This is a genomic window from Pseudomonas sp. PGPR N4 (assembly GCF_059693665.1).
Window position 1 is genome coordinate 1 of the sequence record NZ_JCAUKV010000002.1, and the last position, 114,322, is coordinate 114,322.

At 63.7% G+C, this 114,322-nt stretch carries 102 protein-coding genes and 3 pseudogenes (1 of these 105 cut by a window edge); 63 read left to right on the top strand and 42 right to left on the bottom strand.

Annotated elements, in window-relative coordinates:
- Positions 1-344 precede the first annotated feature (344 nt).
- Together AC58X1_RS09690 and aptA are read right to left on the bottom strand one after the other, a co-directional pair.
- Positions 345-1,838: a CoA-acylating methylmalonate-semialdehyde dehydrogenase gene (locus AC58X1_RS09690; RefSeq protein ID WP_101316178.1), complete on the bottom strand. Its 1,494-nt coding sequence runs from the start codon at positions 1,836-1,838 to the stop codon at positions 345-347.
- Positions 1,839-1,907: 69 nt separating this feature from the next.
- Complete coding sequence (gene aptA / locus AC58X1_RS09695; protein WP_103435945.1) at positions 1,908-3,254, bottom strand: omega-aminotransferase AptA; 1,347 nt, start codon at positions 3,252-3,254, stop codon at positions 1,908-1,910.
- 119 nt (positions 3,255-3,373) lie between these two features.
- Here aptA and AC58X1_RS09700 point away from each other — a divergent pair, with 119 nt between their 5' ends.
- The 6 genes from AC58X1_RS09700 (at position 3,374) to AC58X1_RS09725 (ending at position 9,232) form a co-directional block, all read left to right on the top strand.
- On the top strand, positions 3,374-4,291 hold the full coding sequence (locus AC58X1_RS09700; protein WP_101316174.1) for a LysR family transcriptional regulator: 918 nt from the start codon (positions 3,374-3,376) through the stop codon (positions 4,289-4,291).
- A gap of 72 nt (positions 4,292-4,363) precedes the next feature.
- Entirely contained in the window at positions 4,364-5,026 is a 663-nt protein-coding gene (locus AC58X1_RS09705; RefSeq protein ID WP_101316172.1) for a TetR/AcrR family transcriptional regulator, read from the top strand.
- 9 nt (positions 5,027-5,035) lie between these two features.
- A complete protein-coding gene (locus AC58X1_RS09710; protein WP_101316170.1) occupies positions 5,036-5,617 on the top strand; it encodes an IMPACT family protein in 582 nt (193 codons plus the stop codon).
- A gap of 424 nt (positions 5,618-6,041) precedes the next feature.
- Positions 6,042-6,728, top strand: a complete 687-nt coding sequence (locus AC58X1_RS09715) for an SDR family oxidoreductase (protein WP_103435941.1) — start codon at positions 6,042-6,044, stop codon at positions 6,726-6,728.
- Between the two features lie 120 nt (positions 6,729-6,848).
- Entirely contained in the window at positions 6,849-8,204 is a 1,356-nt protein-coding gene (locus tag AC58X1_RS09720; RefSeq protein WP_101316166.1) for an 8-oxoguanine deaminase, read from the top strand.
- An 80-nt stretch (positions 8,205-8,284) separates the two neighbouring features.
- A complete protein-coding gene (locus AC58X1_RS09725; RefSeq protein WP_103435940.1) occupies positions 8,285-9,232 on the top strand; it encodes an adenosine deaminase in 948 nt (315 codons plus the stop codon).
- Between the two features lie 21 nt (positions 9,233-9,253).
- Here AC58X1_RS09725 and AC58X1_RS09730 read toward each other — a convergent pair whose 3' ends face one another.
- The gene (locus AC58X1_RS09730) at positions 9,254-9,970 is read right to left on the bottom strand and encodes an ArsR/SmtB family transcription factor (protein WP_188035274.1); all 717 of its coding nucleotides are present in this window, start codon (positions 9,968-9,970) and stop codon (positions 9,254-9,256) included.
- A gap of 521 nt (positions 9,971-10,491) precedes the next feature.
- On the opposite strand from AC58X1_RS09730, the gene AC58X1_RS09735 reads away from it, so the two are divergent.
- Positions 10,492-10,689, top strand: a complete 198-nt coding sequence (locus AC58X1_RS09735; protein ID WP_101316160.1) for a hypothetical protein — start codon at positions 10,492-10,494, stop codon at positions 10,687-10,689.
- Here the strand turns inward: AC58X1_RS09735 and AC58X1_RS09740 are convergent.
- Positions 10,640-11,821, bottom strand: coding sequence for a multidrug effflux MFS transporter (locus AC58X1_RS09740; protein ID WP_188035273.1), 1,182 nt, complete (start codon positions 11,819-11,821; stop codon positions 10,640-10,642). The genes AC58X1_RS09735 and AC58X1_RS09740 overlap by 50 nt on opposite strands.
- A gap of 151 nt (positions 11,822-11,972) precedes the next feature.
- Positions 11,973-12,171 (bottom strand): annotated as a pseudogene (locus tag AC58X1_RS09745) (heavy-metal-associated domain-containing protein).
- 145 nt (positions 12,172-12,316) lie between these two features.
- Between AC58X1_RS09745 and AC58X1_RS09750 the strand changes: the two are divergent.
- The 5 genes and pseudogenes from AC58X1_RS09750 (at position 12,317) to AC58X1_RS09770 (ending at position 17,475) form a co-directional block, all read left to right on the top strand.
- Positions 12,317-12,703: a hypothetical protein gene (locus AC58X1_RS09750; RefSeq protein WP_188035272.1), complete on the top strand. Its 387-nt coding sequence runs from the start codon at positions 12,317-12,319 to the stop codon at positions 12,701-12,703.
- A 52-nt stretch (positions 12,704-12,755) separates the two neighbouring features.
- Positions 12,756-14,954 carry a heavy metal translocating P-type ATPase gene (locus AC58X1_RS09755; protein ID WP_150571470.1) on the top strand — a complete coding sequence of 733 codons (2,199 nt, stop codon included), beginning with the start codon at positions 12,756-12,758 and terminating at the stop codon, positions 14,952-14,954.
- Complete coding sequence (gene cueR / locus AC58X1_RS09760; protein ID WP_101316150.1) at positions 14,951-15,355, top strand: Cu(I)-responsive transcriptional regulator; 405 nt, start codon at positions 14,951-14,953, stop codon at positions 15,353-15,355. Before AC58X1_RS09755 ends, cueR begins: the two co-directional genes overlap by 4 nt.
- Positions 15,356-15,687: 332 nt before the next feature.
- Positions 15,688-16,617 (top strand): annotated as a pseudogene (locus AC58X1_RS09765) (cache domain-containing protein); the annotation flags it as partial.
- 129 nt (positions 16,618-16,746) lie between these two features.
- A complete protein-coding gene (locus tag AC58X1_RS09770; protein ID WP_401181835.1) occupies positions 16,747-17,475 on the top strand; it encodes a methyl-accepting chemotaxis protein in 729 nt (242 codons plus the stop codon).
- Positions 17,476-17,510: 35 nt separating this feature from the next.
- Here AC58X1_RS09770 and AC58X1_RS09775 read toward each other — a convergent pair whose 3' ends face one another.
- Together AC58X1_RS09775 and AC58X1_RS09780 are read right to left on the bottom strand one after the other, a co-directional pair.
- Positions 17,511-18,302 (bottom strand): AraC family transcriptional regulator, encoded by a 792-nt coding sequence (locus AC58X1_RS09775; protein ID WP_101316146.1) that lies wholly within the window; start codon positions 18,300-18,302, stop codon positions 17,511-17,513.
- A gap of 64 nt (positions 18,303-18,366) precedes the next feature.
- Positions 18,367-19,644: an acetyl-CoA C-acetyltransferase gene (locus AC58X1_RS09780; RefSeq protein ID WP_188035270.1), complete on the bottom strand. Its 1,278-nt coding sequence runs from the start codon at positions 19,642-19,644 to the stop codon at positions 18,367-18,369.
- A 117-nt stretch (positions 19,645-19,761) separates the two neighbouring features.
- Between AC58X1_RS09780 and AC58X1_RS09785 the strand changes: the two genes are divergently transcribed.
- The 7 genes from AC58X1_RS09785 to AC58X1_RS09815 all read left to right on the top strand — a co-directional run bounded on the left by AC58X1_RS09785 (position 19,762) and on the right by AC58X1_RS09815 (position 26,412).
- A complete protein-coding gene (locus tag AC58X1_RS09785) occupies positions 19,762-21,114 on the top strand; it encodes a 3-oxoacyl-ACP reductase (protein WP_101316142.1) in 1,353 nt (450 codons plus the stop codon).
- 2 nt (positions 21,115-21,116) lie between these two features.
- The gene (locus AC58X1_RS09790) at positions 21,117-21,980 is read left to right on the top strand and encodes a MaoC family dehydratase (RefSeq protein WP_220633019.1); all 864 of its coding nucleotides are present in this window, start codon (positions 21,117-21,119) and stop codon (positions 21,978-21,980) included.
- 60 nt (positions 21,981-22,040) lie between these two features.
- Positions 22,041-22,346 (top strand): MazG-like family protein, encoded by a 306-nt coding sequence (locus tag AC58X1_RS09795; RefSeq protein WP_101316140.1) that lies wholly within the window; start codon positions 22,041-22,043, stop codon positions 22,344-22,346.
- Positions 22,343-23,092 (top strand): methyltransferase domain-containing protein, encoded by a 750-nt coding sequence (locus AC58X1_RS09800; RefSeq protein ID WP_150571465.1) that lies wholly within the window; start codon positions 22,343-22,345, stop codon positions 23,090-23,092. Before AC58X1_RS09795 ends, AC58X1_RS09800 begins: the two co-directional genes overlap by 4 nt.
- Positions 23,093-23,114: 22 nt before the next feature.
- Positions 23,115-23,747, top strand: coding sequence for a DUF4136 domain-containing protein (locus AC58X1_RS09805; RefSeq protein WP_150571464.1), 633 nt, complete (start codon positions 23,115-23,117; stop codon positions 23,745-23,747).
- A 20-nt stretch (positions 23,748-23,767) separates the two neighbouring features.
- Complete coding sequence (locus AC58X1_RS09810; RefSeq protein WP_181089664.1) at positions 23,768-24,337, top strand: DUF4136 domain-containing protein; 570 nt, start codon at positions 23,768-23,770, stop codon at positions 24,335-24,337.
- Between the two features lie 125 nt (positions 24,338-24,462).
- A complete protein-coding gene (locus tag AC58X1_RS09815) occupies positions 24,463-26,412 on the top strand; it encodes a pilus assembly protein TadG-related protein (protein ID WP_316936989.1) in 1,950 nt (649 codons plus the stop codon).
- Here AC58X1_RS09815 and AC58X1_RS09820 read toward each other — a convergent pair.
- Positions 26,397-29,033, bottom strand: coding sequence for a PAS domain-containing sensor histidine kinase (locus AC58X1_RS09820; protein WP_497428793.1), 2,637 nt, complete (start codon positions 29,031-29,033; stop codon positions 26,397-26,399). The genes AC58X1_RS09815 and AC58X1_RS09820 overlap by 16 nt on opposite strands.
- The gene (locus AC58X1_RS09825; protein WP_150571461.1) at positions 29,030-29,473 is read right to left on the bottom strand and encodes a TadE/TadG family type IV pilus assembly protein; all 444 of its coding nucleotides are present in this window, start codon (positions 29,471-29,473) and stop codon (positions 29,030-29,032) included. Before AC58X1_RS09825 ends, AC58X1_RS09820 begins: the two co-directional genes overlap by 4 nt.
- A gap of 75 nt (positions 29,474-29,548) precedes the next feature.
- Here AC58X1_RS09825 and AC58X1_RS09830 point away from each other — a divergent pair, with 75 nt between their 5' ends.
- The gene (locus tag AC58X1_RS09830) at positions 29,549-30,019 is read left to right on the top strand and encodes a prepilin peptidase (RefSeq protein WP_150571460.1); all 471 of its coding nucleotides are present in this window, start codon (positions 29,549-29,551) and stop codon (positions 30,017-30,019) included.
- 97 nt (positions 30,020-30,116) lie between these two features.
- On the top strand, positions 30,117-30,914 hold the full coding sequence (locus AC58X1_RS09835) for a response regulator transcription factor (RefSeq protein WP_101316126.1): 798 nt from the start codon (positions 30,117-30,119) through the stop codon (positions 30,912-30,914).
- Here the strand turns inward: AC58X1_RS09835 and AC58X1_RS09840 are convergent.
- The 8 genes and pseudogenes from AC58X1_RS09840 to cpaB form a co-directional block, all read right to left on the bottom strand.
- Complete coding sequence (locus AC58X1_RS09840) at positions 30,911-31,171, bottom strand: DUF3613 domain-containing protein (protein ID WP_101316124.1); 261 nt, start codon at positions 31,169-31,171, stop codon at positions 30,911-30,913. The two genes, AC58X1_RS09835 and AC58X1_RS09840, sit on opposite strands and share 4 nt — an antisense overlap.
- Positions 31,172-31,220: 49 nt before the next feature.
- Positions 31,221-31,892, bottom strand: coding sequence for a tetratricopeptide repeat protein (locus AC58X1_RS09845; protein WP_150571459.1), 672 nt, complete (start codon positions 31,890-31,892; stop codon positions 31,221-31,223).
- Positions 31,893-31,903: 11 nt separating this feature from the next.
- Positions 31,904-32,797 carry a type II secretion system F family protein gene (locus tag AC58X1_RS09850; protein WP_188035266.1) on the bottom strand — a complete coding sequence of 298 codons (894 nt, stop codon included), beginning with the start codon at positions 32,795-32,797 and terminating at the stop codon, positions 31,904-31,906.
- Positions 32,794-33,675: a type II secretion system F family protein gene (locus AC58X1_RS09855; RefSeq protein WP_497428794.1), complete on the bottom strand. Its 882-nt coding sequence runs from the start codon at positions 33,673-33,675 to the stop codon at positions 32,794-32,796. Before AC58X1_RS09855 ends, AC58X1_RS09850 begins: the two co-directional genes overlap by 4 nt.
- Positions 33,672-34,928, bottom strand: coding sequence for a TadA family conjugal transfer-associated ATPase (locus tag AC58X1_RS09860; protein WP_150571458.1), 1,257 nt, complete (start codon positions 34,926-34,928; stop codon positions 33,672-33,674). Before AC58X1_RS09860 ends, AC58X1_RS09855 begins: the two co-directional genes overlap by 4 nt.
- Positions 34,925-36,113 (bottom strand): annotated as a pseudogene (locus AC58X1_RS09865) (CpaE/TadZ family protein). The gene AC58X1_RS09860 and the pseudogene AC58X1_RS09865 overlap by 4 nt, the downstream one beginning before the upstream one ends.
- Positions 36,110-37,342, bottom strand: a complete 1,233-nt coding sequence (locus tag AC58X1_RS09870; protein ID WP_497428795.1) for a type II and III secretion system protein family protein — start codon at positions 37,340-37,342, stop codon at positions 36,110-36,112. The pseudogene AC58X1_RS09865 and the gene AC58X1_RS09870 overlap by 4 nt, the downstream one beginning before the upstream one ends.
- Positions 37,343-37,360: 18 nt before the next feature.
- Complete coding sequence (gene cpaB, locus AC58X1_RS09875; protein ID WP_188035262.1) at positions 37,361-38,296, bottom strand: Flp pilus assembly protein CpaB; 936 nt, start codon at positions 38,294-38,296, stop codon at positions 37,361-37,363.
- Between the two features lie 286 nt (positions 38,297-38,582).
- Between cpaB and AC58X1_RS09880 the strand changes: the two genes are divergently transcribed.
- Entirely contained in the window at positions 38,583-38,765 is a 183-nt protein-coding gene (locus AC58X1_RS09880; protein ID WP_101316110.1) for a Flp family type IVb pilin, read from the top strand.
- A 52-nt stretch (positions 38,766-38,817) separates the two neighbouring features.
- Entirely contained in the window at positions 38,818-39,225 is a 408-nt protein-coding gene (locus tag AC58X1_RS09885) for a response regulator (RefSeq protein ID WP_101316108.1), read from the top strand.
- A 50-nt stretch (positions 39,226-39,275) separates the two neighbouring features.
- On the opposite strand, the gene pbpC is transcribed toward AC58X1_RS09885, so the two are convergent.
- The gene (gene pbpC / locus AC58X1_RS09890; RefSeq protein ID WP_401181193.1) at positions 39,276-41,636 is read right to left on the bottom strand and encodes a peptidoglycan glycosyltransferase PbpC; all 2,361 of its coding nucleotides are present in this window, start codon (positions 41,634-41,636) and stop codon (positions 39,276-39,278) included.
- A 59-nt stretch (positions 41,637-41,695) separates the two neighbouring features.
- Here pbpC and AC58X1_RS09895 point away from each other — a divergent pair, with 59 nt between their 5' ends.
- Positions 41,696-41,989, top strand: coding sequence for a hypothetical protein (locus tag AC58X1_RS09895; protein WP_101316104.1), 294 nt, complete (start codon positions 41,696-41,698; stop codon positions 41,987-41,989).
- A 162-nt stretch (positions 41,990-42,151) separates the two neighbouring features.
- On the opposite strand, the gene AC58X1_RS09900 is transcribed toward AC58X1_RS09895, so the two are convergent.
- Positions 42,152-47,053 (bottom strand): alpha-2-macroglobulin family protein, encoded by a 4,902-nt coding sequence (locus AC58X1_RS09900; RefSeq protein ID WP_497428796.1) that lies wholly within the window; start codon positions 47,051-47,053, stop codon positions 42,152-42,154.
- A 178-nt stretch (positions 47,054-47,231) separates the two neighbouring features.
- On the opposite strand from AC58X1_RS09900, the gene AC58X1_RS09905 reads away from it, so the two are divergent.
- Positions 47,232-48,569 carry an MATE family efflux transporter gene (locus AC58X1_RS09905; RefSeq protein WP_101316100.1) on the top strand — a complete coding sequence of 446 codons (1,338 nt, stop codon included), beginning with the start codon at positions 47,232-47,234 and terminating at the stop codon, positions 48,567-48,569.
- 218 nt (positions 48,570-48,787) lie between these two features.
- Here AC58X1_RS09905 and speA read toward each other — a convergent pair whose 3' ends face one another.
- The 4 genes from speA to AC58X1_RS09925 form a co-directional block, all read right to left on the bottom strand.
- Positions 48,788-50,701, bottom strand: a complete 1,914-nt coding sequence (gene speA / locus AC58X1_RS09910) for an arginine decarboxylase (protein ID WP_101316098.1) — start codon at positions 50,699-50,701, stop codon at positions 48,788-48,790.
- Between the two features lie 151 nt (positions 50,702-50,852).
- A complete protein-coding gene (locus AC58X1_RS09915; protein ID WP_101316096.1) occupies positions 50,853-51,224 on the bottom strand; it encodes a translation initiation factor Sui1 in 372 nt (123 codons plus the stop codon).
- A 213-nt stretch (positions 51,225-51,437) separates the two neighbouring features.
- Complete coding sequence (locus AC58X1_RS09920; protein WP_101316094.1) at positions 51,438-51,974, bottom strand: NUDIX hydrolase; 537 nt, start codon at positions 51,972-51,974, stop codon at positions 51,438-51,440.
- Between the two features lie 2 nt (positions 51,975-51,976).
- The gene (locus AC58X1_RS09925) at positions 51,977-53,044 is read right to left on the bottom strand and encodes a DUF2333 family protein (RefSeq protein WP_150573731.1); all 1,068 of its coding nucleotides are present in this window, start codon (positions 53,042-53,044) and stop codon (positions 51,977-51,979) included.
- A gap of 245 nt (positions 53,045-53,289) precedes the next feature.
- Here AC58X1_RS09925 and AC58X1_RS09930 point away from each other — a divergent pair, with 245 nt between their 5' ends.
- From AC58X1_RS09930 to AC58X1_RS09995, 14 genes are all read left to right on the top strand, one after another.
- Positions 53,290-54,627 (top strand): diguanylate cyclase, encoded by a 1,338-nt coding sequence (locus AC58X1_RS09930; protein ID WP_101316090.1) that lies wholly within the window; start codon positions 53,290-53,292, stop codon positions 54,625-54,627.
- 1,313 nt (positions 54,628-55,940) lie between these two features.
- Positions 55,941-56,720 (top strand): methyl-accepting chemotaxis protein, encoded by a 780-nt coding sequence (locus tag AC58X1_RS09935; protein WP_401181838.1) that lies wholly within the window; start codon positions 55,941-55,943, stop codon positions 56,718-56,720.
- A gap of 78 nt (positions 56,721-56,798) precedes the next feature.
- Positions 56,799-58,568, top strand: a complete 1,770-nt coding sequence (locus AC58X1_RS09940; protein ID WP_497428797.1) for a protein-disulfide reductase DsbD — start codon at positions 56,799-56,801, stop codon at positions 58,566-58,568.
- 178 nt (positions 58,569-58,746) lie between these two features.
- Positions 58,747-59,199, top strand: a complete 453-nt coding sequence (aroQ, locus tag AC58X1_RS09945; protein ID WP_101316084.1) for a type II 3-dehydroquinate dehydratase — start codon at positions 58,747-58,749, stop codon at positions 59,197-59,199.
- Positions 59,200-59,299: 100 nt separating this feature from the next.
- The gene (gene accB, locus AC58X1_RS09950) at positions 59,300-59,758 is read left to right on the top strand and encodes an acetyl-CoA carboxylase biotin carboxyl carrier protein (RefSeq protein ID WP_103435906.1); all 459 of its coding nucleotides are present in this window, start codon (positions 59,300-59,302) and stop codon (positions 59,756-59,758) included.
- Between the two features lie 17 nt (positions 59,759-59,775).
- Complete coding sequence (gene accC, locus AC58X1_RS09955) at positions 59,776-61,131, top strand: acetyl-CoA carboxylase biotin carboxylase subunit (RefSeq protein WP_101316079.1); 1,356 nt, start codon at positions 59,776-59,778, stop codon at positions 61,129-61,131.
- A gap of 165 nt (positions 61,132-61,296) precedes the next feature.
- Positions 61,297-62,190: a 50S ribosomal protein L11 methyltransferase gene (gene prmA / locus AC58X1_RS09960; protein WP_103435904.1), complete on the top strand. Its 894-nt coding sequence runs from the start codon at positions 61,297-61,299 to the stop codon at positions 62,188-62,190.
- Between the two features lie 28 nt (positions 62,191-62,218).
- Positions 62,219-63,580, top strand: a complete 1,362-nt coding sequence (locus tag AC58X1_RS09965; RefSeq protein ID WP_497428798.1) for a DUF3426 domain-containing protein — start codon at positions 62,219-62,221, stop codon at positions 63,578-63,580.
- Between the two features lie 173 nt (positions 63,581-63,753).
- On the top strand, positions 63,754-64,767 hold the full coding sequence (dusB, locus tag AC58X1_RS09970; protein WP_101316073.1) for a tRNA dihydrouridine synthase DusB: 1,014 nt from the start codon (positions 63,754-63,756) through the stop codon (positions 64,765-64,767).
- Complete coding sequence (gene fis, locus AC58X1_RS09975; protein WP_101316071.1) at positions 64,764-65,084, top strand: DNA-binding transcriptional regulator Fis; 321 nt, start codon at positions 64,764-64,766, stop codon at positions 65,082-65,084. Before dusB ends, fis begins: the two co-directional genes overlap by 4 nt.
- A 79-nt stretch (positions 65,085-65,163) precedes the next feature.
- Complete coding sequence (gene purH / locus AC58X1_RS09980; RefSeq protein ID WP_101322931.1) at positions 65,164-66,771, top strand: bifunctional phosphoribosylaminoimidazolecarboxamide formyltransferase/IMP cyclohydrolase; 1,608 nt, start codon at positions 65,164-65,166, stop codon at positions 66,769-66,771.
- Between the two features lie 172 nt (positions 66,772-66,943).
- Positions 66,944-68,236: a phosphoribosylamine--glycine ligase gene (purD, locus tag AC58X1_RS09985; RefSeq protein ID WP_150571361.1), complete on the top strand. Its 1,293-nt coding sequence runs from the start codon at positions 66,944-66,946 to the stop codon at positions 68,234-68,236.
- Positions 68,237-68,375: 139 nt separating this feature from the next.
- Positions 68,376-71,153 carry a hybrid sensor histidine kinase/response regulator gene (locus AC58X1_RS09990; RefSeq protein WP_188035254.1) on the top strand — a complete coding sequence of 926 codons (2,778 nt, stop codon included), beginning with the start codon at positions 68,376-68,378 and terminating at the stop codon, positions 71,151-71,153.
- A gap of 95 nt (positions 71,154-71,248) precedes the next feature.
- Complete coding sequence (locus AC58X1_RS09995) at positions 71,249-71,845, top strand: MarC family protein (RefSeq protein WP_101316065.1); 597 nt, start codon at positions 71,249-71,251, stop codon at positions 71,843-71,845.
- On the opposite strand, the gene AC58X1_RS10000 is transcribed toward AC58X1_RS09995, so the two are convergent.
- From AC58X1_RS10000 to cobG, 7 genes are all read right to left on the bottom strand, one after another.
- A complete protein-coding gene (locus tag AC58X1_RS10000) occupies positions 71,842-72,465 on the bottom strand; it encodes a hypothetical protein (protein WP_150573669.1) in 624 nt (207 codons plus the stop codon). The two genes, AC58X1_RS09995 and AC58X1_RS10000, sit on opposite strands and share 4 nt — an antisense overlap.
- On the bottom strand, positions 72,465-73,148 hold the full coding sequence (locus tag AC58X1_RS10005) for a hypothetical protein (RefSeq protein ID WP_497428799.1): 684 nt from the start codon (positions 73,146-73,148) through the stop codon (positions 72,465-72,467). The genes AC58X1_RS10000 and AC58X1_RS10005 overlap by 1 nt, the downstream gene beginning before the upstream one ends.
- Positions 73,149-73,208: 60 nt before the next feature.
- Positions 73,209-73,898, bottom strand: a complete 690-nt coding sequence (locus AC58X1_RS10010) for a hypothetical protein (RefSeq protein WP_259074332.1) — start codon at positions 73,896-73,898, stop codon at positions 73,209-73,211.
- 94 nt (positions 73,899-73,992) lie between these two features.
- Positions 73,993-75,699 (bottom strand): precorrin-3B C(17)-methyltransferase, encoded by a 1,707-nt coding sequence (gene cobJ / locus AC58X1_RS10015; RefSeq protein WP_497428800.1) that lies wholly within the window; start codon positions 75,697-75,699, stop codon positions 73,993-73,995.
- A complete protein-coding gene (locus tag AC58X1_RS10020; protein ID WP_101316055.1) occupies positions 75,687-76,421 on the bottom strand; it encodes a precorrin-2 C(20)-methyltransferase in 735 nt (244 codons plus the stop codon). Before AC58X1_RS10020 ends, cobJ begins: the two co-directional genes overlap by 13 nt.
- Positions 76,418-77,044: a precorrin-8X methylmutase gene (locus AC58X1_RS10025; protein WP_401181227.1), complete on the bottom strand. Its 627-nt coding sequence runs from the start codon at positions 77,042-77,044 to the stop codon at positions 76,418-76,420. The genes AC58X1_RS10020 and AC58X1_RS10025 overlap by 4 nt, the downstream gene beginning before the upstream one ends.
- A complete protein-coding gene (cobG, locus tag AC58X1_RS10030) occupies positions 77,037-78,368 on the bottom strand; it encodes a precorrin-3B synthase (protein ID WP_497428801.1) in 1,332 nt (443 codons plus the stop codon). Before cobG ends, AC58X1_RS10025 begins: the two co-directional genes overlap by 8 nt.
- Before the next feature lie 131 nt (positions 78,369-78,499).
- Here cobG and cbiE point away from each other — a divergent pair, with 131 nt between their 5' ends.
- The 17 genes from cbiE (at position 78,500) to AC58X1_RS10115 (ending at position 95,837) form a co-directional block, all read left to right on the top strand.
- Positions 78,500-79,711: a precorrin-6y C5,15-methyltransferase (decarboxylating) subunit CbiE gene (gene cbiE, locus AC58X1_RS10035; RefSeq protein WP_188035248.1), complete on the top strand. Its 1,212-nt coding sequence runs from the start codon at positions 78,500-78,502 to the stop codon at positions 79,709-79,711.
- Complete coding sequence (locus tag AC58X1_RS10040; RefSeq protein ID WP_259074338.1) at positions 79,704-80,798, top strand: cobalt-precorrin-5B (C(1))-methyltransferase; 1,095 nt, start codon at positions 79,704-79,706, stop codon at positions 80,796-80,798. Before cbiE ends, AC58X1_RS10040 begins: the two co-directional genes overlap by 8 nt.
- On the top strand, positions 80,795-81,514 hold the full coding sequence (locus AC58X1_RS10045) for a cobalt-precorrin-6A reductase (protein ID WP_497428802.1): 720 nt from the start codon (positions 80,795-80,797) through the stop codon (positions 81,512-81,514). The genes AC58X1_RS10040 and AC58X1_RS10045 overlap by 4 nt, the downstream gene beginning before the upstream one ends.
- Positions 81,515-81,641: 127 nt before the next feature.
- The gene (locus tag AC58X1_RS10050) at positions 81,642-82,079 is read left to right on the top strand and encodes an NfeD family protein (RefSeq protein ID WP_150573858.1); all 438 of its coding nucleotides are present in this window, start codon (positions 81,642-81,644) and stop codon (positions 82,077-82,079) included.
- A gap of 25 nt (positions 82,080-82,104) precedes the next feature.
- Positions 82,105-82,956, top strand: coding sequence for an SPFH domain-containing protein (locus tag AC58X1_RS10055; RefSeq protein WP_101316041.1), 852 nt, complete (start codon positions 82,105-82,107; stop codon positions 82,954-82,956).
- Positions 82,957-83,085: 129 nt separating this feature from the next.
- Positions 83,086-83,475, top strand: coding sequence for a DUF2946 domain-containing protein (locus AC58X1_RS10060; protein WP_181089637.1), 390 nt, complete (start codon positions 83,086-83,088; stop codon positions 83,473-83,475).
- A gap of 48 nt (positions 83,476-83,523) precedes the next feature.
- A complete protein-coding gene (locus tag AC58X1_RS10065) occupies positions 83,524-84,006 on the top strand; it encodes a copper chaperone PCu(A)C (protein WP_497428803.1) in 483 nt (160 codons plus the stop codon).
- A gap of 25 nt (positions 84,007-84,031) precedes the next feature.
- A complete protein-coding gene (locus AC58X1_RS10070) occupies positions 84,032-84,484 on the top strand; it encodes a DUF2946 domain-containing protein (protein WP_259075237.1) in 453 nt (150 codons plus the stop codon).
- A gap of 66 nt (positions 84,485-84,550) precedes the next feature.
- Positions 84,551-86,614: a TonB-dependent copper receptor gene (locus AC58X1_RS10075; protein WP_497428804.1), complete on the top strand. Its 2,064-nt coding sequence runs from the start codon at positions 84,551-84,553 to the stop codon at positions 86,612-86,614.
- A gap of 49 nt (positions 86,615-86,663) precedes the next feature.
- Complete coding sequence (locus AC58X1_RS10080; RefSeq protein ID WP_497428805.1) at positions 86,664-88,028, top strand: PepSY-associated TM helix domain-containing protein; 1,365 nt, start codon at positions 86,664-86,666, stop codon at positions 88,026-88,028.
- 134 nt (positions 88,029-88,162) lie between these two features.
- Positions 88,163-89,566 carry a D-serine/D-alanine/glycine transporter gene (gene cycA / locus AC58X1_RS10085; RefSeq protein ID WP_150571350.1) on the top strand — a complete coding sequence of 468 codons (1,404 nt, stop codon included), beginning with the start codon at positions 88,163-88,165 and terminating at the stop codon, positions 89,564-89,566.
- A gap of 195 nt (positions 89,567-89,761) precedes the next feature.
- Positions 89,762-91,027, top strand: a complete 1,266-nt coding sequence (urtA, locus tag AC58X1_RS10090; RefSeq protein WP_101316028.1) for an urea ABC transporter substrate-binding protein — start codon at positions 89,762-89,764, stop codon at positions 91,025-91,027.
- A 99-nt stretch (positions 91,028-91,126) separates the two neighbouring features.
- Positions 91,127-92,614 carry an urea ABC transporter permease subunit UrtB gene (gene urtB, locus AC58X1_RS10095; protein WP_101316026.1) on the top strand — a complete coding sequence of 496 codons (1,488 nt, stop codon included), beginning with the start codon at positions 91,127-91,129 and terminating at the stop codon, positions 92,612-92,614.
- Positions 92,614-93,693: an urea ABC transporter permease subunit UrtC gene (gene urtC / locus AC58X1_RS10100; RefSeq protein WP_101316024.1), complete on the top strand. Its 1,080-nt coding sequence runs from the start codon at positions 92,614-92,616 to the stop codon at positions 93,691-93,693. Before urtB ends, urtC begins: the two co-directional genes overlap by 1 nt.
- A complete protein-coding gene (urtD, locus tag AC58X1_RS10105; RefSeq protein ID WP_188035243.1) occupies positions 93,690-94,547 on the top strand; it encodes an urea ABC transporter ATP-binding protein UrtD in 858 nt (285 codons plus the stop codon). The genes urtC and urtD overlap by 4 nt, the downstream gene beginning before the upstream one ends.
- Before the next feature lie 50 nt (positions 94,548-94,597).
- Positions 94,598-95,296, top strand: a complete 699-nt coding sequence (gene urtE / locus AC58X1_RS10110; RefSeq protein ID WP_101316020.1) for an urea ABC transporter ATP-binding subunit UrtE — start codon at positions 94,598-94,600, stop codon at positions 95,294-95,296.
- 31 nt (positions 95,297-95,327) lie between these two features.
- Positions 95,328-95,837 (top strand): GNAT family N-acetyltransferase, encoded by a 510-nt coding sequence (locus AC58X1_RS10115; RefSeq protein ID WP_188035242.1) that lies wholly within the window; start codon positions 95,328-95,330, stop codon positions 95,835-95,837.
- A gap of 145 nt (positions 95,838-95,982) precedes the next feature.
- Here AC58X1_RS10115 and AC58X1_RS10120 read toward each other — a convergent pair whose 3' ends face one another.
- Both AC58X1_RS10120 and cbpA read right to left on the bottom strand, forming a co-directional pair.
- Positions 95,983-96,288 carry a chaperone modulator CbpM gene (locus AC58X1_RS10120; RefSeq protein WP_188035241.1) on the bottom strand — a complete coding sequence of 102 codons (306 nt, stop codon included), beginning with the start codon at positions 96,286-96,288 and terminating at the stop codon, positions 95,983-95,985.
- A gap of 2 nt (positions 96,289-96,290) precedes the next feature.
- Positions 96,291-97,253, bottom strand: coding sequence for a curved DNA-binding protein (cbpA, locus tag AC58X1_RS10125; protein WP_101316014.1), 963 nt, complete (start codon positions 97,251-97,253; stop codon positions 96,291-96,293).
- A 164-nt stretch (positions 97,254-97,417) separates the two neighbouring features.
- Between cbpA and AC58X1_RS10130 the strand changes: the two genes are divergently transcribed.
- Positions 97,418-98,689, top strand: coding sequence for an Hsp70 family protein (locus tag AC58X1_RS10130; RefSeq protein ID WP_150571345.1), 1,272 nt, complete (start codon positions 97,418-97,420; stop codon positions 98,687-98,689).
- A gap of 51 nt (positions 98,690-98,740) precedes the next feature.
- On the opposite strand, the gene AC58X1_RS10135 is transcribed toward AC58X1_RS10130, so the two are convergent.
- The 3 genes from AC58X1_RS10135 to AC58X1_RS10145 all read right to left on the bottom strand — a co-directional run bounded on the left by AC58X1_RS10135 (position 98,741) and on the right by AC58X1_RS10145 (position 101,061).
- The gene (locus AC58X1_RS10135; RefSeq protein ID WP_101316010.1) at positions 98,741-99,748 is read right to left on the bottom strand and encodes an AI-2E family transporter; all 1,008 of its coding nucleotides are present in this window, start codon (positions 99,746-99,748) and stop codon (positions 98,741-98,743) included.
- 71 nt (positions 99,749-99,819) lie between these two features.
- Complete coding sequence (locus AC58X1_RS10140; protein WP_101316008.1) at positions 99,820-100,092, bottom strand: PsiF family protein; 273 nt, start codon at positions 100,090-100,092, stop codon at positions 99,820-99,822.
- 78 nt (positions 100,093-100,170) lie between these two features.
- Entirely contained in the window at positions 100,171-101,061 is an 891-nt protein-coding gene (locus AC58X1_RS10145; protein ID WP_101316006.1) for an esterase/lipase family protein, read from the bottom strand.
- A gap of 123 nt (positions 101,062-101,184) precedes the next feature.
- Here AC58X1_RS10145 and osmE point away from each other — a divergent pair, with 123 nt between their 5' ends.
- Positions 101,185-101,526: an osmotically-inducible lipoprotein OsmE gene (osmE, locus tag AC58X1_RS10150; protein ID WP_150572865.1), complete on the top strand. Its 342-nt coding sequence runs from the start codon at positions 101,185-101,187 to the stop codon at positions 101,524-101,526.
- A gap of 43 nt (positions 101,527-101,569) precedes the next feature.
- Positions 101,570-102,100: a ferritin-like domain-containing protein gene (locus AC58X1_RS10155; protein WP_101316002.1), complete on the top strand. Its 531-nt coding sequence runs from the start codon at positions 101,570-101,572 to the stop codon at positions 102,098-102,100.
- Between the two features lie 60 nt (positions 102,101-102,160).
- Here AC58X1_RS10155 and AC58X1_RS10160 read toward each other — a convergent pair whose 3' ends face one another.
- Positions 102,161-104,224 carry an AsmA family protein gene (locus tag AC58X1_RS10160; RefSeq protein WP_259074363.1) on the bottom strand — a complete coding sequence of 688 codons (2,064 nt, stop codon included), beginning with the start codon at positions 104,222-104,224 and terminating at the stop codon, positions 102,161-102,163.
- Between the two features lie 328 nt (positions 104,225-104,552).
- Between AC58X1_RS10160 and AC58X1_RS10165 the strand changes: the two genes are divergently transcribed.
- The 3 genes from AC58X1_RS10165 (at position 104,553) to AC58X1_RS10175 (ending at position 106,842) form a co-directional block, all read left to right on the top strand.
- A complete protein-coding gene (locus tag AC58X1_RS10165) occupies positions 104,553-104,918 on the top strand; it encodes a hypothetical protein (RefSeq protein WP_220632997.1) in 366 nt (121 codons plus the stop codon).
- 123 nt (positions 104,919-105,041) lie between these two features.
- Positions 105,042-105,674: an HTH-type transcriptional repressor FabR gene (gene fabR / locus AC58X1_RS10170; RefSeq protein ID WP_101315997.1), complete on the top strand. Its 633-nt coding sequence runs from the start codon at positions 105,042-105,044 to the stop codon at positions 105,672-105,674.
- A gap of 58 nt (positions 105,675-105,732) precedes the next feature.
- Complete coding sequence (locus AC58X1_RS10175) at positions 105,733-106,842, top strand: AGE family epimerase/isomerase (protein ID WP_497428806.1); 1,110 nt, start codon at positions 105,733-105,735, stop codon at positions 106,840-106,842.
- Between the two features lie 48 nt (positions 106,843-106,890).
- On the opposite strand, the gene AC58X1_RS10180 is transcribed toward AC58X1_RS10175, so the two are convergent.
- From AC58X1_RS10180 to AC58X1_RS10205, 6 genes are all read right to left on the bottom strand, one after another.
- A complete protein-coding gene (locus AC58X1_RS10180; RefSeq protein ID WP_103435868.1) occupies positions 106,891-107,658 on the bottom strand; it encodes an SDR family oxidoreductase in 768 nt (255 codons plus the stop codon).
- A 709-nt stretch (positions 107,659-108,367) separates the two neighbouring features.
- Positions 108,368-109,084: an ABC transporter ATP-binding protein gene (locus AC58X1_RS10185; protein ID WP_103435867.1), complete on the bottom strand. Its 717-nt coding sequence runs from the start codon at positions 109,082-109,084 to the stop codon at positions 108,368-108,370.
- Entirely contained in the window at positions 109,081-109,956 is an 876-nt protein-coding gene (locus tag AC58X1_RS10190; RefSeq protein WP_101315989.1) for an ATP-binding cassette domain-containing protein, read from the bottom strand. Before AC58X1_RS10190 ends, AC58X1_RS10185 begins: the two co-directional genes overlap by 4 nt.
- A complete protein-coding gene (livM, locus tag AC58X1_RS10195) occupies positions 109,953-111,242 on the bottom strand; it encodes a high-affinity branched-chain amino acid ABC transporter permease LivM (protein ID WP_101315987.1) in 1,290 nt (429 codons plus the stop codon). The genes AC58X1_RS10190 and livM overlap by 4 nt, the downstream gene beginning before the upstream one ends.
- A 2-nt stretch (positions 111,243-111,244) precedes the next feature.
- Positions 111,245-112,159 carry an ABC transporter permease subunit gene (locus AC58X1_RS10200; RefSeq protein WP_101315985.1) on the bottom strand — a complete coding sequence of 305 codons (915 nt, stop codon included), beginning with the start codon at positions 112,157-112,159 and terminating at the stop codon, positions 111,245-111,247.
- A 154-nt stretch (positions 112,160-112,313) separates the two neighbouring features.
- On the bottom strand, positions 112,314-113,450 hold the full coding sequence (locus AC58X1_RS10205) for a branched-chain amino acid ABC transporter substrate-binding protein (RefSeq protein ID WP_101315983.1): 1,137 nt from the start codon (positions 113,448-113,450) through the stop codon (positions 112,314-112,316).
- Between the two features lie 663 nt (positions 113,451-114,113).
- Between AC58X1_RS10205 and pncB the strand changes: the two genes are divergently transcribed.
- Positions 114,114-114,322, top strand: the beginning of a protein-coding gene (gene pncB / locus AC58X1_RS10210) for a nicotinate phosphoribosyltransferase (RefSeq protein ID WP_101315981.1). 997 nt of this gene lie beyond the right edge of the window; 209 of the gene's 1,206 nt are visible here — the first part of the coding sequence; its start codon is at positions 114,114-114,116; its stop codon lies off the right edge, out of view.

Genomic DNA, 114,322 nt, shown 5'->3' on the forward strand with positions numbered 1-114,322 from the left:
TTTGCGAGAAACTCGTTCAACTTCAAACACTTGACTCGCTTGCGATCTCTCGTAGCGGGAGGCGAATTCTACAGCGTTACAACCTGCTGTCAACTGCCTTTTTCACCGCTGACGATCTTTCGATCGAAGCCCTTGCAGCATCTCTGAAACTTCTAACTTATTGAATCTCAAGGAGTTTTCCGTTCCAACTACGCTGGAAGTGGGGCGCATTATAAGCGCTTACAGAAACCCGTCAACCGTTATTTCATAATTGCATAACATTAAGCAAAAGCGGCCCTTCGGGCTCACAAAGCACAAACAAAACGGGGAGGCCCAAAGGCCTCCCCGCTCATACCCTGCCCCAGTTACAAGCTAGGGAAGGCAAACTGCGATGCTTCATGGCTCTTGCGCTGCGGCCAGCGCTGAGTAATGGCTTTACGACGGGTATAGAAGCGCACACCGTCCGGGCCATAGGCATGCAGGTCGCCAAACAGCGAACGCTTCCAGCCGCCGAAGCTGTGATATGCAACAGGTACCGGCAGCGGCACGTTGACACCGACCATGCCCACTTCGATCTCGTCGCAGAACAGCCGAGCCGCTTCGCCGTCACGGGTAAAGATGCAGGTGCCGTTGCCATACTCGTGATCGTTGATCAACTGCATGGCCTGCTCCAGGCTGTCGACGCGCACCACACACAGCACCGGGCCGAAGATCTCTTCTTTATAGATGCGCATTTCTGGCGAGACATTGTCGAACAGCGTGCCGCCGACAAAGTAGCCATCCTCGCAGCCTGCAACACGCAGGTCACGACCATCGACCACCAGTTTGGCACCCGAGGCAACGCCGTCATCTATATAGCCAAGTACCTTGTCGCGCGCCGCAGCAGTTACCAGCGGCCCCATGTCCAGACCACAGGAAGTTCCAGCGCCGATCTTCAGCGCGCGGATCTGCGGTTCAAGCTTGGCGATCAGCGCATCGGCTGCCTGGTCACCCACGCATACTGCGACGGAAATGGCCATGCAGCGCTCGCCGCAAGAACCATACGCCGCACCCATCAGCGCGCTGACCGCGTTATCCAGGTCGGCATCCGGCATCACCACCGCGTGGTTCTTGGCGCCGCCCAGAGCCTGTACACGCTTGCCGCGCTTGGTGCCTTCGGCATAGATGTATTCGGCAATCGGCGTCGAGCCAACAAAACTCAGGGCTTTCACCTCTGGCGCTTCGATCAGCGCATCGACCGCTTCCTTGTCACCATGCACCACGTTGAGGATGCCCTTGGGCAGGCCAGCTTCGAGCAGCAGCTGGGCGATATACAGCGTCGAGCTTGGATCACGCTCGGACGGCTTGAGGATGAACGCGTTGCCACAGGCGATCGCCAGCGGGTACATCCACAGCGGGACCATGGCCGGGAAGTTGAACGGAGTGATACCGGCAACCACGCCCAATGGCTGGAAGTCCGACCAGGCATCGATGTTCGGGCCGACGTTGCGGCTGTACTCGCCTTTGAGCACTTCCGGGGCGGCACAAGCGAACTCGACGTTCTCGATACCACGCTTGAGTTCGCCGGCAGCGTCTTCCAGGGTCTTGCCATGCTCTTCGCTGATCATCTGCGAGATCTTCGCTTCGTTCTGCTCAAGCAACTGCTTGAAGCGGAACATCACCTGGGCGCGCTTGGCCGGCGGGGTGTTGCGCCAGGCCGGGAAGGCCGCCTTGGCCGAATCGATCGCCTCTTGCACGGTGGCACGGCTGGCCAGTTCGACCTTGCGTACGGCCTGACCGGTAGACGGGTTGAAGACATCGGCGGTGCGTTCGCCCTTGGAAACCAGTTCGCCGTTGATCAGGTGCTGAACAATGCTCATGCATAACTCCAGAAACAGGAAGGAAGGATCAGGCGCGCCGGTGCACACCTGCCGTCAAAATCAGACAGATCAATCGATCTGGTTGAGGGTCTCGCCCACCGCGTCGAACAGGCGGTCGAGCTCCTGCGGCTGGGTGTTGAAGGTCGGGCCGAACTGCAGGGTGTCGCCGCCGTAGCGCACGTAGAAGCCTTTTTGCCACAGCTTCATCGCCACTTCGTAAGGACGCACAATGGCATCGCCGTCACGTGCCGCGATCTGGATCGCGCCGGCCAGGCCGTAGTTACGGATGTCGACGATATTCTTGGTGCCTTTGACGCCATGCAGCAGGTTCTCGAAGTGCGGCGCCAGCTCGGCGGCTGACTGCACCAGGTTCTCTTTCTGCAGCAGGTCCAGCGCCGCGATGCCGGCAGCGCACGCCACCGGGTGCGCCGAGTAGGTGTAGCCGTGAGGGAATTCCACAGCGTACTCAGGCGTCGGCTGATTCATGAAGGTGTGGTAGATCTCGCTGCTGGCAACCACTGCGCCGAGAGGGATGGCGCCGTTGGTGACCTGCTTGGCGATGCACATCAAGTCCGGGGTGACGCCGAACGCTTCGGCACCGGTCATGGCGCCCATGCGGCCGAAACCGGTGATCACTTCGTCGAAGATCAGCAGAATATTGTGCTGGGTGCAGATTTCACGCAGGCGCTTGAGGTAACCCTTCGGCGGCGGCAATACACCCGCCGAGCCAGCCAGCGGCTCGACGATCACCGCAGCGATATTGGAGGCATCGTGCAGCTCGATCAACTTGAGCATCTCGTCGGCCAGGGCGATCCCGCCCTCTTCCGGCAAGCCCTTGGTGAAGGCGTTGACCGGCAGCACGGTGTGCGGCAAGTGGTCGACATCGAGCAGCTGGCCGAACATCTTGCGGTTGCCGTTGACGCCGCCCAAGCTGGTACCGGCGATGTTCACCCCATGATAGCCACGGGCGCGACCGATCATCTTGGTCTTGGTCGCCTGGCCTTTCAGGCGCCAGTAGGCACGTACCATTTTCAGCGCGGTATCGGCGCACTCGGAACCGGAGTTGGTGAAGAACACGTGATTCAGATCACCCGGAGTCAACTGGGTAATCTTTTCAGCCAGCTGGAACGACAGCGGATGGCCGTACTGGAATGCCGGCGAATAGTCGAGCACGCCAACCTGGCGCGCGACCGCTTCGCTGATTTCCTTGCGGGTATGCCCGGCACCGCAAGTCCACAGCCCAGACAGGGCATCGAAGATGCGCCGGCCCTTGTCGTCGACCAGATAGTTGCCATCGGCGGCAACGATCAGGCGCGGATCGCGCTGGAAATTACGGTTGGCGGTGTACGGCATCCAGTGCGCGTCCAGCTTGAGCTGGCTAGCGATACCGGAAGGCGCGGTTTCGGGCATGTTCATCGGGCGGTTCCTCGGCAAACGAATAGGCAACGATGGATGTTGTTGCAGCTAAATTGGCACGGCGATAAAGTCTGGAAAAGCCTACTTTTCAAATCTTCAGTTAGCAGTGGACTAAACTAATGAGCCGACGCCCCGATCCACTTGCGCAAGTCAGCGACTTCGACATCCGCCTGCTCAAGATTTACCGCAGTGTGGTCGAGTGCGGCGGTTTTTCGGCAGCGGAGAACGTGTTGGGCATCGGCCGCTCGGCGATCAGCCAGCAAATGAGCGACCTTGAGCAGCGCCTCGGCCTGCGCCTGTGCCAACGCGGCCGCGCCGGTTTTTCGCTGACCGAAGAAGGCCGCGACGTGTACCACTCGGCGCTGCAACTGCTGAGCGCCATCGAGACCTTTCGCACCGAGGTCAACGGCTTGCACCAACACCTGCGCGGCGAGCTCAATATCGGCCTGACCGACAACCTGGTGACACTGCCGCACATGCGCATCACCCATGCCCTGGCCGAGCTCAAGGACCGCGGCCCGGACGTGCACATCCAGATCCGCATGATCGCCCCCAGTCAAGTCGAGCAAGGCGTGCTCGATGGCAGCCTGCATGTTGGCGTGGTGCCGCAGGCCAGCCCGCTGTCGGGCCTGGAGTACCAGCCGCTGTACAGCGAGCGGTCGCTGCTCTACTGCGCCGTTGGCCACCCGCTGTTCTATGCCGACGACCACAAGATCGACGACGAGCGGCTCAACAGCCAGGATGCGATCGCGCCGACCTTCCGCCTGCCCGGTGAAATCCAGGCGCACTATCAGGCGCTGCACTGCACGGCGAGCGCGTCCGACCGCGAGGGCATGGCGTTCTTGATCCTGACCGGGCGTTACATCGGCTACCTGCCCGATCATTACGCCAGCACCTGGGTGCAACAAGGCCGCCTGCGGGCCCTGAAACCTGCGCAGCGCCATTACGACCTGAGCCTGAACTGGGTGACACGCAAAGGCCGGCGGCCAAACCTGGTACTGGAAAGCTTCCTTGAAAGCCTTGCTGCCACACGCTAAAGGCTTGTCACTTCGGCACAGGCAGGTAATCTGTCGGACAATCCCGTTGCCTCAGCCCGTTCGGAACCGTCCATGACCCTAGAAGTCCCAGCGCATCGCCTCTCCGCCTCGGGCAAGCCCGCCGGCCGCATTCGCCAAAAGAACGAGCAGGCGATTATCCAGGCCGCCGAAGATGAGTTTGCCCGCCACGGTTTCAAGGGCACCAGCATGAATACCATCGCCCTCAAGGCCGGCTTGCCAAAGGCCAACCTGCACTACTACTTCACCAACAAGCTCGGCCTGTATATCGCCGTGCTGAGCAACATCATCGAGCTGTGGGACAGCACCTTCAACGCCCTGAGCGTCGACGATGATCCAGGCCAGGCGCTGAGCCAGTACCTGCGCACCAAGATGGAGTTCTCGCGGCGCAACCCGCAGGCATCACGGATCTTCGCCATGGAAGTGATCAGCGGTGGTCAGTGTCTGACCGAATACTTCAGCGCCGATTACCGTGAGTGGTTCCGCGGCCGTGCCGCTGTGTTCCAGGCCTGGATCGACGCCGGCAAGATGGACCCGGTCGACCCGGTGCACTTGATCTTCCTGCTCTGGGGCAGCACCCAGCACTACGCCGACTTTTCCACTCAGATCTGCCAGGTTACCGGCCGCAGCCGCCTGACCAAGCAGGACATGGAAGACGCCAGCAACAATCTTATCCACATCATTCTCAAAGGTTGCGGCATCCAACTGCCCGCCTGACCCGGACTTATGCCATCTACCCTGCTCGACCTCTGCGAGTTTCGCGAAGAGATCCGCAAGAGCCGCTTCATCACCCTCGCCGGCCCGATCAACAGCCCTGCCGAAGCGCAGAGTTTCATCGAGCGCCACAGCGACCTCGCCGCCACCCACAACTGCTGGGCCTGGAAAATCGGCGGGCAATACCGCAGCAATGACGACGGCGAACCCGGCGGCACCGCCGGCCGGCCGATCCTCGCCGCGATCGAGGCGCAGGACTGCGATCAGGTGGTGGTACTGGTGATCCGCTGGTACGGCGGTATCCAGTTAGGCACCGGTGGCCTCGCCCGGGCCTATGGCGGCGGCGCCAACAAATGCCTGCAACAGGCGCCAAAGCGTCTGTTGGTGCAGCGCAGCGAATACACCTGCAGCTGCAGTTTCAGCGAATTAGCCTTGGTCAAACTGCGTCTGGCTGACGTTGACGGGCTGGTTCTGGATGAACAGTTCACTGCCAATGGTGTAGATCTGCGGCTGGCTATCGGGCCCAGCCATCTGCCGGCACTGCAGCAGCAACTTGCCGACCTGAGCCGCGGCAGAATTGTCCTCAGCGCGTAAATCATGGATAAAACCGCTGAAACATTACTCACAACTACTGTGCGCCTGCCTGTGGATAAGCTTGGGGCAGTCCGACCCAGGCCACGAATTACAAGGCGCGCAGAGCATTGATCATATTTTGATCACAGTTTCGTGACAGCGCTGAAAAGCTCCGCATTACAGTAAGTTATCCCCAGCCTGCAATGACAATTCGGCCGCCGGCAGGCAAAACCTGGCCCGCCCGCTTGCGCACAAATACTGTGGAGCAGCCTGTGGATAAACCGTTAGCCACTGGCTCCGGCCCTGACGGCGCAAGGCCCGTAGCCTGCTGATCATTTTTTGCACAACCGTGCATCGGCTGCCACACGCTGGCAAACTGCAGCGACTACGCTGGCAGCTCTGGTGATGGCTGCCCGGCATGCGCTACCTCTGAAGGAGTACAGAAATGACCGCAACCAAGACCGCCCTGATCATTGGCGCCTCACGAGGCCTGGGCCTTGGCCTGGTGCAGCGCCTGCACGAAGATGGCTGGAAGGTAATCGCCACCGTTCGCGACAAGGCCAACCCGGGCGACCTGGGCAGCATTGTCGGCGTGCACATCGAAACCCTCGAGATCAACAACACCGCTCAACTCGACAGCCTCAAACAGCGCCTGCACGGCGAGACGTTGGATCTGCTGTTCGTCAACGCTGGCGTCATGGGGCCGCTGCCGCAGGATCTGGAAGCGGTCAGCGAAGAGCAGATCGGCGCCTTGTTCATGACCAATGCCGTGGCGCCGATCCGCATCGCCCGCCGCCTGGCCGGGCAACTGCGCGAAGGCAGCGGCGTGCTGGCTTTCATGAGTTCGGTACTGGGTAGCGTGAGCATCCCTGATGGCGGCGAGATTCCGTTGTACAAGGCCAGCAAGGCCGCCTTGAACTCGATGATCAACAGCTACGTCGGCGAACTGCAGCGCCCCGACCTCGCCGTGCTGGCCATGCACCCGGGCTGGGTGAAAACTGCGATGGGCGGAGAAAACGCTGAAATCGACGTGTTCACCAGTACCAGCGGCATGCTCAAGCAGATCAAGGCGCACAGCGGCAATGGCGGCCTGCGCTTCATCAATTACAAGGGCGAACCATTGGTCTGGTGAATTGAAAGCTGCAGGGCGAGGCAGTAGACTCGACGCCTCGCCCCCGCGGCGAACCTGGATCAGCAGACAGGGCAAAACTGAGCTGGCTTACCTGAACCCACTTTCAGAGGAGCCGGCACCATGCCTGCGACCCGTACCTGGTTGAAATCCCCCCTTGCCATCTTCACCGCCAACGACAGCGACGCGCGCGGCGGGCTGGTTATCGAAGACGGCAAAATCGTGCAACTGCTGGCCCTGGGCGAAAGCCCTAGCATCCCCTGCTCACAGGTGTTCGACGCCCGTGAGCACGTGATCCTGCCTGGTCTGATCAACACCCATCATCACTTCTATCAAACCCTGACCCGCGCCTGGGCGCCGGTGGTCAATCAGCCGCTGTTCCCCTGGCTGAAGACTTTATATCCGGTCTGGGCACGCCTGACTCCGGCCAAGCTCGAGCTGGCCAGTAAAGTGGCCTTGGCCGAGCTGTTGCTGTCGGGCTGCACCACCGCCGCCGACCACCACTACCTGTTCCCGCAGGGCCTGGACAACGCCATTGATGTACAGGTCGAAGCAGTCCGCGGGCTGGGCATGCGCGCCATGCTGACCCGCGGCTCGATGAGCCTGGGCGAAGACGACGGCGGCCTGCCGCCGCAGCAGACCGTGCAACAGGGCGAGGTGATCCTGGCCGACAGCCAGCGACTTATCCACAGCTACCACGAGCGTGGCGAAGGCGCGCAGATCCAGATCGCCCTGGCGCCCTGCTCACCCTTCTCGGTAACCCCGGAAATCATGCGCGCCAGTGCCGAATTGGCCGCAGAGCTGGACGTGCGCCTGCACACCCACCTGGCCGAAACCCTCGATGAAGAGGAGTTCTGTCTGCAGCGCTTTGGCCTGCGTACAGTGGATTACCTGGACAGCGTCGGCTGGCTGGGCCCGCGCACCTGGCTGGCCCACGGCATCCACTTCAACCCCGACGAAATCGCCCGCCTCGGCGCTGCCGGTACCGGCATCTGCCATTGCCCAAGCTCGAACATGCGTCTTGCTTCGGGGATTGCACCCACGGTGGATCTGGAAGCTGCCGGCGCCACGGTTGGCCTCGGCGTCGATGGCTCGGCCTCCAACGATGCCTCGAACATGATCCTCGAAGCGCGTCAGGCGCTGTATCTGCAACGGCTGCGCTATGGCGCCGAACAGATCACCCCGGAACGCGCCCTGGGCTGGGCCACCCGTGGCTCGGCGCACTTGCTGGGGCGCAGCGATATTGGCCAGCTGGCGGTTGGCAAACAGGCTGACCTGGCCCTGTTCAAGCTCGACGAGCTGCGCTTCTCGGGCAGCCATGACCCGCTGTCGGCACTGCTGCTGTGCGGCGCCGACCGTGCCGACCGGGTCATGATCGGCGGCAAATGGCGCGTGATTGACGGCCAGATCGAAGGCCTTGACGTCAAAGGCCTGATCGCCGACCACCGCCAGGCCGCAGCGCAGCTGATCGCCGGTTGATATGCGCAGGCCAGGCCGGGCGCATTGCCCGGCCTGGCCCTGTAGAATGGCGACAACCGTTCCTGATCGAGATCACACACATGTACGACTGGCTGAACGCCTTGCCCAAGGCGGAACTGCACATGCACCTGGAAGGCTCGCTCGAGCCCGAGCTGCTGTTCGCCCTGGCCGAACGCAACAAGATTGCCCTGCCCTGGGCGGATGTAGAAACCCTGCGCGGCGCCTATGCCTTCAACAACCTGCAGGAGTTTCTCGACCTCTATTACCAGGGCGCCGATGTCCTGCGTACCGAGCAGGACTTCTACGACCTGACCTGGGCCTACCTGCAACGCTGCAAGGCGCAGAACGTTATTCACACCGAACCGTTCTTCGACCCGCAGACCCACACTGACCGGGGCATCCCCTTCGAAGTGGTCATGGCCGGCCTGAGCAAAGCACTGAAGGATGGCCGTGAGCAACTGGGCATCAGCAGCGGGCTGATCCTCAGCTTCCTGCGCCACCTCAGCGAAGAAGAAGCGCAAAAAACCCTCGACCAGGCGCTGCCGTTCCGCGATGCGTTCATTGCCGTCGGTCTGGACAGCTCGGAGAAAGGCCATCCGCCGAGCAAGTTCCAGCGCGTATTCGAGCGCGCCCGCAGCGAAGGCTTTGACGCAGTAGCCCACGCCGGCGAAGAAGGCCCGCCCGAGTACATATGGGAAGCCCTCGACCTGCTCAAGATCAAGCGCATCGACCACGGCGTACGCGCCATCGAAGATGAGCGGCTGATGCAGCGCATCATTGATGAGCAGATCCCGCTGACGGTGTGCCCGCTATCCAATACCAAACTCTGCGTATTCGAACACATGGGCCAGCACAACATCCTCGAGATGCTTGAGCGTGGCGTCAAAGTCACGGTCAACTCCGACGACCCGGCCTACTTCGGCGGTTATGTCACCGAGAACTTCCACGCGCTACACACCCATTTGGGCATGACCGAGGATCAAGCTCGGCGCCTGGCGCAGAACAGCCTGGACGCTCGCCTGGCCTGACCGGCAACGGTTGCCGGCAGCTCAACCCACCAGCAAGGACGGCTCTGCGCGAGCGATACGATTGATCTGCTGGATACCCAGCGGTGATATCTGCAGCCCGCGCGCACCGTCCTGTTCCTGCAGCCAGCCCGACTGCAGGAACAACGTCAGCAAGGCCTGCCCCAGGCTTCCGCCCAGATGCGGCCCCTGATCGCTCCACTCATTGCAGTGACAGATCACACAGTTGCTCAGTGGCCGCTGTGCCAAGGCCTCGATGTACACGCCGACATTGGCCAACTGCGTGCGACCTGTAAAACTCACCCGCAGCTCACCGTCGTACCCCTCCAGCCAGCCGGCAGTGACCATTCGTTGCAGCAATTCAGCCGCCAGCTCACCGCCCATATGCCCATTGCACAGGCGCGCACGGCGCATCGACAGTGGCACCTGCAGCGGTTTGACCTGGGTTACCCGCGGGCGCAAATCATTCAGATGCAGGCTGGCCAACGCCTCGACCGCCGCCCCCACAGCAGGCGTCGCCAGACGGAAATAGCGTTTGCGGCCACGGGCTTCCAGCCGCAGCAAGCCTGCCGAGGAGAGCAGGGACAAATGCGCACACGCTGAAGACGAACTCACGCCGGTCATCACCGCCAGCTCGTCGGCGGGGCGGGGCGTGCCATCGATCAACGCCCACAACATGGCGCTGCGCTTGGGGTCGGCCATCAGGCTGGCGATCTGGCTGATACTGCTGACTGCTTTCATAAGGTAACTCCCTGCTGAATCATGTCTGGGTCCATTGGCCAAACACGCCAGCGCGCTGACCTGCTTACGGTCTTGGCATAGCATTCCCTGGCAGGGAAGTCCCTCTCGCTGGCGCTGGCTGCTGGGGCCAGTATAAGCCGGGCAAAGTCCCGCGATAGCGCTTCCCGGTTCCTCTACAGACCGGACAAAGCGGTGGGTGGGGCGACCCTCGACGCATTCACCAGCAGGGCAGACCTGGCCGGCCAGAACCACCCAGCAGGCGCAAGCCTGTCTAGCCAAAGCCACAAGCGCCCTTAACGCGAGCTGAAAAGAGAAATATCCTCAGACGCTGCCGACAGCGCCTTTCCGCAAATATGGCAAACAAAAGCGAAGGATCCACTGTGGTTGCGCCTCAGCACAACTAGACAGGGCTTGTGGGAAAGGTCCACAGGCGACCGTCAGTCCGAAGCGACTCAAGGATTGGTGGCACTTGGGGGCAGCAGCGCTAGACTGAATCGGCACCTGTTCTGTGGAGGTATGCGATGAAGATCGTCGTCAGTACATCTGAACGTCACCCCAACTGCCCCTGGCAGGTTCGGCTCGACCAGCACGTGGTGAGCTTTCGCAGTGAGCGTGAAGCGCGGGCCTTTGTCGCAACATTGCAGAAGCGCCTGCAGGCCCCTCACTCGTTCAGCCTTGACGCCTGGCCTGCAAGCGCCGAGTCAGCGTCGCGACACTGACCACCAGAGCCCCGCACAGGCTGATCACCATGGCCATTGGTACCGCACTGCCATCATGCAGCAAGCTGACCAGCGCCGCCGAGCCAGCGGCAACGCTGAACTGCAGGCAGCCCATTAATGCCGACGCGCTGCCTGCGCGGTTGCCCTGACCGCTCATGGCCAACGCCGAGGCGTTGGGGATGATGCAGCCCAGGCTGGCGATGCACACGAACAACGGCAACAACAGGGGCCACAATTGCGTCGGCCGCAACGCCGCCACGCCGAGCAGGGTCAGCGCCGCCGCCAGGTACAACCACACTGCTCGCCCCAGCAATACTGCCGGGCCGCGCTTGGCCAACAACCGTGCATTGACCTGTGCAATCAGAATGAAACCCGCTGCGTTGGCACCGAACAGCCAACCATAATGCTCGGTCGGTACCCCATATAGCTTGATGAACACGAACGGCGAGCCTGCGATGTAGGCAAACATGCCGGCAATGGCGGTGCCGCCGGTCAACGCGTGGCCGATAAACACTCGGTCAGCAAACAGCCGCAGGTATTGGCGAAACGCCCCTGACAGCGGCTGGCGCGGCATATCCGCCGGCATGCTCTCGGGCAAGCCGAAGCTGATCGCCAGCAGGCAGCCTGCGCTGAACAGGCTCAAGGCCAGGAAGATCGACTGCCAGCCAGCCAGGTTGACCAATACGCCGCCAAGCATTGGCGCAAGAATCGGCGCCAGGCCCATCACCAGCATCAATTGCGAGAAGACCTTGGCCGAGGCAACCGGGTCGCACTTGTCGCTGACAATCGCCCGTGACAGCACCATCCCCGCGCAGCCACCCAAGGCCTGGACGAAGCGCGCGACAATCAACGTATCCAGATTGGGCGCATAAGCGCAGGCCAGTGAGGCCAGGGTGAACAAGGTCACTCCGAACAGCAGCGGGATGCGCCGACCAAAGCGATCGGCTACCGGGCCGTAGGCCAACTGGCCCAGCGACAGGCCAAGGAAGTACGCGGCCAGGGTAGTCTGGATGTGTTTCTCGTCGGTCAGAAAGGCCTGAGCCATGGCCGGGAATGCTGGCAGGTAAAAGTCGATCGCCAGCGGCCCGAACGCACTCAAGGCGCCGAGAATCAGCACGTAACGCAGGTTCATCAGGAATCCATTAGCAGGCTAAGCAAGCTGCCAAGTCTAACTGCAAAGGCGGATTCTGGCGAAAACCTTTGTGACAATTCCCTGCCCAGAAGCGGCACCGATGACATTCAGCAGCATGGTCGATCACCGGCACCGCTACACTCCAGCGTCGTCAGGCCGATTGCGCCTCGTAGCCTTCCTCACGAATGGCGGCAAGAATCTGTTCGCTGGCCAACTGGCTGTCGACGGTCACTTGCTTGGCAGCCAGATCCACCTCTACCTTGGCCGCAGCATCCTGCCCCTGTACCGCCGCAGTCACTGCTTTTTACACAGTGGCCACAGGTCATGCCTTGTACATTGAAAACTTGCATTGGTCAGTCTCCTTCGTGGGTTTGCCACAGTTTCAAGCTTGCCATCGGGTCAAGGTCAAGTTATGCCGTCCTCGGCCGGACTGGCAATCCGCGCCTGGCTCAGCCAAGCTGCGCCTTTGACAGTTTATGAAGCAGGAGATTGTTCATGATCAGGCCAGCACTGAGCCTTGTCGGCTTGCTCGCCGCTTTGACCGTGGTGCCTGCGGCCAGCGCCGCTGGCAACTCGGACTACAGCGTGCTGATTATTTCGCGCGAGCGGCTTGAGGTGGCGACCACCTGCGAGATCGGCGTGTACCTCAATGACCAACTGTCCGGTCGCCTGTTCCAGGAACAATCGACCTCGTTCAACCTGCCGCCCGGCCCGGTGGATATCCGCTTGCGCCTGTTGCCGGGGCAAGCCCCCGGTTGCAACCCTGGCCTGGAGAACCAGCACACTCAGCGCCTGACCCTGCAGGCCGGACAGATCAACAAGTATCGCATCGCCATGGACCACAGCGGCCTGCACCTGACCCGAGCCAGCCTGGACTATTGACCTTGCCCCTGTGGCAGGGTTGATGCTGCAGGCCTGTCCAAGGAGGCCAGCCATGTCTGCATCCACTGTTTTTGACCTGCCCATCAGCGGCATGACCTGCGCCAGCTGCGCCGGGCGTGTCGAGCGCGCCCTGCGCAAGGTGCCCGGCGCGGCGCAGGTGAGCGTCAACCTGGCAACCGAGACCGCCCGTGTCGAAGCTCCAGCGCAAACCCTGCCTGCGTTGGTCGAGGCTGTACGTCAGGCCGGCTACGAAGCATCCATGCCGGATGCCGCTGCGCCCGACCCTGATGATGCCCAGCGCCATTTGCGCAATGAGCGCCTGGCCGTGGCCGCTGCGGTGCTGCTGGCGCTGCCACTGGTGTTGCCGATGCTCCTGCAGCCGTTCGGCGTGCACTGGATGCTGCCGGCCTGGGCGCAGTTTGCCTTGGCTACGCCGGTGCAGTTCATTCTCGGCGCACGTTTTTACAGAGCAGCCTGGAAAGCCGTGCGCGCAGCCGCCGGCAACATGGACCTGCTGGTTGCGCTCGGCACCAGTGCCGGTTACGGCCTGAGCCTGTATCAATGGGCCAATGCTCCGCTAGGGGTAGAGCCGCACCTGTACTTCGAGGCCTCGGCAGTGGTCATCGCCCTGGTGCTGCTCGGCAAATACCTCGAAAGCCGCGCCAAACGCCAGACCGCCAGCGCCATCCGCGCCCTCGAGGCGCTGCGCCCGGAGCGCGCCCTGCGCGTGCTCGATGGGCGTGAGGAGGATGTGCCGATCAGCCAACTGCGCCTGCACGATCTGGTCCGAGTCAAACCCGGCGAGCGCTTCCCGGTCGACGGCGAAGTCATCGAAGGCAGCAGCCACGCCGACGAGGCGCTGATCAGCGGCGAGAGCCTGCCGGTACCCAAGCACCCCGGTGACCCGGTCACCGGCGGCGCCATCAATGGCGAAGGCCAACTGCTGGTACGCACCCTGGCACTAGGCACCGAAACGGTACTCGCGAGGATCATTCGCCTGGTCGAGGATGCCCAGGCGGCCAAGGCGCCGATTCAGAAACTGGTCGACCGGGTCAGCCAGGTGTTCGTCCCGGCGGTGCTGGTGATCGCTCTGATTACCCTGCTCGGCTGGTGGTGGTATGGCGCACCGCTGGAAACCGCCTTGATCAACGCCGTCGCCGTACTGGTAATTGCCTGCCCATGTGCGCTTGGCCTGGCGACGCCTGCAGCGATCATGGCCGGCACTGGCGTGGCCGCCCGCCACGGCATTCTGATCAAGGATGCCGAGGCGCTGGAGCGCGCCCACGCCGTCAACCGCGTGGTGTTCGACAAGACCGGTACGCTGACCTCAGGCAGCCCGCGCATTGTCCACAGCCTGGCCGCCGTTGCCGATGAAGCGCACTTGTTGCGTCTGGCCGGGGCACTGCAACAGGGCAGTGAGCACCCGCTGGCCAAAGCGGTGCTCGGCGCCTGCAGCGAACATGGCCTGGACGTGCCGCCCGTCAGCGACAGCCAGTCACTGACCGGGCGCGGCATCGCCGGCGTGGTCGAGCAACGCCAGTTGGCCCTCGGCAACCGGCGTTTGCTCGAAGACAGCCAGCTGCAACCCGGCGAGCTTGCAGGCAAAGCACAGACCTGGGAAGCCGAAGGCCGCACCCTGTCGTGGCTGATCGAACAGGCACCGCAGCCGCAGGTGCTCGGCCTGCTGGCCTTTGGTGACAGCCTCAAGCCCGGTGCCGCAGAGGCCGTGCGCAGTCTGCGCGCGCGAGGCGTCAGCAGCCACCTGCTGACCGGCGACAACCGCGGCAGTGCCAAGGTGGTCGCCGACGCGCTGGGCATCGAGGATGTCTACGCCGAAGTACTGCCGGCCGACAAAGCCGCTACCGTGACCGTGCTCAAACGCGACGGCGTGGTGGCTATGGTCGGTGACGGTATCAATGACGCCCCGGCCCTGGCCGCCGCCGACATCGGTATCGCCATGGGCGGTGGCACCGATGTCGCCATGCAGGCCGCCGGCATTACCCTGATGCGCGGTGACCCGCGGCTGGTGCCGGCAGCCCTGGAAATCAGCCGCAAGACCTACGCCAAGATCCGCCAGAACCTGTTCTGGGCCTTCATCTACAACCTGGTCGGCATCCCGTTGGCCGCGTTTGGCCTGCTCAACCCGGTGCTGGCGGGCGCCGCCATGGCCCTGTCGAGCGTCAGCGTGGTGAGCAATGCGCTGTGGCTGAAAACCTGGAAACCCGACAACGACCAGCAGGAGGCACCATGAATATCGGCCAGGCTGCCCGCCTCAGCGGGCTGAGCAGCAAGATGATCCGTTATTACGAGTCGATCGGCCTGCTTAAACCGGCGCAACGCAGCGACAGCGGCTATCGCCTCTACCAACAGCAGGACCTGCACAGCCTGGCCTTCATCAAGCGCTCACGCGATCTTGGCTTTTCTCTGGAGGAAGTCGCCAGGCTGCTGACTCTGTGGCAAGACCGTGAACGCGCCAGCGCCGATGTCAAAGCCCTGGCCAACGAGCACATCGCTGCGCTGAACACGCGCATCGAAGAGCTGGTCAGCCTGCGTGACACTCTTAGCCAGCTGGTTGCCGATTGCCACGGCGATGACCGCCCCGACTGCCCGATCCTCAAGGATCTGGCCAGCGGCAAAGCCTGCTGTAGCTAAACCACACTGCCCTGCCCAGTTTGGTATGCCGTATTAGCCCAATCACGACCGAATCGTCGCCAAACGCGACGTCGGCCAATAAATACAGGGATTTGACCTCTATAAATCGCCCACGCTGCCGATGCCCTGAAGTGCCTGTTTCATGCGTCGATAAAAAAAATACTCCGGGAGCGTGGATGAACATCAAACAAAAACTGACTTGGGCGTTTGCCGTGATTGCCGGCTTGCCCATCGTCCTCGTGGCTACCCTGGTAGTGGTCAACCTGCGCGGCGAGGCCCGCGATGATTTTCTCGACAACAGCAGCCGAGAGATTCGCCAGGTCAGCAATGCGATGAACATCTTCTTCCAGGGCATCGACCAGAACGTCAACTACATGGCCGCGCAGCCAATGGTTGCCGCCACCGGTAGCGAGCTGAACAAGTACACCAGCGCCAACCCGTCTTACACCCTGGGCGAGCAAGACGCCAAGGTGCTCGACTTCTTCACCCGCCTGGCCGACGCCCACCCGGCTTACGCCTACCTGTCCTACGGGGTCGCCGACGGCGGCTACGTCGGCTGGCCGGCCGGGCAGAAGTTCGTCAATTACGATCCGCGCCAGCGCCCTTGGTACCAACTGGCCATGGCCAACCCCGGCAAGACCATCCGCACCGGCGCCTATTACTGGGCAGCCGATGATGCCGTGCTGGTCAGCACCGTGCGCACGGTAACCAACCAGCTGGGCAGCCCCGGCGGCGTGGTCAACATCGACGTCTCGCTGAACGGCCTCACCGAAATCGTCAAGAAGATCAAGCTAGGCGAAAGCGGCTACCTGATCCTCATGGAAAACAACGGCAACGTGATGGTCGACCCACGCGACGCCAGCCACAACTTCAAGCAACTGAGCAGCTTTGGCGGCGGTTACGCCGAGCTGGCCAAGGCCGGCAAGGGCCTGGTGCAAGTCGAGATCAATGGCGAGCGCTACATGGCCAACATCTACCCGGATGAAACCCTCGGTTGGACCTTCATTGGCCTGATCCAGGAAGGCGAGGTGATGCAGACCACCACCCGCCTGACCTGGCTGATCGGCACTATTGCGCTGGTCCTGGCCGCGTTGTTCGCAATCGTCGGTGCCGCGTTCGCCAAGCTCATCGTGCGCCCGATCAACAGCGTCAGCAGCGGCCTGGAAGACATCGCCCAAGGCGAAGGCGACCTGACCCGCAGCCTGGAAGTCCGCGGCCGCGATGAAACCGCGCAACTGGCCGGCTGGTTCAACCAGTTCCTCGGCGCGATTCGCAGCCTGATCCAGCATATCGGCGCTGCCGCCGGCAAGATTCTCAGCACCTCCAGCAGCTCGACGCGCGTCTCCAACGACATGGCCGAAGCGGCCGGGCGTCAGCGCGAAGCAGTGGACATGGTGTCTACCGCCTTCCACGAAATGGTCGCCACCGCCAACGAAGTCGCCCGTTCCTGCAGCCAGGCGGCGCAGTCGGCCGACAGCGGCCAGCAGCAGGCGCGTGAAGGTCAGCAGCAGATCGATGCCGCGGTGCAGAGCGTTGATCGCCTGAGCCAGGAGATCGAGCAATCAGCGCAGTCGATCCAGCAACTGGAGCGTGACAGCAACGCGATCCAGTCGATTCTGGGCACCATCCGCTCGATTGCCGAGCAGACCAACCTGCTCGCCCTCAACGCCGCCATCGAAGCCGCCCGGGCCGGCGAGCAAGGCCGCGGCTTTGCTGTGGTAGCCGACGAAGTCCGCGCGCTGGCCAAGCGCACGGCAGACTCCACCGCCGAAATCGACGGCCTGCTCGGCAACCTCGCCAGTCGCACCGCTGAAGTTGCCCAGCAGATGCACGCCAGCCTGGATGTCTCGCAGCAGTCGGTCAGCCGGATTGGCCTGGCCCGCGACAGCTTTGGCCAGATCCGTGAGTCGGTCGACGTGATCCGCGACATGAACACGCAGATCGCCACCGCCGCCGAAGAGCAGCATCAGGTCGCGGAAGACATCAACCGGCACATCAGCCAGATCCACGGTGATGCGCAGTTGGTGGCAGAACTGGCCCAGGCCGCGCGGCAGGACTCGGAGAGCCTGGCTGGCCTTTCGAACGAGCTGGACAGCCTGGTCCGCCGCTTCCGTACCTGATCAGCCGGCCCGCGCCTGCTCTTGGCCAACCGCCGTCAGAGCAGGCGCAGCTCGCCTGGGGTCACGCCGAACATCTGCTTGAACGCGGCGATGTAAGCTGAGGTTGAGTCATAGCCACAGCCCAGCGCCGCTTCGGTGACACTCTCCCCGGCTTCCAGCAACGCCAGGGATGACAGCAGCCGCATGCGCTGACGCCAGACCCGAAAGCTCAGGCCGGTCTCGCGCTGCAACAGGCGCATCACGGTCTTCTCCGAACAGCCCAACTGCAGCGCCCAGTCTTGCAGGGTCTGCGTCTGATCCGGCGCGGCAATCAGCTGGTTGCACAAGCGCAGCAGGCCAGGATGACGCGGCAGCGGCAAACTGAAGCCGACTTCCGGCAGCCCGCGTAACTGATCGAGCAGCACCGCGACCAAGCGCGCCTCTGCGCTATCTTCCTCTGGATAATGCGCAGGCAGCAGGCAGAACTGCTTGATCAGCTCGCGCGCCAGGGGCGTGACTTCAAGTACCCGGCATTGCGCGCTGGCCCACGGGCAGGCATCGCGGCGCACATATAGGCTGCGCATCTCGGCTTGCATCGAGGTGGCGACATCGTGCTCGAGATCAGCCGGGATCCACACGCCCCACTGCGGCGGGGCGAAGTAGCTGCCGTCGCTGGTATAGACGCTCAAGACTCCACTGATGGCGTAGGAAAACTGCACCCAGTCATGCCGATGGCGAGTGGTCCATGAGCCGGCGCCGAGGCTCTCGGCGCGGGCATAGACGGGGCGTGGCAGGCGCTCCAGCGTAGGGATGGGGCGCGGGGCGGTCAGTTGTCCGTTGCTCGGCATGGTGTCAATCTAGTTGTTCTGATCAGACAAGCCTAACAGGTTTGCCCGAGCAGCCAGCCCAGGCTCAACGCTCGACGATCATGGTCAAGCCCTGGCCGCCCGCCGCGCAGATCGAAATCAAACCGCGACCCTTGCCGGCCGTTGCCAGAAGCTTGGCCATGTTCGCCAGCACCCGACCGCCGGTTGCGGCAAACGGATGCCCCGCTGCCAGCGAACTGCCTTTGACGTTCAACTTGCTGCGGTCGATTGGCCCCAGCGCCGCGTCCAGCCCCAACCGCGTGCGGCAATACTCGTCATCTTCCCAGGCTTTGAGCGTGCACAGCACCTGGGCGGCAAACGCCTCGTGGATTTCGTAGTAGTCAAAGTCCTGCAAGCTCAGGCCATTGCGCGCCAGCAGACGCGGCACGGCATACACCGGCGCCATCAGCAGGCCTTCCTGACCTTTGACGAAGTCCACCGCCGCGCTCTCGCCATCGACCACATAGGCCAGCACCGACAGGCCTTGCTCGGCTGCCCATTGCTCGCTGCCCAGCAGCACCAGCGAGGCGCCGTCGGTCAACGGCGTCGAGTTGCCGGCAGTGAGGGTGCCGAGGCCGCTGCGATCGAACGCCGGCTTCAATTTGGCCAACTGCTGCTGGCTCAGCTCCGGGCGCAGGTTGTTGTCGCGGCTCAAGCCCAGGTAAGGCGTGAGCAAGTCATCGTGCCAACCCTCGGCGTAAGCTGCAGCCAGCTTCTGGTGGCTGTGCAGGGCCAATTCGTCCTGGGCCTCGCGACTGATTTGCCAGGTCTGCGCCATGCGCTCGCAATGCTCACCCATCGACAACCCGGTACGCGGCTCGCCGATGCTCGGCAAGGCCGGTTTGAGGTCGGCCGGGCGCAATTGCAGAAACGGTTTCAGGCGCTCGGCCAGGTTTTTGCCACGACCGGCCTGCAGGAGAATCCGCCGCAAGCCTTCACTGACCGCGATCGGCGCATCCGAGGTGGTGTCGACGCCACCGGCAATACCACTGTCGATCTGCCCAAGGGCAATCTTGTTGGCCACCAGCAAAGCAGCCTCGAGGCCGGTACCACAGGCCTGCTGAATATCGTAGGCCGGGGTTTGCGCCGACAAGCGTGAGCCGAGCACACATTCGCGGGTCAGGTTCATGTCGCGTGAATGCTTGAGCACCGCCCCGGCGACCACTTCACCCAGGCGCAGCCCGTGCAGACGGTAGCGCTCAAGCAGGCCTTCGAGGGCAGCGGTTAGCATCGCCTGGTTGCTGGCCTTGGCGTAGGCGCCATTGGAGCGGGCGAACGGGATTCGATTGCCGCCCAGAATTGCGACCCGGCGAGATGAACGCATGCGGTTATTCCTCCTGAAACAATTTGATCCGTACAGACTAGGTGTTTTTAACCCGGTCGAACGACCGTTACATAAACTTGGTCCACACTTGCATGCTTGCCTTACGGGAGACCCGCAATGACTGACCGCTACCTCGGCTTCGCCAACTCCAACCTGGGCCGTCGCCTGGTCGACGCCCTCGGCCTGCCGCAACCAGCACCGCTGGAGCGCTGGCAGGCTGGCCGCCTGCGCCCGGTCGAGGGCGCGCTGGTGTTGGGCGGCGGGCCGCTGGCCAATCGGGTCGAAGCCATTGCCGCTCGGCTCACCGACGAACTCTACAGCTTTGCCGGCGATGGGCTGCAAGCGCAGCCTTGGGTAGCGGGCCTGGGGCCCAAGCTCAAGGCTGTGGTGTTCGACGCCAGCCATTTGTCCGACAGCGATCAGCTCTGCCAGTTGCGCGAGTTTTTCCAGCCGCTGCTACGCAGCTTGGCGCCAAGTGCCCATGTCGTCATCCTTGGGCGCGCTCCGGAGAGCCTCGGCGATCCGCTGGCCAGCGTCGCCCAACGCGCGCTGGAAGGCTTCAGCCGCTCGCTGGGCAAAGAGCTGCGCAACGGCGCCACCGCGCAGTTGCTGTATGTCAGCGAAGAGGCCGACGAGCAGCTGGAAGGCGCATTACGCTTCTTCCTGTCGCCCAAGAGCGCCTTTATTTCTGGCCAGGTGTTGCGCCTCCAAGGCTGCGCCAGCCAGGTACAGGACTGGACCCGCCCGCTGGCCGGGCGTCGCGCCTTGGTCACCGGCGCTGCCCGTGGCATCGGCGCGGCCATTGCGCAAACCCTCGCTCGAGATGGCGCCGAGGTGACCCTGCTCGACGTGCCGCAGGCCCGCCAGGACCTCGAAGCACTCGCGGCACGCCTGGGTGGCCGCGCCCTGGCGCTGGATATCTGCGCCAGTGATGCCGCCGAGCAGCTGCTGGCAGGCTTGCCCGAAGGTATCGACATCGTCGTGCACAACGCTGGCATCACCCGCGACAAGACCCTGGCCAACATGACCCCGGATTACTGGGACGCAGTCATGGCAGTCAACCTCAAGGCGCCGCAGGTGCTGACCCAGGCGCTGCTGGACGCCGGCGCGCTCGGCGACAACGCGCGGATCATCCTGCTCGCGTCGGTCAGCGGCATCGCCGGCAACCGCGGCCAGTCCAACTACGCCGCCAGCAAGGCCGGCTTGATCGGTCTGGCCCAGGCCTGGGCGCCTATCCTGGCCAGCCGCGGCGCCAGCATCAATGCCGTAGCACCTGGGTTTATTGAAACGCACATGACCGCATCGATGCCGATGGGCCTGCGCGAGGCTGGCCGGCGTCTGAGTTCGCTGGGCCAGGGCGGGCGCCCGGAAGACGTTGCCGAAGCGGTTGCCTGGCTTAGCCAGCCCGGCTCCGGCGCAGTCACCGGCCAGGCCCTGCGGGTATGTGGCCAGGCCTTGATGGGAGCATGAGCATGACGCGCCAATGGCAAGACCTGCACAGCCCCGATTCCAGCGCCAGCCTGTACTTGCGGGCCTTGAGCAAACGCAAGATCAGCGGTGACCAGTTACCCACCAGCGGCTTGCGTTGCTGGTTGCGGGTGCAGCCTGACAATCTCGCGGCCTATCGCCGGCTGTGTCACTTCACCGACAACGGCCGCTTGCCGGCCACCTATCCGCATGTAATGGCCTTCACCCTGCAACTGCAACTGCTGACTGCGGCAGACTTCCCCTTCCCGTTGCTGGGGCTGGTTCACCTGCACAACAGCATTCAGGTACTGCGACCGCTCGGCGCCATCGACGGGCTGCACTTCGCGGTGTATGCCGACAACCTGCAGCCCCACCCCAAGGGCGGCACCTTCGAACTGATCACCGAAGCCGAAGACGGCCTCGGCCTGCTCTGGCGCGAAACCAGTCGCATGCTGGTGCGCGGCCTCAAGCTTGAAGCAGCGGCCAGTGAGCCGGTCGAGGCCGAGCTCGCCAGTGAGCTGGCCGAGGTCACCCGCTGGTACGCCGACAGCGATATCGGCCGGCGCTACGCCAAGGTCTGTGGCGACTACAACCCGATCCACCTGAGTGCGCCAACCGCCAAGCTGTTCGGCTTCCCCAAGGCGATCGCCCATGGCATGTGGAGCAAGGCCATGGCCATGGCTGCGCTGGCCGGGCACCTGCCGGCGGCCGGCTATGTGTTCGAAGTGGATTTTCTCAAACCGGTGCGCTTGCCGTCGGAGGTAGTGCTCAGCGCCAGTGCTGCCGGCGCGCAAGGCGAGCTGCGCCTGGATGGCCACGCTGACCTGCTGCACATGCTGGGCCGCTGGCAGCCGATTGCGCCGAACTGATCGGCAAACTTGCTTTACGTCGGGGCTGGCCGGAAGCTATGCGCCATTAGGAGAGCCCCGATGAATTTGCAAGAACTGACCACACGCCTGCACCAGATCCGCGACAACAACGACTGGCGCGGCTTTCACAGTCCGAAAAACCTGGCCATGGCCGCCAGCGTGGAAATGGCCGAGCTGGTAGAAATCTTCCAGTGGCTGACCGAAGACCAGTCGCGCCAGCTCGCCCCCGAGCAACTCGCCCATGCCGGCCAGGAGGTCGGCGACGTGGTCCTCTATCTGCTGTTGCTGTGCAGCGAGCTGGGCCTGGACATGGACCAGGTGGTGCGGGCCAAGCTGGCCGACAGCGAAAGGCGCTTCGCTCGATGAACGACCGTCATTTCGATCACCTGGCCACGCGCTTCGCAGAAAAAATCTACGGCGGTGCCAAAGGTGCCATCCGCTTGGCTGTGCTCCAAGCCGACCTCGCCGAAGCCTTGCCCGATCGCCCGCTGCGTATTCTCGACATCGGCGCCGGCCTTGGCCACATGGCGCTGTGGCTGGCCGAGCGCGGGCATCAGGTGACCCTCGCCGAGCCGGCGGCACCGATGCTCGATGGCGCCAGGGCCCGCTTTGCCGAAGCCGGGCAGACCGCGACTTTCATCCAGGCCCCCTGGCAAGATCTGCTTGGCCAGTTAACCGAGCCTTATGACCTGGTGCTGTGCCATGCCGTGCTCGAGTGGCTGGCCGAACCCGAGACCATTCTGCCGGTGCTGCATCAACTGACGGCGCCGGGTGGCTGGCTGTCGCTGGCATTCTACAACCGCGATGCACTGGTTTACCGCAACCTGCTCAAGGGCCATTTCCGCAAACTGCGCAGCAATCACCTGGCCGGCGAGAAGCAGAGCCTGACCCCGCAGAAACCACTTGATCCGCGCGAACTGCGCGCGCAACTTGAAGGCCTGTGGGCGGTCGAAACTGAAAGTGGCGTTCGCGTGTTCCACGACTACATGCCCAAGGACTTCCAGGACAAGGCCGAGCTGCTCGACCTGCTCGAGATGGAGCTGGCTCACCGCCGCCACCCAAGCTTCGCCGGCCTGGGCCGCTACCTGCATTGGGTCTGCCGCCCGCTCTGACTGCACCGCGCCAGGAGGAACCATGCTCAACCGTCTTGTCTGCCTGGCCCTGCTGCCCTTCGCCCTGGCCGCATGCCAAGGCAGTAACCCGTATGTGGCCAGCGGCAAGCCGATCCCGCCCGCCCCGGCCAGTGCCGCGACCACCTTTGATCGCAGCGCCTACCCAAGCGCGCCACGCGACTACGGCCGCTACCGCAGCTGGGGCTGGCGCAATGGTCAGTTGCCCAGCGGCACAGCCAACGCCGACCCCGCGCAACTGGCCGATGCCGTCAGCGGCGCGCTCGATCAGCACGGGCTGCGCCCGGCGCACAATGGCCAGGCGGATCTGTTGGTCAGCGCCGACCTGCGCCTGGAGCGACGCCTGCGCCAGGTCCGCGATTACGACTACGATCCTTACTACGGTGGCGCACCGTATGGCGGCATCGGTTATGGCGGCTACCGCAACGGCTACGGCGCGTACGGCAGCGTGCCGATCGTGCGCACCTACCAGGTTGAGGTGATGGTGGTGCACATCGCCTTTTTCGATGCCCGTGATGGTCAGCCGGTGTGGAGCGCCAGCGCCGAAAGCGGCGCCGACAACGACTCACCACGCGACCGCGAGAGCGCCCTGCGCGAATCCGTGCACAAGGCACTCAACGGCTATCCTCCCAGTTAATGCTTAACGGAGAAACCACCATGCTGCGCAGTCTCGTTGTGTTGTCCCTGGCGTTGCTGCTCGGCGCCTGTTCGAGCAATAACGTCCAGCAGGATTTCGACGCCGGTCGCGATTTTGCCGGCTATCGCACCTGGGCCTGGCAGGAGCCGGCCTTGCAATACCGTCCGGACGATCCACGGATCAAGAGCGACCTCACTGAACAGCGGATTCGCCAGGCGGTCGAGCAGCAGCTCGATCAACGCGGCTTGCGCCTGGCCCAGGGTAACGCTCGCGCAGACCTCAAACTGCGCGCCTACCTGATCGTCGAGCAGCGCCAGCAGCAGATCACCACCAACTATGGCGGCGGCTGGGGCGGTTACTGGGGTGGCTATTGGGGCGGGCCGATGTACAACGAAACGCGCAACGTCGACTACAAGGTCGCGACCATTCAGGTCGACATGTTCGACGGCCGCGATGACAAGCTGGTCTGGCGCGGCAGCGCCGAGCAGATCATGAACCGCTACCCGCCAAGCCCGGAAGAGCGTAACCAGGCTATTCAGAAGACCGTCGACCAGGTCCTCAGCCAGTATCCACCAGGCCGCGCCAAATAGCCCTGAGCGCCACAGGTTCGCCTGTGGCGCATCCGCGCTGCCATCAAGGCAACTCGCCATCACTTTGACTACACTCCTGACACCGCCGCCACGCTGCATGGCTGAAGGTCGGCAAAGGAGTGCCTGTGGGTACGCGTTCTGCCCTGCGCCAACGCGGCGCAATCGGCCTGATGGCGGCGATGACGCTCGGCCTGGCGTTGCTGTTTCTGTTGTTGGTAGTCGACAGCGGCAGACTCTATCTTGAGCAACGCAAGTTGCAGCGGATTGCCGACATGGCGGCGCTGGAAGCCGCCGGCCAATCCGCCGTATGCACGGGCAGCGGCCCACAAGCCAGCGCCATTGCCCGCGCTGCGGCGACCCGCAACGGCCACTTGCCGGAGGATCCGCTGCAGGCGCTTTGTGGCTACCTGCAGACCGGCGCCAACAGCGTGCGCGCCTTTACCAGCAACAATGCCCGTGCCGAAGTGATCAAGGTTGATGTCAGCCATACGGTCACTACCAGCATTGCCGGCGGCGTGTTCGCGCTGGTGCGCAACGGCCAGCTGCCAGCCACCTCGACCTTGCGCGCCAGCGCCGTGGCGGCCAAGCCCCTCCCCGCCCAGGCCATGCTGCGCATTCGCACTACCCTGGTTAACCTGGATTCGCGTCAGTCGAGCTTGCTCAACGGCCTGTTGAGTGCGCTTGGCAGTACTGCACAACTCAGCCTCGCCGGCTGGCAGGGTATCGCCGACACAGACATCAACCTGCTCAAATACCTCGATCAGTTGGCCATCGACCTCAAGGTCAAGGCCGGCGACTACCAGCAACTGCTCAACGCCGACGCCACCCTGAGTCAGTTACTCAACGCCGCCGCCAAGGTCTTGCAGCAAGGCGGCGCTGCAGTGGATGTAGTGACCAATCTGGGCAATCTGGCGGCCGGCAGCGCCAACGGTACCCTGCTCAATCTGGGCGAACTGCTGAACATTCAGAACGGCACCGCCCAAGCCGGCCTGGATGCGAACATCCAGCTGCTGCAAATGGTGCAGGGGGTGATCCAGCTGGCCGCCAGGGACAGCGCGGTAACCGCCGATCTGCCGCTCAGCGTACTGGGGCTGCTCAACGGCCGCGTGCGCATCAAGGTGATCGAGCCGCAGCAGATCTCGGCAATCGGAGACCCGAGCAAGGATCAACTGGCTGTTCACACTGCGCAGATCCGGGCCCTGATCTCCCTTGACCTGCCGCTGCTGGGTGGCATCGCCGGGCTGCTCAATGCAGTGCTCGACCTGGCCGCGCCGTTGACCAATATCCTCAACAATCTGCTCAGCCTCAATCTGTCCGGCACGCTGCAATCGGTAGGCTGCGCGCTCGGGATACCGTGCAAGGTCAGCGACATCAAACTGCTCGAAGACAAGCTGCACATCGACATCGGCCTGGAAGTGGCCGAGGCCAGCGCGATGCTCACGCCCACTGCGGCGGATGCGTTCAGTTGCTCACCCAAGAGCCTGAAAACAGCGTCGCGCAAATCAGCGGTAAAAATCGCGGTTGGCAAATTCGATACCCCTGAGACTTTCTTCACCCAAGGCACCACAGCAGTCAAGGCGCTGCCGCTGATCGACATCGGTACCAACTATTGCAGCCGCCTGCTGATCCTGCCGCCCTCGTGCGGCACCCGGGTGCCGTATGCCGGTGGCGGCATCGGTGTGCGGGTCAACAGCAAGGTCCTCGGCAGCGGCCCGCTGGACCTGCCGTTGTTGTTCAAAGCCAGCAGCGAACCGCCGAACATCGGCCTGGCGCCGGCGTATCTGCCGTTGGCGGACACCCTGGTGGTCGCCAGCCTCAGCGACACCCTCATGGGGATTCATCTGGAGGCCTACAAGCCCACCAGCAACAGCGCCCTGGGCGACATTCTGGTGCTGACCGCCGGCCTGCTCGACGGCGTCAAGCTGCTGCTGGAGCCGGTGATCAAAAGCCTGCTCAGCCCCCTCCTCGATCCATTGGTCAACGCCCTGCTGAAGGTACTCGGGATCGACCTCAACAACGCGGCCGTGGGCGCCAACCTGACCTGCTCCGGGGGCCGCGCTCAGCTGATGCTGTGACATGGCAGGCGAATACAGAAACAGGCACCGTCGCCCTGATTGCTCACCTGCACTCTGCCGCCCATGGCGCTGACGATGCCATGACTGACCGACAGGCCAAGGCCGGTACCGACGCCGGCAGGCTTGGTGGTGAAGAACGGTTCGAAGATGCGCTCATGCAGCTGGGGATCGATGCCGCCGCCGTTATCCTGCACCCACAGCACTACGCTGCCCGGCTCAAGGCTCTGGTGCAGGCTGATCGCCGCGTCGCGCCGCCCCAGCCCGAGCAATGCATCGCGGGCGTTGACCAGCAGGTTGATCACCACCTGTTCGAGCTGATCCTGATGGCCAAGCACTTGCGGCTGTTCATCTGGCACGCTGACCTGCACGCTCACGCCTTTGCCGCGCAGGCCTTCATCGAGCAACGCCACCGCAGCAGTCACTGCGGTCCAGGCCGGGAACCACTCGCGCTCTACCTCCGAGCGCCGGCCGAACACGCGCATATGGTCAACCAGCCGCGCCACGCGATCGGTCTGCGCCTCGATTCGGCGCAGCTTCTCCAACAGGTAGTCGGTTTCGGCCAGGCCGCTTTCCACTCGCTTGATGGTGTTGACGGTGGCCATCCGGATGACATTCAGCGGCTGATTGATCTCGTGCAGCAGGCCGGTCGCCAGTTCACCCAAGGTCGCCATCTTGGCCCCTTGCAGCAGTTGCTGCTGGCTGCGCCGCACTTCGGTGTTGTCGCGCCCGACGGCCTGGATTTCCAGCAGTTGGCCGTGCTCGTCGAACAGGCCGCGGTCGGCCCAGATCCACCAGGCGTGCTCGCGGCCGGGCAGCTGCAGACAGATTTCGCTGCTGCTCAGCGGCTGCTCCGGGGTCAGCTGCCGCAGCCGCTCGACAAACGCTGCGCGCTGCGCCGGCGACAACCACTGCCCCAGATCCATCCCTACCAGTTGCTCCGGCGTGCATTGCAGGTAGTCGGCCAATGGCCGGTTGCCGAACATCAGGCTCAGGTCAGGTCGATAGCGGCAGATCATCGCGGGCGAGTCTTCTACCAGCACCCGATAGCGCTCTTCGCTCTGGCGCACGCGCTCAGCCGCTTCGGTGGCCTCGCTGACATCCAGCCACAGGCCGACCACTTCCAGCGGCTGGCCGAGGTCATCACGCAGCAAGCGCGCTTCATCAAGAATCCAGTGATAACCGCCGCGGCTGTCGCGCAGGCGCACGCGGCAGCGGGCCTGGCCCTCGCGCAGCAGGTCGCGGGTGCGTTGCAGCCACAGCGCATGATCATCCGGGTGCACGGCCAGGCCAGGCTGGCGCGCCTGCTCGCTGTCGGCCGCCCAGCCAAGCATGGGCTGCAAGCTGGCGCTGAAGAATTCGCTGTGCAGCGCGCCGTCGCTGCAGCGCTGCACATAGATCACTGCCGGCGAGCTGGCGATCAGGTTTTCCAGCCGGGCCCGCGCGGCGCTGGTTTGCAGCTCCTGGGCCTTGAGCGCACTGACGTCGAGGATGAAGCCGCGCAACTGGCGGCCCTGCAGTTGCCCTGCCCAATGCAACCAGCGCGGTGCGTCAGTGCCCGGCAGGCGCAGGCTCACACTCAGCTCGCGGCCCGCCCAGGCTTGCTCAAGCGCCAACTGCAGCGGTTCGCGGTCGGCCGGATGCAGCCGCGCCAACCATTGCTCCAGGCTTACTTGCGCAGGCAGCTCAAGGCTGGCGGCAAGGCATGGGTCGAGCTGCAGCGGGCCATTCAGCGACCACTCCCACCAACCCGCGCCCAACTGCTGCTGCAGCTGCTGCAGATGCCGCGCCTGATGCACGCTGCGGGCGTGGTGCAGGTGGCCCAGCAGCGGTTGCAGCAGCGCCTGCATCAGGGCCTGTGCTGGCTCACCGTGCAGCGGCGTGGCGACACCGGCGCACAGCAGCCAGGCTTGCACCTGCGGCCCTTGCCGATAAGGCAGCAGGCATAGGCCGGGGTCGGCACACAGCGCCTGCAACTCGGCAGACGCAGGGCCATCGAGCAAACCCTGCGCGGGCAACTGCGCCAACCACGGCTGCAAACGGCTGGGGTCAGGCCAGGGCCAGGTTGCGTCACTGCGGGCGTAGCTGCGCCACCGTTGATCGTCGCAGAGTAACAACTGCAGCGAGGCCGCTTGCCAGTGCTCGGCCAGGCGCTGCAGTTGTTCGCTGACGGTTTGCTGCAGATGCGCTTCACTGCAGTCGCGCAGGGCACGGCTGATATCGGCTGCAAGCTGCTGCTCGACCTGTTGCTGCTGCGTGCTGGCGTGTTCGTGCAGCAGGTCACCGATATCGAACAGCTGCAGCATCCAGCCCTCGCTCTGGCGCAGCAGCCAGCCGCGGGTGTGCAATGGCTGGCCAAGCACGCCATGAAAATCCAGGTCCAGTGGCTGCCCTTGCCAATCGGCCGGCGCCCCTTCGATCACCAGCCAACTGCGCCGCTGCAGGTAATCGTGCAGTCGCCCAGCGCCCGGCGCGGGCAAAGCGAGCACGCTGCGCAGCGGGCCGCCCAGGCGCAATACCCGCGCTTGATCGTCCAGCCAGACCTGCAGGCCGATCGGCAGCGGTGGATGATAGTCTGCGGCCGGCTCGGCCGCCGTGCGCCAACGATCGAACAGGCCGCTCATAATTGCAGGCTCGCTTCGGCCTTGAGCCGCGCCGGCAGGCGTGGCACCTCGCCGATCAAGGGCAAGCGCAGCACCGGCACCAACGCGGTGAGGCGCTCACGGGGATAGTCGATGGTCACCGTCAGCAGCTTGTTCGCCGCCAGGCTGACCTGGGCATCGGTGGCCGAGCGAAAGCCCAGCGCCGCCGGCATCCACGCCAGTTGCTGGTCGATAGCCTGACGGGCAACGTTTTGCACATCAGTGGCATACGAGGCACTGGTGGGGTCGAGGGCCACACAGCGGCGTACCGCCTCGCTGCTGGCCTGATTGAACGATTGCAGCATGAGCATCGGTAGCGCATAGCTGACCAGCCCGTAGAACACTGCAAAAAACACCATGAATACAGCGACAAATTCGATGGCTGCTGCGCCTTTTTGCCGTCCCGCCGAGCCTGCTTGCATGTTCGCGTCTACCCTGACTATGAAACCTGCCTCTGAGCATAGAAGTGTTCAACGAATAGGGATGGCGATTTGCCAATGCACAGCATAGTTGTCTTGATGTGGCTGGCCTTGTGTACTGAACAGGATGTCCGTGAACGGCAGATTTCCAACACGCTCACCCTGGGCGTGGCTGCCTGCGCCCTGGCCTGGCTGTTCGCCACCGGCAAGAGCTGGATCGGCGCCGATGCCAGTGAAGCCGGCTGGGCCCTGGCCATCGTCATGCTGTTGACCTTGCCCGGCTATATGCTCGGGCGCTTCGGCGCGGGCGACGTCAAGCTGATGGGCGCCCTGGCTCTGGCCACCAGTCATTACTACGTACTCGGCACCTTCATCGGCGCCGGCGTGGCTGTGTTGCTCTGGCTGCTGACACGTCGGCGGTTGTGGAGCCTGCTCAATCCCAAAGTGAAAAAACGCTTGCAGATCCTCGCCGAACAGGTTGGCGACAAGCAGCCATTTGCCCCTTACGTGCTGGTCGGCTTCCTCCTGGCATCTGTATGGATCCAATAGCGCGACCTGCTGTCGCATAAGTTGTACAGCCTTTGTACATAATCACGAGGTCAGCCTACTTTCTATAGGACGAGCAGGTCTGGCATTGGAGCGGCACATGTTGAACAGGGAGTTGATCGTGAGCAAATCGGTAAGCGAGGTAAAAATACTGGTAGTCGACGACCAGCCGATAATCGTCGAAGAGTTATGTGAGTTTCTCGAGGAGCAAGGCTATGTCTGTTTTGCCGCTCACTCGACGGCTGAGGCGCTGGAGCGTTTCCAGGCCGACGATGGCATCGGCCTGATCCTTAGTGACCTGCACATGCCAGAACGAGATGGTATCGAACTGATGCGCGCACTCAAGGAGCAGGCCGGGCGCCAGCGCATGTTCGAGGCGATAATGCTGACCGGCCGCGCCGACAAGCAGGACGTCATCCGCGCCCTGCGCGAAGGCTTTGCTGACTACTACCAGAAACCCATGGACCTGAACGAGTTGCTGACGGGGGTACGCCGGCTGGAGCAGACCCTGCTGGAGCGGCGGCGCAACTTCCGCGAGCTGGGCACGTTGAATGAGCGTCTGCAGTATCTGGCCGACTCGATCGATGACCTCTATCAGGACCTGGAAAAGGCCCGTGGCCAGGGTGTGCACCGCCGCGCTGGCGATGCGCCGGAAAGCGAGGGCGAGCTGCCGGCAGTGTTCGACAAGCTGTCGCCACGGCAGATGGAAGTGGCCAAGCTGGTGAGCAAGGGCAAGACCAACTACCAGATTGCCTGCGAGCTGGGCATCACCGAGAACACGGTAAAGCTGTACGTCTCGCAGGTGCTGCGCCTGACCCACATGCACAACCGCACCCAGCTGGCGCTGGCCCTGACGCCGCGTATGTCACCACTGCACCAGCGCTTCACGACCCACTAGTTTTTCTCGGAGCTGACCTTCTCCCAGCGGAAGAAGTCCGGGATCTGATACTTGTAGCTGTCCAGCCAGCGCTGCATGGACTGGTCGCGTTCGCGAGCAGTCTGCTGCTGGGGCCTGCTCGACGCCTGCTGATTGCTCGACTGCACCCGCAGCAGTGCTTCGGTGGCAGTCTCGGCTGGCGGCGGATAGGTGGTTTCAGCCGCCAACGCGTCAATTGGGAAGGCGATGCAGGCAAGCAGGATCAACGATTTGAGCATGACGACTGTCTCCATATAGGCCGGTTGCCAGCGCCGCTGGCGTTGGCGATCAGCTGAGTGGCGCCCGCGCAATGGCCTGCAACTGCTTGGCCCGCGCCTGGGCCTCGGCGAACTGCTGCGGCTTGAGGCGCAATCGAGCGACCAGATCAGCCGCCTGCTGCCAGTTGTCCTGCAGCAGCGACAAGGTCACCAGGTTGACTGCCGGCAACTGGTTGTCGTCCTTGAGTTCCAGCGCCGTGAGAAACTCGAAGCGGGCCTGTTCATGCCGGCCCAGATTCATCAGTACCACGCCCAGGTCATTGCGCACCTTTTCATCGGTCGGTGCCAGGCGCACGGCACGCTGCAGGTTCTGCAGCGCCTGCACATCATCGCCGCGGGCCGAGGCCAACTGGCCCAGACCATGCTCGCCCTCGGCCGCCAGGCAGCCGCCGAGCAGGCTGCGGTACAACGGCTCGGCTTCGCTGCGACCAAGCAGGCGCGACACCTTGGCCTTGCGCAGGCGCACCTGGGCAAGGCTGTCAGGCAGCTCCTGCAGGTGCGCAAGGCTCGCGTGCGGGCGGCCTTCATTGAGCATTTCATCGGCAAGGTTCAGCGCCAGTTGCTGGTCAGCGTCCGGCTTGGCGCAACCGCCGCTGCCGAGCATCTGTGCCAGGCCGCCAGGCGCTTGTCCGGCGCAACCACTCAGGGCGAGCACGCCCAGCAGTACCATCAATCGCTTCATCAGCCCTCCCCTCACGAGCCCAATGCCCGTGCCAACGCAGTCAAACCCGGCCCCGCCAGCACGATCAGCAAGGCCGGAAACAGAAACACCATCATCACTGCCGACATCTTTGCCGACATCTTCGATACACGCTCTTGCAGGCGTGTCAGGCGCCGGTCATCGAGCAGGGTTTTCAGTGCCAGTAGTGACTTCAACGCACCGCTGCCCTGTACCAGCAGCTGGCGCAGAATCACGCAGGTGTCGCTGAACTCGTCGACGGCCAGCAGGTTAGCGGTTTTCTCCAGCTCGCCAGCCAGGGTCAGACCGGAGTCGACCCGCTGCAGAATCAGGCGCAACTCTTCGCTGATCTGCGGCACCAGCGTGCGGCCTTCCTGGCTCAACACCCGTAGCGCCTGCTCGACGGTCAGCCCGGTCTCGAAGAGGATGCGCAGCAACGGGATCAGCAAGCTGATTTCGTGGGCGATCCGCTGCTGACGACGCGCGGCGGCCACCGCCAGAAATCGCTTAGGCAGCAGATAACCCAGGCCCAACGCGCACAGCGGCAGCACCAGCCAATGACCAGCCCAAACCCCGTCCACGCCATGCTGCAGCAGCAGCGCCAGCACCACCGCCAGCAGCGGCAGACCCAGTTGCACCGCCGCAAACAGTGCGCGCTGGCGGCTGCGGCGCCAGCCCAGGCGATCGAGCAAGGTCTGGGTTTCGCCATCGAGCTTTTGCAGGCGCCGGCCCAGGCCACTGCTACCCAGCCATTGCAGCCAGTCACCAAAACGTTCTTGCCGCGCCAACTGGCCCTGCAAGCGCCGGGCAATCAGCAAGCGCGTGCGCAGCCGGCGCAGCAACTGCGCAGCCAGCAGCCCGCAGCCGGCCAACAGGCACAGCGCGCACAGCAGCCAGGCCGCGCTCACAGGCTCCTCATCATGCGCCACAACACCAGGCAGCCGAGCAACTGCAGGGCAAATGCCAGCAACAACAGCATCTGGCCCTGACTGTCGCGCCACATGCCCAGCAGGTAACTGGGATTACCGAGCAAGAAATAGCCGACCATGGTCAGCGGCAGCGCGCCGAGAATGCATGCCGTCACGCGGGTTTCGCCGGTCATTGCCTTGAGCTGGCGTGCGCCCTGCTCACGCTCGCGGATCAACTTGATCAGGTTTTCCATCAACTCGCTGGCATTGCCGCCGTACTGCTGATTGATGCGCAGGCCCATGGCAAACAGGCGCAGCTCGGCCTGGTCATACAGCTCGGCCAGCTCGCTCACGGCAACGTCCAGGCTCACCCCCAGGCGCACATTGCGGCGCACCCGCTGCATGGCCGACTTCAACGGCTCGCGCGTACCATCGATACCGCCGAGCACAGCGTCATTGAGCGTGCGGCCGGCCTTGAGGCTGCGCACGCTGTAGTCGAGCAGGCCGGGCAGTTGCTCGATGATCAAACGCACCCGGCGCCGATAACGCCAGCTCAGGTACAGCCGACCCAGCACAGGCACACTCAGCGCAAGCATCAGTGCCGCCGTCCAGCCCGCTGCCAGTTGCGCGACGATCACCCCGGCCAGCCAGCCCAGCAGCCACGGTTTGGGGTTGAACTGCGCGGTGTCGAAACCTGCGCGTTGCAGCAGTGGATCAAACCAGTCACGGCGGGCCTTGCTGCTGTGCACGGCGCGAAAGGCGCGGCCCAGGCGCAGCAAGGTGCGCTCTTCGCCGCGCTTGTACAGGCCCTGGCGCAACAGCAGCAGTGCCACCCCCAGCAGCAGGGGCGACAGGGCCAGCAGCAGCGCCCCGCTCACAGCACACCGTCGTTGCGCAGCTTGGCCCCGGCGGGGTTCGGCGCATCGCGCAAGAACACATCGCCGCCGCGCCGGTCGAGGCGGAACAGGGTGTTGGTGACGTAGACGTCGTCGCGCACCCCGACCACTTCCAGCACCTCGCTGACACAGCGCCGGCCATCGGCCAGGCGGGTCAGCTGGATGACCACGTCGAGCGCGGCGCAGATCATCTGGCGCAGGGTCTTCTCGGCAATCTGCCGACCACTCAGGCCGACCAGCGTCTCCAGCCGCAGCAAGGCGTCCTGGGCGGTGTTGGCGTGCACCGTGCTCATCGAGCCGTCATGCCCGGTGTTCATCGCGGTCAGCACGTCGAGCACTTCGCCGCCCCTGATCTCGCCAAGCAGAATGCGGTCCGGGCGCATGCGCAGGGCGTTGCGGATCAGCTCGCTGGACTTGATCTCGCCATGCCCTTCGACATTCGGCGGGCGCGTCTCCAGGCGCACCACATGGGGGTGATGCAATTGCAGTTCGGCCACATCCTCGATGGTCACCAGACGCTCCTGCGGTGCGATCATTTGGCTGAGGATATTCAGCAGGGTGGTCTTGCCGGTACCGGTACCGCCGCTGACGAGGATATTGCAGCGCCGGCCCACCGCCCGTTCGAGGAAGTCGAAGATGGCCTGGTCGATGGCCCGAGTGGCGAGCAGGTCGGCGCCCTTGAGCATGTCGCTGCGAAACTTGCGAATCGACAGGCACGGCCCATCCAGCGCCACCGGCGGGATGATCGCGTTGACCCGGCTGCCATCCGGCAGGCGCGCATCAACCATTGGCGATGATTCATCCAGGCGCCGCCCGAGTGGCGCAAGAATGCGCTGCATGACCCGCTCGACATGCTGCGCATCGATGAAGCGCAGGTCGGTCAATTGCAGCAAACCGGCGCGTTCGACAAATACCCGGTGCGGCCCGTTGACCAGAATTTCGGTCACGCTGGGGTCGCGCAGCAGCACCTCCAGCGGGCCATATCCGGTCAGCTCATCGACCAGTTCCTCGGCCATGCGCTCCATTTCATAACGCGAAAGGGCCAGGCGCAGGCGCGCGACATAGTCGCCGACCTGCTCGTAGACGAACTGGGTCAGCGCCGGCCGGGCGCCTTCGAGCAGGCTACGGCCGCTGTCTTCGATGCTGTCGATCACATGCCGGTGCAGGGCGCGCTTGAGCGCCTGCGGTTCAGCTGCAGCATGGCGTGGCCCGCCGAACAGTTCGTCGCCGCTCATTTGCTCCACCACAGGCGGCGCAGCCAGGTCAGGGTCGGTCGCTCAAGGCTCTCGGAGCGATGCGCCAGGCGCTCGCCAAGGCTGTGCAAGGCTTGCGTGAGGGCCTCGCGCGGGGCCAGCTCGAACAGGCTCAAGCCCTGATTCTTGGCATTCAGGCGCAGCTCCGGGCTGTACGGGTGCCTTGAGCAGCGGTAAGCCATAGCGCTTGGCCAGGGCATCGGCATCCGGCGCCAGGTTACGCAGGTAGCAGTCGACCAGCAGGCTGGCGTGCTCCAGCTTGATGCCGCGGTCGCGCCATTGATCGAGCACGTCCAGGTTGCGCCGGCAGTCGAGGATGTTCTGGTCGGTATACACGATCAGCTTGTCGCAGTGGCTGATGATGGTGCGCAGGGCTTCGCTGTCGGCCTGCCCGGTCAGGTTGACGACGATATGCTGAAAGTGCTGGCGCAGGGCGCTGAGCAGCATGTACAGCTCGGCGGCGCTGGTATTACGCAAGGGCTCGTCGGTGTCGGCGTAGGCCAGAATGCGCAGACCGCTGTTGTCACGGCTGAAGGCGCTGTCGATCAATGAGGTGTCGAGGCGCCGCAGGTGGCGCAAGGCGTCGCCAAAAAAGAACGAGGCTTCCAGCCCGAGCAGCGCCAGGCTGTCGCCACGCGGCAGGCCCAGGTCGAGCAGCAGGGTCTGCTGGCCGCTGTCTTGGACTACCCGCGCCAGATGGGTGGTGAGCAAGGCCCCATCAGCGCCGCGCTGAGCACCATAAAGCACAGTGAGGCCGCCCAGGCTGGGGTTGCTGGACACCGCCGGCAGACGTTTGCCGAGGCGCCGCACCAGCCCGGCAACTTCACTCGAGCGCGAGCCGTAGGCAACGAAGTCACGCGCTCCGGCGCGCATGGCGTGCAACACCAGCAGGTTGTCCATGCCGTCGCCAAGGGCAACGATGGCCAGCATCGGCTTGGCCTCGAGTACGCCTTCGATCAGCGCGCACTGGTTGACCAACTGCTCACGGTCCAGGCCGATGAACACCAGGTTGCTGAAGGTCACGTCGACCAGTGCCAGCAGTTCATCGAGGCTGCCGCCGCTGGCGCCGATGACCTGGCCGAGCGGTGCCAAGGCGCCCTGCAACCAGTGCAGGTCTTCTTCATTGCGGGTGATCGCCAGATAGGTCTGGTTGAGGCTGTCAGTCATCGTGATAACCCGCTACGGCCGTCGAAGTTGCCGTTTTCCATGAAAAACAAGCGGCCCCAGCTGGGGTCGTAACTCCGCATACTTTCGCCGGGCAGCTCCGGCAGTCGGGCGTTGGCGGCCAGGGGCTGGACCAGATGGGGGGTGACGATCATCAGCAGTTCGGTCTCTTCACGCACCAGTGCCGACTGACGAAAGAACGCACCAAGCACAGGCAGGTTGCCGAGTCCTGGCAGCTTGTCTACAGAGGAGCGGGTATTGCTGCTGACCAGCCCGCTGATGATGAAGCTCTCGCCATCGGCCAGCGAAATGCTGGTGTCGGTACGCCGCACACTCAGCCCAGGCACCAAGGTACCGGCGATATTCACGGCATTGTTGTAGTCCAGCTCGCTGACCTCGGGTGCCACCTTGAGGGTGATGCGATCGCGGCTGATCACCGTAGGCGTCAGCGCCAGACGCACGCCGAACTCCTTGTACTCGATCGACACGTTGTCGCTGCCGGCGCTCGGCACCGGGATGGGGATTTCACCACCGGCGAGAAAACTTGCGGTCAGGCCGCTGAGCACGGTCAGGCTGGGACGGGCCAGGGTGTAGGCGAACCCGCTGTTTTCCAGCGCGCTGATGGCTGCCAGAAAGCGGCTGCTGCCACCACCCCAGACGATGTTGAAGACATTGTCGTTGAGCGGGATCAGCGGCCGCGCCACCGGCACGTTGCCCGGCGAGACATTGACGCCTGGCACACTGCCTGGCGAGCCGATCAGGCTGTTGTTCGATCCACTGAAGAACAACCGCGCGCCGGCTTCCTTGTATTTGCTGCGATGCACTTCGACAAAGCGAATGTCGGCCTGTACCTGGATCGGCAGTTGCTCATCCTGCGAAGGCAGCGCCATGTCCACCGAGGCACTGCCTTTGACGAACAACATCGCCCGGTGCGGCGTCGCCGCGCAGGCAGTCCACAGCATCAGGCTGGTGCTGCCAGGCGCCAGCGCCGTCAGCAATACCGCGCGCGGGCCGCTGGCCTGCACGTCGGCCACCTTGGGTTCGCCGACGGCCACCCGGCTGATGGCCAGCGGCAGACGCAGCTCCTGCTGCAGGCCTTGGTCCATCTCGATCACCGAGGGCAACTCGGCCACCGCGGCACAGCCTTTGTCAGCCGCTTGCGCACAAGGCGCGGCGCCGAGCAGCGTCAACGCCAGGCACAACGGAGTGAATAACCGCGAGGAACTACGCATGGCTGCATCCTTGCTGGGTCAGGGGGTGTCTGCTGGCGCTTGGTTGTGGGCGCCGCGAATAATCTGCATGCCGGCCACAGCGCCGCTGGGCGCAGCCTTGGCTGGCGGCACCTGCGACAACTGACTGAACCGGAACAGCTCGCGGTTGGCGCTTTGCAACTGCGACTCGGCCTGGCGCTCGGCCCAGTAGCCGGCCAGCAGCTGCTCATCGGCGCTGCGCACTGCCAGGCGCAAGGTGCCGGCCTGGGCGGCGAGCATCAGCCGACTGGCCAGCGCCTCGGGCACGGCCAGGGCCACGGTGCGCGTGCCACCCGTGCCCAGCGCATCGCGCCGCGCCTGCTGCTCATCGGCGCTTTGCGCAGGTCGGCCGTCATTGGCCAGGCCGGTCTGGTCACCGACGCTGAGCACCCGCAGCGCGGGCAGCACGACTTGAGCCGACGCCTGTGGGTTGTTGTTTTCTTCGCGCAGAAACAGCAGCACATCGACGTAATCCCCCGGGCGCAACTGCCCTGCCGCACCGATCACATCGTCTACCGCCAACGCGACGGCGCGCTCATGTCGACGGATCATCCGCGCCAGCGGGCCACCACTCTGAAAGCTTTGTTCATCCAGCCACAAACCCTGCGGCAAGGGGCGCGCGCTGCTGCGCCCGAGCACTTGGTCGAGCTGGCTGAAGGCGCCAGCAGGGACTACCTGCAATCGCTCGATCAGCACATCTTCAGCGGTGAGTGGGGTGTTGGCCGGGACCTGCCGAGCCATGATCACGATGGGGAAACGCGTAGGCTCCGGAACGGTTACGGGCGCCGGAGCAGCTACTGGCGGCGCACTGGCCTCGACCACCGGCGGTGCGGCGACAGGCTCGGCCGGGCGGCTCAGCATCAGCCCCCAATAGCCGGCAAGCAGTGCCGCCAGCAGGAACAGACCGGCGAGGATCATGGTCAAGCGACTGCTCATTAACGCTCTCCTGTCCCTGGAAAACCATGATGGCCAAAAGTAACTATTTCGCTATTGCACGGTAGCGCAGAGCGGCTATTTCGCCATGAATACGGGGGGAGATTTGCAGCCGACAAATTGACGCTGAACAAAAACAGGGGCTTAGCGCAGCTGTTCAAACCTAATACTTTGTAGTTAACGCCTTCTTACATTTGCAGGTCTGCACAGTTTGACGATGCTCTGATGGCAAAGGGGTATCACTGCACGCCGCCCCGCCACCGGCGCCAACCGCGCAAGGAGATGTGCCATGTTGCTGTTGAAGATCTATACCCGCTGCAAAACCTTTATCGAAAGCAAGGACGGCGCCTCGGGTATCGAGTACGCAGTGATCGCGGCGATGGTGGCCGTAGCGCTGGCGGCGTTCGTCACGCCGATATCGACCCAGGTAACGGCCTTGATGACGACCATCCAGACTGCAATTACCCGTTGAGTGGCCCAACCCTCAATTCTGCTGCGCACTCTCAAGCGACCAGGAGCGTTCCATGCTGACTTCTTCCTTGCGTCAACAGATTCTTCTGGTCGACGATGAGGAAGAGGCCCTGCTGGAGCTGGCCGAGTTGCTCGAGAACGAGGGGTTCACCTGCCATACCGCCAACTCGGTCAAGGCCGCGCTGGTGCTGCTCACCCAACACCCGGACATGGCCCTGGTGATCACCGACCTGCGCATGCCCGAGGAGAACGGCATCGCCTTGATCAAACGCCTGCGCGATCACACGGCCCGCCAGCACCTGCCGGTGATCGTGATGTCCGGGCATGCCGATATGGACGATGTCAGCGACCTGCTGCGCCTGCATGTGCTGGACCTGTTCCGCAAGCCGATCTATCACGCCCGCCTGCTGGAAACCCTGGATAACCTGTTCCCCAAGCCACGCATGCAGTCGGTCGGCTAGCGCCGCGACCGATATACCTTCGATGACCCGTACGGCACGCTGATCAGCCCTCAGCCACCGGCATCCACCTGAAATTCCACCCGCGCCGTCTCGCCGCTTTCATCGAGAACACTCAGTTCGACCCGCCCGACCTGCTCAAAGCGCACCAGCAGGCTGTCCTGACCGGACGTTTCGCCCAGCGGCTGGCCGTTGCGGAACCACCAGCGTTGGCCACCACCGCCCAGTGCCGAGACATAGAGTTGCAACGGCTCGCTGCTGGTCCTTGGGCGGCGCAGGTTGTCGCCGTTGCGCACGCCGACGATCGACAGCGGAGGCGCGCTGGCGGGCACCTGCGGCGGGCAGCTCGGGTCAATTGCCGGCAGCCGGGCCGCGCGCCGTTCGACCCGCGCCAGCCAAGGTTCCAGTGGCGCAGGCCAGAGCGCGATCTGTTGCGCCGTGGCACCTGGGCAACTGGCATCCACGCGCAACCCCTGCGGGTTGACCCAGACCGTGTCGCGCAGGCCCAGGCCGAGCGGCTGGTCTGCCGCCTGCAAGGTCGGCGGCGTGGTGCCGTCAAGGGTCCAGGCGAAGCGCTGGCGCCGGCAGTTAGCGTCCTGGCGCGGCATGGGCTGGCCGAGCGGCCAGCAGATCGCGGCCACCCCGACCGACGCCGGCACCTGCTCCACCGGTGGGCGAATACCGCGCTGGCTGTCGCGGTTGCTCAGCAGGTCGTGCACTTGCAGCATCAGCGGCGCCGCCGAGGCCAGGCCGAATTGGCCAGGCACCGGGGTGCCATCCGGGCGGCCGATCCACACCCCGATCAGGTAGCGCGGGCCGACCCCGACCGACCAGGCATCTCGAAAGCCATAGCTGGTGCCGGTCTTCCAGGCCAGTTGCGGGCGCTGCACCAGTTCGGCGTGCGGATCGCGGTCGGGCCGTGCCTGGCCGCTGAGAATCCGCCGGATGATCCACGCCGCACCGGGCGACAACAGCCGCCGTTCGAGCAGCGGATCCTGCGGTTGCAAGCGTACCTGGGCACTCTGCCCGGCCCGGGCCAAGGCTGCATAACCGCCGACCAGATCTTCCAGCCGGCTGCCGGCGCCACCGAGGATAAGCGACAGGTTGGGCTCGGCCAGTGGCGGCAGTATCAACGGCATACCACCCATGCGCATCTGCGCGGCAAAGCGTTTGGGGCCGTAGGCTTCGAGCAGTTGCACGGCGGGCAGGTTGAGCGACAACGCCAGCGCCGAGCTGGCTGACACCGGGCCGCTGAAACCCATCGAGAAGTTGCCCGGCCTGTAGTCGCCATAGCGCCGCGGCACATCCTGCAGAAGGGATTCGGAATGGATCAGGCCGTCGTCCAGGGCCATGCCATACAGGAACGGTTTCAGGGTCGAGCCGGGCGAGCGCAGGGCGTGCACCATATCGACATGACCAAAGCGGCGGGCATCGCCGATGTCGATCGAGCCGATGTAGGCACGGGTGGCCATGGTTTGTGTCTCGACCACCAGAATCGCCGCCGAGGTGCGCTCCGGCAGGCGCGCGCGCCAGCCCAGCAGCAAGTCTTCGAGCCGGCGCTGCAGCGAGGCATCCAGGGTGGTGCGGATCAGCGGCGGGCTGTTCGCCGTGTTCAGCCTGCGGGCCAGCAGCGGCGCCAGTGCCGGCTCCTGCCGCGGGGCGAGCAGCAACGGCTCTTCTCGGGCTTCGGCGACTTGCTGAGCCGACCATACCTGATACTCGCCGAGGCGCTGCAAGACCTTGTCGCGGGCCTGCTGCGCACGCTGCGGATGACGGTCTGGGCGCAGCCGGCTGGGGGCCTGGGGCAGCACCGCGAGCAAGGCGGCTTCGGCTGGGGTGAGCTGTTTCGGTGACTTGCCGAGATAAGCCCAGCTGGCCGCCGCCACCCCTTGCAGGGTGCCACCGAAAGGAGCGCGGTTCAGGTAGATCTGCAGGATCTGCTGCTTCGACAGGTGCCATTCCAGCTGCAACGTGCGCCACAGTTGTCGCGACTTGCCAGCCAGGGTCCGCTCATGCGGATCGAGCAGGCGCGCTACCTGCATCGACAGGGTGCTGCCGCCGGACACCACGCGGCCGCCGCTGAGGTTGAGCCAGGCAGCCCGCGCCAGGGCCAGCGGGTTGACCCCGGGATGGCGATAGAACCAGCGGTCTTCGTAGGTCAGCAGCGCTTGCAGGTACAGCGGCGACACTTCATCGGGGCTGACCGGATAACGCCATACGCCATCGGCATCGGCAAAGCGCCACAGCGGCGTACCGTCCTCGGCCAGGACCACCCGGGCAAGGTCGTCGGCCGGCATCGGCAACGGCCAGATGCGATCGGCCAGCCAGAGCAGGCCGACCAGCAGCAGTGCACCGGCAATACTGGTTTGCAATACACGCAGCGCACGATGGCGCGGGCGTATTAAGCTTGGCATGGGGAACCGACCTGGCCAGGTAATGGCCAAAGCCTTGGAATGATCATCAGGACGCGACTATGCATGTAGAAGGTTTTTTTGAATGGCTGGGGCAGGCACTGGGGGCGGTGATCCGCTTCATTGTCGATGGCTTGAGCGGGCTGTTCAATCTGCTGGCCAATGCCGGCGGCAATTTCATCGACGGGCTGGCGCGCACGCTGGGCATGGATACCTCGCTGGTCAGCATCCTCGCCTTGATCGTCGGTTTGCTACTGTTGTACTCGGCAATCCGCGCGTTCATGCGCGCCTCGATCATCGCCGGGATCATCTGGCTGGTGCTCGGCTTGTGGGTCATGAGCTGGATCATTCATTGACTGGAGATTGCCGGGAGGGCTGCGCCCTCCTTTCGCGACGCAAGGCCGCTCCTACACAGAGCACGTGACGCCCGGGCGGCGCGGTCCTTGTAGGAGCGGCCATGTGTCGCGAAAGGGCTGCAAAGCAGCCCCAGCGATCTCGAGCCAGGCACAAAGCCCGCCTCAGCGGCCCTTGACGGTCATATCACCCTGGCTCTCGCCTACCGCCTGCAGATTGGGCCGGTACATCGACTCCACCTGCGGCGGCGGCACCCGGTAGGTACCCGGGGTCACGGCGCGGGCCAGGTACAACAGATGGGTGGTGCCGTAGCTGTCCAGTTTCAGGGCAGCGACATAGCGGTCATCACGGTACTCCTGATGCACCACGCTGGCGTTCTGCATAGACTCGCGCCATTCCTTCACCGCACTGCTGGCGTTGTCCAGGCTGGCTGCGCTCTGCGCCAGGTTCTGGTTTTCCAGCTCAAGGCCCGCCGGCAGCAGGTCAACCACCAGTGCGTCCGGCACTTGGGTCGAAGCACGCAAGGCCAGGTGCACCAGCACCAGCTCACCGCTACGCAGATTGCGCAGATCCAGCGGCTGACCGTTCATGCCCAGGTACTCGCGGCGGATCTCCATACCGTTACTGCTGGCCGGCGGCGCCTGGCGCGGGTAACCGGACAGGGTCAGTTGCTGATAAAGGGTGTCGCTGCCCTGGTTCTGCAAGGTCAGCGGCGATGCCAGTAACGGCCCTTCGAGCTTCATCCCCGATTCGACGTTGTTGAACTCGCGCACCTCGCCGGCGCTGTCCAGCCGCGCCTGCCACTTGCCTTCAGGTTTACCCAGCAGGCCGCGGCCCGCGAGGAACAGCGCATTGCGCTCCTGGGTCGACAACCAGCGGTTGGCGGCCAGTTCGTCAGACAAGGCAAACAGGCGCTGATCGACCTGATTGGTGGCCAGGTTGTTTTCCTGGAGCAAGGCGAGGATCAACGCCTGGTCACGCACTGCACTGCCGTAGTCGGCCATCCAGCCCTTGCCGCGGCTGATCGCCAGGCCCGCTTGCAGCGCTTGCTGAGCACGTGGCTTGTCGCCCATCTTGTCCAGTGCCACCGCCAACTGCACCAGCGGCAGACCGGAACGGGCATCGCTACGGCGCTCGAACACTGCGCGCAGGGCACCCAGCGGCGCCTGCTGACTGCGCGCCAGTACCAAGGCGGCGTAGGCTTGCACGGCAAAGCGGGTGTGCTCGGCGTTGTCGCTGTAGTTGACCTCGATCATATTGCGCTCCTGCAAGTACCGCAGCAGCCGCTCGTTGGCCTTTTTCAGCGCTTCGGCCGGCACGCCATAGCCCTGCTCGCGAGCACGCAGGAGGAAGTCGGTGACATAGGCGGTCAGCCAGTATTCTTCTTCACTGTCGGAGCTCCACAGGCCGAAGCCACCGTTGTAGCGCTGCATGCCCAACAGATGCTCGATGCCCATCTCGATCTTGCGCTTGCGCACATCGGCAGGCTCGCCCTTGATACCGAGGCGTTTGAGACTTTCGGCATCGGCATAGAGCGACGGGTACAGGCCGCTGGTGGTCTGTTCCAGGCAACCATAGGGATAGGCCTCGAGCGCACGGATCTGCTCGGCCAGGTTCAGCGGCGGCCGGCTCGACAGGGCCAGGCTGGCCTCAAGACCGGCCGGCTCGAACTCAGCCAGATCGCTCTCCGGCAGGCTCCACGGCTGATCCTTGAGTGCCACGCGGTAGTGTTTGAGCATCGCCGGATAAGCCGGGCGCACGCCCAGTTTCCACTCACGCTCAAAGCTGCTGGCGGCTTCACCCGGCAGTTGCAGGCCGTTGACGCGCACGCGCAGGGTGCCCTGGCCGAGACCGCCCAAGGCCTGCACCGGGATCATCAGCGTCTTGCGCTGGCCCTCGGCCAGGGCAACATTCTGCTGACTGCCGGCCGCCAGGCTCAACTGGCCTTCGCCGCTGAGTTCGACCGTCAGCTGCTGAGCGCGCCCGGACAGGTTGGCCAGATCCAGCGCCAGGCTGGTGCGGTCACCACCGGCGAGGAAGCGCGGTGCCGACAGCTCGGCGATCAGCGGCGCGGCGACCACGGTCTTGCCTTCGGCCATGCCGAACTGCTCGTCGTTCCAGGCCTGGGCCATGATCCGCAGTTCACCGTTGAAGTCGGGGATATCGACCGTTGCTTCGCCCTCGCCCTTGTCGTTGAGGGTCACCGGCAGGCTCTGCTGGGCAACGATGGTCACCGTGGTATTGGGCCGCTTGCCGCCCTTGGCCAGCGCGGCGTCACCACCAAAAGCCAGGCTGGCCAGACGGCCCTGCCCGGCTTCGATCAACTGGCCATAGATATCCAGTTGGTCAGCACCATAGGCCTTGCGCCCGAACAGGCTGGCGAAAGGATCAGGGGTCTTGAAGTCGGTGATATTGAGGATGCCGACATCCACTGCGCTGAGCAGCACATGCACCTGTTTAGGCACGCTGCCGTCGGCAGCGGTAGCCTTGAACTTGACCGTCAAAGGCTGCTTGGGACGCATCTTCTCGGGCGTCTGCAGGGTCAGAGCCAGCTTGCGCTCGGTCCGATCCAGTGGCAGATGGAGCACGCCGACCGCGCGTTTTGGCGTGGCGTTGGCCTTGCGCTCACCTGGGCGAATCACCAGCGCACTGATGTACAGGTCATGCCGCGCCCACTTCTTGTCCAACTGCACGTCGAAGGTCTTGCCTTCGGCGGGCACGTCGATTTCCTGCCACCACAGCGGCCCATCGCTGGATTCGATCATCAGGTAGCCGCTGCCGGCTGCAGGCGGCGTGACCGTGACCTTGGCCGAGGCGCCGTCGGCATAGGACGGTTTGTCCAGGGCGAGCTTGACCTGATCCGGGCGCACCGCGCCGCCTTCGGCATTGTCCTGAGCGCGGTAACCGGCCCAGAAGCGTGCACTGGACACCAGCCCGGTCTGCGGGTCTTCAACCTCGACCCGGTACGGGCCCCACTCGACCTGGAAGTTCAGTTTGGCGGTGGAGCCGGCTTTGACGCTGACGGTCTCTTCGCTCTGGGTCAGGTACTTCTCGTTGTAGTTGTAGCTCCAGCCGTCGCTCTGCGAGTAGTTCCAGTAGTAGTCGCGGCGCTCGCGGATCAGCCGCACCTTGAGGTCGTCGGCGGCGAGCTTGGCACCGTTGCGGTCGGCTACCAGCACTTCGAACTCGACCGGGCCATCGCCATCGGTTTCTTCACCGTCGAACAAACCGCGCAGGCCAGGCAGGCGCTCGGCCGGCCAGATCGGTTGCTCAAGGCGGCGGGTAATCGGTCGGCCGCCGGACTCCTGCAGGCTGGCCTGCACACTCAACTGCAGTGGCGAACGGGCCTCGCTCCAGCGGCTTTCGATGTCGATGGTGGCCTTGCCGGCCTGGTCGAGGGTGACTTCGTCCAGCTCCAGATCCTGACTCAGCTCGGTTTCGGTGATCGACCCGAACTGGTAGCCGGGCAACGCCGGCACTGCTTCACGCAGCGGCCGCACGTAGGCCTGGCCACTGAGGCGGTTGCCCGCTGCCGGGGCGCCATACAGGTAGCGGCCATTGACTTTGATCTGCGCGGTCTGCTCGGGGCTCAGCGGCGTGGCGCTGCCCTTGAGTTCAAGCGCCAGACGCTCGGGCAGGAAGTCTTCGACGAGGATCTCGAAAACCTGCTTACGGCCACCGCCGAGATCGAGCAGCAACTGCCAGCGACCGGTCGGTGCCTCGCTCGCCAGTTGCAGCTGATATTGATAGAGGCCATTGGCATCGGCCTCCCAGACGAACTTGCGGCTGACCTGCTCATCTGGCCGGCGCACCTCGACGCTGACTGGCTGCGCCTTGACCGGCTTGCCATCCTGATCACGCAACAGGCCATTGAGCAGCACGGTCTCGCCCGGGCGATAGAGGTCACGCGGGCCGAACACGAAGAACTGCAGCGGGTTGGCCTGCGGCCCGGTGATGTCGAACTCGGCCAGGTCGAGGGCGGCGGTATTGAGCCGCAATAGAGTGGTGTGCACGCCCTGGGTGGCGATCAGGGTATCGGCCTTGTCGGTGATCGGCAGCTGGGCATGGCCATCACTGTCGGTCTTGGCCTGAGCCAGCAGCTTGCCCTTGTCGTCGTGCAGTTCGAGGTTGACGCCACTGAGCGCCTTGCCGCCTTCCAGTGCCTGGGCGAACACATCCAGGCGGTCACGGTAACGGTGCGCCGAGACGCCGATATCACTCAGGGTGAACAGGGTCGCTGGCTGGGAATAGTCATAGGTGCCAGATGCACGCATCACCGCCAGGTATACGCCTGGCTCCTGCAGTGGCTTGATCCCGGCAATCGGCAGCAACACAGTCTCGCGGGTGTTGCGGGCAGGGTTGAGGTCGAAGCGCCCGCCGTAGACCAACTCGGCCATGTCCAGGGTTTCTTTGGACTGGTAGTAGTACAGGCTGCTGTTGCGGCCCCAGTTGGCCAAAAAGGTCGAGAGCATCTCCGGCTTGATGCGGAAGAACTCGACATCGACCTTGTCGACGTTCAGGGCAATCACCGGCAGGCCTTCGGCCAGGCGCGTCGGCAGCAACGAGCCTCGGCTGGCAAAGCCGATGGTGGCCTGCATGTCGCGGGTTTCCAGGCGGCTGACCGACTCGGCCGCGAGGCTGTTGCCATTCACCGCGAGCAGGCCCTTGTCCAGAGTCAGCACCAGCTTGCGCTGCGGTTCAAGGTGGCGCAGGCGCAATTCCATCTGGTTGTCGGAAAGCTCCCAGGCGCCGTCCACCTTGCCTTTGACGGTGTCGACCAGGTGCACCTTGCTGGCGAAGTCCTGCTTGGCATCGAGCGGCGCCGAGAAACTGATCGACAGCGCGCTGGCGCCGTCGAGCTGGGTTTCCGAGACATCGAGCACGGTCAGCTCGCGGCCTGCGTAGCGCTTGGCGAGCACTGCCGGGTCTTCCCGTTTGGCGGCCTTGGCTTCGGCCGGCGCAGTTGCCGCAGGCTTTTCGACAGCGGCAGTGGTGTCCTTCGACGAGGAATCACAGGCACTGAGCAATGCCAGCGCGCAGGCCAGCAACAATCCTTTGTTGAACATGGAGAGAAGACTCTTGGGCAGCGTGTTCTTGAGGCCTGCAACTATAGCGCAACGGCCAGCGGCTTACCTGCTGTCGCGTGGTAACTGCGAGCTTGTTCGCACGGGCGGCCGGGCAGCTCGCTAGAATAGCCTCGGCGGCGCCCCGCCAATCTCAGCCTTGATCGCAACAGGAGTCCGTATGCCCCCGCTGTCCGCCGACTGGCGCCACCGCCTGACCCACCGCAAGGTCTGGGCGCTGGCCGCACCGATGATCCTCTCGAACATCTCGGTGCCGTTGGTTGCATTGGTCGACAGCACGGTGATTGGCCACCTGCCGCATGCGCATCAGCTCGGCGCGGTGGCCGTGGGCGCGACCTTGTTCACCTTCATGGTGGGTTTGATGGGCTTCCTGCGCATGGGCTCCACGGGCTTCGCGGCCCAGGCCGCCGGGCGCAACGATGGCGCGGCGCTACGCCAAGTGCTGGTGCAGGGATTGCTGCTGGCGCTGGGTTTTGCCGCGCTGATCGGGGTGTTGGCACTACCCTTCAGCCAACTGGCGTTGCAGGTAATCAACCCAAGTGCGGCGCTGCATCAGTCCACCGAAGATTTCTTCCACACTCGGTTGCTCGGTTTGCCGGCAGCCTTGGCCAGTTACGCCCTGGTCGGCTGGTTTCTTGGCACGCAGAACGCGCGCGCGCCGTTGGCGATCCTGCTGACCACCAACCTGCTCAACATCGCGCTCAATCTGTGGTTCGTGCTGGGCCTGGACTGGGGCGTGATTGGCTCGGCGCGGGCTTCGGTGATTTCCGAATGGAGCGCCGCCCTGCTCGGCCTGGCTCTGACCCGACCGGCGTTACGCCGCTATCCTGGGCAGCTCGCCTGGGCGGCACTGCGCCGCTGGCAGGCCTGGCGGCCGCTGCTTTCGGTCAACCGCGATATCTTCCTGCGCAGCCTGGCGTTGCAGCTGGTGTTCCTGCTGCTGACGGTGCAAGGCGCACGCCTCGGTGAAGCGACGGTGGCGGCCAATGCCCTGCTGCTCAATGGCCTGTTGCTGACTGCCTATGCCCTCGACGGGCTCGCCCATGCGGTTGAAGCGCTGTGTGGTCACGCCATCGGCGCCCGCGACCGGCAGACCCTGCGCCGCTCGCTGGTAGTCGCCGGCGGCTGGTCGCTGATTGTCAGTATTGGTTTTGCCGGGCTGTTTCTGCTCGGCGGGCATTTGTTCATCAACCTGCAAACCGACATCGCCAGCGTGCGCGAGGCGGCCTATCCGTACCTGCCGTACCTGGCAGTGCTGCCGCTGATTGCCGTGTGGAGCTACTTGCTCGACGGCCTGTTCATCGGCGCGACCCGCGCGCGTGAGATGCGCAATGCGATGCTGCTGAGCTTGCTGCTGGCGGCGCCGTTGGCGTGGATGGCCAGCGGGTATGGCAATCATGGATTGTGGCTGGCGTTTCTTGGGTTCATGGCGTTGCGCGGGGTGACGCTGGGGTGGGTTGGCTGGCGGATGCAGCGAGAGGGGCGGTGGTTGGGGTGATTTAGGGCGATCTTTTCAACGGCCAATTCGAGGATGACCATATCCACCAGGGCGCTGGCCGAGTAAAGCTGGGGCCGCTCTGCGGCCCTTCGCGGGTGAACCCGCTCCCACAGGGGTCACATACAGCCCTGTGGGAGCGGGCTTGCCCGCGAAGGTCGCAGAGCGGCCCCAAAGTCTCAGGCGCAGCAAAGGCCGCTAGCGGCCCCCCCTTTTGTACATTACGACGACAGGTACGAAGACCGGGTCAGGCCCAACCGCAGCGCATCCAGATACTGGGTGCGTTCGCGGGCGGTGATCTTGGCGCTGGCGACCTTATCGCGGTAGTGAGTCATCAACTCCTCCGGAGACAGGTGCACGTAGCGCAGCATGTCCTCGATGGTGTCGTGGGTCTCGATCCCGGCGTGGTAGGCGCTGCCGTCGGCGTTCTGGTAGATGTTCACCGAGTCGGTGTCACCGAACAGGTTGTGCATGTCACCGAGGATTTCCTGATAGGCACCGACCAGGAAGATCCCCAGCAGGTAGTCTTCACCCTCGTTGATACCATGCACCGGCAGGCTGGTTTCGATGCTCTGCTCGTCGACGTACTGGTTGATCTTGCCGTCCGAGTCGCAGGTCAGGTCCTGCAGCACGGCGCGGCGCAGCGGCTCTTCGTCCAGGCGGTGCAGCGGCAGGATCGGCAGTACCTGGCCAATCGCCCAGGTATCCGGCAGGCTCTGGAACACCGAGAAGTTGCAGATGTACTTGTCGGCAAGCTTGTCGTTGAGTTCGTCGAGCACCTGGCGGTGCGAGCGCTGACGGGCCTTGAGCGAGTTGTGCAAGCGGCGGCACACGGCGAAGTAGCACTGCTCGGCGAGGGCCTTTTCCGACAGGGTGAGTTTGCCGTCGGCATACTGCGCCGCGACGTCGCCCATGTAGTGGGTGGCACGCCAGTAGGTCTCGGTGACCATCTCGATATCGGTTGGGCCGAGCAAGTCGACCAGCCATTGCACGGTCTCGGGCAGGGCTTCCTTGTTGTCGATGGTCGGCACTTCGTCGTTGTGCTTCTCGACGTCGGTCACCTGCACCACCAGCATCGCGTGGTGCGCGGTCAGGGCACGGCCGCTTTCGGAGAAGATGTGCGGATGCGGCAGGCCCTGCGCATCGCAGAACTCCTTGAGCATACCCACCACGACGGCGGCGTAGTCGTCGATGTCATAGTTGATCGAGCTGGCATTGCGCGAGTGGGTGCCGTCGTAGTCGACCCCAAGGCCGCCGCCAACGTCGATATGGTCGACCGGCAAGCCCAGTGAGCGCAGCTCGCCGTAATAACGGATCGCTTCCTTGAAGCCATGCTGGTAGTCGGCCAGGTTGGCGATCTGCGAACCCATATGGAAGTGCAGCAGGCGGATGCCCTGGTCCAGCCCGGCAGCGCGGAAGCGCTCGACCACCGACAGCAGCTGCGCCGCCGACAGACCGAACTTGGACTTCTCACCGCCGGTGTCGGCCCACTTGCTCGACGCCAGCGACGACAGGCGTACGCGCAAGCCGACCTGTGGCTTGACCTTGAGCTCGGCAGCCTCTTCGATCACCAGGGCGACCTCGGATTCTTTTTCGATAACGATGAATACGTTATGACCAAGCTTCTGGCCCATCAGCGCGAGGCGGATGAACTCACGGTCCTTGTAGCCGTTGCAGACGATGGTGCCGCCCTTCGGCGCCAGCGCCAGCACCGCCAGCAACTCTGGCTTGGAGCCGGCTTCAAGGCCGATCGATACGTTCTGGGTGGCGATGATGTTCTCGACCACCGCTTCCTGCTGGTTGACTTTGATCGGGTACAGCGCGGTGTACTCGCTCTGGTATTCCAGGCGCGCGATATTGGCGTCGAAAGCGCCGGTCAACTGGCGGACGCGGTCCTGCAGGATGTCCGGAAAACGCACCAGCAGTGGCAGCGAAAGGCCACTCTGGCGCAGCTCGTCAACCTGTTCGAAGAGGTCGATGGGGGCACTGTCGGGGCCGTTGGGGCGCACTTCGACGCGCCCGGCTTCATTGATGGCGAAATAACCAGCGCCCCAATGGCGGATGCCATAAACACTGCGGCTGTCGGCCACGGTCCACTGGCTACCATCGTCTTTGCGTGTGCGTCGTACGGACATTCAAGTCCCCTGTAGATAAGTCGAAGACACTGCCTTGGCGACAAGGCGACGGCAGTGTAAAAGCGAAAAATGACGATTCGTCCATGCCAGGGGTAGACCCTGGTTACGGAATCGAGTTTAGAAAGCTCGGGGGAAAAAATCGCCTTGTGATTCAACCACCGGACTTTTTCGCCTTGAAGCCTTGCTTGGTCAGCTCTGCCAGCAACAGCTCGACGTGGTCGCCCTGGATCTCGATAACGCCGTCTTTCAAGGCGCCACCGGTGCCACAACGCCGCTTGAGGCTGGCAGCCAGCTCTTTCAAGGGTTCGAGCGCCAACGGCACACCGCTGATGGTGGTCACCGTCTTGCCGCCGCGGCCTTTGCTTTCGCGGCGCACACGGGCAATACCGTCACCTTCGGGGATGGCTTGCTGCTTGCAGATACAGGCGTCCGCCGGCTGGCCACAGTCGGGGCAGTGCCGACCGGCATCGGTGGAATAAACGAGACCGCTCAAGGCGGAAAAGGAAGAAGCTTTCTTGGCCACTTTTGTTCCTCTTGCTGAGGACAAAAACTGGTCGATTCCGTTGCCTGGAGCCGACCGCGAAGCCCCACTCTGGCAGGGGCGGCGCTACTGACGCAAAAGCTGCGACAGCCCGAAAAGGGCGCGCAGTGTAACGATAATTGCGCCGCTTGCTAAGTACTGGATTGCGCCATTTTGCGCAGGTTTTACGACCTGACGCAGACTCCTGGCCGCAGACTAGCTCAAGCCTGCCTGATAGCGCTGCAGCGCAACCAGTGAATCCGGGCAATAAGGCAAGCGCTGACGCTCGTCGTCGACCTGCGCCAGGCTGACGAAGCGCGCCTCGCTGACCTCCTCCGGCTGCAAGCGTAACGGCCCGTCCCAGACCGCCGAAAACACGCCGCACCAGAGCCGATTGCCCGGCTGGTCAAAATAGAACCGCTCATGAAAGCGCAGTTCGACGCCGGTCACCCCGAGTTCCTCGGCCAGCTCGCGGGCCGCCGATTCGGCATAGCTCTCATCGGTCGCCACCATGCCGCCAGCGGCCACGTCCCAGTACCCCGGGTAGACCGCCTTGCTCAGGGAGCGGCGGTTGATGCAGAGCAAGCCGGCGCTGTTGAACAGCAGAATGAACGTGCAGCGGCCGATCAGCCCTGCTTCACGCAGCTGTGCACGCGGCATGGCTCCGAGCAGTTGATCATGCTCGTCGACCCAGGCGATCAGTTCGAGGTCCGAGGCCGCCCGGTGGGCAGCCTCGGCCGGGGTGATGGTCATGCTCAGCCTTGCGACAGCAGCTGACGCAGGTCGATCACTGCAGCGTTGGCGCGCGAGATGTAGTTGGCCATCACCAGCGAGTGGTTGGCCCACATGCCGAAACCGCTACCGTTGAGCACCATTGGGCTCCACAGGGCTTCCTGCGAGGCTTCCAGCTCGCGAATGATCTGGCGCACGCTAACCGTGGCGTTCTTTTTGGCCAGGACGTCGGCGAAGTCCACTTCAATGGCGCGCAACAGGTGCGAAAGCGCCCAGGCCTGACCGCGTGCTTCATAGAACACGTTGTCGATCTGCATCCATGGTGTTTCCACCAGCTCTTCGTCAAGCTGCGGCACCTGGCCAGCCACCACGGTTTCAGTCTTCAGGGTGCTGTTCAGCTTGACCCGGCCGACACTGGCCGACAGCCGCTGCGACAGCGACCCCAGACGGGTGGCTACGTCACCCAGCCAGTTGTTCAGGTTATCGGCACGGGTATAGAAGATCGCGCCTTTGTCGCCTGCGGCCAGACGCGCCTGATAACGCTCGAGCGACTTGATGCCTTCAGAGAACTCGGACTCGCTCGATGGCAGGATCCAGCTCTTGTTGTCGAAGTTGAAGCGCGGCTCGGCCTTGGCCAGGTCGGCGTCTTCGGTCGACTGCGACTGCGAACGGGCGAAGTCCTTGCGCAGTGCCCGCGACAAGTCGCGCACCTGCACCAGCACGCCATATTCCCAGCTCGGCATGTTGTCCATCCACAGCCCAGGCGGGAAGCGGTCGTTGGAAATGTAACCGCCCGGCTTGTCGAGCAGGGTGGCGGCAACGGTTTTCAGCGTCTCGACGGTGGTGTAGCCAATGACCATCTTCTGCCCGCTGCGCTCGGCGCTGGCCTGGGCATTCTGCTGCACCGGGAACAGGTCAGGCTCCTGGCTCCAGTACCAGCCAAGGCCGATACAGACCAGCAGGTACAGCCCGATCACAACCCCAAGAGCGCGGCTCCAGAGGCCGCCAAGATAGCTACGGGCGGCGGCGCGACGGGAGTCGGGCCGCTCACGAGGCTCGGCAGTGGCCTCACGGTTTTTCCAGTCCAGCATGGCATTGTCCTTAATCAGTCACGACGGTTCAGAGCTTGGACCTCAGGCTACGGCCAGGGTGCCACGGCAAGCCCACATCGACCCACTATAAAGCAGACACCGGCTTGCGCATAAGCGACCGGGCGGTCAGCAACTGAATAACAGGACCAGACGCAATGTTGACCTGGCACACGCGCAGCTTGCAGAAGTGGTGCTAGCATACAGCCATCATCGAAGCTGCATTCCCCCATAATAAGTAGTCAGCCATGATCCAGTCACCACAGCCCAGCCACGAGCGCGCCAAGCGCAGCAGCGATCACGTCGACGAGGTGCCGCTGCCGCCGTTGCGCAAACCGGTGTATATCCTGCTGCAGGATCATGACCGCGCCGAACGCCTGGCGCAGCAACTGGAATTCTTTGGCCTGGGGGTGCACGCACTGGCCACTGCCGAGGCGTTCTGCGCGGCGATGCGCGAGCGCTTGCCGGCGGCGATAGTCATGGACGTCGACTTCAGCGGCCCGGGCTGTGGCCTGCTGCTGGCGGCGCAGGCCCAGCTGGGGCTGGATCAGGCTGTGCCGCTGCTGTTCTTCAGCCTGCACGAAACCGACACGCCGACGCGCCTGGCCGCCGTGCGCGCCGGTGGCCAGGCGTTCATGACCGGTACGCTGGAAGCATCGAGCCTGCTGGAAAAGGTCGAGATGCTGACCAACGCCACTCAGTACGACCCGTTTCGAGTACTGATCATCGACGACTCGCGTACCCAGGCACTGCATACCGAGCGCGTGCTCAACAGCGCCGGGATGATCACCCGCAGCCTGACCGAGCCGATCCGCGCCATGGCCGAGCTGGCTGACTTCCAGCCCGACCTGATCATCCTCGACCTCTATATGCCCGACTGTACCGGGCCGGAGCTGGCCAAGGTGATCCGCCACAATGACCGCTATGTCAGCGTGCCGATCATCTACCTGTCGGCCGAGGACGACCTGAACAAGCAGCTCGATGCCATGAGCGAAGGCGGTGATGATTTTCTGACCAAGCCGGTGCGTTCACGCCAGCTGCTGACCACGGTACGCAACCGCGCCGTGCGCGCGCGTCATCTCAAGGCGAGGATGGTCCGCGACAGCCTGACCGGTCTGTACAACCACACGCATATCCTGCAATTGCTGGAAGACTGCAGCTTCCGCGCCCGCCGCGAACAGCAGCCGCTGAGCTTTGCCATGCTCGACATCGACCACTTCAAGAAGATCAACGACCGCCACGGCCACCCCATGGGCGATCGGGTGATCAAGAGCCTGGCATTGTTCCTCAAGCAACGCCTGCGCAAGACCGATTACATCGGCCGTTACGGCGGTGAGGAATTCGCCATTGTGCTGCCCAATACGCCGCTGAGCGCGGCCTACAAGGTGCTCGACGAGATCCGCCGGCGCTTTGCCGAGATCATCTATCCGGCCCAACCCCATGACCTGCACTGCACGTTCAGCGCCGGCGTGGTGCAGTTGGATCAAGCGCACGACGCCCTGAGCATGGCCAGTGCCGCTGACGAAGCGCTGTACCGGGCCAAGCATGCCGGGCGCAACTGCGTGGTGCGGGTAGACCCCGCGTAAACGGCGCCAGGCCCGGTCAAGGCAAAAGGCCACAATTGTCCAGCGCAGCACCCTCCTCCGTCATCACCCCGTCATGCAATCGCAATAACTTCAGGCACCTACCTCTCTCCACGCTGCCGGAAGCCTGCGCCATGCGCCTGAAGTGGTTGACCAATTTCAACACCCTGTTGCTCGTTGCCGTGTGCATTGCCCTGGGCGCAACCCTGTGGTGGTCACAACGAGCGCTGGAGCGTCCCTATCTGCTGATGGAACGCTATCTGGGCTTGTCGCAGCAGTTTCAGAACCATATCGAGCGCGATACCCAGGCCTACCTGGCCAGCGGCGACGCCGTACGCCACGCCGCCGCTGTGCAGGGCAACCAGCAGTTGCAGGCAGCGCTTGCTGACTGGCCCGAAGCTCTGGCCGAGCAACTGCGCCCCAGCCTCGGCGAGTTGCAGGCATTCACCGGCAATCAGCTACTGGCCGCCGGCAAGCTGGCGGGTGATCCGCAAGCCTTGCTGCTGCAGGCCGAACGCGAACTGGGCGGCACTCTCGAACAGCTGGCTGGCTACGCCCAAGGTAGCACCAGCGAGCAGGCCCAGCGCTACCTGGCGCCCTTGCTGGACGCAGCGGTGCATTTGGGCCGTTTATCGCTGGCCCGCGACAAGCTGGTCAGCAGTGGGCGCGCCGAGCTGGCTGAAGAAGTCGAACGCGAATTGCAGCAGGTACGTGTTCAGGCCGAGCAGATTGCAGCATTGCCGCTACTGGGTGTGACCCGCGCGGCCGAGTCCGGCGCTGACGACTTCGCCGCGCTGATGGGCCTGCAAAGCCAGGCTAGCGAGCAGCGCGAAGACGTCGCCGTGGCCCTCAAGCGCGATCTGCAGAGCCTGCTCAGCCGCTATCGCGCCGAACTGCAGCGCACCCGCGAACAGATCGATCAGCGCGCAACCCTGGCCAACAGCACCCGCGAGCGGCTCGAGGCGGTGCAGCAAGCGATTGCCGGGCTGGAGCCGCAGGTACGCGCGCAACACGCCAGCATCGCCGCCGAGGTGCGCATCATTCAGGGCGTGATGATCGTCTTGATTCTGTTCATCGCGCTGCTCATCGACAGCCTCCAGCGGCGCCTGGCGGGAACCCTCGGCAGCCTTGCACCAGCACTGTCACGCTGGGCCGAGGGCGATTTTGCCCAGCCCATTTCCTTGGGCAAGACCAACCGCGAACTGCACGACATCGAAGATTCGCTCAACCACCTGCGCCAGTATCTGGTGCAACTGGTGGCGACCTTGCGCGCCAACGCCGAGCAGGTTGCTGGCAGCAGTCATGCCCTGGCCGGCATGAGCAGCGGCCTGCACCAAGGCGCCGAACGCCAGGCCGGTGACACCGCGCAGATCCGCGATGCCCTGGGCGAGCTGGAAGCGACCATTCAGCAAGTGGCAGGCGATGCCAGCGCTGCGGCCCAGGCCAGTCGCGAGGCCGGCAGTGCCGTCGAGCACGGTCAGCGGGTGATCGGCCAGAGCCTGTCCGGGCTGCGTACCTTGGTTGATGAAGTCCAGGGCAACGCGCAGATGATCGAACAACTGGCACAGGAGTCGGCGACCATCGGCGGTGTGCTCACGGTGATTCGCTCGATTGCCGAACAGACCAACCTGCTGGCGCTCAACGCCGCAATCGAAGCGGCTCGCGCCGGCGAGATGGGCCGCGGCTTTGCCGTGGTCGCCGATGAGGTGCGCTCGCTGGCGCAGCGCACAACTGGCGCTACCGGCGAAATCCAGGCACTGATCGACCGCCTGCAACTGGCCGCGCGCGACTCGGTGAATGGCATGCGCACCCAGCTCGAGCATGCCGAGGCCACCGCCAGCCAGGCGCAGACGGCAGATGGCGCTCTGGATGAAATCGTCACGGCAATCCGCACCATCGCCGACACCGCTGGGCGTATCGCCGATGTGACGGCGCAACAAACCGGCGCCGTGAGCGACATCCGCGACCACAGCGAGCGCATTCACCAACTGGGCGAAGACAACCTGCAGCGCATCGGCGAAGGCCGTGAACAAGGCGAGCAATTGCTCAAGCTGGGCGGCGAGCTGAACACTGCAGTGGCTGCATTCCGCGTTTAAACAAGGGCGCCGGGCGGGCGCCCCCAATGCCCGCCAAGTCCGCTATCATGCGCCCACGTTCGACCTCGCGAGTCCGCCATGCGCCGCCTGTTTTTCCTGCTGTTTCTGCTGCTGGCCAGCCCGGCTTTCGCCGCTGGCCTGCTCGACAACCGCCCCAGTGCCACGCTCGGTGCCTCTGCCCTGAGTAACAACAGCGACTTCCTGCCGGTGCATGAAGCGTTCAAGTTGAGCCTGGTCAGCAGTGATGCGCAGAACATCACCCTGCGTTTCGTCGCCAGCGACGGTTACTACCTCTATCGCCACCGCTTCCAGTTCCGCAGCGAGCCTGCCGATATAGCTCTGGGCACGGCGCAGATTCCGCCCGGTGAGGCCAAGCACGACGAGTTTTTTGGTGATGTCGAGGTGTATCACGGCGTGCTCGATATCGTTGTGCCGCGACCTGCCGCTGACAACCGCGGCTTTACCCTGCTGGTGGGCTACCAGGGCTGCGCCGACAAAGGCCTGTGCTATCCGCCGGAAACCGCAAGGATTGCCATCGATGCGGCTGGTGCAGCCAGCTCGCCAAGCAGCGCGCCCGGCTGGGACTGGCAAGCGTTGCTGCTGTTCTTCCTCGCCGGTCTCGGCCTGACCTTCACCCCCTGCGTACTGCCGATGCTGCCGATCCTGTCGGGTGTGGTCTTGCGCGGCCAGGTCGGCGGCTGGCGTGGTTTCAGCCTGTCGCTGGCCTATGTACTGCCGATGGCGGTGTGCTTCGCCACCCTCGGCGCGCTGATGGGCGTGTTTGGCGCGGGGCTGAACCTGCAGGCGCGGCTGCAATCGGCCTGGGTGCTGGTGCCGTTTGCGCTGTTCTTCGTGCTGTTTGCCCTGGCCATGTTCGGCCTGTTCGAGCTGAAGCTACCGCAAGCCCTGAGCAATCGCCTGGACCGCGTGGCCAATCGCACCCAGGGCGGCTCGCTGCTCGGTGCCGCGGTGCTCGGCGTGCTCTCCAGCCTGCTGGTTTCACCCTGTGTGTCGGCGCCACTGGCCGGCGCCCTGCTGTACATCAGCGCCAGTGGTGACGCTTTGGGCGGCGCGCTGAAACTGTTCGCCCTAGGCCTGGGCATGGGCGCGCCATTGCTGCTGATCGGCACCGGCGGCGCGGCCTGGCTGCCGAAGAGTGGGCCGTGGCTGAACACCGTCAAGAATGCCATCGGCGTGCTGTTGCTGGGTCTGGCTATCGGCCTGCTCAGCCGGGTTTTGCCCGGGCCGCTGACTTTGCTCTTGATCGGCCTGCTCGCGGCGGGCGTAGCGCTGTTCCTCGGCGCCCTTGAGCTGGTGGTGAAAACGCCACGCGAGCGCCTCGCGCAATTGGCCGGCCTGGCCTTGCTGGTGTACGCCCTGGCGTGCTGGTACGGCGCCCTCAGCGGCCAGGGTGACCCACTGCGGCCACTGCCCAGCGCGGCTCCAGCCGCTGCTGCAGGCGCAGTCAGCGCCGACGCCTGGCAGACCATCACCACTCCGGCGGCGCTCGACGCAGCCTTGGCGGCGGCCTCGGCCGCCGGCCAACCGGTGCTGCTCGACTGGTACGCCGACTGGTGCATCAGCTGCAAGGTGATAGAACATGAGGTGCTCAGCGCACCGCAGGTGCAGGCGCAGTTGGGCGCCTTCAAGCTGCTGCGTTTCGACATCACCGAAAGCAATGTCGAGCAGCGCAGCCTGCTCGACCGCTATCGCTTGTTCGGCCCGCCGGCACTGCTGTTCTTTGCCGCAAACGGCAGCGAAATGAGCAGCGATCGTGTGGTTGGTGAAATAAACGCCGGCGATTTTGCACAGATCCTCACGCGCGTACGCGGCCAACTCGGGCTATAACTTCCTGCTGACTGCGCTGTTCGCAGCCTGCGGTGACCAAATCTAAACATCTGGTCACATACTTTGCGCGAATCTCGGGCAACGTGCTGGCTATTGCCGGGAACTGGACACACCTACTCGCTTTGCGGCATAGTCGCCGCGCATGTCGTATTGCCCTACAAGACCAAGGAACCCGCAGATGGCTACCCTACTGGTGCTGCACGGCCCCAACCTCAACCTGCTCGGTACCCGCGAGCCGGGTCATTACGGTGCCGCCACCCTCGCCCAGATCAACCAGGATCTGGAGCAGCGTGCCCGTGCCGCAGGCCACCATCTGCAGTACCTGCAGAGCAATGCCGAGTATGAGCTGATCGATCGGATTCACGCCGCGCGCGACGAAGGCGTCGATTTCATCCTGATCAATCCGGCTGCTTTCACCCACACCAGCGTCGCATTACGTGACGCATTGCTGGCGGTGAGCATCCCATTCATCGAAGTGCACCTGTCCAACGTGCACAAGCGTGAACCGTTCCGGCATCACTCCTACTTCTCCGATGTTGCGGTAGGGGTGATCTGCGGTCTCGGCGCCAGCGGTTATCGACTGGCCCTGGAGGCAGCTCTGGAACAGCTGGCTGCAAGCGCACAGCCCTGATGAAACAAGGCCTTGGCCCCTGCGGGCCGAGGTCATAGAGAAACGTTTTCGACACGTTTTCAATTTACGTCCCCGACCGAACCTTGGGAGTTGCTGATTAATGGATATCCGTAAAGTCAAAAAGCTGATCGAACTGCTGGAAGAGTCCGGCATCGACGAACTGGAGATCAAGGAAGGCGAAGAGTCCGTTCGCATCAGCCGTCACAGCAAGACCCCAGCTGCTCAGCAGTACTTCGCGCCACAACCGATGGCCGCCGCTCCAGTAGCTGCGCCTGCTCCGGTTGCCGCTGCCGCCCCTGCTGCCGACGCCGCGCCAGTGCTCAAAGGCACCGTGGTCCGTTCGCCAATGGTCGGTACCTTCTATCGCAAGCCATCGCCGACCTCGCCGAACTTCGCTGAAGTCGGGCAGAGCATCAAGAAAGGCGACACCCTGTGCATCGTCGAAGCGATGAAGATGATGAACCACATCGAAGCCGAAATCGGCGGTGTCATCGACGCCATCCTGGTGGAAGACGGTCAGCCGGTTGAATTCGACCAGCCGCTGTTCACCGTCGTTTGATCCTCGGAGAGCCAACGATGTCTGCGAAGCTGGAAAAAGTCCTGATCGCCAACCGTGGCGAAATCGCCCTGCGTATCCTGCGGGCCTGCAAAGAGCTCGGCATCAAGACCGTCGCTGTGCACTCCACGGCTGACCGTGAGCTGATGCACCTGGGTCTGGCTGACGAATCGGTCTGCATCGGCCCTGCGTCGTCCAAGGATTCCTACCTGCACATCCCGGCGATCATCGCTGCCGCCGAAGTGACTGGCGCTACCGCCATCCACCCAGGCTACGGCTTCCTCGCCGAGAACGCTGACTTCGCCGAGCAGGTCGAGAAGTCCGGCTTTGCCTTCATCGGCCCGAAAGCCGACACCATTCGCCTGATGGGCGACAAGGTTTCGGCCAAGGCAGCCATGATCGAAGCTGGTGTACCGACCGTACCAGGCTCCGACGGCCCACTGCCGGAAGACGAAGAAGAAGCCCTGCGCATCGGCCGTGAAGTCGGCTACCCGGTGATCATCAAAGCCGCTGGCGGCGGCGGTGGTCGCGGCATGCGCGTGGTGCACAATGAAGAAGACCTGATCGCGTCGGCCAAGCTGACCCGTACCGAAGCCGGTGCTGCGTTCGGCAACCCGATGGTCTACCTCGAGAAGTTCCTGACCAACCCACGTCACGTGGAAGTCCAGGTGCTGTCCGACGGCCAGGGCCAGGCAATCCATCTCGGCGACCGTGACTGCTCGCTGCAGCGCCGTCACCAGAAGGTTCTCGAAGAAGCGCCGGCCCCGGGCATCGACGAGCAAGCGCGTCAGGAAGTCTTCGCCCGCTGTGTCAAGGCGTGCATCGACATCGGTTACCGTGGTGCCGGCACGTTCGAGTTCCTCTACGAGAACGGCCGCTTCTACTTCATCGAAATGAACACCCGTGTTCAGGTCGAGCACCCGGTTTCGGAAATGGTCACTGGTATCGACATCGTCAAGGAGATGCTCAGCATCGCCGCTGGCAACAAGCTGTCGTTCACTCAGGATGACGTGGTGATCCGCGGCCACTCGCTGGAATGCCGGATCAACGCTGAAGACCCGCGCAAGTTCATCCCGAGCCCAGGCACCGTCAAGCACTTCCATGCTCCAGGCGGCAATGGCGTGCGGGTCGATTCGCACCTGTACAGCGGCTATTCGGTTCCGCCGAACTATGACTCGCTGATCGGCAAGCTGATCACCTACGGCAAGGATCGCGACGAAGCCATGGCGCGCATGCGCAATGCCCTCGACGAAATCGTGGTCGACGGTATCAAGACCAACATCCCGCTGCACCGCGACCTGGTGCGTGATGAAGGTTTCTGCAAAGGTGGCGTCAACATCCATTACCTCGAGCACAAACTGGCCAACCAGGATTGATCTTGAAGTGATGCGCTGAACAAACCCCGGCCCTGTGCCGGGGTTTTTTATTGCCGCTCGTGCCTCGCTTGCCTCGCCACGCGCACAAACCGCACACACTGAAGTAAACTGCCCTACTTCGCGCAGCCCAGTCGCTGCCCCCACAGATTTTTTAAGGTACCCGCCATGCCCTGGCTGCAAGTACGTCTGGCCATCAGCCCGGAACAAGCCGAAACCTACGAAGATGCCCTGCTCGAAGTAGGCGCTGTCTCGGTAACCTTCATGGACGCCGAAGACCAGCCGATCTTCGAGCCGGACCTCAACACCACGCCACTGTGGTCGCACACCCACCTGCTGGCCCTGTTCGAAGCCGACGCTGAGCCTGAGCAGGTATTCGCTCACCTGCGCCTGCTGACCAACGCCGAGCTGCCCGAGCACCAGGCTGAAGTCATCGAAGACCAGGACTGGGAGCGCAGCTGGATGGACAACTTCCAGCCCATGCGTTTTGGCCAGCGTCTGTGGATCGTGCCAAGCTGGCACGCAGCCCCTGAGCCGGAAGCAGTCAACCTGCTGCTCGACCCGGGCCTGGCGTTCGGCACCGGCACCCACCCGACTACCGCGCTGTGCCTGGAGTGGCTCGACGGCCAGCAACTGGCTGACGTGCAGGTACTGGACTTCGGCTGTGGCTCGGGCATTCTGGCCATCGCTGCGCTGCTGCTGGGCGCGCGCGAAGCGGTCGGTACCGATATCGATGTGCAGGCGCTGGAAGCTTCGCGCGACAACGCCGGGCGCAACGGTATCGAAGCCGAGCGCTTCCCGCTGTACCTGCCTGAAGACATGCCGGCGATGCAGGCCGACGTGCTGGTGGCCAACATTCTGGCTGGCCCGCTGGTCTCGCTGGCGCCGCAGTTGTCGGGCCTGGTACGACCGGGCGGCCTGCTGGCGTTATCGGGGATCCTCGCCGAACAGGGTGAAGAAGTCGCCGCCGCCTATGCTGCAGACTTTGACCTGGACCCGATCGTCGTCCGCGACGGCTGGGTTCGCATCAGTGGCCGCCGTCGCTCGGCAGGCCTGAAATAATCACCTGCACAGCCCCCCGGATCGCCGCATGACCGACAGTTTCGTCACCCAGTGCCCGCATTGCCAGACCAGCTTTCGCGTCACGCATCATCAATTGAGCGTGGCCCGCGGGGTGGTTCGCTGCGGCCAGTGCCTGCAAGTGTTCAACGCCGCCAAGCAACTGCTCGAGCAAAACCGCGTAGCCACTGCCGAGACGGCGCCTGCGCAGCCGGAGCTGGCTACCCCGGTCGAAGCACCAGCGCCTGCTGGGCCGGCGCCGAGCCAGGACGACTGGCAGGCCAGCGCTCAGGCCTTTGACGAAATCGACCTGGACCAGGCATTAGCCAATCTGGAGCGTCGCGATCGGGCCAGCGAAGGCCAGAGCGAGGCGCGCAGCGATGCCCTGCAGGCAGTGCGCGAGGTGCACGACCCGGACGAAGACGTCGGCCGCCCGTTCGGTAACGCCACCGACGAGCCTCTGAGCGAGCCTTCACCGCTGGTCCTCGAGCCGCCACTGATCGAGCCCGAAGCGCTTGAGCAAGAGCCGTTTGAGCAGGAAGCCTTTGAGCACGAGCCATCGCCCCGCGAGCGCACCGAGCCAAGCATTGGCCTGGTGCTTGACCCGGACGATCAACCCAGCCGCCAGCAGCCCACGCTGGGCGCGCCGTTGACCGCAGCCGAAGCGCTGAGCCGCGAGTTTCTGGCCGCCGACGACGACCATGACACGGTAGTAAGCGGCCTGTCGGCGTTCGATGATGGCCGCCGCAAGGAAAACCTGTCAGCGCTGGACGCCCACGACGATGAACTCGAGCAGCCGCTCGATGAGCGTATCGAACCGGGCCTGAACAGCCGCGCCAACCGGCGCAAGGAGCCGCTGATCGATGTGGTCGACGACCCGCTCCAGCTGGACTGGCAAAAGCCCCAGGTCAACTGGGGCAAGCGCTTGCTGTGGGGCACGCTGACCCTGCTTGCCGCCGGCTTGCTGGCCTTTCAGTACGTGTGGTTCCACTTCGACGAAATGGCCCGCCAGGACCAGTACCGGCCGTGGTTCCAGCAACTGTGCCCGACGCTGGGCTGCAAGGTGCCGACCCGGGTCGACATTGCCCGGATCAAGAGCAGCAACCTGGTGGTGCGCAGCCATCCGGACTTCAAGGGCGCCCTGATCGTCGACGCGATCATCTACAACCGCGCGCCGTTTGCCCAACCGTTCCCATTGCTGGAACTGCGCTTTGCCGACCTCAACGGCCAGTCGATTGCCAGTCGTCGCTTCAAACCCAGCGAGTACCTCTCCGGTGAATTGGCCGGGCGCGGCGAAATGCCCAGCCAGACGCCTATCCATATCGCCCTGGATATCCTCGACCCGGGCCCCAAGGCCGTCAACTACAGCCTGAGCTTCCGCTCGCCGGAGTGACAATTGCCTGCAGACGCCGGTTTACCGGCGCCTGCAGCTTGTCCAGAACTGCGAGGCATAAGGCCGCAGCTGTTCAGATTTTATCCAAATTGACCTTTATCCAGTCATCCAGAGCGGGTATTATGCCCACCCTTTTTGACCTCAATGATTCGGCCCCACAACAGGGAACACCTATGTCGGCGGTACGCATCGGCCCATATACGCTTCGCAACAACCTGATCCTTGCGCCTATGGCCGGGGTTACGGACCAGCCTTTCCGCACGCTTTGCCAGCGCTTGGGCGCAGGCATGGTGGTGTCGGAGATGGTCAGCAGCGACATGAGCCTGTGGGACAGCCGCAAGTCACGTCTGCGCCGCATCCATGAAGGTGATCCCGAGCCGCGCTCGGTACAGATCGCCGGGGGTGACGCACAGATGATGGCGGCGGCGGCCCGGGCCAATGTCGAGGCCGGCGCGCAGATCATCGACATCAACATGGGTTGCCCGGCAAAAAAAGTCTGCAACAAAGCTGCAGGCTCTGCTTTATTGAGAGATGAAGTGCTGGTCAGCGAGATCCTCGACGCCGTCATTGGCGCAGTGGATGTCCCGGTGACCCTGAAGATACGTACCGGCTGGGACCGTTCGAGCAAGAACGGCCTGAACGTGGCAAAAATTGCCGAACAGGCCGGCATCCAGGCGCTTGCGGTGCATGGCCGCACACGTGCCGACCTGTACACCGGTGAAGCCGAGTACGACACCATTGCTGCGATCAAGCAGGCAGTGTCGATCCCGGTCTTTGCCAATGGCGATATCACCTCGCCAGAAAAAGCCCGGGCGGTGCTGCACGCCACCGGTGCCGACGGCCTGCTGATTGGCCGTGCGGCCCAAGGCCGGCCGTGGATCTTCCGCGAGATCGAGCATTACCTGCAGACCGGTGAATACCTGCCGGCGCCAGGGCTGGACGAAGTTGAACGCATTTTGCTGGAGCACCTGGCCGCGCTGCATGCCTTCTACGGCGATGTAATGGGCGTACGTATCGCCCGAAAGCACGTTGGCTGGTACCTGGCAACCCGACCCGGCGGCAAGGAGTTCCGCTCCCGGTTCAACGCTTTGGATGAGACACACGCGCAATGCGCCAACGTTCGCGAGTTTTTCTCCGAATGCCGACAGAGCCTTGAAACAAAGGACGAACAAGGGGTGGCCGCATGACGATGATGACCGAGACTTTAGTGAGTGGAACAACGCCCGTGAGCGACAACGCCAACCTCAAGCAGCACCTGAATACGCCGAGCGAGGAGGGCCAGACCCTGCGCGACAGCGTCGAGAAGGCGCTGCACAACTACTTCGCCCACCTCGAAGGCGCCTCCGTCACGGACGTGTACAACCTGGTGCTCTCGGAGGTCGAGGCGCCGCTGCTCGAAAGTGTGATGAATTACGTCAAGGGCAACCAGACCAAAGCCAGCGAGATGCTCGGACTCAACCGTGGCACCCTGCGCAAGAAGCTCAAGCAGTACGATTTGCTCTAAGGCCAGAATCCCAATCAGAAAAGGCGGCTCCCGCAGGAGGCGCCTTTTTTGCTGACTCCACCGCGTTATGGAATCCGAAATGACCGACCAGACTACCCGCCTGCCGATCCGCCGCGCCCTGATCAGCGTCTCCGACAAGACCGGGATCCTCGAATTCGCTCGCGAGCTGCAACAGCTCGGCGTCGAGATCCTGTCCACCGGTGGTACCTACAAGCTGCTCAAGGACAATGGCGTCGACGCGGTGGAAGTGGCCGACTACACCGGCTTCGCTGAAATGATGGACGGCCGGGTGAAGACCCTGCATCCAAAAATCCACGGTGGCATCCTCGGTCGTCGCGGCACCGACGACGCGATCATGAACGAGCACGGCATCAAGCCAATCGACCTGGTGGCAGTCAACCTGTACCCGTTCGAAGCCACCATCGCCAAGCCTGGCTGCGACCTGCCGACCGCAATCGAGAACATCGATATCGGCGGCCCGACCATGGTTCGCTCGGCAGCCAAGAACCACAAGGACGTGGCTATCGTGGTCAACGCCGGTGACTACGGCCAGGTCCTCGAAAGCCTCAAGGCCGGTGGCCTGACCTACGCTCAGCGCTTCGACCTGATGCTCAAGGCGTTCGAGCACACCGCCGCCTACGACGGTATGATCGCCAACTACATGGGCACCGTGAACCAGGCTGCCGAGACCCTGTCGACTTCCGACCGCAGCCTGTTCCCGCGCACCTTCAACAGCCAGTTCGTCAAAGCCCAGGAAATGCGCTACGGCGAGAACCCGCACCAGAACGCGGCGTTCTACGTTGAAGCGAACAAGGGCGAAGCGAGCATCTCTACCGCCACCCAGCTGCAGGGCAAAGAGCTGTCGTTCAACAACGTGGCCGACACCGATGCCGCCCTCGAGTGCGTCAAGAGCTTCGTCAAGCCGGCCTGCGTGATCGTCAAGCACGCCAACCCGTGCGGCGTTGCCGTGGTTCCGGAAAACGAAGGCGGCATTCGTCAGGCCTACGAACTGGCCTACGCCACCGACACCGAGTCGGCCTTTGGCGGCATCATCGCCTTCAACCGCGAACTGGACGGCGAGACTGCCAAGGCCATCGTCGAGCGCCAGTTCGTTGAAGTGATCATTGCGCCGAAGATCTCCCAGGCTGCCCGTGACGTAGTAGCCGCCAAGCAGAACGTGCGTCTGCTCGAGTGCGGCGAGTGGCCAGCCGAGCGCAGCGCTGGCTGGGACTTCAAGCGGGTCAACGGTGGCCTGCTGGTGCAGAGCCGCGATATCGGCATGATCAGCGCCGACGATCTGAAGATCGTTACCCAGCGCGCGCCGAGCGAGCAGGAAATTCACGACCTGATCTTCGCCTGGAAAGTTGCCAAGTTCGTCAAGTCCAACGCTATCGTCTACGCCAAGCAGCGCCAGACCATCGGTGTCGGTGCTGGCCAGATGAGCCGCGTCAACTCGGCACGCATTGCTGCAATCAAAGCCGAGCATGCTGGCCTGCAGGTGCAAGGTGCGGTCATGGCCTCGGACGCGTTCTTCCCGTTCCGCGACGGTATCGACAACGCTGCCAAGGCCGGCATCACTGCAGTGATCCAGCCAGGTGGTTCGATGCGCGATGCTGAAGTGATCGCTGCTGCCGACGAAGCCGGCATCGCCATGGTGTTCACCGGCATGCGCCACTTCCGCCACTAATTTCTGCCGACCGCGCTCTTGTAGGAGCGGCCTTGTGTCGCGAAAGGCCCGCACAGCGGGCCCAGGATTAGTGCATCATCGCCAATTTTGGGGTCGCTCCTCGACCCTTTCGCGACACAAGGCCGCCCCTACAAAGAGGCGTCTGGGCTAAACAGTTTTCGAGGTTTTAGACATGAAAGTTTTGATCATCGGCAACGGCGGCCGTGAACACGCCCTGGCCTGGAAAGTTGCCCAGGACCCACGTGTCGAAAAAGTCTTCGTCGCCCCAGGCAACGCTGGCACCGCCACCGAAGCCAAATGCGAGAACGTCGACATCCAGGTGACCGCTCTGGAGCAGTTGGCCGATTTCGCCGAGCAGAACGTCGACCTGACCATCGTCGGCCCGGAAGCGCCACTGGTTGCCGGCGTCGTCGACCTGTTCCGCAGCCGCAAGCTCGACTGCTTTGGCCCAACCAAGGGCGCTGCCCAGCTTGAAGGCTCCAAGGCATTCACCAAGGACTTCCTGGCCCGTCACCAGATCCCTACCGCGGATTACCAGAACTTCACCGAAGTCGAGCCAGCCCTGGCCTACCTGCAAAAGGTCGGCGCGCCGATCGTGATCAAGGCCGACGGCCTTGCTGCGGGCAAAGGCGTGATCGTTGCCATGACCTTGCAGGAAGCCGAAGACGCCGTGCGCGACATGCTCGCCGGTAACGCCTTTGGTGATGCAGGTTCGCGGGTCGTCATCGAAGAGTTTCTCGACGGCGAAGAAGCCAGCTTCATCGTCATGGTCGACGGTGAAAACGTGCTGCCGATGGCGACCAGCCAGGACCACAAGCGCGTCGGCGACGGCGACAGCGGGCCGAACACCGGCGGCATGGGCGCCTACTCGCCAGCCCCGGTGGTTACCGCCGAAGTGCACCAGCGGGTGATGGACCAGGTGATCTGGCCGACCGTGCGCGGCATGGCCGCCGAAGGCAACGTCTACACCGGCTTCCTGTACGCCGGGCTGATGATCGACAAGGCCGGCAACCCCAAGGTGATCGAGTTCAACTGCCGCTTCGGCGACCCGGAAACCCAGCCAGTCATGCTGCGCCTGGAGTCGAGCCTGGTGCTGTTGATCGAAGCCGCCTTCGCCAAGGCCTTGAACAAGGTCGAAGCACAATGGGACCCGCGGCCAAGCCTGGGTGTCGTGCTGGCTGCCGGCGGTTACCCGGCCGACTACGCCAAGGGCGCTACCATTCACGGTCTCGGCGCTGCGGCCAAGCTGGAAGGCAAGGTCTTCCATGCCGGCACTGCGCTGCAGGACGGCCAGGTCGTGACCAACGGCGGCCGCGTGCTGTGCGCCACTGCCCTCGGTCAGACCGTCGCCCAGGCCCAGGAACAGGCTTACCGCCTGGCCAAGGAAGTCAGCTGGGACGGTAGCTTCTACCGCACCGACATCGGCTACCGGGCCATTGCCCGCGAGCGTGGTGAAGCGCAGTAACAGCGCTTTGGCGAATGGCCGTGACGCCCTTTGGTGCACGGCCTTCGGCTCGTCGACAGGATGCCGATGGGCCTTGCGTTCGCCTTCACCCGCCGCGCATAGTTGTGCTTCGCCACACCCGCTAAGAAAGGATCTCGTCTTGCGTCGGCTTCGGATTGCCCTTGCCCTGTTCGTCAGCTTGCTGACCCTGCTCTGCCTGCCGCCGGCCTCGGCCGAGCAAGGTGGTGGCTGGTCGCTGCTGCTCGATGAACAGGCCAACCTGCAACTGAGCGACGTACGCTCCGAACGCTACCGCAACCAATTCAGTCCCCTCCAGCTCAACGAGCTGGAGGCTGCCGAGCCTGATCAAGCGCTCTGGCTGCACTACCGGCTGGAACCGGATGACCAGCAACGCCTGCTGCGTATCTTCGCTCCCGACCTGTCCCGCCTCGATCTGTACGTGCTCAACGGTGACAAACTGCTGCGCCAGCGCCACCATGGTCCGCAGGCCAACACCGGCAGCGAGCCGACCCTGCTCGGCAGTGACCACTTGCTGACTTTACCCAACAGCAGCCAGCCACTGGACGTCTACCTGCACCTGGTCTCGGAACACCAACTGCGCCCAGCCATCAGCCTGCTGTCTGCTGCCGAGGCTGCGGGCGACCAACACTTGCTGCTGTTGTTCGGCCTGTTGTTCGGCGGTCTGGTCATGCTGATCCTGCACAACGTGATTCGCTTCCTCTACGTGCGCTCGAGCACCACCCTGATTCTTGCCCTTTACCACGGCCTGATGCTGCTCAGCGCGCTGATCCTGCTCAACCTCAGCGGGCCCTGGTGGCACGTCTGGCACAGTGCGCAAACGCCTGCCGCCTACCTGACCCTGGTCATGGCCGGGCTGGCCGGTCTGTACTTCACCCAGCACTTTTTCAGTACCGGCAATTCGCCGCGGCTGAATCGGCTGTTGCAGGGCGAGATGCTGTTGGTTGGTGTCAGTAGCCTGATCCTGCTGTTCGTCGACACCCTGCCGCTCAACCTGATGACCTACGCCCTGCTCGCGATTGGCAGCGCAAGCATGCTGCTGGTCAGCAGCTATCACTGGTACAAGGGCTACAGCCCGGCACGTTTGTTCGCCTTGGCGATGCTGGTGTACAACCTCGGCGGGCTGGTGTTGCTGCCAGCGTTGCTCGGCCTGACCCGCACGCCGACGCCATGGTTGCTGTGCATTCTGCTGGCACTGACGGTAAGCAGCGGCCTGCTGCTCAACCTGGCAGTGAGTGAACGCTTGCGACGCATCAATGAGGACCGCTTCCGTGCCAGCCGCGCGCTGGCAGCCAGCGACGCCGAGCTCAACGCCAAGGCCGAGTTCCTGGCCAAGATCAGCCATGAAATCCGCACACCGATGAACGGCGTGCTGGGCATGACCGAGCTGTTGCTGGGCACGCCGCTGTCGGTCAAGCAGCGCGACTACGTGCAGACCATCCACAGCGCCGGCAACGAGCTGCTGACCTTGATCAACGAGATCCTCGACATCTCCAAGCTGGAGTCGCGGCAGATCGAGCTGGACGATGTGCAGTTCGACCTCAACGCCTTGATCGAAGATTGCCTGAATATCTTTCGGGCCAAGGCCGAACAACGCAACATCGAGCTGATCAGCTTTACCCAACCGCAAGTCCCGCGGGTCATCAGCGGCGACCCAACGCGCTTGCGTCAGGCCCTTTCCAGCCTGCTGGAAAACGCGCTGAAAAATACCGAGCAGGGGGAAATTCTGCTGGTGGTGGCACTGGATCAACGCGGCGAGCTGCCGCGTTTGCGCATTGCCGTCCAAGACAGCGGCAGTGCCATGCCACCGGCCGAGCGCGAAGCCTTGCTGCAGGCCGAGCTACACAGCCATCAGTTTCTTTCCAGCAACAAGCTCGGTGGCCATCTCGGGCTGGTGATCGCCAAACAATTGATTGGCCTGATGCAGGGCGAATTCGGCATCAAGAGCAGCAGCAACATGGGTAACACGCTGTGGTTGACCCTGCCGCTCGACCCGTCGCGTCTGGAGCAGCCACCGGCCGACCTGGACGGCCCGCTGCGCGACGCACGAGTACTGGTGGTCGACGATAACGACACCTGTCGCAAGGTCCTGGTGCAGCAATGCAGTGCCTGGGGGATGAATGTCAGCGCCGTGCCGTCGGGCAAGGAGGCGCTCGCCCTGCTGCGCACCAAGGCGCACCTGCGCGACTATTTCGACGCGGTCCTGCTCGACCAGAACATGCCCGGCATGACCGGCATGCAACTGGCAGCCAAGATCAAGGAAGACCCAAGCCTCAACCACGACATCCTGGTGGTGATGCTGACCGGCATCAGCAACGCCCCGAGCAAGGTCATCGCGCGCAACGCCGGGGTCAAGCGCATCCTCGCCAAGCCGGTGGCCGGCTACACCTTGAAAACCACCCTCGCTGAAGAGCTGGCGCAGCGCGGACGTGAGCAGGCCAGCCCGCCGACAGCGCTCGGCGTGCCGCCGGCGACACTGGAAGTTCCAGCCGACTTCCACGTGCTGGTTGCCGAAGACAACAGCATTTCGACCAAGGTCATCCGCGGCATGCTCGGCAAGCTCAACCTCGAACCTGATACCGCCAGCAATGGCGAGGAGGCCCTGCAGGCCATGCAGGCTCGTCGCTACGATCTGGTCTTGATGGATTGCGAGATGCCCGTGCTGGATGGATTCTCAGCGACCATTCGCCTGCGCGAGTGGGAGGCGGCCAACCAGCGCCAGCGCACGCCGGTTGTCGCGCTGACCGCCCACATCCTCAGCGAGCACAAGGAACGTGCACGCCTGGCCGGTATGGACGGCCACATGGCCAAGCCGGTCGAGCTGTCGCAACTGCGCGAACTGGTCCAGTACTGGGCCGGGCAGCGCGAGGCGAGAGCCGCTGAGGTGGATGCATCATGACCGGCAGCGCTGAGCGCAGCCGGGCAAAGCTCAAACCCACCCCCTGAGCGGCTGATACACTTGCCGCACCAATCCCATCGCCATGGATCCTGGCCATGCTTCATGAGTTGTTCAGCGTTTACCTGAAGATGCTCGTGCTCTACAGCCCGTTCTTCGTGCTGTCCTGCTTCATCAGCCTGACCCGCGGCCACTCCAGCAAGGAGCGCAAGCAACTGGCCTGGCGCGTGGCGATTGCCGTGCTCATTGCCAGCGTGCTGTTGTACCTGTTTGGCCGGGTGATCTTCGGCGTGTTCGGCATCACTGCCGACGCCTTTCGTATCGGTGCCGGCAGTGTGTTGTTCATTTCTGCGCTGAGCATGGCCCAGGGCAAGCCGGCGGTGCAGAGCGACAACGTACAGCAGGACGTAACCATCGTACCGCTGACCATCCCGCTGACCGTCGGCCCCGGCACCATCGGTGCGCTGCTGGTGATGGGCGTCAGCCAGCCGCACTGGGATGACAAGCTACTGGCAATCGTCAGTATTGCTCTGGCCAGTTTCACTGTCGGCCTGGTGCTGTACCTCTCGCACGGTATCGAACGAATCCTGGGTGACCAGGGCTTGCAGATCGTCAGCCGCTTGATGGGGCTGTTCGTCTGTGCCCTGGCTGCGCAGATCATCTTTACCGGGATCAAGGGCTACTTGCTTAACTAGATCTGATATTCGTGGATACTCAGTCGCGCCTGCTCTACCGTGCTGGCAAGAACCTTGGGCAGGTGCGTGTCCATGAATGCTCGGACATTGAACCGCACCAGCTCGGCAGAGACTTTATGGTAGCTACGCTTGCGCTCCATGAAGCCGGTCGCGAAGCGAGTCTTCTTGTCAGTCTCGAAGTACAGCACCATGTCGACTCGACCGTTACCGGCCGGCGAACAAGGAAGAAATTGCAGGCATTGTCGCTCGGCGGCCTGTCGCTCGAAGGTACCCAGGGTGGCCGGGCTGGCCATCAACCGGCGCAGGGCAAGATCGGTGGACTCGGCAAAGTGCTCACCTGCCGTGGCGGCAATGGTCTGAAGCGCTTTGTCCACCAGCTTTGACCGTTGATCCGTCGGCCAATGTATGTCCTCTGGCGCAACCGCATCCCACCCCATGAACTTTAGCTGGTTACGAAAGTAGCTCAACCAGTCCTCGACCAGACCCTCATTGAACACGCTCAGGGTGGCGCGCTCGGCCAAGGCAACCGCCGTCTTTACCGCGTCGCACTGCTGTCCATCAAGACCGTGCAGGAAGCTCACAATCGACGAGCCGATTACCGCTGCTTGGGTATTTGCCATCACATCCTCCTGTTCTGCGTGGGCAGTTCGAGCACATAGGCGTGTTCATGCTGTTTCTTGTCCATCAACATGCGTAACTGGCTGCGTTTTGTTTCAAAGGACTGCGCGTCGCACAGCAGTGAGAGGCAGCGCAGTTGGACCTCCGCCGGCAACGTCTCGATTTCGCTCAGGCTGGGCGGCTCGGCTGCCTCGACAGCGGCCGTGGACTGCCAGCTCAGGCTGCACAGATGCAGACGCATGTCCGCCTCCATCAGGCCGATTTCCAGCTTTGCCAAATGCCCGTCTGCAGTGTCCGAGCGGATGAAGCCTTGCAGCTGCCGCAGCCCATCTGGGTGCTCGCGCAAGCTTTCGAAGACGCTGCGCAAGACCTGACCGCCATCGATGCCTGCCTGCCCGAACCACGCTTGAAGCGCTGGAGAGATGGCCAGCCCGGCGACGCCCGGAACACTCTGCTCATCGTGCGCCTGACTGGTCACGAGCCAGCCCAGCTCTGCATACACTGCTCGATAAGCGCGGTCCCAGGTGGCCGGCTCGGTAAAGCGATTGCCCGCACGCTTGTTCGCGACCAGCTGCGCGTAGAGCGTGCTATCAATGGCTGCCTGACGCTGCGATGGGCTGATCTGTGGATCAATCAACAACACTGTCCCGGCGACCAGCACCAGGGCGTGATTCTGTATTTGCATGGGATGCCTGCTGCCTGCAAGTCGTTGGAATGACGGCGAAGCATGTCGCCGTCAGCCTGCTCAGATCTCGTACTCGAGAATGTCTTCAACACTGCGCACGCCGAGCTTGGTCTCGATGTGCTCACGTACGCGGTCGTAGATCATTCGGTTGAACGACAACACCGCGCTGCCGGCGTAGTACTCCGAGGAAGTAATGTTCCATTCCACGCCGAGCAGGTCAGTGTTGGACTCGGGCGCTGCGGCGTTGACGCAGCTCATCACCAGCACCACCTCACCTTCAGGCGTTTCCATGCACGCACCCAGCCCGACCATGCCGCTGCGCTTATTCTTTCGATCGCTGATGAAGATGCGCTTTTCGCTATCGATCGAACCGAGCTTGTCGATCGCTTTCTGGGCCAGCTTGCTAAACGCCTCACCAACAGGCCCGCCCAGCGCAGCAGCACCGGCAGCGGACATCACGCGAAACACCACTGCGCCGACGGTAACCGTTACCGAAGATGCCGTTTCGAGTTCGAAACTGCGGCGCGCGGCGACAAACCCGCAATCCTGCATGGCCTTCAGAAACTGGTCGTACCAGGCCTTACTTTGAATTTGTGGGTCATACAGTTTATCGGCCACCAATGTGGCGAAGTGGAAGGCATTCTTGACGTCGTTACGGCTTTGCTGGGTCATCCCGGCACCGCAGGCGAGCAGTGAATCCTGGACCAGGACGGCGGTGTTGGTGCTCGCAATATCGTTGCTGTCAGACATGAATAAATCCTTGGTGGTAGCCCCTGTGATTCAGGGATTACCACCCTATGCGCAGGCCTTCGGGGAAGGAGCGCTGAAGGATTTCCTCAACACCTCAGTTGGCCGCTGGGTACCACCGCGGGGTGTAGACCCAGGTGCCACCGTCGGCACGCGGCAATGTGCAGGTTGTCGAAGACCCGACCAGCACCATGGTGCGCATGTCGACCATTTCTGGCAGCAGTTCGGCCAGTGTGACTACGCGCAGCGTCTGCCCTGGCCTGCCAATATCGCGACCAAGGACTACCGGCGTAGCGCCTGAGCGATGACGGCGCACGACGTCCAGCGCTACACCCAATTGCCAGGGTCTGGCTTTCGAAATCGGGTTATAGAACGCCAGCACCAGATCAGCCTGGGCGGCAAGGTCCAGGCGTGTCTCGATGATCGACCAGGGTTTGAGGTTGTCCGACAGCGACATCACGCAGAAGTCATGCCCCAGCGGCGCGCCGGCCTGAGCAGCGGTCGCCAACGATGCCGATACGCCTGGGAGGATCTGCAGATCGACCTGATGCCAGGCCGGGTCGGTCGACTCGTGCAAGGCCTCGAGCACGGCGGCGGCCATGGCGAACACGCCGGGATCACCCGACGACACCACCACGACCGAACGGCCCTGTGCGGCCAGCTCAAAGGCATGCCGGGCGCGCTGCATCTCCTCGCGGTTGTCGGTGTTGTGCAGCACCTGATCCGGGCGGAACGGGCCAGCCATACGCACGTAGGTTTCGTAACCGAGCACATCCTCGGCCAGGCTCAGTTCGCGCTTGACTGCAGGCACCATCAGTTCGGCGGCGCCGGGGCCGAGGCCGATCACTGCCAGCCGGCCACGACCGCGACCGACCTGGGCAGGGTCGATGGGCGCGCTGGCAACTGCCACCAACAACCCCGAGTGTTCACTCAAGCGGGCGCCAGGCACGCTCTGTTCGACCATCTCGGCCAGGCTCACTGCCGGCGCGGCAAAGCGCAGTGCGACACCGAGTTGCTGCGCCGCCTGGTGCAGGCCCGGCAGGGCCATGTGCTGGTCACTGGCAAGCAGGCACGCCAGCGCTGGCTCGGCAATATTGGCCGCGCGCAGGGCCGCGCGCACGTGTTCGGCAAGCTCGGCAGACTCGGCACTGACGGCGACCAGCACCGAACGTGGATGGATCAGCAGTTCGTCACGGCTGGCGGGGCGCGCTTCGCAGCCCACGTGAATGGTTCGTTGCGCTGCCGCATCGGCGGGCAGTTGCGCCTGCGTAAGCCACGGCGCATCACCCTCGATACGCACGCTCTGACCGGCCAGCAGGTCGGAGACAAAGCGCTTGCCCTGCTCCAGGTCTGCCAAGGCATAGCCAACCGGCGGATTGAGCAGGCAGGTGCCGAAACGCAGTTCACCACTCGTGGTGATCGCGGCAGCGACCGACAACGCCGCGCCGATCTCGCGCGCCATCACGTTGACCCCGCCGAGGCCGCCGAGCAACGGCACCACGGCACTGCCATCTTCGGCGACCACCAGTACCGGTGGCTCGACATCCTTGTCGCTGAGCACGCTGGCCAGGCTGCGGATGACGATGCCAGCGGCGCACAGGGCAATGATCGGCGTGTCTTGCAGATACAGCTCGCGCATGGTGCTGCCAAATGACTCATAGCCACTGTCGGCGCCCGCGACCCGGCCATTCAGGCCATGGATGCTGGCCTCGGGATACAGTTGCTGGAGGCGCTGCGCAGTAGCCAGGCTGGCCTGGCCGAGGATGATGATGGCCGGCGCTTTGCGTAGGTTCAGCCCTGCCATTTTTCACCCGGCACGATGATCAGCGAAAAGTAGGGCGAAGACTGCGGATCGACCGCGTCCAGCGCAACGATTTTCTGATTGGCCATGGTCGCACGCTCAACGTACAGCGCGCGCTGGTCCAGGCCCAACTCGGCCAGCACCTGGCGCACCTTGGGGAAGTTGCGCCCCAGTTTCATGATCACCGCCGCATCGGCGTCGGCCAGCCGCCGCTTGAGCTCTTCGGCAGGCAACACACCGGACAATACGGTCAGGGTCTGGTTGCGGTAGACCAGCGGCGCGCCGAGCACCGAGGCGCCACCGAGCATCGAACAGACACCAGGAATCACCTCGGCGTCATAGCGCTGCGCGAGGCGGTCATGCAGGTACATGTACGATCCGTAGAAGAACGGATCACCTTCGCAGATCACCGCTACATCACGCCCGGCGTCCAGATGCGCGGCCACTTGCTCGCCGGCCTCATCGTAGAAATCACTGATGACCTGTTCGTAGGACAGCGGCGCAGGCAGCGCTTCGGTAGTGACCGGATACACCAGTGGCAGCAAGGTCTGCTGCGCCTGCAAATGCGCTTCGATGATGCCGAAGGCGTTGCCGCGCTTACCCTTGGCCACAAAGTAAGCCACCACCGGCGCCTCGCGCAGCAGGCGCAAGGCCTTGACGGTGATCAGTTCCGGGTCGCCAGGGCCAACGCCGAGGCCAAGCAGTCGTCCGCGTGGCGTCATCATTCGACCTCCGTGGCCAGCGCGTTGACGGCGGCGGCGGCCATTGCGCTACCGCCCAGACGGCCCTGCATGATCACGAACGGCACGCCACGGCTGTCGGCGGCGAGCATCGCCTTGGACTCGGCCGCGCCGACGAAGCCCACCGGGAAGCCGAGAATCAGCGCCGGTTTCGGCGCGCCCGCGTCGATCATCTCAAGCAGGTAGAACAGCGCCGTCGGTGCATTGCCGATCACCACCACGCTGCCTTCCAGGTGTTCGCGCCACAGCTCCAGGGCCACTGCCGAACGGGTGTTGCCCTGCTCCTTGGCCAGTGCCGGCACACTTGGATCGCGCAGGGTGCAGATCACTTGGTTGTTGGCTGGCAGCCGCGCACGGGTGATGCCTTCGGCAACCATGTGCGCGTCACACAGGATCGGCGCGCCTTTGGCCAGCGCTGCGCGCCCGGCAGCGCCGGCACCTGCGGAGAACTGCAGACCATCGATTGCCTCGACCATGCCGCAGGCGTGAATCACCCGCACCGCGAGCTTTTCCAGATCGGCAGGAATCCGCTCCAGGCGGGCCTCATCGCGGATGATCCGGAAGGAATTGCGATAGATCTCCTGACCATCGCGAATGTAGTCAATCATCAAGGTGCTCCGTGGGCAGGTCGAGCATGGCGCCTGCTGCTTTCAAGGTAAGGTCGGTCGCGCGCAGGGCACCAAAGCCGGGCTGCTGCGCGTCACGCAAATAAAGGTCGTAGCGGCCCGGCGAACGGGCCAGCAAGGTCGCCGGGGCGACATGGGCCACAGCGCAGGAGCGCGGGCAGCCGCTGAGGTGCACGCTGGCCGGTGCGCCGGGCGCAATCAGCGCGGCGAGCTGGACGGCATCGGCCTTGGTCTCGGCCAGTGCCTTGGCACAACCGCTGGCGCCGCTGCAGGCGGTCACTCGTGCCAGTGGCTCGCGGCTGGAGCAGACCAGGCCGAACGCCTGCAACTGGGCCTGGGCGGCCTGCAATTGACTTGGTGCGATGCTGCTCAACACCAGGCTCTGCCAGGGACTCAGGTGCAATTCACCGTCACCACTGACGCGCGCTACCTGGGCGGCGCCACGCAGCATCGCCGGGGTCAAGCGGCCCAGCGGTGGGGCAACGCCAAGCGCAGTGCCCTGGGCTTGCGCCAGCGGCCCGAGCCAGTTGGCGCAGGCCTTGGCCCGTCGCCATTGGAGCACTGGCGGGTCGCGTCGCAGCTCGATGCCGAGGCCTTCGATGAAATGCTCGACCGGGCAGGTCTGCAGCAACTGGCGCATGCGCGACTGCTCGGCACTGGCCAGCTCGAGAAAGCGCTCCATCACCGCCCGGGTCAGCGCCAGCCCAGCGCCCAACGGCACCGCGCCCAGCGGCTGATCGGTGCCTGGGCAACCGGCCAGACCGAAGGCCAGCCAGGTCTGCTGTTCCAGTTGCAGCGGCGACAGCCACAGGTCATGCGGGTGTTCGAGCATGGCCAGGTGCTCACCGCCATCCAACTGCACGGCAAACTTGGCCGAAAGTTGATGCAGATGCGGCGTGCTTTCGAGCATCTCGAGGATCTGCCTGGCCAGCGGCCGGGTATCCAGCAGCATGGCCGGATCGCGCCCGGCCAGCGGGCTCAGCATCAGGTTGCGGACATCGTCGCCAGCCGCCTGGCGCGGGCCAAGGCCAGCCGCCAGCAAATGCTCGATCAGCGCGGCGTGCTGCGCGCCGACCCCGCGAATCTGCAGATTGCCCCGGTTGGTAGCCTCGATCACACCGCCGGCAAAGCGCTCGGCAGCCTCGGCCACAGCGTCGGCCTGATCGGCCAGCAGCAGGCCACCCGCCAGCTTGATCCGGCAGATGCCGCCATCGCGGGCGGCGACGATGCGCCACAACCCCGGGCAGGCCGAGGGGCGGGGCGAAACGGCAGGGTCAAGGGGCGGGTTCAAGAAGGCATCCGGCAATCGTCAAAGTGCGCTTGAGTGTAGAAGGCGCGGTATTATGCCTGCTTTGCTCGACGGCATGAAAAACCGGCGGTCGAAGATCGTGTGAATTTGCGGCCGTTGTGGCCCACTCAAGCTTGATGAGGAAGCAGATGGCCCCCTGGCTGACAGTTGTAGGTATCGGTGAAGACGGTTTCAGCGGCCTGGGCAAACCTGCCCGGCGTGCCCTGCTGGCGGCTTCGCGGATCTTCGGCAGCCCGCGCCAGCTGGCGCTGTTGCCGCACTGTGTCAGCGCCGAGCAACTGCCCTGGTCGAGCCCGTTCAGCCTGGAACCGGTGCTGGCGCTGCGCGGCGAGCCGGTATGCGTACTGGCCAGCGGCGACCCGATGTTCTTCGGCGTCGGCGCCAGCCTGGCGCGGCAGGTGCCAGCCGAGCAGTTGCGGGTTCTGTCGGCGCCATCGTCCTGCGCCCTGGCCGCTGCGCGCCTGGGCTGGCCACTGCAGGAGGTGCAGATCGTGTCGCTGGTCGCCCGCCCGCTGGCCGCACTCAACGCCTACTGCTACACCGGCTTGCGCCTGCTGGTGCTGAGCAACGATGGCGACAGCCCGGCACAGATCGCTGCGCTGCTGCGCGACAAAGGCTTCGGCCCGAGCCGCTTGCAGGTGTTCGAACACCTTGGCGGGCCGCAGGAACGTCATGTGCAAGGCACGGCCGAAGACTGGCCACACAGTCAGCTGGCTGCGTTGAATGTGGTCGCCATCGAATGCCAGGCTGCAGCGGACACACCGCGCTTGTCACCTGCTGCCGGTTTACCGGACTCGGCCTTCGAACACGACGGCCAGCTGACCAAGCGCGATGTTCGCGCGATCACCCTCGCCCGCCTGGCACCGCAACCCGGCGCGCTGTTGTGGGATGTCGGCGCCGGCTGTGGTTCGATCGGCATCGAGTGGATGCGCGCCCACCCCAGCTGCCGTACCCTGGCGATCGAAGCCGATGCAGGCCGGCAAGCGTTGATCGAGCACAACCGCGACGCGCTTGGCGTGCCGGGGCTGCGCCTGATCCGCGGCAAGGCCCCGCAGGCGCTGGCCGAACTGGAGCGGCCCGACGCCATCTTCATTGGTGGCGGCGTCACCGGCGAAGGCATGCTCGGCCTGTGCTGGGAGCGCCTGCGCCCCGGTGGCCGGCTGGTAGCCAATGCCGTCACCCTGCAAAGCGAAATGGCCCTTGCCCAGTTTCGCGAAGCGCACGGCGGCGAGCTGACCCGCATCCACATTGCCCACACGCAACCGCTGGGCAACTTCGACACTTGGCGCCAGGCCTTGCCGATCACCTTGCTCGACGTAGTGAAAGCCCTGGATGCGTGAAGAAACCCGCGAACAACCCGCGCCCCTGCGCAGCGGCCTGACCACCGGCAGCTGCGCCACGGCAACCAGCCTCGCCGCCGCGCGCCTGCTGCTGAGCGGTGTCGACGCCGACGCGGTGCACATCACCCTGCCCAAGGGCAAGGTCGTGCAGATGCGCCTGGAGTTCTGCAGGCGTAACGGCGACTGCGCCGAGGCCGGCACCTTGAAGGACGCCGGCGACGACCCCGACGTGACCCACGGCGCCCTGCTCTACAGCCAGGTGCGCCTGCTCGCCACGCCCGGCGTGCGTTTTGTCGCGGGTGTCGGTGTCGGCACCGTAACCCGGCCCGGACTGGTGCTGGCGGTCGGCGAGCCGGCCATCAACCCGGTACCGCGGCGGATGATCAGCGAGCACCTGCAGCAACTGGCCAACGACTGTGGCTACAGCGGCGGCTTCGAGGTCACGGTGAACGTGCGTGACGGTGATCAGTTGGCCCTGAAAACCATGAACCCACGCCTGGGCATTCTCGGCGGGCTGTCGATTCTCGGCACCAGCGGTATCGTCCGGCCGTTCTCCTGCGCGGCCTACATCGCCTCGATCCAGCAAGGCATCGATGTCGCCCACAGCAACGGCTACACGCACGTCGCTGCCTGCACCGGCAATGCCAGCGAAGACACCATGCGCCGAGTCTACAACCTTCCGGAAATCGCCCTGATCGAGATGGGCGACTTTGTCGGCGCGGTGCTCAAGCACCTGCGCAAGGTGCCGATGGCGCGCCTGAGCCTGTGCGGCGGTTTCGGCAAGATCAGCAAGCTGGCTGCGGGCAACATGGACCTGCACAGCCGTCATTCCAGTATCGACCTGCCGCAGTTGGCCGGTTGGGCTCAAGCGCTGGGCGCCGATCAGTCGCTGCAGCAGGCGATCATCGCCGCCAATACCAGCCAGCAGGCGCTGGCCCTGGCGCATGCCGCAGGCATCGCGCTGGGCGACGCAGTGTGTGCCCATGCCCGCGCCTTTGCCTGCAGCGTGGTGCCGGCGCAGGTGCAGGTCGAGGTGTTTGCCATCGACCGCCAGGGCGGCATCGTCGGCCGGGCGGGTGTGCAATGAGCGAGCGGATTCTGCTGCTTGGCGGTATTACCGAAGCCTTGGCCATTGCCCGGCGGCTGGGCCCGCAGCATGTCTACAGTCTGGCCGGCGTCGGCCGCGTGCCGCAGGATCTGCCCTGCCAGCTACGGGTCGGCGGCTATGGTGGCGCCGAGGGCCTGGCGCAGTACCTGCGCGAAGCCGGCATCAGCTTGCTGATCGACGCGACCCATCCCTACGCGGCGCAGATCAGCGCCAATGCCGCGCAGGCTGCGCGCAGTGCCGGTGTGGCCTGCTGGGCACTGCGCCGCCCGGCCTGGCAGCCCCAGCCGGGAGATGACTGGCGTGAGGTGGCGGACTGGGCCGAGCTGGTCACGGCCCTCTCGCCGTTTGCCCGGCCACTGTTCACGCTGGGCCGCGAGCCCCTGGCTCATCTGCACGAAATACCCGAGCAGCAGTTCTGGACCTTGCGTGCCCTCGACAGCTACCCGGGCAATGACCGCTGCGAAGTCATCGCCGCCCGCGGGCCGTTCGCGCTGGCGGATGAGCACGCATTGTTCGCCCGCCGCCAGATCGACGTGCTGGTCAGCAAGAACAGCGGCAGCGTCGCCACCGAGCCCAAGCTTGAGGTCGCCCGCGAGCTGGGCATACCGGTGCTGGTGCTCAAGCGCCCACGACTGCCGACAGTGGATCGTGAGTTTGCTCAGGTAGACACCTTGCTGGCCGCGCTGGGGCTTTGATCGCGCTGCTGGCGCCAGCGGGCAGGCTGGTAGAGAGATTTCCTGCACAGCTTTAGGAACCGTCTCAATGGCCACCATCCGGCCATCTGCCGTAAACTGCGCATTCCCCTCCTGGAAGGCCACCCATATGGAAATGCAATGGTGGATCTGGCTCGTCTTCGGCGTTGCCCTGATCCTGCTTGAACTGGTCCTGCCCACGTTCTTCATTCTCTGGTTCGGCATCGGCGCCGTGCTGGTGGCGCTGATCGCCCTGATCGCACCCAGCCTGCAACTGGACAGCCAGGTGCTGCTGTGGGTGCTGTTCTCGTCGGCCACTACCCTGCTCTGGTTCAAGCTGTTTCGCCGGAAAAAACCCGACGTGCGCTGGACTGCCGACAGCGTGATCGGCGAGGTCGGCCTGCTTACCGTGGCCGTCTCGGAGTTTCAGAAGGGCCGGGTGCGCTTCCAGAAGCCGATCCTCGGCAACGAGGAATGGGTGTGCATCGCCGACAGTGACATCGCCGCCGGCGAGCGTGTGCGCCTGACCGCCATCGAAGGCAACACCGCCCGGATCACCCGGGCCTGAATCCGTACTTAAAGGACGCTGCACCATGACCAGCCTAATCGTCGTCGCCTGCCTGGCACTGTTTGTTCTGATCACCGTATTCAAAGGGGTGCGCATCGTGCCCCAGGGCGAAGAGTGGATCGTCGAGCGCCTGGGCCGCTACCACAGCACGCTCAAGCCCGGCCTGAACATCCTCATCCCGTACATGGACGTGGTTGCCTATCGCCTGCCGACCAAGGACATCATCCTCGATGTCCAGCAACAGGAAATCATCACCAAGGACAACGCCGTCATCGTCGCCAACGCACTGTGCTTCGCCAAGGTAATCGACCCGCAGAAGGCCTCCTACGGCGTGCAGAACTTCTCGTTTGCCGTGACCAGCCTGACCATGACCTCGCTGCGGGCGATCGTCGGTGCCATGGACCTCGACGAAGCGCTGTCCAGCCGCGAGCAGATCAAGGCGCGCCTGCGCGAAGCGATGTCCGAGCAGACCGAAGACTGGGGCGTGACCGTGCGCTCGGTAGAAATCCAGGACATCAAGCCGTCGCCGAACATGCAGTTGGCGATGGAACGTCAGGCCGCCGCAGAGCGTGAGCGTAAAGCCGACGTGACCCGCGCCGAGGGTGCCAAGCAAGCGGCCGTACTGGAAGCCGAAGCGCGCCTGCAGTCGGCTCGGCTCGACGCAGAAGCGCAGATCAACCTGGCCGAAGCCTCGGCCCGAGCGATTACCCTGGTGCGCGAGGCGGTCGGCAGCGAGACCACTCCGGCCATGTACCTGCTTGGCGAGCGTTACATCGGTGCGATGGAAACCCTCGCTGCGAGCAACAATTCCAAGATCGTGGTGTTGCCGGCCGACCTGCAAGAAACAGTGCGCGGGCTGCTCGGGCGCAAGGCCTGATACACCGCCGCCCCGCTCAGGTCAGGGCGGCCATTGCACAGGCGCAGCTGCGGCACTTCACCGCACCGGGGTATTTTTACCTATACTGCGCCTTACAATAGCCACCACGATTCCTGACCGGATCTCTCCATGCCCCCACGTCGGCCCATCGCCTGGATCGCCTGCCTTGCAGTGCTGTTCAATCTGCTGGCCATGCCGCTGTCTTCCGCTGCGCCGAAAAGCGCGGCCGAGCAGCTGCTGTGGGGGGCGTTCTGCTCCAGCATGGGCGTCAAGCCCACGCCGGCAGTGCAGGCGCTGGCCAAGATCGACCTCGGCCCGCAAGGCGACGAGCACGCGAGCATGCAACATTGCTGGTGCTGCTCAGGCGGCCTGACGCTGCTGGCCTTGCCTGGGCATCCGCCGCAGTTGCACATCCCTGTCGCCATGGACAACGGCACTGCGAGCATTCTTGCCAGCTACCAACCGACGCCGCGCCAGTTATGGCCTGCGCTCAATCCGCGCGCCTCTCCTCTGACCTGAGTTACAGCCGCCCCGCGCCCTGAACCTGTCCAGATCGGAGATTTCCCCATGCTCAAGCAAGCCCTCGTCGTGGCCGCCCTGTTGCTGCCTGGCGCATTCGCCAATGCCCATGAATACACTCAGGGTGACCTGCACATCGCCCACCCGTGGTCGCTGCAGCTGCCGCCCAATGCGCCCAACGTGGCGGCGTATTTCACCGTGCACAACAGTGGCAGCAGCGACGACCGCCTGCTCAGCGTCGACAGCCCGATCAGTGATGACGCGCAGCTGCATGAGCACGCCATGAATGCAGCAGGCCTGATGAAAATGCAGCAGGTCGACGGCGTGACCATCCCCGCCGGCAAGGACCTGCTGTTCGCCCCCAGCGCCTACCACGTGATGCTGATGCAGCCCAAGGACCGCAGCCTGCTCACCGACGGCAAGCGCTTCCCGCTGACCCTGCACTTCGAAAAAGCCGGCGACATCACCGTGCAAGTGGCTGTCCAGAACCAGCCGCCGGCCGACCAGCCGCAACAGCAACACGCGCACTGACCGCTGACAGGCGCCAGCCGTGAACGTGCTGGGCAAACACAGCTACCGCCGTACCACCCGCCCTGCTCGCAGGCGCGCCGGTGGCGGCTGGCTGAGCCTGTTTGCCATGTGGATGATCTTCATCGGGCCGCTGATTTCTCAGTCGATGCCGATGGAGCACCACACGGGCATGAGCATGAGCATGTCCAGCGACATGGCCATGAACATGCCCATGCCCGCCAGCCATGCCCACGCCGACAGCAAGCACCACCACAACCATAGCGATGACGCCGAGCTGCACGCGCTGTGGGCCAAGTGCGGCTATTGCACCCTGCTGTTCAACTGCCCGGCGCTGCCGCAGAGCTTCAGCCCGCTCAACGCCAGCCGCGTTCCACCTGCCCCGCCCCCGCCAAGCGCCACCCGCCACGGCCACGCGCGCCAGGCGATTTTCCCCGGCGCCCGCAGCCGGGCGCCACCTGCCCAGTCGATCTACGTCTGAACATCCATTGACCGCACGCAGCCAGGAGGCTGTGCGCTCATATTCGACTGATCGACTGGAATCACTATGTCCGGCTGCATCCCCGTTTTCACCCTTTCCCTGCGCGGCACTATCGCCGTGCTCTGCGGCTCGCTGCTGAGCCCCTTGGCTATCGCCGCCGACAGCGGCCATGTTGGCCAGGACCACGACGCCGCCGAGCTGAGCCCGACGGTAATCACCGCCGTCGCCCCCAGCTCGCCGCTGACCATCGTCACCAACCCCAAGGACCCGCGCCAACCAGTGCCGGCCAGTGATGGTGCCGACTACCTGAAGACCATCCCCGGCTTCTCGGCGATCCGCGCTGGCGGCACCAACGGCGATCCGGTGTTGCGCGGCATGTTCGGCTCGCGCCTGAACATCCTCACCAATGGCGGCCAGATGCTCGGCGCCTGCCCCAACCGGATGGACGCGCCAACCTCGTACATCTCGCCGGAAACCTATGACCGCCTTACCGTGATCAAAGGCCCGCAAACTGTGATCTGGGGTCCCGGCGGCTCGGCCGGGACGATCCTCTTCGAACGCGAGCCGGAGCAGTTCGGCGAGCTTGGCAGCCGAGTCAACGCCAGCCTGCTGGCCGGCTCCAATGGCCGCTTCGACAAGCTGCTCGACGTCGCCGCCGGCAACAGCGAGGCGTATGCGCGCTTCGTCGGCAACCAGTCACGCTCGGATGACTACCGCGACGGCAACGGCGACAGCGTGCCGTCGCGCTGGGACAAGTGGAACGGCGACGTCAGCCTTGGCTGGACGCCGGATGCCGACACCCTGCTCGAGCTCACCGCCGGCAAAGGTGACGGCGAAGCCCGTTACGCCGGGCGCGGCATGGACGGCTCGCAGTTCAAGCGCGAAAGCCTGGGCCTGCGCTTCGAAAAATCCAACCTCGGCGAGGTGCTCGACAAGATCGAGGCGCAGGTCTACTACAACTACGCCGACCACGTGATGGACAACTACAGCCTGCGCACCCCGTCCGGCAGCGGCATGATGGGCATGCCGATGGTCGCCAACGTCGACCGGCGCACCCTCGGCGCGCGGATCAAGGCCACCTGGCGTTGGGCCGATGTGCAGTTGATCAACGGTATCGATGCGCAAAGCAGCGAGCACCGCCAGCGCAGCGGCATGGGCGTCGACGCGCACCGTGGCCAGCCGTGGAGCAAGGATGCCGAGTTCCACAACTACGGCGCGTTCGCCGAGCTGACCTGGTACGCGAGCGGCGAAGACCGATTGATCAGCGGTGCCCGCCTTGACCGCGCTTCGGCGCGCGATCTGCGCAGCGACCAGGCCACCGCCGGCAACACTCGCGCCGATACTCTGCCCAGCGGCTTTGTCCGCTATGAGCATGACCTCAGCGCGCTGTCGGCCACCACCTACATCGGCCTTGGCCATGCGCAACGCTTCCCGGATTACTGGGAGCTGTTCTCGGCCGACGGCCCGGCCGGTGCGCGCAACGCCTTCGACGCGATCAAACCGGAGAAAACCACCCAGCTCGACTTCGGCATCCAGTACCGTGACGAGCGCCTGCAAGCCTGGGCCTCGGGCTATGTCGGGCAGATCCGCGACTACATTTTGTTCGACTACCAGACCGGCATGATGGGCATGAGCACCACCCAGGCGCAGAACATCGATGCGCGGATCATGGGCGGCGAGCTGGGCGCGGCGTACAAGCTGTCGGAAAACTGGAAGGCCGATGCGACCCTGGCTTACGCTTGGGGCAAAAACAGCAGCGACGGCAAGGCCCTGCCGCAGATGCCGCCACTGGAAAGCCGCCTGGGCCTTACCTACAGCCAGGACAACTGGAGCACCGGGGCGTTGTGGCGGTTGGTCTCGGCGCAGAACCGCGTCGCTGAAAATCAGGGCAATGTGGTCGGCAAGGACTATCAAAAAAGCGCAGGCTTTGGCGTGTTCTCGCTCAACGGCGCCTACAAGGTCACGCGCAATCTCAAGCTCAGCGCCGGCGTCGACAACCTGTTCGACAAGGCTTACGCCGAGCACCTGAACCTGGCCGGCAACGCCGGTTTTGGTTACCCGGCGAACGATCCGCAGCCGGTGACTGAACCTGGCCGGACCTTCTGGACCAAAGTCGATCTCAGCTTCTGACAATTACAACGGGCGCGGCCATGACCGCGCCCCTCTGATGGGAGGTTCCATGGGCGGACCGCGTATTTCCTTCTATAACCTGGCCTGGCGCTGGCACTTCTATGCCGGGCTGTTCGTTGCGCCATTCATGATTCTGCTGGCGCTCACCGGGATCATCTACCTGTTCAAGCCACAGCTCGATCCGCTGATGTACCGCGAGCTGATGGTGGTCGAAGGCGGCCACCATCGCCAGAACGCCGACGCGCTGCTGGCGCAGGTTCAGCAGGCTTATCCACAGGGCCACGTCGGCCAGTACCTGCCGCCGCTGAACAGCGAGCGCAGCGCGCAATTCGTGGTGCATGACGGCGGCCGTGAGCTGAACGTGTTCGTCGATCCGTACAACGCCAAGGTGCTCGGCGAGCAGGACGCCAAGCAGAACCTGCAGGCCATCGCCCGTGCCCTGCATGGCGAGCTGATGGTCGGCACCGTCGGCGACCGGCTGGTGGAACTGGCCGCTGGCTGGGGCATTGTGCTGGTGGTGTCGGGGCTGTACCTGTGGTGGCCGCGCGGGCGCAGCAGTGCCGGTGTGCTCTGGCCGCGCTTTGCCTCGCGCGGCAGGCTGCTGTGGCGCGACCTGCATGCGGTCAGCGGCTTCTGGGGATCGGCGCTGTTGCTGCTGATGCTGCTCAGCGGCATGACCTGGACTGGCATGTGGGGCAAGCAGTATGCCGATCTGTGGAACCGCTTCCCGGCGGCGATGTGGAATGACGTGCCCAAGTCGGACCAGCAGGCGCGGGTGCTCAACCAGGCGCATCGGCAGACCGTGCCCTGGGCGATGGAGAACACGCCGATGCCGCAGTCGGGCGCCCATGCCGAACACGCCGGGCACCACATGATGTCGAGCAAGCCAGCGGCGCCGCAGGTCAGCCTGCAGCAGGTCGAGGACATTGCCAGCAGCCGCCAGGTCGAGCCCGGCTACAGCATCACTCTGCCGACCACCGCCGACGGCGTGTTTACCATTGCGGTGTTTGCTGATGATCCCCGCAACGACGCCACCCTGCATGTCGACCAGTACACCGGCCAGGTGCTGGCCGATGTGCGCTGGCAGGACTACAGCCCGGTCGCCCGCGCGACTGAGCTGGGCGTGATGCTGCATGAGGGCAAGATGTTTGGCGCGTTCAACCAGATCGTGATCTTGCTGGTGTGCCTGATGATTCTGCTCGGTTCGGTGAGCGGTCTGGTGATGTGGTGGAAGCGCCGGCCCGAGGGTGGCCTGGGGGTACCGCCGCTGCGCCATGATTTGCCGCGGTGGAAGACGGCGACGGTGGTGATGCTGGTCTTGGGCGTCGCGTTTCCGCTGGTAGGGGCGTCGATGCTGGTGATGTGGGTGGTTGATCGTTGCGTGGTGAGGCGGCGGATGGTGGTTCGGGCTTGAGATAGCCGGGGGCGCTTTGCGCCCCCGGACTGTCACGCAAAACTCGTGTCGATCTGTCACGCCCCGATCTGGAACGGGCGTGTTAGCCTACTCGGCTAGCAAAAAAAGACTGAACCAATAATGGAATGCAGCCAATGACCGTGACCTCCACCCCCGAGCCAGATGATCAGCATCTGCAACGCAACCTGAGCAACCGCCACATTCAGCTTATCGCCATCGGTGGCGCCATCGGCACCGGCCTGTTCATGGGTTCGGGCAAGACCATCAGCCTCGCTGGCCCGTCGATCATCTTCGTCTACATGATCATCGGCTTCATGCTGTTCTTCGTCATGCGGGCGATGGGCGAGCTGCTGCTGTCGAACCTCAACTACAAGTCCTTCATCGACTTTTCGGCCGACCTGCTCGGGCCCTGGGCCGGTTACTTCACCGGCTGGACCTACTGGTTCTGCTGGGTCGTCACCGGTATCGCCGACGTGGTCGCGATCGCCGCCTACACCCAGTTCTGGTTCCCTGACCTGCCGCAGTGGATCCCGGCGCTGAGCTGCGTGGCGCTGCTGCTGTCGCTGAACCTGGTGACGGTGAAGATGTTCGGCGAGATGGAATTCTGGTTCGCCCTGATCAAGATCGTCGCCATCCTCGGCCTGGTCGCCACCGGCCTGTATATGGTCATCACCGGCTTCCAGTCGCCCACTGGCAGCACTGCGCAGCTGGCCAACCTGTGGAACGATGACGGCATGTTCCCCCATGGCCTGATGGGCTTCTTCGCCGGTTTCCAGATCGCCGTGTTCGCCTTTGTCGGTATCGAGCTGGTCGGCACCACCGCCGCCGAAGCGAAAGACCCGGAGCGCACCCTGCCGCGGGCGATCAACTCGATCCCGATCCGCATCATCGTCTTCTACGTGCTGGCCCTGATCGCGATCATGGCAGTGACGCCGTGGCGGGACGTGGTGCCGGGCAAGAGCCCGTTCGTCGAGCTGTTCGTCCTCGCCGGCCTGCCTGCTGCGGCCAGCATCATCAACTTCGTGGTGCTGACCTCGGCCGCCTCGTCGGCCAACAGCGGCGTGTTCTCCACCAGCCGCATGCTGTTCGGCCTGGCCCAGGAAGGCGATGCACCGAAGGCCTTCGAGAAGCTCTCGCGCCGCGCGGTCCCGGCCAACGGTCTGTTCTTCTCCTGCGCCTGCCTGCTGCTGGGCGCGGTGTTGATCTACCTGGTGCCGAACGTGATCGAAGCCTTCACCCTGGTGACCACGGTGTCGGCGGTGCTGTTCATGTTCGTCTGGACGCTGATCCTGCTGTCGTACCTGAAGTACCGCAGCCAGCGCCCGGCGCTGCATCAAAGCTCGATCTACAAGATGCCCGGCGGGCGCTTCATGTGCTACGTGTGCCTGGTGTTCTTCGCCGCGATTCTGGTGCTGCTCAGCCTTGAGGCCGACACCCGCTCGGCGCTGGTAGTGACGCCGATCTGGTTCCTGCTGCTGGCAGTGACCTACCAGTTCGTGCGCAGCAAGCGCCAGCCGCGGGCCGCAATGGACCGCTGACTGCTTGGGGCCGCCTAGCGGCCCCAATACCGTGCACGCCTCGGGCGCCAGCACCAAGCTGGACCCAGCAACCCTACCCTTCCCCCGCAAAGCCCCGGAAACCGGGGCTTTGGCCGTGTCCGAAAAGCGGGCACAGCGCTTGCAATGTCTCCTGCAGAGTCGCCAACAGCATAAAAAACTCAGCGGAGAGAGCACATGAAGCGTCGCAGTCTGATCAAGGCCTTTACCCTTAGCGCATCGATTGCGGCGATGGGCCTGAGCTGGAGTATCCAGGCCGCCGAGACCATCAAGGTCGGCATCCTGCATTCGCTGTCGGGGACCATGGCCATTTCCGAGACCTCGCTCAAGGACATGGCGTTGATGACCATCGACCAGATCAACGCCAAGGGCGGGGTCAATGGCAAAATGCTCGAAGCGGTGGTGGTCGACCCGGCTTCCAACTGGCCGCTGTTCGCAGAGAAAAGCCGCCAGTTGCTGACCCAGGACAAGGTCGCGGTGGTGTTCGGCTGCTGGACGTCGGTGTCGCGCAAGTCGGTGCTGCCGGTGTTCGAGGAGCTCAATGGGCTGCTGTTCTACCCGGTGCAGTACGAAGGTGAAGAGATGTCGCCAAACGTCTTCTACACCGGCGCGGCGCCTAACCAGCAAGCGATCCCGGCGGTGGAATACGTGATGAGCGAAGACGGCGGCAGCGCCAAGCGCTTCTTCCTGCTCGGCACCGACTATGTCTACCCGCGCACCACCAACAAGATTCTGCGGGCCTTCCTGCACAGCAAAGGTGTGGCCGACAAGGACATAGAAGAGGTGTACACGCCGTTCGGCCACGCTGATTATCAGACCATTGTCGCCAACATCAAGAAGTTCTCTGCCGGCGGCAAGACCGCGGTGATCTCCACCGTCAACGGCGACTCCAACGTGCCGTTCTACAAAGAACTGGCCAACCAGGGCCTGAAGGCCACCGACGTACCGGTAGTGGCGTTCTCGGTGGGCGAAGAGGAGCTGCGCGGTATCGACACCAAGCCGCTGGTCGGCCACCTGGCGGCGTGGAACTACTTCGAGTCGGTGGATAACCCGGTCAACCAGAAGTTCGTCGCGGACTGGAAGGCCTACGCCAAGGCAAAAAATCTGCCGGGCGCCGACAAGGCGGTGACCAACGACCCGATGGAAGCCACCTATGTCGGTATCAATATGTGGGCGCAGGCGGTCGAGAAGGCCAAGTCCACCGATGTCGACAAGGTCCGCGAAGCGCTGGCCGGACAGACCTTTGCCGCGCCGTCGGGCTACACCCTGACCATGGACAAGACCAACCACCACTTGCACAAGCCGGTAATGATCGGCGAGATCCAGGATGACGGTCAGTTCAGTGTGGTCTGGGAGACCGAGCAGCCCCTGCGTGCGCAACCGTGGAGCCCGTTCATTCCTGGCAACGACAAGCGTCCGGATTATGCGGTGAAGGGTAACTAAGTGACGGGGGCCGCTCTGCGGCCCTTTCCTGTAGGAGCGGCCTTGTGTCGCGATCGAGCGCGCAGCCCTCGCCTCCCCCTGACACAACAGGATCAACCAATGCTCAGATTCCTGCTCGCCCTGCTCCTGCTGCTGCCGCTGGCAACCCAGGCCAGCGAGGGCGACCTCTTCTACGCTGCCAAGCCCGCAGACCAGGCCCGCCTGCTGCAGGACTGGGCAGCCCAGCCAGAGCCTGCGCGGCTGGCGCTGCTGACCGCGCTGAAACAAGGCCGGATCGCCGACGGCGACACGCGCAAGCTGCGCCTGAACAACCGTCTGCGCGGCCTGATCGACAATGCCCTGGCCAGCCATCAGTTGCTCAGCGATGACGCCCGCGTGCGGCTGGCCGCGGCTGGCGAACTGCAACGCAGCGCCCAGCCGGCACAGGTGGCGTTTCTAGACCGGCGCTTCGCCAATGAGTCAGACCCAGCGGTGCATGCCGCTCTGGGCCTGGCCCTGGCCAACCTGCAACTGGTCGCCAGCGAGCCCTCGGTACGCCTGGCCGCAGTGCGTCTGCTCGGCGAAACCGGCGACCCTTTGGCCCGCACCCGTCTTGAAGCGCTGTTGCAGCCCGGTGTCGAGACCGACGCCGCCGTGCGCACCGCCGCCGAAACCAGCCTGGCCCAGGTCAAGCGCAAGCTGCTGATCGGTGAACTGCTCGGGCAGGCCTTCAGCGGCCTGTCGCTGGGCTCGATCCTGCTGCTGGCAGCACTGGGCCTGGCGATCACCTTCGGCTTGCTTGGGGTGATCAACATGGCCCACGGCGAGATGCTCATGCTCGGCGCCTACAGCACCTACATGGTCCAGGTACTGCTGCAGCGCTACGCGCCAGGCGCCATCGAGTTCTACCCGCTGATCGCCCTGCCGGTGGCGTTCGCCGTCAGTGCCGGGGTCGGTATGGCGCTGGAGCGCACAGTGATCCGTCATCTGTACGGTCGCCCACTGGAAACCCTGCTGGCGACCTGGGGCATCAGCCTGATCCTGATCCAGGCGATCCGCCTGCTGTTTGGCGCGCAGAACGTCGAGGTAGCCAACCCGGCGTGGCTGTCCGGCGGGATTCAAGTGCTGCCGAATCTGGTACTGCCCTACAACCGCATGGTGATCATCGGCTTTGCCCTGGCGGTGGTGCTGCTCACCTGGCTGCTGCTCAACCGCACCCGGCTGGGGCTGAACGTGCGCGCGGTCACCCAGAACCGCAACATGGCTGCCTGCTGCGGGGTCTCCACCGGCCGCGTCGACATGCTCGCCTTCGGCCTTGGCTCGGGCATCGCCGGCCTTGGCGGGGTGGCCCTGAGCCAGGTCGGCAACGTCGGCCCAGACCTTGGCCAGAGCTACATCATCGACTCGTTCCTGGTGGTGGTTCTCGGTGGCGTCGGCCAGCTTGCCGGCACGCTGTGGGCCGCGTTCGGCCTGGGCATCGCCAACAAACTGCTCGAGCCGCAGATCGGTGCGGTGCTGGGCAAGATCCTTATCCTTGCGCTGATCATCCTGTTCATTCAGAAGCGCCCGCAAGGCTTGTTCGCTCTCAAGGGACGGGTAATCGACTGATGAACCAGCCACTGCTTGTCACCGCCGCACAAAAGGCCGGGCCGCGCCTGTCGCTGGCCATCGGCATCGTTGTTGTCCTGCTGCTACTGGCCTTGCCGCTGTTGTCGCTGCTACCCGCAGAGCACTCGTTGCAGGTCTCGGCCTACACCCTGACGCTGGTCGGCAAGATCCTTTGTTACGCCATTGTCGCGCTGGCGCTGGACCTGGTGTGGGGCTACGCCGGCATGCTTTCGCTGGGGCATGGATTGTTCTTCGCCCTCGGCGGCTACGCCATGGGCATGTACCTGATGCGCCAGGCGGCGGGTGACGGCCTGCCGGCGTTCATGACCTTTCTGTCGTGGACCGAGCTGCCATGGTTCTGGGCCGGCACCCAGCATCTCGCCTGGGCGCTGTGCCTGGTAGTGCTGGCGCCGGGCCTGCTCGCGCTGGTGTTTGGTTGGTTCGCCTTCCGCTCACGGATCAAGGGCGTGTACTTCTCGATCATGACCCAGGCGCTGACCTTCGCCGGCATGCTGCTGTTCTTCCGTAACGAAACCGGCTTTGGCGGCAACAACGGCTTCACCAACTTCCGCACCATTGCCGGCTTCGATGTGGCCGCGCAAGGCACCCGCGCAGTGTTGTTCCTGCTTACCGTCGGCCTGCTGCTGGCCAGCCTGTACCTGTGCTGGCGGCTGACCCAGAGCAAGTTCGGCCGCCTGCTGACGGCACTGCGTGATGCGGAGAACCGGCTGATGTTCTGCGGCTATGACCCGCGCGGTTTCAAGCTGCTGGTGTGGGTGCTCAGCGCCGTGCTGTGCGGCCTGGCCGGGGCGTTGTACGTACCACAGGTGGGCATCATCAACCCCAGTGAAATGTCGCCGACCAACTCCATCGAGGCTGCCGTATGGGTAGCACTGGGCGGACGCGGCACGTTGATCGGGCCACTGCTCGGAGCGGGCCTGGTCAATGGCATGAAGAGCTGGTTCACCGTGGCCTTCCCGGAGTTCTGGCTGTTCTTCCTCGGCGCGCTGTTCATCATCGTCACCCTGTACCTGCCCAAAGGCGTGGTCGGCCTGTTGAAGAAAAGGAACCAGCCATGAGAGGCATCCCACCGGTACACCCGGAATTCATGCTCGAACCGGTATTCGACCAGATCGGCGCCGGGCGCGATGCGATCGGCCTCGGCCAGCGCCGCGGCATAGGCCTGGATGTGCGCCACGGCACGGTGCTGAGCCTGGAAGACATCAGCGTCAGCTTCGATGGTTTCAAGGCGCTCAATGCGCTGAACCTGTACATCGGGGTTGGCGAGCTGCGCTGCATCATCGGCCCCAATGGTGCCGGCAAGACCACCATGATGGACGTGATCACCGGCAAGACCCGCCCGGACACCGGCACGGCGTTTTTCGGCGACACCCTCGACCTGACCCGCATGAGCGAATACCAGATCGCCCAGGCCGGCATAGGTCGCAAGTTCCAGAAGCCGACGGTGTTCGAGGCGCTGACCGTCTGTGAAAACCTCGAACTGGCGCTCAAGACCGACAAGTCGGTATGGGCTAGCCTGGCCTCGCGGCTGTCATCCGAGCAGCGCGAGCGCATCGACTCAGTGTTGACCCAGTTGCGCCTGCTGCCCTTGGCCCATCGCCAGGCCGGGCTGCTGTCGCACGGGCAAAAACAGTTTCTGGAAATCGGCATGCTGTTGGTCCAGGAGCCGCAACTGTTGCTGCTCGATGAGCCGGTGGCAGGCATGACCGATGCCGAAACCGAGTTCACCGCCGAGCTGTTCAAGGGCCTCGCGCGCAGCCATTCGCTGATGGTGGTGGAGCACGACATGGGCTTTGTCGGCAGCATCGCCGACCACGTCACCGTGCTGCACCAAGGCAGCGTGCTGGCCGAAGGCTCGCTGGAGCAGGTGCAGGCGGATGAGCGGGTGATCGAGGTTTACCTGGGCCGCTGATCGTTGTTTGCCAACAGACCGCGCCAACCGTTGCGCTCAAGGATTTGCACATGCTGAAAATCGATACCCTGCATCAGTACTACGGCGGCAGCCATATCCTGCGTGGCCTGTCATTCGAGGCCAAGATCGGTGAAGTGACCTGTCTGCTCGGGCGCAATGGGGTCGGCAAGACTACCTTGCTGCGCTGTTTGATGGGGCTGGTGCCGGCGCGGGAAGGCAGCGTGCACTGGGAAGACCAGCCGATCACCACGCTCAAGCCGCAGCAGCGGGTGCATGCCGGCATCGCTTATGTGCCACAGGGGCGGGAGATCTTTGCCCGGCTGACCGTTGAAGAAAACCTGCTGATGGGCCTGTCACGTTTCCCGGCCCGCGAGGCGCGGGAAGTGCCGGCGTTCATCTATGAGCTGTTCCCGGTACTTGAGCAGATGAAGCAGCGCCGTGGCGGTGACTTGTCCGGCGGCCAGCAACAGCAGCTGGCCATCGGTCGTGCCCTGGCCAGCCGGCCACGCTTGTTGATCCTCGACGAGCCTACCGAAGGCATCCAGCCGTCGGTGATCAAGGAAATCGGCGCGGTGATCCGCAAGCTGGCCGACCGCGGCGACATGGCCATTTTGCTGGTCGAGCAGTTCTATGATTTTGCCGAGGAGCTGGCCGATCAGTACCTGGTGATGGCCCGCGGCGAGATCATCCAGCAAGGCCGTGGCGAAAACATGCAGGCCGAAGGTGTGCGCGGGTTGGTAACCATTTAATCTGCAGGCAATCCTTCTGCGAGACGTTGTCATGAGCTACCCGATTCGCGATGCCCAGGCTGCCGATGTGCCGGGCATTCTCGCCATCTACAACGATGCCGTGCGCAATACCACGGCGATCTGGAACGAGACCCCGGTGGACCTGGCCAACCGCCAGGCCTGGTTTGCGGCGCGGGCTGAGCAGGGCTATCCGATTCTGGTGGTAGCCGATGACAGCGGCGTGCTGGGCTATGCATCGTTTGGCGACTGGCGCCCGTTCGAGGGTTTTCGGCACACCGTCGAGCATTCGGTGTATGTGCGCGATGATCAACGCGGCAAGGGCCTGGGGCCGTTGCTGATGGCGGCACTGATCGAGCGTGCGCGTGGCTGCGGCAAGCATGTGATGGTGGCTGCGATCGAGAGCGGCAATGCGGCGTCGGTGCGGTTGCATGAGCGGCTGGGGTTCATTGTGACCGGGCAGATGCCGCAGGTCGGCATCAAGTTTGGTCGCTGGCTGGACCTGACCTTCATGCAATTGCTACTGGACCCCGCGCACCTGTAGGAGCGGCCTTGTGTCGCGAAAGGGTCGCGCAGCGGCCCCAAAAATTTCAGCTCCGCCGCTGACATCGCCGGGCCCGCTTTGCGGGCCTTTCGCGACACAAGGCCGCTCCTACAGGCCACGCGCCGGTCGATGGCCCTGTGGCGAGTCACATCTGGGTAAACCGCCCCAAACGCTGGCGCAGCATGCTGTTCTCGCTGCGCAGGTGCTGCACTTCTTCCAGCAACTCCAGCGCCAGCGCCACGCCTTCCCACTCCAGTTCCAGCTCCTGATGCAGCTTGACCGCGCGCTTGAGCGTTACCGGCGCGCGGTCGTCGAACAGCCAGTCTTCCGGCGTTCGCCCCGATGGTTGAACAATGCCGTGCTCGACGATTTCGATCACCCAGTCAGCCGTGATATTGGCTTCCTGGCAGAGGGTGCGCATGTCCAGTTGAACGATCAGGGTGCTGCTCATGATCAACTACTCCATTGAGTCCTCGGGTTGAACGCGGCCTTCTCGGCAAGCTTGGCCCACAGTTCACGGGTGGCGTCGTCCGACTGGGTCGGCATGACCACCTTCAATTGCGCGTACAGATCACCGCGCTCGCCCTGCTTGTTGCTCAAGCCCATGCCTTTGACGCGCAGGCGCTGGCCGCTCTGGCTGTCGGGGCGGATGGTCAGGTTGATCTTGCCGGTCAGGGTCGGTACCGCGACCTTGGTGCCCAGCGCGGCTTCCCACGGCGCCAGCGGCACGGTGATGATCAGGTCATGGCCTTCGACATCGAACAGCGGATGCGGCGCCATGCGAATGGTCAGGAACAGGTCGCCATTGGCACCACCGCCAACCCCTGGCGCACCCTGGCCCTTGAGGCGGATGCGCTCGCCGTCGGTGACCCCGGCCGGGATCTTGACGTTGAGGGTCTTGGTGGTGAACCCGGTGCGCTGCCCGGCGGCGTTGGTCTGCGGGATCTGGAAGCTGATCTGCTTGGACTCTTTGTTCAGGGTCTCCTCAAGGAAAACCGCCAGCTCCAGTTCCACGTCCTGCCCTCGTCTGCCCGCACTGCGTTGCTGTTGCTGCTGTCCGCGTCCGAACGGGCTGCCGCCACGTGCGCCAAAGATCGAGCTGAAGAAGTCGGAGAAGTCGCCGCCTTCGAAACCATTGTCCGCGCCAGCGCCGCGACCCTGCCAGCCGGGCGGGGCCTGGAACGGCCGGCCGTGCTGGCCGCCATACTTGCGGATCTCGTCGAATTCAGCGCGTTTCTGCGCGTCACCAAGCACTTCGTAGGCCTCGTTGGCCTCTTTGAACTTGTCCTCGGCATCGCGCTCCTTGCTGACATCGGGGTGATACTTGCGGGCCAGCTTGCGGTACGCGGCCTTGATCGCCTTATCGTCCGCGGTGGGCTCTACGCCGAGTATCTTGTAATAGTCTTTGAAGTCCATCTATGGATCACCAGTGTGAATTTGCGTGTTGCATCTGAAGATAGGGACCAAGCATAGCCTTTCAAGGGCGGTTTGGGGTTGCCGTGGAGCAGACGACTGGTCTTGATTCTGCTGGCAAAGGGCATAAACTGCGCGGCCGTTTTGCCTCCGGAAGTAAATTGTCCATGTCCGACGTATCCCCGGCCCGTGCCCTGGGCATCGATTTTGGCACCTCCAACTCCACGGTCGGCTGGCACCGCCCGGGTGCCGAGTCGCTGATCGCCCTCGAGCAAGGCAAGATCACCTTGCCCTCGGTGGTGTTCTTCAATATCGAGGAGCGTCGCCCGGTGTACGGCCGCCTGGCCCTGCACGAATACCTCGAAGGCTACGAAGGGCGCCTGATGCGCTCGCTCAAAAGCCTGCTCGGTTCCAAGCTGATCAAGCATGACACCAGCGTGCTCGGCACTGCCCTGCCGTTCAAGGACCTGCTCGGGATGTTCATCGGCGAGCTGAAAAAACGCGCCGAAGCCGACGCCGACCGCAGCTTCGAGCAAGTCGTGCTGGGCCGCCCGGTATTCTTCGTCGACGATGACCCGGCGGCCGACCAGGAAGCCGAAGACACCCTTGCCGACGTAGCGCGCAAGATCGGCTTCAAGGACGTGTCGTTCCAGTACGAGCCAATTGCTGCGGCCTTCGATTACGAGTCCGGCATCAGCCGCGAAGAGCTGGTACTGATCGTCGATATCGGCGGTGGTACCTCCGACTTCACCCTGATTCGCCTGTCGCCCGATCGCCACCATCTGGCCGAGCGCCAGAGTGACATTCTCGCCACCGGCGGTGTGCACATTGGCGGTACCGACTTCGACAAGCAGTTGAGCCTGCAAGGCGTGATGCCGCTGTTCGGCTACGGCAGCAAGATGAAGAGCGGTGCGCTGATGCCGACCAGCTACCACTTGAACCTGGCCACCTGGCACACCATCAACGCCGTGTATTCGCAGAAATCACAGCTGGCGCTGGGCAACATGCGCTATGACATCGAAGACGCGCTGGGCATCGATCGTCTGTTCAAGCTGATCGAGCAGCGTGCCGGGCACTGGCTGGCGATGGAGATCGAGGCCAGCAAGATCGAGCTGACCGACCAGCCCAGCCGCCAGATCGACATGCGCCGGGTCGAACCGGAACTGACCGTCGAGCTGACCCGCGCGTTGTTCGAAGACGCCATTGGCAGCCTGCTGCAACGGGTCCGCGGCAGCGTCAGCGAATTGCTGAACAAGGCTGGCGTCACTGAGGGCCAGGTCGACACGGTGTTCTTCACCGGCGGCTCCAGCGGCATCCCGGCGCTGCGCAACAGCGTTGCGGCGATGCTGCCCAATGCTCGCCACGTCGAAGGCAATATCTTCGGCAGCATCGGCAGCGGCCTGGCGATCGAAGCGCGCAAGCGTTACGGCGCGCTGTGAGCCTCAGCGCAAGCCTGGCAGCGCGTTAGCGCGTGCTGTCAGGCCTGCCCCTCACACCAGCTCGGCGCGGCGCAGCTCACTTTTCAGATACGCATAATAGATCGGCCCGGCCACCACTCCCGGCAAGCCGAACGCGGCCTCGAACACCAGCATCGCCAGCAGCAACTCCCACGACTTGGCCCTGATCTGGCCGCCGACGATCCGCGCGTTGAGGAAGTACTCGACCTTGTGGATAACGATCAGATAGCCCAGCGCCGCCAACGCCACCCAGATCGACAGCGACAAGCCGACGATGGTGATCAGCGTGTTCGACATCAGGTTGCCGATCACCGGCAGCAGGCCGAGCAGGAAGGTCAGCACGATCAGGGTCTTGGTCAGCGGTAGGTGTACGCCGAACAGCGGCAGCACCACTGCGAGGAAGATCCCGGTGAAGAAGGTGTTGAGCAGCGAGATCTTGATCTGGGCGAAGACGATATTACGAAACGCCTGCACCAGCAGCGCCAGCCGTTCGAACATCGCCGCTGCCAGTGGCTTGCGCCGGGAGATATCGGGGATGCGCTGCAAGGCAACGATGGCACCGAGGATCATCCCGATCAGCAGGGTGACGAACATGTGCGCCATGCCCTTGCCAACCAGCTGCAATTCACCGAGGTGGCTCCTCAGCCATTCGCCAATCGCCACCTTGAACTCGGCCGCACTGGCCGGCAGGTAGCCTTCGATGAACGGTGGCAACTGGCTACGCGCCTGCTCCACCAGCAGCATGAACTTGTCCAGCGAGGCGCCAGGGTTCTCCGCTTCATGCAGCAAGAAGCTGAACGCGCCCGCAATCAGCAACGTCAGGCTGATCACCACCAGCGTGCCCAGCAACGCCACCGCCAGCCAGCGCGCGCGCTGCCCGGCAATGATCGGCTGTAGCCGCGGGGTAAGCATATTGACCAGTTCGAACACCAGCAGGCCGGCGAGCAGGCTTGGCAACAACTTCAGCGGCAGGGCCAGCAACAGGCCGGCAAAGACGATGATCCAGCTGGCCAGGGTGACCTGGCGAGGGGTGAAAGTCATACAGCCTCAGGGGCAGACAGCGGAAAAGAATCGCAGTCTGCCAGCCTTCGGCGCGCAAACATAGATACAGCTCATTTCTTCTTCAGGCAGGTACTCATGAATGCTTTGCGCTCGTCACCCTTGAGGGTCTTCTCGGTGGCGGTGGCGTTGCAGCGGGTCATTTTCTCCTGCTGGGTGACCTTCAGGCACTTGCTCATGAATGCCTTGCGCTCATCACCCTTGAGGGTCTGCGCAGTGGCGTCGGCGTTGCAGCTCTTCATCTTTTCCTGCTGGGCGGTGGCGGCAAAGCCCTGCGCGCAGATCAACATGCCCAATACCAGCAATGGCGCTTGCAGTCGCTTCATGGAGTGGTCTCCTTGTTCCGCGCCCAATGCACGGATCCAAGCCTGAGTGTAGCCAACTATTTCCGCGTGCCAGCGCCATCAGAGCCCCGCGGCTTTCAAGCGCGCGGCGTGCTCGGTAAACAGCCGCACCGGCTCAGCCCCCTTGCCCACCGCACCGAGTGACTGGTTGACGATGTCCAGATGATCCAGCGGGTGGTCATCGCCCAGCACCTGGCCCAGGTGCGAACTGTTGCGCCCGACCATGCCGTCGCACTGGCCTTTCTCGCGGACGAAGCTGCGGGCGAACAGGCGACAGAAGCGGTTGCTGCCGTCAAAGCGGTTGCGGCCCTGGTCGGTCAAGCCTGGCTGCAGCGTGCCCGACCACGAGTAGTAGCGCACGCCATTGACCTCATAGGCGCCCTCGCCGCCCCATTCCTGCGGCAGGCCCTGTGGATAAGCCTGGTTGAACAGCGCCACACCCGCGCAGGTCAGCGACTGATGCGACGCGTGCACGTCGATCGGCAGCCGCTCACGGCGCCAGCCCGTTTCCAGCCAGCCCATCAACCGCGCCAGGCCGTGCAACACGACGCGCAGCACACGCCCTTTAAGCGAGTGCCCGGGCGCCGTGCGTTCGAGGTGGTCGGCCAGCTCCGAGCCGTGATTGGGCCCGGCCACCGACGTCACCGAGGCAACCCGGTCTGGCCGCTTGGCAGCGGCATAGCGCGCGCTGAGTGCGCCCTGGCTGTGGCCGATCAGGTTGACCTTGGCGGCGCCGCTGCGCTGGCAGATGTCTTCGATGATCGCCAACAGCTGCTCGCCACGCACCTCGCTGGAATGCAGCGGCGACACCTGCACGGGATAGACCTTGGCACCGCCGCGGCGCAGCGCCGACACGATGCCGAACCAGTAGGGATAAACCAGCAGCCGGACAAAACCGAGCATGCCCGGCACCAGCACCACCGGGTATCGCGTCGCCAGATCCTGTTTCATTGCCGTTCTCCTCGGGTTTGGCCGTGCGCCAACACTAACGCGGGGTAGATGACAGCCACAATCGAACTCCTGAGCCGCGCTGCGGTTCCAATCCTGCACACACCCTGAGCAAGGAGCGGGACCATGTACAAACAGACTTTGGCAATCCTTCTGGCCAGCGCAACCCTGGCCGCCTGCGGCAGCCGTCCGGAAAACCCGGTGGACTACGTTACCTACCGTGACGAGCCGCTGGTCAAGCAGGTCGAGAACGGCATGACCATGCAGAAGGTAATCGCCATCGGTGGCAGCCCGTCGATGGTCATTGACCTGCCCAACGGCGGCACCTGCAACGACTACATCCTCAACCGTGATGGCCATCAACAGCCCTACTACGTGCGCTTCGATGCCACCGGCCACGTCGATGCCAAAGGCTTCAAGACCTGCAAACAACGAGAAGAAGACACGAAAGCCGCAACTGGCGCGTGAGTCTTCCTGAAGCCCTGACAACCCTGATATCTCGGAGATAAGCATGAGCAACGTTGAACTGACCGATAAACACACCTTGCGCGAACGCGCCCGCCAGCACGTTGAAGACGGCGCCGTGACCGAAGGCTATAGCGCCGACCGCGAGAAGATCATCCAGCTGCTCAACGAGTCGCTGGCAACCGAGCTGGTCTGCGTACTGCGCTACAAGCGCCACTACTTCATGGCCAGCGGGATCAAGGCGGCAGCAGCAGCTGACGAGTTCCTCGAGCACGCCACCCAGGAAGCCGAACACGCCGACAAATTGGCCGAGCGTATTGTCCAGCTGGGCGGCGAGCCGGACTTCAACCCGGACAACCTGAGCAAGAACTCCCACGCGCAGTACGTAGCGGGCAACTCGCTCAAGGAGATGGTGCTGGAAGACCTGGTGGCTGAACGCATCGCGGTCGACAGCTACCGCGAGATCATCCAGTACATCGGCGAGAGCGACCCGACCACCCGGCGCATCTTCGAAGACATCCTGGCCCAGGAAGAAGAGCACGCCGACGACATGGCCGACCTGCTCAAGGGTCTGTGATTCGCTAGCCTCTGGCCTCTGCCCGCAACCTGCGGTGCAGAGGCCGATAACGAACCCGCCTTACTTCTTCGTCTTGACCTCCGCCGGCGCCTTGCCGGCTTTCATTTGCTCAAGCAATGGCGTGCATTGATTCTGCTCGCCGTCACCCGGTGCAATCAGCGCCAGCAGCCCTGCTGCCGGGCCAATCGCAACGCCCAGGGCAACCATACCGGCGCCACGCAGGGCCAGCGGCAGCGCCTGCACACCAGCACTGGGTTTGACGAACTTGCCGCGCACATACAGCGGCGAGCGCAGCGAGAACAGGCGCAGGCCCTTGGACTCCGGGGTGACCTTCAGGTCGAGCTGTTCACTGGCGAAGTTGACCGTGCCATCGACATAGATGATCGCGTTCTCGGTATCGAAGACAAACACGCGCGTGCTCGCCAGGCCGTCCTTGATGCCGACATCGGCGGCCGCGCAGTTGATCTGCACATCCTTGTCGCCGAACAATTTGCCGACCACATAGTTACCGACGTTGAGGCCGGCCAGTTCCATCAGCTCACGGCTGATCGCGCCATCGTTGATCAGCATGCGCATGTCGCCGTTGGCGGTGCCGAGCAGCGCCGCAACCGAATTGCCACGGCCGCTGATATCGGCATCGCCGTTGAGCTGGCCAAAGCTGGTCTGCATCGGCGCGAAGCCTGGGAACAGTTCCTTGAGCTTGAAGCCACGCGCGGTCAGCCGGGCCCGGCCCTGCATCGGCACGTTACGGCCATCCAGGCGGATGTTGGCGGCGAGATTGCCCCCGGCTACGCCAAAGCGCAGCGGCTGCAGGCGCAACAGGCCGTCATCGAGGATCAGGTGCACGGCCAGGTCGTTGAACGGCAGCTTGGAGCTGTGCACGATGCGCTTGCCGCTGAAGCTGACGTCGGCATCCATTGCACGCCAGCGCTCGGTCCGAAACTCTTCGACCGGCAGCACTTTGTCGCCTGGCTGCTTGCTGGCACCGCCACGGGCCTTTTGCTCGGCGTTGGAGTCAGCGCCGATCAACGGCGCAAGGTCCTTGAACAGCAGCTGATTGGAGACCAGCTTGCCGCTCAGTTTGGGCCGCGGCTTGCTCGCGACAAAGGCCAGATCGCCATGAATGTCGCTGTCGCCGATCTTGCCGTTGAAACCTTCATAGCTGAACCGCGCACCCTCGGCAGCGTGCAGGTTGGCCAGCAGATGGCCGTCGGTGGAGTACGCAGGTGTGTCCGGCAGGGTCACGCCAGTCAGCGGGTAGAGGTTGCCAAGGCTCGCGCCGGACAGCTTCAGGCGCAGGTCCAGCGCGCCCAGGTTACGCGGGTCGGTCAGGGTGCCGGCGACCACCACATGGGTGTCGGCAATACGCACGTCGGCCTGCAACGGGAACGGCTGGCTGGCGTCCTGCAGCGCCAGCAGGCCACCGATCTTGCCAGTGCCGGACACCGGCTGATCCTTGTAGCGGCCGCTGGCCTTGAGGCCAAAGGCGTAGTCCTGGGCGCCGGCGCTCTTCTCGGCGCGGGCCTTGCCGACGATCTCGCTGAACGGGATTGGCTTGCCCAGCGGGTCGATCTGCACCTTCATGTCAGCCTTGAGGATCTGGTCGTTGTAGCTGACATTGCCCTGATCAAAACCGATGGCGCCGATATCCAGCACCCATTTCGACGGTTCGGCGTTTTCATCCTTTGGCCCGAAATCGAACGTCCAGTTGGCGCGGCCATCGGCCAGGCGGGTCAGGCTGGCATTGGGTTTGGTCAGGTTGATGCGCGGAATGACAATGTGCTGAAAGATCAGCGGCAGCGGTGACAGACGAAATTCGACCTTCTCCAGGCCGACCATCTGCGGCTGTTTGAGCCACTCCGGATTGCCCAGGGTCAGGTCCTCGGCAATGAAGTGCGGCCACGGCACCCAGGCGCGCCAGCCGCCTTCTTCAGGCTCGGTGCGCCATTTGACGGCGAGGTTGCCGTTGATGGCGAACGGTCGCTGCAAGGCGGCTGAGACTTTCTCGTTGAGCAGCGGCTTGGCGCGGTTCCAGTCGAAGGTGGCGATCACCACCACCAGGATCGCCAGCAAGGTGATCAGTGTGGCGAGGGTCCAGGTGATGATTCTGGCGGGGCGCGTCATTGCGTGATTCTCCTGACTGCATGGCTCATGGCGCCACGACGGTGACACTTAATAAGTGGGACTGATGAAAAGCCGCTGGGTTTAATCCATGGCGCATTCTAGCCAAGAATTTTCTGACGACCTCATCAGCTTTGCCGTGAGATTGAATGGTTACCAAGCTGCTCAGTGGCATGCGCGCGGAGCCGAAATGCCTGGGCTAGAGCCGCTGCTGCAACAGTATCAATCCTGTCGATTGTTACCATTATCCTTATGAACTTTTCTCTGGCGGTGCGGCGGGTAGCATTGGCTTCGTACCCACTTTCCAGCCCTCCAGAGGAGCGCCCTGATCATGAAACGCCAATTACTGCTTAGCCTTGCCCTGTCCATCGCAGCCACCAGTGCCTTCGCCTTGCCTGGTCAGGAGCAGCACCTGACCGCCGAGTCGCGCTCCAGCGACGCGGCCGCCGTGCAGCCTTTGAACACCCTTGCCGAAGGTGGCTCGGATCGTCTGATCGAACGCAGTGGCCGTGTCGCCGAAGGTGGCTCTGATCGCCTGATCGAACGCAGTGGCCGCGTCGCTGAAGGTGGCTCGGACCGCCTGATCGAGCGCAGTGGCCGTGTTGCCGAAGGTGGCTCGGACCGTCTGATCGAGCGCAGTGGCCGAGTAGCCGAAGGTGGCTCGGATCGTCTGCTTGAACTCAGCCGTGTGAGCTGATTGCCATGGCAGAAAAGGTCGATCCTCGATATTGCGCCTGCTACCCTCCAAGCCCGGTCCATTGACCGGGCTTTGTTTTTTTATCCAGAATAACCCCGTCGTACAGCCACAGAAGCCTGCCCCATGCTGCCTCGCGCCGAACAGAAGCTCCAGACCCGTCAAGCCTTGCTGGACGCTGCCTGCCAGTTGATGGAGAGCGGCCGTGGCTTTGGCAGCATCAGCCTGCGTGAAGTGGCCAAGACCGCCGGCATCGTGCCCACCGGTTTCTATCGGCACTTTCCTGACATGGACGCGCTCGGGCTGGCCTTGGTCGAAGAAGTCGACGCGACCTTCCGCCACGCGATCCGCCTGGTGCGGCAAAACGAATTTGAGATGGGTGGCATCACCGATGCCTCGGTACGCATCTTTCTCGACATGGTCGCCGCGCACCGCACTCAGTTCCTGTTTCTCGCCCGCGAGCAATACGGCGGCTCGCAGCCGGTGCGCCAGGCCATCGCTCGCCTGCGCCAGCACATCAGTTCCGACCTTGCCACTGACCTCGGCCTGATGCCGCGCTGGAAGCACCTTGATGCGGCAGCCTTGGAAGTGATGGCCGACCTGGTGGTCAAGACCGTATTCGCCACCCTGCCCGAGCTGATCGACAGCCCTGACCCGCACACCGCCCAGCCGCTCAGCGCGCAGGAGAAGATCACCCAGCAGCTGCGCTTCATCTTTGTCGGTGCACGCCACTGGCAGGGTTTGAGCACCCCTGGCTGACGACCCTTGGCCGCTAGCTGCTATCATGGCGCCCTGCCCGATTGCGACGAGCGTTGCCATGTCCGACCCCCGCCCCACCCTGCCCGAGCTGAGCACCCGCCTGGCGCGTTTCCGTCAGCACTTCGCTGAACGCATCGTGCCACTGTGGCAAGGCCCAGGCTGGAACGACGAAATGGCTCTGCCTTTCGAAGCCCTCGATGAACAGCACCAGCCACTGCCCGTGCAGCGCTACCGGGCGATGGCCGTCGCGCGTCAGTTGTACCTGTTCAGCAGCCGTATCGAGCAAGCCGGCGCCGCCGAGCGCGCCGCAGCATTGTTCCGTTCGCTGCAGCGCCACTTCCACGATGCCGAACACGGCGGCTGGTTCTACAGCGTAGACGCCGCCGGCAAGCCGCTGGACCGGCGCAAGGACCTGTACACCCATGCGTTCATCGTGTTCGCCTGCGCGCATTACTGGGGCAAGGTGCAGGAGGGGCTGGTCGAAGCCACACTGAACGCAGCGCTGGAAGTGGTAGCCGAACGCTTCGCGCGCGACGATGGCCTGTATGAAGCAAACCTGGGCGAAGACTGGGCCGACCTGGGCAGCGGCCCGCTGCAAAACCCGCAGATGCACCTGGCCGAAGCCTTCCTGCAAACCCTCGCAGTACGCGACGATCAGGACGTGCAGCAAGCGTTGCTGCAACTGTGTGAGGCGCTGCAAACGCACTTCATCGAGCCCGAGCACGGCCTGATGCTGGAAAAACCGCGCGGCGCTGTGGATAACTGGTTCGAACCTGGTCATCAGTTCGAGTGGTTCTACCTGCTCGAAACATCGCCGCTGCTCAACAGCAGCGCGCTGCATGGGTCGATCGCCCGTGGCTTTGACTACGCCGAGCGCCATGGCGTGATCGATGCGGCGGTACTCGCCAGCCTGGATATCAATGGCAAGGTGCTCGACCCCACCCAGCGTATCTGGGCCAAGGCAGAATACCTGCGCGCGTTGGCATTGCGCCCGGGCAGTGAGCAGCAGCTGTTGCAACAGCTACGCTCGCTGGAGGACAAGTTCCTGCATGCAGGCGGCTGGCGCGAATGCCTGGACGCCACCGGCGCGGTCAGCCGGCACGACATGCCGTCGACCACGCCCTATCACCTGGCGACCTGCCTGCAAGGGCTGGACGCGCTGGCCTGACGGTTACGCGTCGCACCAAGGGGCCGCAGGCCGGCCCCGTTGCTGCGCTCAGCCTTTGGGCGAGCGATCGATCGAGAACCCAGCCCAATCCTGACTCACCGGCATCAACTCAAGGCTGTTGATGTTGATGTGCGCCGGCTGGTTGAGAATCCAGAAGATGGTCTCGGCGATGTCCTGCGGCTGGATCGCTTCGGCGCCAGCGTAGGTTGCATCGTACTTGGACTGATCGCCACCGAAGCGCACCAGCGAAAACTCGCTTTCGCACAGGCCTGGCTCGATGTTGCTGACCCGCACGCCAGTGCCACGCAGGTCGCAGCGCAAGCTCAGCGAGAACTGACCGACAAACGCCTTGGTGCCGCCATAGACGTGGCTGCCAGGGTATGGATAGTTACCCGCCACCGAACCCACGTTGAGGATCGACGCGCCACGACCATGAGCGATCAGCCGCGGCAGGAGCAGGCGAGTGGTGTACATCAGGCCCTTGATGTTGGTGTCGACCATGGTGTCCCAGTCGTCCAGGTCGCACTTCTGCGCAGGGTCTGCACCCAGTGCCAGGCCTGCGTTGTTGACCAGCCCGCGCAGCTTGTCGAACGCCGGCGGCAGGTTGGCGATGGCCTGCTCCATTGCCGCGCGGTCGCGCACGTCGACCACGATGCCATGCACGTCGGTCTTGGCCGACAACTCGGCGCACAGCGCATCCAGGCGCTCTTTACGTCGGCCGGTCAGGACCAGCTTCCAGCCTGCGTCGGCAAACAGGCGGGCGGTGGCCTCGCCGAAACCGGAAGTGGCGCCCGTGATGAATACGGTAGACGTCATGCTGTTCTCCTTCGCAATGGGGTGTCGTCGGCAGGCCTTGAAGCATGCCCGTGGCCGGCCCAGCCAGCAAGCCGTTTAAGCGACTGGTCAAAAAACGTACACATTGCGCAAAGCCTTGCCGCATAAGGCCCGGTGCAGGCTATGCGCATGTTATCCACAGGGCTTTCCCCACCGATTGGGGGCAACTTGCAACCCGCTTAGACGCGGTCTCTGTAGGAGCGGCCTTGTGTCGCGAAGGGTCGCGTAGCGGCCCCAGCAGTTCTGCGGCGTTGCCTAAATCGTGGGGCCGCTACGCAGCCCTTTCGCGACACAAGGCCGCTCCTACAGGGCCAGCGTGCACCCTATAAAGGTTAAGTCGAGCAAAGCCATGCTAGCTGCCACTTGCAGCAGTCTGTCCAAGGCTTTTGCACAGAGTTATCCACAGACTGATCAGGCGCGAAACCCATCCGCTGCAGGGCTAATCAGGGCGCCGTTACAGGTATCCAAAGGGCATTGATCAAAATATGATCAAACATCTACAAGCCTTGATTACAAAGGGCTGCAACAGAGTGCCACCATGTTGTCCACAGGCAGTTCCACACGATCCGTGGACAAGTTTCTACCTATGCAAACAAGGGCTTGGCGAGGGATTCGAAGAAGCGAAATCAACGGTGTGCGACAAGTTGTCCACATTTGCTGAAAGAAGGGGCCGCATGGCGGCCCCTGACCATCAATGGCCGCCAAGATAGGCGTTGCGCACATCCTCGTTGACCAACAGCTCCTGGCCGGTGCCGGTCATGCGGATCTCGCCGTTGACCATCACATAGGCGCGGTCCGACAGCTTCAAGGCATGGTTGGCGTTCTGCTCCACCAGAAAGATGGTCATGCCGCTCTGGGCCAGCTCGCGCAGGGTGGCAAAGATCTGCTTGACCACGATCGGCGCCAGGCCCAACGATGGCTCATCGAGCAGCAGCAGTTTGGGCCGGCTCATCAGCGCGCGGGCGATTGCCAGCATCTGCTGCTCGCCGCCAGACATGGTCATGGCCCGCTGGCTGCGGCGCTCCTTGAGCCGCGGAAACAGCTCGTACATACGCTGCATGTCTTCGCTGGCGTGCTTGTCGCCGATGGGGATGGTGCCCATCATCAGGTTCTCCTCGACGGTCATGTCGGGGAACACCCGGCGCCCTTCCGGCGATTGGGCAATGCCGTTGGAAGCGATGAAGTGCGGCGATTTGCGGGTGATGTCGGTGCCGCGATAAAGGATTTGCCCGGATGCTGCCCGTGGCTGGCCAAAGATCGACATCAGCAACGTCGACTTGCCGGCACCGTTGGCGCCGATCAGGCTGACCGTCTCGCCCTCGTTGATGTGCATCGAGACCTTTTTCAGGGCCTGGATCGGCCCGTAGAACACGTCCAGCTCCTTCAGCTCGAGAATGGGTGCACTCATACCAGTTCCTCTTCATCTGCACCCAGGTAGGCGGCGATCACCGTCGGGTTGTGGCGAATTTCCTGCGGCGCGCCTTGCGCGATCACCGTACCGTGGTCGAGCACGACGATATGGTCGGAGATGCTCATGACCATGCCCATGTCATGCTCGATCAGCACGACGGTGATGTCGTGCTCGTCGCGCAGCACGCGGATCATCCGGCTCAGTGCTTCGGTTTCCTGCGGGTTGAGGCCGGCGGCCGGTTCGTCCAGACAGATGATCTTGGGCCGGGTACACATGGCCCGGGCGATCTCCAGGCGGCGCTGCTGGCCGTACGATAATTCGCCAGCCAGGCGGTTGGCACAGTCGACCAGGTCGACCACTTCGAGCCAGTAGAAAGCGTGGTCCAGCGCATCGCTTTCAGCTTTGCGGTAGCTCTTGGTGTTGAGCACGCCGGCGAGCAGATTGCGGTTGACCCACATGTGCTGCGCCACCAGCAGGTTCTCCACCACGGACATTTCCTTGAACAGGCGAATGTTCTGGAAGGTCCGCGCCAGCCCGGCGCGGTTGACCAGGTGGGTGCCGCCGAACATCTTGTAGTACACGCGACTGGCAAAACGCGCCGGCGACACGAAGTCGCTGGGCTGGAAGCGCTCGCCCAGCAACTGGATCACGTCGGTCTGGTTACCGCGCAGGTTGAGCTGGATGCGCCCGCCGCTGGCCTTGTAAAAGCCGGTCAGGCAGTTGAACACGGTGGTCTTGCCGGCGCCGTTGGGGCCGATCAAGGCAAAGATCTGGTTGCGCCTGACCTGCAGGCTGACGTCGCTCAATGCCTTGATGCCGCCAAACTGCATCATCAGGTGTTCGACCGAGAGAATGACTTCGTCGCTCATGGCGCCACTCCTTTACGCGGGACTACCCCGGTGCGGCTGATCCGGATCAGCCCACGCGGTCGCCAGATCATCATCAGCACCATCAGTACCCCGAACAGCAGCACGCGGTATTCCGAGAAGCTGCGCAGCAGCTCGGGTGCCACGGTCAACACGAACGCCGCAATCACCACGCCAACGGTCGAGCCCATGCCGCCCAGCACCACGATGGCGAGGATCAACGCCGACTCGAAGAAGGTGAACGAGGACGGGTTGACGAAGCCTTGGTAAGTGGCAAAGAACACCCCCGCCAGGCCCGCGGTAGAAGCGCCCAGGGTGAATGCCGAGAGTTTCACCAGCACGTGGTTAAGCCCCATCGAGCGGCAGGCGATCTCGTCTTCGCGCAGCGCTTCCCAGGCGCGGCCAACCGGCATCCGGGTCAGCCGATGTTTGATGTACAGCACCGCCAGCACGACCAGGAACAGCACGATGTAGATGAACAGGAATTTCACGTTGGGGTTGTAGTCCAGACCAAAGAACTCATGGAACGGCACCCCGCCGTCCTTGGCCCGGCGGCCAAACTCCAGGCCGAAGAAGGTCGGTGATGGCGCCGGCATACCGTTCGGCCCGCCGGTGAAGGACAGCCAGTTGTTCAGCACCAGGCGGATGATCTCGCCAAAGCCCAGGGTCACGATCGCCAGGTAGTCGCCGTGCATGCGCAATACCGGAAAGCCCAATATGCAGCCGGCCAGTGCCGCTGCAATGGCGGCCAGCGGCAACACCGTCCAGAAGCCCAGGCCGAGGTACTGGTAACCAAGCGCCAGGCCGTAGGCGCCGATGGCATAGAACGCCACGTAGCCAAGGTCGAGCAAGCCGGCCAGGCCGACTACGATGTTCAGGCCAAGGCCCAGCAACACGTAGATCAGGCCGAGAATCACCACCGTCAGCAGGTACTTGTTGGCGAAGATCGGGAACACGATGGCGATCACGATCAGCGCCGGAATGATGTAGCGCAGCCGCGACTTGTAGTCCGGCGCCAGCACATGCACGCCCGAGCCACCACTGTCGAAGCCCTGCAGCATGCGCTGGCCGGTGCCGCTCTGGAAGAACAGGCTGAGCACGAAGCGCCCGACCATCACCGCGCCGACCAGCCAGGCCACACGGGCGGGCTCGGCGTTGAAGGTATAGCCATCGAGCACCACGCCGACCACCGGGCCGAACACGATCAGGGCAAGCAGGCCGGCGACGATGGTCTCGATCAGGCTGCGTTTGATATCAAAACCGGAAGAAGCAGAATTGGCAGCAGACATGTTCACACCTTAGCCACGAGCGGGCGGCCCAACAGGCCTTGTGGCCGGAAGATAAGGATCAACACCAGCAGCGAGAAACTGAACACGTCCTTGTAGTCGGAGTTGATCAGGCCGGCGAAGAGTGATTCGGAGATGCCCAGGATGATCCCGCCCAACATGGCTCCAGGCAGCGAACCGATGCCGCCGAGCACCGCGGCGGTGAACGCCTTGATGCCGATGATGAAGCCGGCATAGAAGTCGAAGGTGCCGTAGTTCATGGTGATCAACACGCCAGCCAGGGCGGCCATGACCGCACCGATGACGAATACGTAGGAGATCACTCGGTCGGTGTTGATACCCAGAATCGAGGCCATCTTGCGGTCTTGCTGGGTGGCGCGGCACATCCGCCCAAGTTTGGTGTACTTGATCACATAGGTGAGCAGGGCCATGCCGGCAAAGGCAGCAATCAGAATGAAGATCTTGGTGTAGGTCAGTTGCACGAAGCCGCTACCAACCTCGACCCGCAGCGCGCCTTCGAGCAGGGTCGGCACGCCTTGCTGGCGAGCGCCCTGGCTGATCTGCGCATAGTTCTGCAGGATCAGCGAGATGCCGATAGCGCTGATCAGCGGCGCCAGGCGGGTGGAGTTACGCAGGGGTTTGTACGCGATACGTTCGATGGTGAAGCCGTACACACCGGTCACCACCACGGTGAACAGCAGCGTGCCGAGCATCAGCAGCGGGAAGGATTCGACACCGAAATAAGCCAGCAATGCCAGGCTGATTGCCGCCAGGTAGGCGGAAATCATATACACCTCGCCGTGCGCGAAGTTGATCATGCCGATGATGCCATAGACCATTGTGTAGCCGATGGCGATCAGGCCGTAGACCGACCCGAGGGTCAGGCCGTTGACCAGTTGCTGCAGGAAAATACCATCCATAACGCAATCTCGCTGAGTGAGATCGCCCCTGCGCTGGCCACAGCGGGGCTGCCGTCAGGCGGCCCGCGTGGTGCAGCACAGGTGCAGATCTACGGATAAAGACAGATACCGCCTGGGCGTCGGCCCGGGTCTGTGCCCGGGCCTTGCGCCGTTGTTATTTTTGTTTTTCCAGCTGGTGGTACTTGCCGTCTTTATCCCACTGGTAGACCACGTAGTCGGAGATCTTCAGGTCACCCTTGGCGTCCCAGGTCTTCTCGCCCATGACGGTCTGCACCGGGTTGGCCTTGAGCCACTTGGCGGCGTCTTCGCCCTTGTTCGACTTGGCGCCATTGAATGCAGCAGCCAGGGCCTGTACCGAGGCGTAGGCATACAGGGTGTAGCCTTCAGGCTCGGTGCCGTTCTTGCGGAACTGATCCACTACCGCCTTGCTGTCTGGCAGCAGACGCGGGTCGGCGCCGAAGGTCATGTACACGCCGTCGACGTATTGCGCGCCGCCTGCGGTGGTGACCAGTTCGTCGGTGACGATACCGTCATCGGACATGAACTTGACGTCTTTCAGGCCAGCTTCACGCAGCTGACGTACCAGCGGACCGGCTTCCGGGTGCAGGCCGCCGAAGTAGACGACATCGGCGCCGGCGCCACGGATCTTGGTGACCACCGCGCTGAAGTCTTTCTCGCCGCGGGTCAGGCCTTCATACAGCACCGGTTTGACGCCGCGTTTTTCCAGCTGCGCCTTGGTCGCATCGGCCAGGCCTTGGCCATAGGTGTCCTTGTCGTGCAGCACCACGACCTTCTTGCCCTTGAGCACATCAACGATGTAGTCGCCGGCAACGATGCCTTGCTGGTCGTCACGCCCGCACATGCGGAACATGGCCGACAGGCCCCGCTCGGTGACCTGCGGGTTGGTCGAGCCTGGGGTAATCGCGATGATGCCGGCCTCGTCGTACACCTCGGAGGCTGGGATGGTGTTGGACGAGCAGAAGTGCCCGACCACGCCAACCACTTTCTCCTGGTCGACCAGCTTGTTGGCTACCGCTACGGCCTGTTTCGGTTCGCAGGCGTCATCGCCGGCTACCAGTTTGATCTGCTCGCCGTTGACCCCACCGGCCTTGTTGATCGCGTCGGCCGCAGCCTGCGCACCTTTCATGTACTGCTCGCCAAACGCTGCGTTGGCCCCGGTCATTGGCCCCGCGACGCCGATCTTGATGTCGGCCTGAACATACGAAGAAACACCCAGTGCCGTTGCCACGGCCAGAGCCAGGAAGCCTTTCTTGTAAAACGTCTGCGACATGAGGTGGTGCTCCTAGAGTCTTTTTTTTGGTTGGCACTACAACGTTCTGCTTGCTGATCAGAGCAAGCGCCGTGCCACTGACTTTGCATTTCGAGCAAACACGCCTGGCTGGCCGTCTGGAGGCCGGCGCCGGGCATCGTTCATTGAGCGTGCAACCGTCTACAACGAAGCGGGCGCCACCATTCCTCCAATATAGGCGCAACCGAGCAGTGCCATCATTGCAACCAGCACCAGTGTCAACGTGCAACCTGCCGGTAACTGTCGACGTCACCGAAGTGCACACCGCTGGTGCGTGACTGCTACGGGGGCACTGTTTCAAGGCTAGTCGCTGCGCGCGAAAACGTCCGGGTTTTGGCAGTTACAGCCCCGTTGCAGGGCTGCGCGAAGCCTGCCCGCACCAGCCGCGACACGGTCAGGTGTAGGAGCGGCCTTGTGTCGCGAAAGGCGCGCGCAGCGGGCCCGGCGATTTTGCGGTGCAGCACAAATGCTGGGGCCGCTACGCGACCCTTTCGCGACACAAGGCCGCTCCTACAGAGGCTCCGCGCGAGGTAAAGGTAATGCGGTCAACTGTGAGTGCCCTGTGAAGCGCAAAGGCTGGCACAATGATCGCCATTCCCGCGCGCTTGCGCCGTTTCAGCGAGCGCCGCCGACCTGGAGCTTTCAATGAGCGAGAGCGCATTCTCTGAGCGCATCGTGCACAACCTGCTCGACACCGATTTTTACAAGCTGACGATGATGCAGGCGGTGCTGCACAACTATCCCGATGCTGATGTCGAGTGGGAGTTTCGCTGCCGCAACGGCGAAGACCTGCGCCCTTATCTGGGCGAGATTCGCCGCCAGATCGAGCTGCTCAGCGAGCTGACCCTGGACGA

Coding starts and splice junctions, on each gene's coding strand:
- pbpC (WP_401181193.1), bottom strand. CDS start 41,636: ATGCCAAGCTTAATACGCCCGCGCCATCGTGCGCTGCGTGTATTGCAA.
- AC58X1_RS09770 (WP_401181835.1), top strand. CDS start 16,747: ATGGTGTCTACCGCCTTCCACGAAATGGTCGCCACCGCCAACGAAGTC.
- AC58X1_RS09900 (WP_497428796.1), bottom strand. CDS start 47,053: ATGTTCAACAAAGGATTGTTGCTGGCCTGCGCGCTGGCATTGCTCAGT.
- AC58X1_RS10050 (WP_150573858.1), top strand. CDS start 81,642: ATGGAAATGCAATGGTGGATCTGGCTCGTCTTCGGCGTTGCCCTGATC.
- aptA (WP_103435945.1), bottom strand. CDS start 3,254: ATGAACATGCCCGAAACCGCGCCTTCCGGTATCGCTAGCCAGCTCAAG.
- osmE (WP_150572865.1), top strand. CDS start 101,185: ATGTACAAACAGACTTTGGCAATCCTTCTGGCCAGCGCAACCCTGGCC.
- AC58X1_RS09780 (WP_188035270.1), bottom strand. CDS start 19,644: ATGCGTTCATCTCGCCGGGTCGCAATTCTGGGCGGCAATCGAATCCCG.
- AC58X1_RS09880 (WP_101316110.1), top strand. CDS start 38,583: ATGTTGCTGTTGAAGATCTATACCCGCTGCAAAACCTTTATCGAAAGC.
- AC58X1_RS09785 (WP_101316142.1), top strand. CDS start 19,762: ATGACTGACCGCTACCTCGGCTTCGCCAACTCCAACCTGGGCCGTCGC.
- AC58X1_RS09805 (WP_150571464.1), top strand. CDS start 23,115: ATGCTCAACCGTCTTGTCTGCCTGGCCCTGCTGCCCTTCGCCCTGGCC.
- AC58X1_RS09895 (WP_101316104.1), top strand. CDS start 41,696: ATGCATGTAGAAGGTTTTTTTGAATGGCTGGGGCAGGCACTGGGGGCG.
- purD (WP_150571361.1), top strand. CDS start 66,944: ATGAAAGTTTTGATCATCGGCAACGGCGGCCGTGAACACGCCCTGGCC.
- AC58X1_RS10060 (WP_181089637.1), top strand. CDS start 83,086: ATGCCCCCACGTCGGCCCATCGCCTGGATCGCCTGCCTTGCAGTGCTG.
- AC58X1_RS09790 (WP_220633019.1), top strand. CDS start 21,117: ATGACGCGCCAATGGCAAGACCTGCACAGCCCCGATTCCAGCGCCAGC.
- AC58X1_RS10080 (WP_497428805.1), top strand. CDS start 86,664: ATGGGCGGACCGCGTATTTCCTTCTATAACCTGGCCTGGCGCTGGCAC.
- AC58X1_RS09925 (WP_150573731.1), bottom strand. CDS start 53,044: ATGCTGGACTGGAAAAACCGTGAGGCCACTGCCGAGCCTCGTGAGCGG.
- AC58X1_RS09720 (WP_101316166.1), top strand. CDS start 6,849: ATGCCTGCGACCCGTACCTGGTTGAAATCCCCCCTTGCCATCTTCACC.
- fis (WP_101316071.1), top strand. CDS start 64,764: ATGACGATGATGACCGAGACTTTAGTGAGTGGAACAACGCCCGTGAGC.
- AC58X1_RS10000 (WP_150573669.1), bottom strand. CDS start 72,465: ATGGCAAATACCCAAGCAGCGGTAATCGGCTCGTCGATTGTGAGCTTC.
- AC58X1_RS10040 (WP_259074338.1), top strand. CDS start 79,704: ATGCGTGAAGAAACCCGCGAACAACCCGCGCCCCTGCGCAGCGGCCTG.
- urtA (WP_101316028.1), top strand. CDS start 89,762: ATGAAGCGTCGCAGTCTGATCAAGGCCTTTACCCTTAGCGCATCGATT.
- AC58X1_RS10025 (WP_401181227.1), bottom strand. CDS start 77,044: ATGATTGACTACATTCGCGATGGTCAGGAGATCTATCGCAATTCCTTC.
- AC58X1_RS10075 (WP_497428804.1), top strand. CDS start 84,551: ATGTCCGGCTGCATCCCCGTTTTCACCCTTTCCCTGCGCGGCACTATC.
- AC58X1_RS09920 (WP_101316094.1), bottom strand. CDS start 51,974: ATGACCATCACCCCGGCCGAGGCTGCCCACCGGGCGGCCTCGGACCTC.
- AC58X1_RS09810 (WP_181089664.1), top strand. CDS start 23,768: ATGCTGCGCAGTCTCGTTGTGTTGTCCCTGGCGTTGCTGCTCGGCGCC.
- AC58X1_RS10020 (WP_101316055.1), bottom strand. CDS start 76,421: ATGATGACGCCACGCGGACGACTGCTTGGCCTCGGCGTTGGCCCTGGC.
- cbpA (WP_101316014.1), bottom strand. CDS start 97,253: ATGGACTTCAAAGACTATTACAAGATACTCGGCGTAGAGCCCACCGCG.
- dusB (WP_101316073.1), top strand. CDS start 63,754: ATGTCGGCGGTACGCATCGGCCCATATACGCTTCGCAACAACCTGATC.
- AC58X1_RS09870 (WP_497428795.1), bottom strand. CDS start 37,342: ATGCGTAGTTCCTCGCGGTTATTCACTCCGTTGTGCCTGGCGTTGACG.
- AC58X1_RS09840 (WP_101316124.1), bottom strand. CDS start 31,171: ATGCTCAAATCGTTGATCCTGCTTGCCTGCATCGCCTTCCCAATTGAC.
- AC58X1_RS10005 (WP_497428799.1), bottom strand. CDS start 73,148: ATGCAAATACAGAATCACGCCCTGGTGCTGGTCGCCGGGACAGTGTTG.
- AC58X1_RS09715 (WP_103435941.1), top strand. CDS start 6,042: ATGACCGCAACCAAGACCGCCCTGATCATTGGCGCCTCACGAGGCCTG.
- AC58X1_RS09755 (WP_150571470.1), top strand. CDS start 12,756: ATGTCTGCATCCACTGTTTTTGACCTGCCCATCAGCGGCATGACCTGC.
- AC58X1_RS09710 (WP_101316170.1), top strand. CDS start 5,036: ATGCCATCTACCCTGCTCGACCTCTGCGAGTTTCGCGAAGAGATCCGC.
- AC58X1_RS09725 (WP_103435940.1), top strand. CDS start 8,285: ATGTACGACTGGCTGAACGCCTTGCCCAAGGCGGAACTGCACATGCAC.
- aroQ (WP_101316084.1), top strand. CDS start 58,747: ATGGCTACCCTACTGGTGCTGCACGGCCCCAACCTCAACCTGCTCGGT.
- urtB (WP_101316026.1), top strand. CDS start 91,127: ATGCTCAGATTCCTGCTCGCCCTGCTCCTGCTGCTGCCGCTGGCAACC.
- livM (WP_101315987.1), bottom strand. CDS start 111,242: ATGTCTGCTGCCAATTCTGCTTCTTCCGGTTTTGATATCAAACGCAGC.
- AC58X1_RS09820 (WP_497428793.1), bottom strand. CDS start 29,033: ATGAGCGGCCTGTTCGATCGTTGGCGCACGGCGGCCGAGCCGGCCGCA.
- AC58X1_RS10200 (WP_101315985.1), bottom strand. CDS start 112,159: ATGGATGGTATTTTCCTGCAGCAACTGGTCAACGGCCTGACCCTCGGG.
- AC58X1_RS10155 (WP_101316002.1), top strand. CDS start 101,570: ATGAGCAACGTTGAACTGACCGATAAACACACCTTGCGCGAACGCGCC.
- AC58X1_RS10055 (WP_101316041.1), top strand. CDS start 82,105: ATGACCAGCCTAATCGTCGTCGCCTGCCTGGCACTGTTTGTTCTGATC.
- AC58X1_RS10165 (WP_220632997.1), top strand. CDS start 104,553: ATGAAACGCCAATTACTGCTTAGCCTTGCCCTGTCCATCGCAGCCACC.
- AC58X1_RS09705 (WP_101316172.1), top strand. CDS start 4,364: ATGACCCTAGAAGTCCCAGCGCATCGCCTCTCCGCCTCGGGCAAGCCC.
- AC58X1_RS09775 (WP_101316146.1), bottom strand. CDS start 18,302: ATGCCGAGCAACGGACAACTGACCGCCCCGCGCCCCATCCCTACGCTG.
- AC58X1_RS09860 (WP_150571458.1), bottom strand. CDS start 34,928: ATGAGCGGCGACGAACTGTTCGGCGGGCCACGCCATGCTGCAGCTGAA.
- AC58X1_RS10190 (WP_101315989.1), bottom strand. CDS start 109,956: ATGAGCGACGAAGTCATTCTCTCGGTCGAACACCTGATGATGCAGTTT.
- AC58X1_RS10115 (WP_188035242.1), top strand. CDS start 95,328: ATGAGCTACCCGATTCGCGATGCCCAGGCTGCCGATGTGCCGGGCATT.
- AC58X1_RS10160 (WP_259074363.1), bottom strand. CDS start 104,224: ATGACGCGCCCCGCCAGAATCATCACCTGGACCCTCGCCACACTGATC.
- cycA (WP_150571350.1), top strand. CDS start 88,163: ATGACCGTGACCTCCACCCCCGAGCCAGATGATCAGCATCTGCAACGC.
- AC58X1_RS10130 (WP_150571345.1), top strand. CDS start 97,418: ATGTCCGACGTATCCCCGGCCCGTGCCCTGGGCATCGATTTTGGCACC.
- urtC (WP_101316024.1), top strand. CDS start 92,614: ATGAACCAGCCACTGCTTGTCACCGCCGCACAAAAGGCCGGGCCGCGC.
- AC58X1_RS10045 (WP_497428802.1), top strand. CDS start 80,795: ATGAGCGAGCGGATTCTGCTGCTTGGCGGTATTACCGAAGCCTTGGCC.
- AC58X1_RS10120 (WP_188035241.1), bottom strand. CDS start 96,288: ATGAGCAGCACCCTGATCGTTCAACTGGACATGCGCACCCTCTGCCAG.
- AC58X1_RS09940 (WP_497428797.1), top strand. CDS start 56,799: ATGCGCCGCCTGTTTTTCCTGCTGTTTCTGCTGCTGGCCAGCCCGGCT.
- accB (WP_103435906.1), top strand. CDS start 59,300: ATGGATATCCGTAAAGTCAAAAAGCTGATCGAACTGCTGGAAGAGTCC.
- AC58X1_RS09835 (WP_101316126.1), top strand. CDS start 30,117: ATGTTGAACAGGGAGTTGATCGTGAGCAAATCGGTAAGCGAGGTAAAA.
- fabR (WP_101315997.1), top strand. CDS start 105,042: ATGCTGCCTCGCGCCGAACAGAAGCTCCAGACCCGTCAAGCCTTGCTG.
- AC58X1_RS10135 (WP_101316010.1), bottom strand. CDS start 99,748: ATGACTTTCACCCCTCGCCAGGTCACCCTGGCCAGCTGGATCATCGTC.
- cueR (WP_101316150.1), top strand. CDS start 14,951: ATGAATATCGGCCAGGCTGCCCGCCTCAGCGGGCTGAGCAGCAAGATG.
- AC58X1_RS09730 (WP_188035274.1), bottom strand. CDS start 9,970: ATGAAAGCAGTCAGCAGTATCAGCCAGATCGCCAGCCTGATGGCCGAC.
- AC58X1_RS10180 (WP_103435868.1), bottom strand. CDS start 107,658: ATGACGTCTACCGTATTCATCACGGGCGCCACTTCCGGTTTCGGCGAG.
- AC58X1_RS10140 (WP_101316008.1), bottom strand. CDS start 100,092: ATGAAGCGACTGCAAGCGCCATTGCTGGTATTGGGCATGTTGATCTGC.
- AC58X1_RS09930 (WP_101316090.1), top strand. CDS start 53,290: ATGATCCAGTCACCACAGCCCAGCCACGAGCGCGCCAAGCGCAGCAGC.
- urtE (WP_101316020.1), top strand. CDS start 94,598: ATGCTGAAAATCGATACCCTGCATCAGTACTACGGCGGCAGCCATATC.
- AC58X1_RS09830 (WP_150571460.1), top strand. CDS start 29,549: ATGCACAGCATAGTTGTCTTGATGTGGCTGGCCTTGTGTACTGAACAG.
- AC58X1_RS09700 (WP_101316174.1), top strand. CDS start 3,374: ATGAGCCGACGCCCCGATCCACTTGCGCAAGTCAGCGACTTCGACATC.
- AC58X1_RS09935 (WP_401181838.1), top strand. CDS start 55,941: ATGAGCAGCGGCCTGCACCAAGGCGCCGAACGCCAGGCCGGTGACACC.
- AC58X1_RS09905 (WP_101316100.1), top strand. CDS start 47,232: ATGCCCCCGCTGTCCGCCGACTGGCGCCACCGCCTGACCCACCGCAAG.
- AC58X1_RS09690 (WP_101316178.1), bottom strand. CDS start 1,838: ATGAGCATTGTTCAGCACCTGATCAACGGCGAACTGGTTTCCAAGGGC.
- cobJ (WP_497428800.1), bottom strand. CDS start 75,699: ATGGCAGGGCTGAACCTACGCAAAGCGCCGGCCATCATCATCCTCGGC.
- AC58X1_RS09845 (WP_150571459.1), bottom strand. CDS start 31,892: ATGAAGCGATTGATGGTACTGCTGGGCGTGCTCGCCCTGAGTGGTTGC.
- speA (WP_101316098.1), bottom strand. CDS start 50,701: ATGTCCGTACGACGCACACGCAAAGACGATGGTAGCCAGTGGACCGTG.
- cbiE (WP_188035248.1), top strand. CDS start 78,500: ATGGCCCCCTGGCTGACAGTTGTAGGTATCGGTGAAGACGGTTTCAGC.
- AC58X1_RS09750 (WP_188035272.1), top strand. CDS start 12,317: ATGATCAGGCCAGCACTGAGCCTTGTCGGCTTGCTCGCCGCTTTGACC.
- AC58X1_RS10175 (WP_497428806.1), top strand. CDS start 105,733: ATGTCCGACCCCCGCCCCACCCTGCCCGAGCTGAGCACCCGCCTGGCG.
- urtD (WP_188035243.1), top strand. CDS start 93,690: ATGAGAGGCATCCCACCGGTACACCCGGAATTCATGCTCGAACCGGTA.
- AC58X1_RS10185 (WP_103435867.1), bottom strand. CDS start 109,084: ATGAGTGCACCCATTCTCGAGCTGAAGGAGCTGGACGTGTTCTACGGG.
- AC58X1_RS10010 (WP_259074332.1), bottom strand. CDS start 73,898: ATGTCTGACAGCAACGATATTGCGAGCACCAACACCGCCGTCCTGGTC.
- AC58X1_RS09995 (WP_101316065.1), top strand. CDS start 71,249: ATGCTTCATGAGTTGTTCAGCGTTTACCTGAAGATGCTCGTGCTCTAC.
- purH (WP_101322931.1), top strand. CDS start 65,164: ATGACCGACCAGACTACCCGCCTGCCGATCCGCCGCGCCCTGATCAGC.
- AC58X1_RS09965 (WP_497428798.1), top strand. CDS start 62,219: ATGACCGACAGTTTCGTCACCCAGTGCCCGCATTGCCAGACCAGCTTT.
- AC58X1_RS09735 (WP_101316160.1), top strand. CDS start 10,492: ATGAAGATCGTCGTCAGTACATCTGAACGTCACCCCAACTGCCCCTGG.
- AC58X1_RS09795 (WP_101316140.1), top strand. CDS start 22,041: ATGAATTTGCAAGAACTGACCACACGCCTGCACCAGATCCGCGACAAC.
- AC58X1_RS10145 (WP_101316006.1), bottom strand. CDS start 101,061: ATGAAACAGGATCTGGCGACGCGATACCCGGTGGTGCTGGTGCCGGGC.
- AC58X1_RS09825 (WP_150571461.1), bottom strand. CDS start 29,473: ATGCAAGCAGGCTCGGCGGGACGGCAAAAAGGCGCAGCAGCCATCGAA.
- AC58X1_RS09740 (WP_188035273.1), bottom strand. CDS start 11,821: ATGAACCTGCGTTACGTGCTGATTCTCGGCGCCTTGAGTGCGTTCGGG.
- AC58X1_RS09885 (WP_101316108.1), top strand. CDS start 38,818: ATGCTGACTTCTTCCTTGCGTCAACAGATTCTTCTGGTCGACGATGAG.
- AC58X1_RS10205 (WP_101315983.1), bottom strand. CDS start 113,450: ATGTCGCAGACGTTTTACAAGAAAGGCTTCCTGGCTCTGGCCGTGGCA.
- accC (WP_101316079.1), top strand. CDS start 59,776: ATGTCTGCGAAGCTGGAAAAAGTCCTGATCGCCAACCGTGGCGAAATC.
- AC58X1_RS10065 (WP_497428803.1), top strand. CDS start 83,524: ATGCTCAAGCAAGCCCTCGTCGTGGCCGCCCTGTTGCTGCCTGGCGCA.
- cpaB (WP_188035262.1), bottom strand. CDS start 38,296: ATGAGCAGTCGCTTGACCATGATCCTCGCCGGTCTGTTCCTGCTGGCG.
- AC58X1_RS09800 (WP_150571465.1), top strand. CDS start 22,343: ATGAACGACCGTCATTTCGATCACCTGGCCACGCGCTTCGCAGAAAAA.
- prmA (WP_103435904.1), top strand. CDS start 61,297: ATGCCCTGGCTGCAAGTACGTCTGGCCATCAGCCCGGAACAAGCCGAA.